Below are 115,343 nucleotides of genomic sequence, written 5' to 3'. Positions count from 1 at the left end.
AGTTTTTTCCGGAAATCCTGGATGTTGAGTTCACAGCCCATATGGAAGGTGATCTTGACCACGTAGAAGAAGGTACTGAGGATTGGGTTCGTGTATTGGGTCAATTTTATGAGTCCTTTGAAAAACGTCTTGAAGTTGCTGAAGAGGAAATGAAGGAAATTGAAATTGAAGACGAAGTATCCGATGAAATTTGTGAAAAATGCGGGAAACCGCTCGTATACAAGTTGGGTCGTTTTGGTAAGTTCTTGGCGTGCTCCGGTTTTCCGGATTGCCGGAATACTAAACCGATCATTAAGGACATCGGCGTAACCTGTCCTAAGTGTAAGGAAGGGCATGTCGTGGAACGTCGCAGTAAGAAAGGCAGAATTTTCTACGGCTGTGATCGTTATCCTGAATGTGATTTTGTATCCTGGGATAGACCATCTCCTAAACCGTGTCCGAAATGCTCGTCTCTCCTTGTTGAGAAGCGTAACAAGCAGGGAGTTAAGCTTCAATGTACGTCCTGTGATTATGTGGAGCAGGTCGAAGATCAAGACGACGAGGCAGCAGAATAAACATCATTGTAATACTCATCATAGAAGGAGAGTTTGGAGGGATAATCTTTGACAGATGTAAATAAAGTTACAGTGATCGGGGCAGGTCTTGCTGGCAGCGAAGCTGCCTGGCAGATCGCAAGCCGCGGTGTACCGGTTAAATTGTATGAAATGCGGCCCGTCGTGAAGACTCCTGCTCACCATACGGATAAATTTGCGGAGCTAGTGTGTAGTAATTCACTACGGTCTAATGGTTTGACAAATGCAGTGGGTGTATTAAAAGAGGAAATGAGAATACTTAATTCACTCGTTCTTGGTGCAGCAGATCGGAATGCAGTTCCCGCAGGGGGAGCTCTTGCTGTGGATCGTGACGGATTCTCCGGTGAAATTACCAGTACGCTCCATGATCATCCATTGATTGAGGTCGCAAACGAAGAGATCCGTGAAATTCCCCAAGAAGGAATTGTAGTAATAGCGACGGGGCCGTTAACTTCTCCTGCTCTCTCTGAGCAGATCCAAAAGCTGACGGGTGAAGATTATTTCTATTTCTATGACGCTGCTGCGCCGATTGTTGAGAAAGAATCGATTGATATGAGTAAAGTATATCTTGCTTCGCGTTATGATAAGGGAGAGGCGGCGTATCTTAACTGTCCAATGACAGAGCAGGAATTTGATGCTTTCTATGATGCGCTTATTTCTGCTGAGGTCGCTCAGCTCAAAGAGTTCGAGAAGGAAGTGTATTTTGAAGGCTGCATGCCTATCGAGATTATGATGCGTCGTGGCAAGCAAACCGCGCTGTTTGGACCTATGAAGCCGGTTGGTCTTATGAACCCTCATACCGGAACCTTGCCTCATGCGGTTGTGCAGCTTAGACAGGATAATGCCGCAGGCACCCTTTATAATTTAGTGGGCTTCCAGACTCATTTGAAGTGGGGCGAGCAAAAACGTGTCTTTTCGATGATTCCAGGTCTGGAGAATGCGGAGTTTGTTCGATTTGGCGTTATGCACCGCAACACATTTATTAATTCACCGAAGCTGCTTCAACCAACGTATCAACTGAAGGCCCGACCTACGCTCTTTTTTGCCGGTCAAATGACAGGTGTGGAAGGATACGTTGAATCGGCTGCTTCAGGCCTTATTGCCGGAATTAACGCTGCACGTGCTGCTGCTGGACAAGAAGGAATTGTATTCCCAGAGGATACGACTCTTGGAAGTATGGCAAGGTATATTACGACTGCTGATTTTGAACATTTTCAACCGATGAATGCCAACTTTGGGTTGTTCCCCAAACTTGATACCCGTTATCGCAAAAAGGCAGAGAAAAACGAAGCTTTGGCACATCGTGCTCTTGATAGCTTAAAGTCCTTTATTACAGCTTCGAATGTGTTGTGAGAATTAAACATAACATAGTAAAGGAATAACAGAGGAAGGAAGCGGTATTATGTTACCTACTTTTCACGCTACCACAATTTGTGCTGTTCGTCATAATGGAAAAGGCGCAATCGCGGGTGATGGTCAAGTAACCTTTGGTGAGAGCGTTGTAATGAAACAAACAGCAAAGAAGGTTCGTAGATTGTACCGAGGACAAGTACTCGCAGGCTTTGCGGGCTCGGTCGCTGACGCGATTACACTGTTTGAGAAATTCGAGGGTAAACTGGAAGAACATCACGGCAATCTGCAGAGAGCTGCTGTGGAGCTAGCTACAGATTGGCGACAGGATCGGGTGCTTCGCAAACTGGAGGCCCTGATGATCGTTATGGATAAGAGCGGTATGCTGCTTATTTCCGGTGGTGGAGAGATTATAGAGCCTGACGATGATGTACTTGCAATCGGTTCAGGTGGAAATTTTGCTTTGTCAGCTGCTCGTGCACTCAAACGCCATGCTGCCGGGTTGGAAGCGAAGGATATCGTAAGGGAATCGTTGCAGGTTGCTTCGGAAATATGCGTATACACGAACAGCAACATCATTGTTGAAGAACTGTGATTGGAGGGACGTTTCATGACAAACCGGAATTTTACGCCGAGACAAATCGTAGCTGAGCTGGATAAATACATCGTAGGTCAAAAACAGGCGAAGAAGTCCGTGGCTGTAGCATTGCGTAATCGCTACCGTCGCAGTCTTCTTAACGAAGATGTTCGGGATGAAATTGTACCAAAAAATATTTTGATGATTGGACCAACAGGTGTAGGTAAAACGGAAATTGCACGTCGCCTTGCCAAACTAGTTGGAGCCCCCTTTATAAAGGTTGAGGCTACTAAATTTACTGAAGTTGGCTATGTGGGTAGAGACGTTGAATCCATGGTCAGAGATCTTATCGAGATTGCTATTCGTACTGTAAAGCTTGAACGTACGGAGCAAGTGAAGGATAAAGCAGAGGAATTGGCAAATGAAAGGTTAGTTCAAATTCTTGTTCCATCTACCAACAAGAATAAGTCCGGACGTAATCCTTTTGAAATGCTGTTTGGCAATCAAAATTCGGGCTCTGCATCGTCCGAGCAGGACGATAAGGACGAAGATACTAACTTGACCGAGAAACGCCGTCAGGTACGCTTCAAGCTGCTCGCAGGGCAAATGGAGAATGACATCATAGAAGTCGAGGTTGAAGATAACGCACCGAATATGATGGATATGTTTGCAGGTCAAGGCAATGATCAGCTAGGTATGAATATGCAAGAGATGTTTGGCAATTTGCTTCCACGTCGGACTAAGAAAAGAAAATTAACGGTCAAGGAAGCGCGTAAAGTGCTGACTCAGGAAGAAGCAGCTAAACTGATTGATCAGGATGAATTGACACAAGAGGCTATAGCTCGTGCTGAGCAATCAGGCATTATTTTCATAGATGAAATTGACAAGGTTGCAAGTAAGGGTCAAGGCTCGGGACCGGATGTGTCCAGAGAAGGAGTGCAAAGGGATATTTTACCTATTGTCGAAGGATCGACTATAATGACAAAGTATGGGCCAGTGAAGACTGATTACATTTTGTTTATTGCTGCAGGAGCTTTTCATATTGCCAAGCCTTCTGATTTGATCCCTGAGCTGCAAGGACGTTTCCCTATTCGGGTAGAGCTGGACAGCTTGACTCTTGATGATTTTGTATCGATTCTCACGGAACCTAAAAATGCTCTTACCAAACAATATACTGAATTACTTCGCACTGAGGAGATAGAAATCGAGTTTTCACCAGAGGCAATCAGAGAAATTGCACGCATTGCCGCAAGCGTGAACACAAATACGGAAAACATTGGTGCAAGAAGATTGCACACGATTTTGGAAAAGCTGTTAGAGGACCTTTCTTTTGAGGCACCAGAATTATCCTTGGAAAAAATGACTATTACACCAGAATACGTCCAAGATAAGCTTGGAGACATCTCCAGAGATCGAGATCTTAGCCAGTATATTTTATAATCGTATAGACACTGTTGTGTAATATGAATGTAAAAGGCCATAAGTCCCAGTTGGATCGGGACCTTGGCCTTTTTTCGTTGTTTTTTCATGAAAAATTAGTAAAATCACCTTCTACTTTGTCGATCATTCCCGAAAATCTTCAAAAAATTTCAAAAAGTGCAAATAAAATCGATATTATGTTCAAAGATAGTGCTTTTTTCTTATTGTAATAATACTGAAACTCCGTGAAACTTAGGATATACGACATTAAAATGTTTTAATGCATTTTTAGGACATTTGAAAGACTATGAAATACGCATTTAGTGTCGAAAAAAAGAGGAATTAGTTAGTTGAATGTTGAATAGTACGTACTTATGGAAAAAAACTGTGATATCAAGGGGGCAGGTAAATGCAGTTGTTAAATGGTACCGGGTTTACAAGACTCGAAACCGCGCTTCAAGCAGCAAATATACGGCAGGGTGTTCTTGCCAATAACATAGCCAACGAGGACACCCCCTATTTCAAAAGATCCAGTGTATCTTTTGAAAGTTTGCTGCAGAGTGAAATGGATGGAAGTAAACCTACATTACGGGGGCGACGGACGGACACTAGGCATTTTGTAATAGGTCCTTCATCGGGTGTTCCTGAGCCGGTAGTAACTACCGATCAAACTACCGCCATGAACAATAACCTTAACAATGTGGATATTGATAGCGAAATGACAAGACTTGCGGAGAATCAGCTTCGCTACAATTCTTACATAGAGCAAATCAACTACCAAATTAAAATGAAACGTACAGCAGTAGAAAGGGGATAACGAAACTTGAGTATTAGTAATAGTTTTAGCATTAGCTCTTCAGCACTGACTGCTCAACGATTAAGAATGGACATCGTATCTTCAAATATTGCCAATGCACAGACAACAAGAGCAAAGGTAGTCAACGGAGAGGCGGTACCCTATCGTCGTAAGATGGTTGTAATGGCTCCGAACACCCAAAGTTTTGGAGACACACTAAGTTCTGCTCTGGGAAATGCTTCAAAAGCACAGGGCGTTAAGATTACTCAAATCAAGGAAGATTCAGCTCCGTTCAAACCAGTTTATAATCCGACTCATCCTGATGCAGACAGTGAAGGTTATGTATACATGCCAAACGTTGATGTTTTAAAGGAAATGGTAGACATGATTTCGGCTACCCGCTCCTATGAAGCCAACGTAACGGTCCTAAATGCAAGCAAAGCTATGATAACTAAAGCGTTACAAATAGGCAAATAGTCTTATATACCGAGGTTAGGGGTGTTGATATTTGATTCAAAGCATGAACTTTAACAATATAAATGCAGTAACTGGAATCCAAGCTCCAACTAAGCCGAATTCACCAACTCCGGCAGAAGCAATCAAGGATTTCGGTTCGTACTTAACGGAAGCGTTGAATGGAGTAGCAGCTCAAGAAAAAAACGTTGAGAAAATGAACGAACTATTTCAACTTGGTGAAGTAAATGCAGACCAGGTGATGATCGCTTCGGAGCAGGCTTTGTTAAGTTTGCAGTTGACTACGCAAGTAAGAAATAAAGTGATAGAAGCTTATCAGGAAATAATGCGTACGCAAATTTAATAAATCTAGCAAGCTTCGGATGAGGTGACATTGTGAATGAGAGAATTGCTCAGTATCGGCAGCGAGGATCCGAATACTGGAACCGTTTCAGTAAAAAACAAAAAACATTATTGTTATCAACAATAGGAATTGTCCTAGTAGCTATCATTCTATTAACGATTCAGTTCTCCAAAACAGAGTATGAAGTTGCCTTCACCAATCTGGATTCTACAGATGCAGCAGGGATCATCAACTACCTGGAATCAGGAGGCACCCCTTACAAGCTAGGAGCAGACGGCAAGAGCATTTCAGTTCCCAGTAAGGATACAGCTCGAGTCAAAGTGGATGTCGGTTCCCAAGGTATCGTACAGAATGGTTCCATTGGATGGGATTCTTTCAATGAGAGCTCTTCATTGATCGGGATGACAGATAATGAATTTAATGTAAAGTACAAAAGCGCTCTAAACGGTGAAATCGAACAACTGCTGAAAAAGATGCAAGGAATCAGCGATGCTAAAGTTCTGATTAATCTTCCACCTGAAAACGTATTTGCAAGTATTAATGAGCAGGAGAAAGCTTCCGCTTCAGTAGTTGTAACATTTAAATCCGGATATCGCCCAAGTCAAGATGCAATCGATGGGTATTTTAATTTAGTTAAGACTTCTGTGCCTAACTTGCCGATAGAGAACATTTCGTTATCATCCAGCGATGATACAGTCTTGTTACCTTCTGGACAAGGTGGACAAACTGGTTCTCTTACAACAGCAGTTCAAGAAAATATGGCGCTACAGAAAAAATTTGAAAGTGATGTTCGCCAAAGTGTAAAGCAGTTCCTGTCCAAGTTGATGGGTCCTGATAAAATTGAAGTGCTCGTTGCTTCAAAATTAAATTTCGATCAGATTAGTCAGAAAGATAGTCTGGTTACTCCTGTTGACACTGAGAACATGAAGGGCATTGAGATCAGTGCTCAGAAAATTCAGAAAAGCTATACTGGTCAAGGAACCGATAGCGGAGTCGCTGGTACAGGTTCTACTGATGTTGCGAACTACCCGGCAGACTCACCAGGAACAACTTCTTCTTCAGAAGAGTCATCATCGACAATCAACTATGAAGTTAACCGAATTACGAAGGATATCGTAGCGAGTCCATATGTTATAAAAGATTTAACCATTAATGTTGCAGTTGAACCACCTGCAGGACAAGAAAGTTTGGATCAAACGACTGAAACGGCGATAGAGAACATTTTAAAAAATATTGTGGGATCATACTTAGCTGATTCAGGTACTACTTATACAGACGATGATTTGCAAAGGAAAGTTTCAGTCTTCTCGCAATCGTTCCATAATTCAGAGGAACAATCTACTGGTTTGAGTCTTTCAAATCCGTGGGTGTGGGGAGTTGGAGCTGCGGCATTGCTCGCAATTGCAGGTATCGTATTTCTCCTTATTCGTCGTAAACGCGCCGATGGGGCAGAAGAAGAGGAAATCCCGCTGCCGCTCACTCCGGAATTTCCGTCCATCAACTTGGATAGTGTTCCAAGTGAAAACCAAGTGCGCAAACAGCTTGAGACGCTGGCCAAGAAGAAGCCGGATGAATTCGTCAACCTGCTTCGCACATGGCTTGCTGACGAATAGAGGTGAACGCATTGTCAAAGACAACAAATCAGGTTTTGAGCGGAAAACAAAAAGCAGCAATATTGTTAATAACTTTGGGGCCGGAAGTTTCAGCCCAAATTTTCAAGCATTTGCGTGATGAAGAGATTGAACAGCTCACGCTTGAGATTGCTAACGTTCGAAAAGTCGACAGTGCTGAGAAAGAAATGATTATGGCTGAATTTCATCAGATCTGTCTGGCTCAGGAATATATTACTCAGGGTGGTATCGCTTATGCGAAAGAGATTCTGGAGAAAGCGCTTGGTCAGTCCAAGGCATTTGATATTATCAATCGTCTGACTGCAACACTCCAAGTGAGACCTTTCGATTTTGCGAGAAAAGCAGAACCGAACCAGATTCTCAACTTTATTCAGAACGAGAACGCTCAGACGATTGCACTGGTATTGTCCTACTTGCAATTCGAACAGGCAGCTGTAATTCTATCTTCGCTTCCTCAAGAGAAACAAGCAGAGGTTGCAAGAAGAATAGCTGTTATGGACAGTACTTCGCCAGAAGTTATTGCTCAAGTGGAGCGAGTTCTGGAGCAAAAGTTGTCTGCTACAGTTACTCAAGATTATACAAGTGCTGGTGGTATCGAATCGATCGTTCAAATTTTGAATGGTGTAGACCGCGGTACAGAACGAACTATTTTGGATTCCCTGGAAATTCAGGATCCAGAGTTGGCAGAAGAAATCAAGAAGCGTATGTTCGTCTTCGAAGATATTGTCAACATCGACAACCGTTCGATTCAACGGATTATCCGCGACATCGAGAATGCAGATCTACAGCTGGCTCTCAAGGTGGCAAGCGAAGAAGTGCGGGAGGCTGTATTCCGCAATATGTCCAAACGGATGGCGGATACTTTCAAGGAAGAAATGGAATATATGGGGCCTGTACGGCTTCGTGACGTCGAAGAAGCACAAACTCGCATCGTAGCGACAATCCGTAGATTGGAAGAAGCTGGTGAGATAATTATTGCCCGCGGCGGAGGAGATGACATCATTGTCTAATTTGATCAAGGTGTCCCAGTACGTTCCGTTGGATGTTCTTAAACAGCTCAATGTAGCTAAAACATATCAGACTCAGGAAGAGCTGCAAGTTGATGAAGTGGTTTCCGAGGTTCGCCCTAGCGGCCCGTCTCATGAGGATGTGGTCGCTGAGGAGACCAGGAAGCAAATGCTGGCAGACGCGAAGGAATTCGCTGAAGAACAGGTTAGAGCAGCTTCAGAAGAAGCGGAACAATTGTTAGCAGACGCCAGAGCACAAATTGAGGCTTGGTGGAATGAACGCAGACAACAGGATGAACATTTGATAGAAGCTGTCAAATCGGAAGGTTTTAGTCAAGGATTTGAAGAGGGAAAAATTGAGGCACAAAATACACTTCAAAGCAAGATTGAAGAAATGATGAGTGAAGCAAGCTCAGTATTGCAGCAAGCTTACACGGAGAAAGAACGCATTATTCAAGAGGCTGAACCGTTTCTGGTTGAACTTAGCTGTGCTATCGCTGAGAAGGTTATCGACAAGCAGCTTGATCTGGAACCGGAATATACGATTGAACTGATTAAGAAAAGCCTGTCTCGAAAGCGCGAGCAAGGGGTTCTGACATTGTGCATTGCACCTTCGAATTTTGCATTTGTGCAGGCAGCAAGAGAGGAATTGAGTCTTGTTATTGACTCTCAGGCGGAGCTGCAAATTCTTCCAGATCCGAGTGTTCAAGATAAAGGTTGTGTGATTCGATCCTCATTTGGAAGCGTGGACGCCAGAATCGATACGCAGCTTGTTGAAATCAAAAAGGCACTGCTGCGAATTACTCAGCAGACCGAAGAACGGGGACTAAGCAATGACGATAATTGATGCAAGACGATATATCGATCATCTGTCTCAGTTAGACCCGGTTCGCATAAATGGTAAAGTGACTCAGGTTATCGGACTGATGGTCGAATCGGAAGGTCCGGATGCTAGCATAGGCGATGTTTGCTACATTTATCCTTCCAAATCATCACAACCGCTTCAAGCTGAGGTCGTCGGATTTCGTGACAACAAGGTACTCTTAATGCCGCTAGGTGAGCTTCAGTCCATTGGACCAGGCTGTGATGTAGTCGGTACTGGCAAACCATTAACGGTTCAAGTAGGTTCAGAGTTGCTCGGCAAAGTGCTGGATGGATTAGGACAACCTCTAGATGGTTCGGTTCTTCCTTCTCGGATGGGACATTATTCAACGTATAACAAGCCCTCGAATCCGCTGAACAGACCGCGTGTTGTACAACCTATTAGCATTGGTGTTCGAGCAATTGACGGCTTACTGACGATTGGTAAGGGACAACGGGTTGGTATTTTTGCCGGATCTGGTGTTGGTAAGAGTACTTTGATGGGCATGATTGCACGCAACACTTCAGCAGATGTCAACGTGATTGCATTGATTGGTGAACGTGGACGCGAAGTTCTGGATTTCATTGAACGTGATCTGGGACCAGAGGGATTGGAGCGATCGGTAGTTATTGTAGCTACTTCGGATCAACCGGCTCTGATTAGAATAAAGGGTGCATTAATAGCTACAACCATCGCGGAATATTTCAGAGACAGAGGACTAAACGTCATGCTGATGATGGATTCCGTTACAAGATATGCGATGGCTCTTCGTGAAGTGGGTCTGGCAGTTGGTGAGCCTCCGGCTATGAGAGGCTACACTCCTTCGGTTTTTGCGGCGTTACCCAAACTGATGGAAAGAGCAGGAACAGGACCCACGGGTTCCATTACAGCATTTTACACAGTACTTGTTGATGGTGACGATATGAACGAACCGATTGCGGACGCAGTTCGGGGTATCCTTGACGGACACATTGTTCTGAATCGAAATATTGCGAATAAAGGTCATTTTCCTGCGATTGATATCCTAGCAAGTATAAGCCGGGTGATGAAGGACATCGTGGAGGAGGAGCAGAACGATGCAGCTGAGAATTTGAAACGACTGATGGCTGTATATAAAGATTCTGAAGACCTTATTAATATCGGTGCATACCAGCAGGGTTCAAATGCTGAAATTGATGAAGCAATAAGCTACATCCACAGTATTTGGGATTTCTCGAAGCAGAAAGTTAATGAAAAAACAACGTTGCCGGAAACGCAGGAACGTCTAATTTCTGAATTCGCGAGGAGATGACAAGTAAAGGATGAAATTCCGTTACGTGTATCAAAAAGTCGTTGATTTGAAATCGAATGAAAAGACACAAGCCGAGTGGATGCTCTCTGCAGCTGTTGGTCAACTGCAATCAGAACAGCGAACTCTGGATCAATTAAGAGAAGCTCGTCTCGAGACACTTTCTGCGATCCAGCGTGAGATGGAGAATAGCTCTTCGATGATTAAGCTTCAAGAACTGCAACGTTATGTGGACTATCTTGAAGAATGCATTACACGAAAGATCAGCGATGTAAGACAAGCTGAAATCAACGTGGAGAAGAAGAAATCCTATTTAACCAGCAAGATGCTTGATGAAAAAATATGGTTGAAAGCAAAAGAGAAATCTAAAAACAAATTTATGCACGAAATGCTTCTTCGGGAACAAAACGAATTGGATGAAATGGCTACAGTCCGATTCGCCATGAAAGCCCGCTAAAGCAGTAAGGGCTACGGATATGGGTTTGCGAAGGAGGGATGAAGATGGCGAAGACTGAATATGACGAGGAATTTGAGGAATCCGGCAGCGGATTTTCGCGTTTTCTGTTTTTTGTAACTCCGATTCTGTTTACTGTCGTGCTACTGGGTGTTCTGTTGACTTTGTTCAACATTAACGTGCGGAATACTCTAATGGATTTCGGGAGTAAAATTCCTATTGTCAAAAACTTTGTGCCTGATCCTGAAGGAACTGATAAGGAGAAAAGCAAGGAACAGGTCAAAAAACAGGAAAAGGAAACAAGCACTGAAGCTACTGTTAAGCAGCTAAAGGAGCAGGTAGCGAAGCAAGAGGCGGATTTACAGGAAGCTAATCGTCAGGTTACTGAGCATGAAGGTAAAGTTAAAGAGCTGCAAGAGCAGTTAGATTCTGCTGAACAAAAAACAGCCCAACAGGAGCAAGCAGCTGAACAAGAGGCTTATCAGAAAGAAGTTAAGAAGCTTGCACAGCTATACGCTCAAATGAGTCCGAGTAAAGCTGCTGCCATTTTAGGCAATCTGACTACAGAAGAGACTCTGCAAATGCTAAGTGTAATGAGTAATGATAGCAAAGCAGCCATTTTAGAGAAGATGGACCCGCAAAAAGCAGCTGATATTTCCATCAAGCTTAAGGATGTAAATTCATCGGAGGATTTAGCAATATCCGCGTTACAATCCAGACTGAAGAAAGAATCGGCTGATGAAGCAAGTACTCCAAAAACGAACGCAGGTCTTGATGATGCACAGCTGAGTCAAACATTTAGCTCGATGTCAGCCGATGCTGCATCCACACTGGTTCTGCAAACATACAAGATCAGTGCGGACAAAGCGCTTAAAATTTTAAAAGCAGTTGACGATAGTACTCGTTCGAACATACTCGCTAAGATGGCAGAGCAGGACGAGAAATTGTCCGTAAAAATCTTAAATCAGCTAATTAGTAAATAGAAAGTTATGAACTACCTGAAAGGAGGTGAAAAAAATGAGCCAAACCGTATTGAATTTAGCAGCTGGTAATGCTGCCGGGGCGTTATGGTATGGAGTTAGTGGGAAGACTTCTACAGCATCAGGGACGACTCCATCTTTTGACCAGACTTTACTAGCTATGTTAACCGGCAATATAACATCACAAGACAGCTTGGTAAGTAATCCACTTTTAACTCTGGCTGGTCTTGTTGAGACAGGTGATACCTCAGGCCTTAATGAGGAGGAACAGTCATTAGCTCTTTTACTGGATAACCTGCTTCAACAGTTACAGCAGTTGGATGAGGTCTTGAATCAGTCAGATTTAACTGATGAAGCAAACACAGAACTATTAGCTTCACTACAAGCTTGGCTGCAAAACGTGTATCAATTGCTGCAAAATAATTCTACAGCAGGCGCTGATTTGAACCAATCAAATGGAGCAGTTGTAGAGCTTCCGGTACTTGCACAGCATCCACAAACGATGAAATTTGCAGTTCAGGACGCTTTGCTGCAGTTAATTACCGCTTCAAGTAAACAAAATGCTGGTAATACAGCAATTGATGCAACTCAAATCAAGGCCATGCTGGAATCCTTGCAAAACGTATTGAGCTCCGCAGGAGTTACCGGAGAGCTTAACTCCTCAAATAAATCTGCAGCTTTCTCTGAATTTGCTGCTCTATTAGCAAATAAGAATGGTCTGGAGACTTCAGGATCGTTAGCACAGGTTCAACGACAGGGAGATGACACTCAAGGTCGCTTGGTACAGCAAAAATCGGATGCAATTGTCCCTGTAACTACGGTCAATTCCAGTGCAGCGTTATTAGCCGATAGTGAATCATTCTCAAGTGAAGCTGGGGATACAGATCATCCGCTTCAAGCAGGAAACATTGTAACAGCAGGTCAATTGGCAATGCGTGACATTGGTGCAACTCCTCTGAAAACAGTACAGACACCAACAGTTCCTGTAGAGAAGTTCAGCCAAGAAATGAGCGGGTTTTTAGTTAGCAAGTTTGACATCGTTAAGGCGAATGGAATATCGGAAGCTAAAATTTCATTATATCCTGAGCATTTAGGTCAGGTTGACGTGAAGATTACGATGCAAAACGGGCTGTTAACCGCGCAATTTGTAACCGAACACGCTTTTGCCAAGGAATCCTTGGAAGCACAAATGGCACAACTTCGCCAAGCGCTTCAATCCCAAGGCCTTCAGGTGAACAAGCTGGAAGTAACTCAAAATACAGCGCTATCGTCTCACATGTATCAGGATGGTCGTCAATCCGGCAACGGAAGCAGCCAGCAACAGAATGGTAAACGCCGTGAAGTTCTTCATGATGATGAAGCTATTATGATTAAAGATCTGAGTGACGAATGGCATGATTGGGTTAGTGAAGCTAGAAGTAGTGAGGATAGCCTTGGTAGTTCCTTCGTAGCTAGAGCATAAGAAATACATGAGAAAGGAGGAAAAACTGTGGCAAGTGTAGTGACAACACCGGTTTGGTCTAATTATTCCAACATGAATAAGATAAGCTCGACTACTGGATCAGATAAGTTGGGAAAAGATGCTTTTCTTAAATTGATGTTAACACAGCTGCAGAATCAAGATCCGCTTTCACCTATGGATAACACTGCAATGGTTGCACAAATGGCGCAATTCTCATCCGTTGAGCAATTGCACAACATATCACAGCAATTGACGAATATGAGTCAATCACTGGGCAGTAACTCTAACCTGATAGGGAAAGTAGCCAGCTGGACCTCTGGAACAGAGACCGGGAATTATAACATCAGTACTGGTAAAGCAGAGATCATCTATAAATTGGAAAGCGGCTTAGTCGAATCAATCATCGTTCGAAGCGGGGTTCATTACGCAAAGATTGGTGATAAAGAAATCGAAGTTTCCAAGATTGAACGGGTTGAAAATCCTGTTGAAGCTGAACCAGTACCTGAACCAGAAACTGAACCAGAAACTGAAACTGAAGCAAACAATGTGAATTCACCGGAGGAGCAAGGGGCTGGTAATCCATGAGCGAAACCATTCGCATAGGGAGTTTATACCCTGGACGAGTTCAGCCGAATGCTCTTCAGCAAACAAAGAATGTCAGGCTTGGTGGGACACAGGACTCGACATTTAAAGAAATACTCCAGGATCGCTTGCTTCATTTCAGTAATCATGCTGTGAAGAGATTAGAGCAAAGAGGAATACAGCTGATGCCAGAGCAGTTAAATAAAATCGAGACAGCTATCGATAATGCAGCGGCAAAGGGAGCTAAGGAATCCTTGATATTAATGAAGGATATGGCCCTTATTGTCAATGTGGATAATCGTACCGTTGTTACAGCTATGGATGGCAGCAGCATGAAAGACAATGTATTCACTCAAATTGATAGTGCAGTAATCATTTCATAGAATTGGCTGGCCCGGATTCGGAGGCCAATGGTGCGTCGCTGATCGACTGATGCGACCATAGCAAATGTATATTTAGAGGAGGAATTAAGTAAATGTTAAGATCCATGTATTCGGGCGTTTCAGGTATGCGCGGTTTTCAGACGAAACTCGATGTTATCGGTAACAATATCGCTAATGTTAATACCGTTGGTTTTAAAGCCGGTCGTGTTATGTTCAAGGATATTATGAGCCAAACCGTATCCGGTGTAACTGCTCCTGCTGATGGAGAAGCCGGCGGTGTTAATGCGAAGCAAATCGGTCTGGGTGTTTCCATTGGTTCGATTGATACCCTTCACACCAGCGGTAGTGCAATGACAACCAACAATCCACTCGATCTTCGAATCGATGGTGACGGATTCTTTCTCGTCAAATTGACACCTGATCAAGATGTTCCTTTCTTGACCAGAGCAGGTGACTTCCATATGGACGCTCTTCGTCAAATAGTAACTTCTGACGGTTTACTTGTTTGTGATTCTGGTGGTGGGGTTTTGGAAGCGCTTGGTGATGACGTAACAGCTTTCTCAATCGCCCAAGATGGTACGATCGTTCAGAAGATGAATGATGGTACTACCGTAGGAGGAGCACAAATCGGTGTAGCGCGAGTTACGAATCCTGAAGGTCTTGAGAAAATTGGTGGTAACTTGTACCGTGTAACCCTGAATGCTAACGAGGGTGGTGAACTCGTTGCAACTACTGCAAACAACCAGGAAGATGGTACTGGCGCTATTATTGCTGGTCAGCTGGAAATGTCCAACGTAGATTTGACTGGAGAATTTACTGAGATGATCGTTGCTCAACGTGGATTCCAAGCAAATTCCCGGATTATTACGACTTCTGATGAAGTGCTGCAGGAAGTTGTCAACCTGAAGCGTTAGGATAAATGACGGCGGGGAAGCAATTTAGTCTTCCTCGCTGTCAAAACAAGAGATCTGGAGGTTTATCATGATTTCTGTAACACGACTAAACGGTTCTCAAATGTGGCTTAATGCCCTAATGATTGAAACCGTAGAAGAAACACCTGATACATACGTAACCCTTGTTACAGGCAAGCGTATTATCGTGCTGGAGAAAGCGTCCGAGGTAATCGCAATGGTCAAGGAGTACAACAGCGAAATCGGTATTCATGCAGCAACTATTAAAGTGCAACAAACGGAGGAATGGTCATGAAAAAAATGGCGCCCTGGTTAATTACGATTTTACTTGCGATAACGCTGATCGTAATGGCTGCCTTCCTGCTGATGAATCAACTCACCAACCCAGGAAGCGGCAATCAAGTGAATTCTACTGTCGCCGGAGTAGGTGAACCGAATAACTTATCAGCAGATGAAATTGTAAAAGTAACCTCGACAATTGATGAGATCAAAACAAATTTGTCGGACCCTAACTACGTTGTAGTATTGAATTTTGCATTCCAGCTCGATAAGGAAAGTTCAAAAGTATCCTTTGATAAAATCAAAGATTTCAAAATCAAGCCAATTATCATCAAGACGCTTGCGGATACAAATCCTGAAGATTTGACTGGAGCGAAAGGTAAAGACAATTTAAGTTCCAAGCTGATGAATCTGATCAATCAATCACTGCCGGAGGGGAAAGTAACTCAAATCGATATTACGAACTTTATCATGACAACAATCTAGAAAATATCGAGATTAATTATTTCCTTAGGAGGTGAGATGTTTGGTAGATGTACTATCGCAAAATGAGATCGATGCACTGCTCGCAGCGCTCTCTTCTGGCGAAATGGATGCTGAGGAACTGAAGAAGGAAGAGACACAAAAGAAGATCCGGGCATACGATTTTAAAAGAGCGGTTAGATTTTCAAAAGATCACATCCGCAGTCTAACCCGGATTCATGAGAACTTTGCTCGTTATCTCACCACCTATTTTTCGGCACAGCTTCGTACTTTTGTGCAAATCAATGTGGTTCAGGTCGAGCAACTTCCTTATGACGAATTTATTCGCTCCATTCCTAAAATGACGATACTGAACATTTTTGAAGCGGAGCCGCTCGAAGGTAGAATGGTGCTGGAAGTTCATCCAAATGTCGCCTTTGCTATGCTGGACAGACTGCTAGGCGGGATTGGTACAGCTCCATCGAAAATCGGTTCACTTACTGAAATTGAAACTATTATCATGGAACGTATTTTTAGTCGGGCTTTTGAAAGCTTGCAAGAAGCATGGAAGACAGTTATGGACATTAATCCTCGGATGGAGGCACTGGAGACGAATCCCCAGTTCATGCAAATTGTATCTCCAAACGAGACGATCGCACTCATTTCGCTCAGCACGAAAATCGGGGACACGTCAGGAATGATCAACCTGTGTATTCCACACGTTGTTATTGAGCCGGTTATGCCAAGACTTTCGGTTCATCACTGGTTCGTATCCCAGAAGAAGGAGCGTATTCCTGAAGAGGTTGACGCACTTCGAAACCGTGTTAACAAAGCAAAACTACCGATTATCGCCGAGCTTGGCGAGTCACAGATTTCGATCCGGGAGTTTCTTGGAATGTCTGTAGGGGATGTTGTATCCTTGAATAAACCAGTTCAAGAAGGATTATCTATCCGGGTCGGTGATAGATTGAAATTTATCGGCAGCCCGGGTACCTTGAAGGACCGAGTCGCCGTTCAAATTGATGAAATTGTCAGCGAAGGAGTTGAGGAACTTGACGAGTAAAGATTATTTGTCCCAGGAAGAGATCGATGCTTTGCTAAAGCAAGCTGATCCGGAAACAGCGGCTGAGCCTACTGTGTCCGATTACTTAACACCACTCGAGCAAGATGCCCTTGGGGAAATTGGTAATATTACTTTTGGTAGTGCTGCAACTGCTCTATCTACACTACTTAGTAAAAAGGTAGATATTACAACCCCTAAAGTATCTATTATTAGACGCTCCCAATTTGAATCTGAGTTCCCGAAACCACATGTTGCAATTCATGTTCAATATGTTGATGGCTTTGAAGGAATGAATTCACTGGTAATCAAAACCAGAGATGCTCAGGTTATTGCGGATCTGATGCTCGGTGGGGAAGGTAATGCTTTAGAGGAAGAACTGAATGAAATTCATATCAGTGCTGTTCAGGAAGCAATGAATCAAATGATGGGTTCATCTGCAACTTCCATGTCGACAATCTTTAATCGCTTTGTTAACATTTCACCACCAGGCATCGATATTTTGAATATGACAAATGGAACAGGCGTTAACAGCTTGCCGCCGGATGAAACATTAATCAAAATCTCCTTCCGCCTTACAATCGGTGATTTGATAGATTCGACAATTATGCAGCTTTTGACAGTTAAATTTGCTAAGGAAATGGTGAATAGTCTGATCAATGGTGGATCATCGGAACCAGCAGCTCAAGAGACAGCAGCAGCTCAGGCTCCAGTTCATACTCCGCCAGCTGCTCAATCTGCTGTAGACCCTGCTTACTATCAACAACCAGCATATCAGCAGCCACCTATGCAGCAGCCGCCTGCTGGTTATTATTACCCACCTCAAGAACGGCCATATGCAGAGCCGCAACACTTGGGCGGTGTTCAAGGACGTAGCGTGAATGTTCAACCTGTACAATTTGCAAATCTAGGAACTCCAACATTCGGACTGCCGGATGAAAATAATTTAAACTTACTGATGGACATTCCTCTTAAAGTCACCGTAGAATTAGGTAGGACCCAAAAGCAAATTAAGGATATCTTGGAACTGTCTCAAGGTTCAATTATTGAGCTGGACAAGCTAGCAGGCGAACCTGTAGACATTCTGGTGAACAACAAACTGATTGCCAAAGGCGAAGTTGTCGTCATTGATGAAAATTTTGGCGTTCGCGTTACTGATATTGTTAGCCAGTGGGACCGAATTCAAAAATTACAATAGTAGAAGTTTAGGGAGGATTTTAAATCAATGGCAAACCGAATTCTAATCGTAGACGATGCAGCTTTTATGAGAATGATGATCCGCGACATTTTAACTAAAAACGGTTTTGAGGTTGTTGGCGAAGCACAAGACGGTGCTCAAGCAGTCGAAAAATTCAAGGAGTTGCATCCTGACCTCATTACGATGGATATTACAATGCCTGAAATGGATGGAATTGCAGCGCTTAAGGAAATCAAGAAGCTTGATTCTAATGCCAGAGTAATTATGTGCTCAGCTATGGGTCAACAGGCTATGGTTATCGATGCTATTCAAGCTGGTGCTAAAGATTTCATTGTGAAGCCGTTCCAATCCGATCGAGTCATCGAAGCCATCAACAAAACGCTTGGATTGTAGGCAAAGGCCATGACTTTGAGTCAGTCGGAACAGCCATTTAACAGCGAAGATGTTAATCTTTGGGGAAATTTGATTACGGTAATCGTAGTTTTAGCTATTATTATTGTTTTAATTTTGTTAATGGTTCGCTTTTTAGGGAAAAGGAGTCGCTTCTTAAGCCCAAACAACTCTATCCATATACTTGGTGCTATTGGTTTGGGGCCAAATAAGTCGCTTCAGGTCATTGAAATCGGAAGCAGTGTATATTTTGTCGGCGTAGGTGAAGATATTTCCTTGCTGGATAAAGTATCTGATCCTGATGAAGTAGACCTTCTGCATCAGGCATTTGAAGAAGAGGGGACGAAGTTTACCGGAGTTACGTCTATGATTTCTGGTCTCGTCTCCCGATTCCGCAAAGATCCTCCGAATGAAGAGGAAGAGCTGGAAGGAACTTCTTTTCATGAAGTGTTTTATTCCCAACTAAGTAAGAGACCGAATCGAAAACGCCAAATGGAAGAGTTACTTAAGGATCAGGAAGATCAATCTACAGATCGGTTGAGGGATTCATGAAAAATAAAGTGTTTATTGTAACTTTACTGCTCCTCACGATATGGAGCACTATTGCAGTCTCCATCGCTTCAGCTGAGCCTATTAATCCGATTCCGGAAATTGGGATACAAATCGGGAATTCTGGCGGAGAGCCTAGTACAAGTTCACTATCTATCATTTTACTCATCACTGTACTCAGCATTGCTCCGGCAATTCTTGTATTGATGACGAGTTTTACAAGAATTGTAATAGTATTGGGTTTTGTACGTAATGCGCTCGGAACCCAGCAGATGCCTCCGAATCAGGTGTTGGTCGGGTTGGCTCTTTTCCTGACACTATTTGTTATGAGTCCTACATTGTCGACAATAAATGATGTAGCACTACAGCCTTATATCAAGGGAGAGATTAGCCAAACAGAAGCATTGGATAAAGCAGCAATTCCGATGAAGAAATTCATGTACTCTCATACCCATCCAAAAGATTTGCAATTATTTATGAGTTATACGAAGACGGAGAAGCCGAAGAGCTATGAGGATATTCCAATTTCGGTAATGGTCCCGGCATTTGCGATCAGTGAACTGAAGACCGCTTTCCAAATGGGCTTTTTAATCTTTATTCCATTTCTAGTAATAGACATTGTAGTCTCAAGTGTATTAATGGGGATGGGGATGATGATGCTTCCCCCGGTCATGATTTCGTTACCGTTCAAAATTTTGCTGTTTGTACTAGTAGATGGATGGTATCTGGTTGTGAAATCACTGCTTACCAGCTTCGTTACTTGACGTGATTTCATAATTTTCGTGATAGAGTAATCATCAATCAAGTTATTATAGAGGGGGAAGACGGTAATGAGTTCGGAATTTATTATCGGTTTGGCCGGACAAGCCGTATTTACCGTTCTGAAGGTCAGTGCACCGATGCTAGTAATTGCTCTGGTCGTTGGTCTTATCATAAGTATTTTTCAGGCAACAACTCAGATTCAGGAGCAGACGCTTGCCTTTGTTCCTAAAATCGTTGCAGTCTTGATTGCCTTACTGCTGTTTGGACCATGGATTTTAACAACTCTAGTCGATTTTACTTACGGTATATTAAACAATCTTTCTAATTATATCGGTTAGGCAGACGAGATTATGGATACTTTATTGCATGTATTTTCGATTTTTTTACTTATTTTTTGTCGAATATCAGCATTTTTTGTAGTTGCGCCGATTTTTTCGTCCCGTGGTGTTCCTACAACGTTCAAGATCGGGTTATCGGGCATTGTCGCAATTCTTGTTCTTATGGTGCAAGGAACAGGCCAGGTAATCCCGAGTGATCTTGGGTATGCGATTGTAATCATTCGTGAGGTTCTCATCGGTCTTTTAATGGGCTTCGTGGCTACTCTTATTTTTTATGTCATTCAAATCGCAGGTTCTTTTATCGACATTCAAATCGGTTTCGGGATTGCTAACGTTATCGATCCGATGACAGGAGCTTCTGCGCCAATCCTAGGTAATTTTAAGTATATAATTGCAACCCTGCTGTTTCTGAGTATAAATGGACATCATTATTTGCTGGACGCCATTATTCGAAGTTATAACTGGATACCATTATCAAACGAATTGTTCCAGAAAATTTATAATGGAAATGTATCTGAATTCTTAATAACGACGTTTAGTCAATCATTTACACTATCATTACAAATGGCAGCTCCTTTGATTGTTGCGTTATTTCTGACAGATGTTGCACTTGGATTTTTAGCCCGTACAGCTCCTCAGTTCAATGTCTTTGTTATTGGTATACCGCTAAAAATTATAGTTGGATTAGTCGTTATGCTCCTCCTAATTTCAAGCTTCGTATATGCATTCCAGTATTTGTTCGAATTTATGTTCAAATCACTGCATAATTTACTTGGCGTCATCGGAGAGAGGCCACAGTAAAGAAGGGGGGGACCAAAGTGACGTATCGCTATGCTCTGGACTTGCAGCTGTTTTCTGGTGAAAAGACGGAGAAGGCTACACCCCATAAGCGTCAGGATGCAAGAAAAAAAGGTCAGGTTGCAAAGAGCCAGGAACTATCCGGAGCGGTCGTGCTATTGTCCTCTTTTCTCTGCCTGATTGCGTTTGGCGGCTATTTTAAAGAAAGACTTATTTATCTCTACGCTGATGTGTTGCATCATCGTTTAACTATGGATGTTACCGCAGAAAATGTTATGGTCATGTTCAGTGATTATGGTGTTAAGCTACTGTTGCTTTTGGCACCAATCTTTTTAGTTATTTTTGTTATGGCAATTCTAGCAAACTATGTACAAGTAGGTTTTCTCTTAACTGGTGACCCTCTCAAGATGAAGCTCAGCAAAATTGATCCGATTAAAGGCTTTAAAAATATTTTTTCAATGCGCTCACTAGTTCAGTTTCTAAAAACTCTTCTAAAGTTAGTTATTATCGGTTTTCTTGTGTATTCAACCATTTGGGGCGAGCGAGATCAGATTGCCAAGCTGGTTCATACTTCAGTAGATGAAGCGTTTCAATTTACAGCCGGTCTTACGATGAGCCTTGGACTTAAAATTGGGGCAGCGTTGTTCGTACTCTCCGTTCTGGATTATATCTATCAGAAATATGATCACGAAAAAAACTTGAAAATGTCCAAACAAGACATTAAGGATGAGTATAAGAAAATGGAAGGTGACCCGCTGATTAAAGGTAAAATTCGCGAAAGACAAAGGCGTATGGCGCTTCAGCGGATGATGCAGGAAGTTCCAAAAGCGGATGTTATTATTACGAACCCAACGCATTTCGCAGTTGCATTAAAATACGACGGTTCTCAAATGGACGCTCCCGAAGTTGTGGCAAAAGGTCAGGACTATGTGGCACTTCGAATTAAGGAGATCGCTAAGGAGCATGGAGTAGTTACAGTTGAAAATAAGCCACTCGCACGTGCGTTGTTTCAGAGAGCAGAGATCGGAGATTCGATTCCTGGCGATTTGTTCCAAGCCGTTGCTGAAGTACTGGCATATGTATACAAATTGAAAGGCAAGATTAAATAAACTCGGGATCGGAGGGAAAACCGGTGAAAAAGTTTAAAGATATTTTCATCCTTGTTGGAATTATCGGTATTGTTCTGTTAATGATTGTCCCGATCCCGACATGGCTGCTCGATATTCTACTTATTATAAACATATCTGTTTCCTTATTGATTTTATTAGTTGCAATGAATACGAAAGAAGCACTGCAGTTTTCCATTTTTCCTGCTATGTTGCTCATCACGACGCTATTCAGATTAGCGCTTAACGTATCGACTACCAAGCTTATTTTGGGACAAGCCAAAGCCGGTGACGTTGTGGCAACATTTGGCGCATGGGTATCCCAAGGCGAGCCCGTAGTCGGTTTTGTTGTCTTCCTGATCCTGGTAGTGGTCCAATTTATCGTAATCACTAAAGGTTCTGAGCGTGTGGCTGAGGTTGCCGCTCGCTTTACACTCGACGCCATGCCAGGTAAGCAGATGAGTATTGACGCTGACCTGAACGCTGGGTTGATTAATGAGCAGCAAGCTAGGGAACGCCGCAGTAAAATCGAGCGTGAAGCCGATTTCTATGGTGCGATGGACGGGGCGAGTAAATTCGTCAAAGGGGATGCCATCGCCAGCATCATCATTTTGCTTATTAACCTGATCGGCGGTTTCATTATCGGTATGTCGATTCATGGTATGGGCTTTGGTGAAGCGTTATCTACATATTCGATACTCACAATTGGTGACGGTCTTGTTAGCCAGATTCCTGCGCTGTTGATTTCCACAGCTTCGGGTCTGATCGTTACACGTGCCTCTTCAGAAGGCAATTTGGCTGATGATATTACAGGTCAGTTGTTTACTTACCCGAAATTGATTTATATCGTAGCTGGAACGATCGCACTCCTCGGTTTGTTTACACCGATTGGTCCATGGACTACATTACCTTTCGCCGGAATGCTGATCTACGCAGCAAGACGGATGCAAAAAAATATGGATCGAAGAGTTATCGAGCAGGAAATGCAAGAGGAGGAACAGCAAATCGAAGAGGTGCGAAGCCCAGAGAGCGTGATCAACCTGCTTCAAGTTGATCCAATCGAATTCGAATTTGGATACGGACTTATTCCGCTTGCCGATACAGCACAAGGTGGGGATTTACTGGATCGAATTATCATGATCAGACGTCAATGTGCACTTGAAATGGGTTTAGTTGTGCCGGTTATTCGAATTCGCGACAATATTCAACTTAAACCGAATGAATATGTCATCAAAATTAAAGGAAATGTCGTTGGCGGTGGTGAATTATTACTTAATCACTATTTGGCAATGAGTCCTGGGATGGACGATGACTCAATTACAGGTATTGAGACTCAGGAGCCTGCGTTTGGATTGCCAGCGTTATGGATTGATGAATCAACTAAAGATCGTGCAGAATTGTCAGGCTATACGGTGGTTGATCCTCCTTCTGTGGTTGCTACGCATTTGACGGAAATGATCAAGAAGCACGCACATGAGCTGCTTGGCCGTCAGGAAACGAAGGCGCTTGTTGATAATCTCAAAGAGGGATATGCCGTACTTGTTGATGAGCTGATTCCTTCCGTATTGTCGATCGGTGATGTTCAGAAGGTACTTGGCAAGCTGCTTCGCGAGAAAATATCTATTCGCGATATGGTAACGATTTTTGAAACCTTGGCTGATTACGGAACTTATACGAAGGACCCGGATATTTTGACTGAATATGTCAGACAGGCGCTCTCCAGGCAGATTACACAGCAATATACGAAGCAAGGCGAGACGATGCGTGTCATAACAGTAGGACCTTCACTTGAGAAAAAAATCGCCGAGAGTGTTCAGCAATCCGAACAAGGCAGTTACTTAGCGTTAGATCCGGTATCCACACAGAATGTGTTCCAGAAGTTAACGGAACAGATCAACAGACTTATCCAATCCGGACAACAACCTATCGTTCTGACCTCTCCGACAATTCGTATGTACTTGCGTCAGGTTATTGAACGCAGCATGCAGGATATACCGGTATTGTCCTATAGTGAACTGGAACCCAATGTTGAAATCCAAAGTGTCGGGGTGGTGAACTTATGAGAGTAAAACGGTATATCGTCGACACAATGCCGGATGCAATGCTTAAAATTCGTAGCGAGCTAGGAGCAGATGCGGTTATTTTGAGCACAAAGGAGATGAAAATTGGCGGATTTCTGGGAATGTTCCAGAAGAAGAAAATTGAAGTCATTGCTGCTTCAGAGGGAAATGACAAGCCAGCTCCTAAAGTAAATGTGCCGCGGCCTGTGGTATCTTCTTCTCCACAAGTAGCCGTGGCAAGACAATCAGTTCCTGAAGCCTATCGCAGAACATCGCAAATGACATCGGGTTCTGGCGTGGGTGCAACCTCAAATGAAGAACTGAACGTTCCTTTAATACCTAAAAAAGATGAATCAGCAGTGAAAAAATGGGAGGATACGCTTCGGAAATCATTGGAGGATGAATATCAAAATCCGGTTCAGACAACGGAGCATGTCAGCACCGTTGTTGATCAGTCCTATCGATTAAAGGAAGAGCAATTGCTTAGTGAGATAAGGGAAATGAAGAGCTGGATCGGCCAATTAGCCAAACAGCAGAAAGGTGATTTAGAACTTCCGAAGGCTTTAGACGCGATTAAGAATCGAATGCTTGAACAAGAAATATCAGCAGAGCTAGTTGATAACTGGATCGATAAGACCTATCAGAAATGGATTGATTCGGACAAATCAATTTCTGATGATGAGTTGGAAAGACAGGTTCGTCAGCAACTTGGCTCATTTCTGGAGGAGCGCATAGGCGAGGGGATTGGCGAAAATACACGAATCGTGTATATTGCTGGTCCTACAGGTGTTGGAAAAACGACAACGATTGCGAAGCTTGCAGCTGATCAAATATTCAGAGTCCGTAAAAAGGTAGGCTTTATTACAGCTGATACTTACCGGATTTCAGCAGTTGAACAGCTTCGAACATATGCCTCTATTTTAAATGTACCTCTTGAGGTCGTTCAATCGCCGGGAGATGTGCAAAGAGCTTTTCAGCGATTAGATGATTGCGATTTAATTTTGATGGATACAGCAGGAAGAAACTATTTGAATGAAATTTATGTAGCAGAGCTTCACAGCTTGCTTAGCCCTTCCGAACAAAGTGAGACTTATCTGGTGCTCAGCTTGACTTCCAAGGCGCAGGATATGAAGAAAATTGCGGAGCATTTCAGTAGATATGGTCTGGATAAAGTAATTTTTACGAAGCTAGACGAAACAGAAAGCGTTGGACCGATGTTTAACCTCATGAATGATTATCCTGTTAAGTTGTCATATATCACTAATGGGCAAAATGTCCCGGATGATCTGCTTCTGTCTAATCAGAACATGCTAATTGATATGATAATGGGAGAGTTCAGTTCATGAATGACCAAGCTCAGACACTAAGAGATCTGGTTACTTTAAGAGAAAGATTCTCTGGAGTGAATGGCAATAACAAGGGGACATCATCGGGACCTGCTCGTATATTAACTGTTTGCAGTGGCAAAGGTGGAGTTGGGAAATCAAATTTTACGCTTAACTTCGCTTTAGCCTTAAAATCATTCGGTCGTAAAGTACTTCTATTCGATGCTGATATTGGTATGGCAAATATTGATGTATTGATGGGAGTCAGACCGAGATATAGTTTGTATCATTTGCTTAAAGGTGAGAAGGGCATTAAAGAAATTATTGAATTAGGAACACAGGGTCTTCCCTTTATTGCGGGAGGGTCGGGAATGGCTGACTTATTTAAGCTGTCGGATAATGATTTGAATTACTTCACCTCTGAGCTGGAGAAGGTTTCAGAAGAGATGGATTATATCATTTTCGACACGGGAGCCGGTCTTTCTAAAGAAACATTAAAATTTATTACCGCTGCTGATGAGACTTTGGTAGTCACTACTCCTGAGCCGACAGCAATTACTGATGCTTATGCATTAATCAAGGTCGTACATGGAATTAACAGTGACGTTCCTTTTAAGCTCATTGTTAACAGAGCAACTGACCTCAGAGAGGCGCGTGAGGTTGCTGACAAAATTACGCTTGTTGCTCATCGCTTCCTGGATAAAGAGATTTCGATGCTGGGATTTATGAGTGATGATCCCCATGTAATGCAAGCGGTAAAAAAACAAATTCCTTTTTCTACAGCCTACCCCGGTTGTGCGGCTGCGCGTGATATACAACGCCTGGCCATGATGTACATGGATATTCCACAGTCGAAATCAAATGATACTGTATCAGGAATCAAGAGATTTATGAATAACTGGTTCAAACGCACAAAATGATTCTGCATCAAGGAACTGAGGTGGAACAGTATGATATATCAGGTTATGGTAGTTGACGATTCAGCGTTCATGCGAAAAATCGTTTCTGACCTAATCGAGCAGGATCCGGTATTTCATGTGGTTGGAACGGCTAAAAATGGACGAGAAGCAATTGAAATGATCGCAAAACTTTCCCCTGATCTCGTTACAATGGATGTTGAAATGCCTGAGTTGAATGGGCTTGAGGCTCTTAAGGTTATCATGAGTAAGCACCCTCTGCCAGTTATAATGCTCTCTGGAATTAATGAGCAGGGCATGCAAGAAACGATTATGGCATTAGAGCTTGGGGCATTTGACTTTATTCGAAAACCATCGGTATCCACTAGCTCACATGATATTGAAGAGGTAGGTCGACAGCTTCGTGAGCAAATCCGTGCAGCAATGCTTGCTAAAGAAAGAAAGCTGGCCAGACAAGCGGCATTGGAGAAGAAGCTTCCTGAAATAATGCCTCCCAAAACTCCTAAAACTCCGCCGATTCAGTCTAAGAGAACAATACTGGACAATTCAGCGAGTGATAAAGGAAGTGCGCAAGATCTGGATCAGCGGGATAAGCTTACCTTAGACTTCAAGAATGAAGCTTCTACGGTCTCAGATAACAAATCGTCTGTTGGGCCATCCAAATCTAGTATAGCTCCACCGGCTGTCAGTACTAGAAAAAAGGTTAAGGATATGGTAAAACCTTTGGCTGGGAAGCAGCCTAAAGACGATCAACAGAAAGCGGCTCCGTCTATCTCCCGTAAAAAGCTGAGTGGAGAAAATACCGACACGACTTCGATGTCGCCACCAAGCTCATCAATGGTTGATATACCTGCGGTAAAGGACACACCAATAGATTTAGGGAGAGCATCACCGTCATTATCAAAAAAAGGCTTCACGGATTTGGTCGCGATCGGTACTTCAACCGGAGGTCCAAAAGCTCTAAAAGCGGTGTTAGAGAAAATTCCGGCTCATTTTCCCGCACCAATCGTGATCGTTCAGCATATGCCTGCGAACTTCACAAAATCGTTAGCTCAGCGACTGGATAGTTTAAGCGCGCTGAACGTTGTAGAGGCGGAAGAAGGGATGGAGCTGCTTGCTGGAACGGCATACATAGCTCCCGGGGGGCATCATATGAACGTCAGCTTAAGTGCTGGAGGGAAATATAAGCTGAATCTATCAGAGCATGCGCCTCGCAGTGGGCATCGCCCTTCAGTAGATGTTCTATATGAATCGCTGCTTCCGCTGGAATCTCTGAAACGTCATGTCGTGTTATTAACCGGCATGGGGAGTGATGGAGCGAAGGCAATGAAGAAATTGTATGACAGTGGTGTCACTTCGACGATTGCAGAGAGTGAAGAAACTTGCGTTGTTTATGGAATGCCTCGTTCTGCTGTAGAACTGGGATGCGTCAATAATGTGTTACCGCTTAATGAGATTGGCCTTAAGTTAGTACAGATTGTGAAATAATGGAATCTCTTGAAGGAGGTGCCTCACCATGGACATGAATCAATATTTATCCATGTTTATCGATGAGTCGAATGATCATTTGCAGTCACTGAATGAAAATATGCTAGAGTTGGAGAACAATCCTGAAGACATAGGGATCGTTCAGGTCATTTTTAGATCCGCCCATACGTTAAAAGGTATGGCTGCAACGATGGGCTTTGAGGATCTATCGTCCTTGACGCATCAGATGGAGAACGTCCTTGATCTAGTGCGGAACGAGAAGCTGAAGATGCAAGACTTCATATTTGATACTCTATTTAAGAGTCTTGATGCCTTACAATCGATGGTTCAGGATATCACGCAAGGCGGAGAGGGAAAAGCGGACGTAAGTTCGATCGTTGCTTCGCTTCAGGCTATCGTTAAGGGCGAGGGTGTACCGTCAGGTAACAGTTCGTCGGCTCCAGCAACCAAGAGTTCAGCTGAATCGGGTAACATTCAATTGGATGAATATCAGTATTCAGTATTGGAGCAATCGATAGCTGAAGGTCACAAGGTCATGCATATCAATGTTTCCATCCGGGAAGATTGCCAGCTTAAAGCGGCTCGGGCGTACTTGGTATTTGATTTGCTTGAACGCTATGGTGAAATTGTTAAATCGCATCCGACAGTACAGGATATTGAACAGGAAAAATTTGATCGCAGCTTTTCACTTTATTACATAACGCAGAAAGATGCTGCGGAACTGCAAAGCATGATTTTGAACTTATCCGAAATTGAAACTGCTGAAGTTATGCTGCTTGATCAGGATACTTTATCACAGCTTGTTTCAGGTGTGAAAGAAACCGCTGCTGCCACTCCAACTGCTGAAGTTGCTTCTGAAGAGGAAGCTGCTAATAAAACAGCTGGTAAAGCAGTACCAGATGCGGACAAGAGTAAACCTGCGAGTCGCACGGCAGGCGGTTCAGCACCTTCCAGAACGATTCGCGTAGATATTGACCGGCTGGATGTGTTAATGAATCTTTTAAGTGAATTACTTATTGACCGAGCGCGTCTTGAACAGCTGGCTAATGAAGTGAAGCGTTCCGATCTGACGGAAACAGTTGAGCATATGAGCCGTGTCGGAAGTGATCTCCAGAACATAGTTCTGAAGCTTCGAATGGTTCAGGTTGATACCGTATTTAGCCGTTTCCCGCGGATGGTTCGAGATCTGTCCAAATCGCTCGATAAAAAAATTGATCTTGTGATCACAGGTGCTGAAACCGAAATGGACCGCACCGTCATCGACGAAATTGGTGATCCGCTGGTTCACTTGCTTCGCAACGCAGTTGACCATGGGGTTGAGTCCACAGCCCAGCGTATTGCACTTGGCAAGCCAGAGACAGGTACTGTTCAGTTAAGAGCTTTCCATAGTGGAAATCATGTCTTTATTGAAATTGAAGACGATGGTAGCGGGATTGACCGTCATAAAGTACTTGGCAAGGCGCTCAAAAATGGAATTGTCACTGAGAGCGAAGCTTCTCAAATGACAGATGAACAGGTATTTATGCTTCTGTTCGCTCCTGGATTTAGCACAGCTGAAGTTATTACGGATGTATCCGGTCGTGGTGTAGGCTTGGATGTTGTTAGATCCAAAATCGAGTCGCTAAGCGGTGTAGTTTCGGTTGAATCTAAGCTTGGTCAAGGGACTAAATTTTCTGTACAATTGCCTCTGACTCTTTCTATCATTTCAGCTATGTTGATTAAGGTAGGTTTAGAGAAATATGCGATTCCTCTGTCTTCCATTGTCGAGACTGGATTAATCAAAAGGGATCAAATCCGAAATGTTCATGGATACACCATGATCCCTTATCGTGATACTCATATCCCAGTAATGTCACTGTCTCAACTGTTTGATATTCCAGATTTTGCTGAGGCTGCGGAAGAGGAAACCGAAATGGTTGTTGTTCGTAAGGGCGAACGGTTAGCTGCTCTGACGGTTGAAGATTTCATTGGTCAAAGTGAAATAGTTATCAAAAATCTTGGTAAATATCTTCCTTCAATTCAGGGAGTTGCCGGGGCTACCATTTTGGGCGATGGACAAGTTGCACTTATTATCGATCCGAATGCATTTATTAAATAGTCGATGAGTTTTTTACACTCGGTTCAAATTTTGTACATTTGACCGGGACCATTAAGGAGGGGTAACCATGGGAGAGGAAATTAAAGTCATTGTTTTCAAGCTTGGAGAAGAAGAATACGGCATTGAAGTAGACAAGGTGCAGACTATCGAGCGTATGATACCGATTACTAGAGTACCCAAGACGTTTTCTTTTGTTAAAGGTGTTATTAATCTTCGTGGTGTCGTTATCCCGGTTATCGATCTGCGGGGGCGTTTCGGACTTCCTGAGGCAGACTTTACGGATCAGTCAAGAATTATCATCGTGGCAGCAAATGAAATGGAAGTTGGCTTTATCGTCGACTCCGCTAACGATGTAATCGATCTGAATTCTGATACCATTGATTCACCACCAGATGTAGTGGGTGGAGTCAAGGCAAAATACCTGCAAGGGGTTGCCCGAATTTCAGATGAACGTCTTCTTGTAATGCTTAATTTATCAGAAGTTTTGAATCGTAACGAAATTATCCAACTAGAAAGCTTAGAGGGATAGGCTGTGGATCTGTTCAAGAACTTTAAGGAATTTAAAATGGATGTTCTGAAGGAGGTCGGGAATATTGGAGCAGGTAATGCTGCTACTGCTCTTTCCAGACTACTCGACAAACCGATTGACATGGCAGTTCCTAAAGTTCAAATGCTACCTTTCGAAGCTGTAGCTGACCGTGTAGGAGGGGCTGAGAATATTGTACTAGCTGTTTTTCTTCGAGTCGAAGGAGACACGCCTGGTAATCTGTTTTTTATACTTAGTCCAGAAGCAGCTAAAAAATTGTTACACCGATTAGCGGGTCTTGAAGTGGAGAACGGTGATAGCTTCTCCGAAATGGAATGGTCTGCACTATCGGAAATTGGCAACATTTTGGCGGGATCATATCTATCCTCATTAGCTGACTTCACAAAGTTAAGCATGATCCCGACAGTTCCTGCTTTAGCTCTGGATATGGCTGGTGCTATTCTAAGCTATGGTTTGCTGCAATTTGGTGAGATGGGAGATTCAGCCCTGTTGATCGATACAACCTTTATTGAAGGTAATCATGAAGTAGAAGGACAGTTTTTTCTAATACCTGACCCCGAGTCCTTCTCCAAAATCTTTACTGCTTTAGGAGTGCCCATCGAGAATGATTGATGAGCAACGTATCGTAAAAGTTGGAATGGCCGATTTGAACGTAATTTCAGAGTATGGATTAATTCGTACTACTGGTCTTGGATCCTGTGTCGGGGTAACACTATTTGATCCAGTAGAGAAGGTAGCGGGACTTGCTCACGTAATGCTGCCATCATCCGAAATTGCACGAGAAGGGGCATTGAACTTAGCGAAGTATGCGGACACTGCGGTACCGAAGCTAGTTCAGGAAGTGCTTAAGCTAGGTGCGTCCAAGAAGCGACTTGTCGCCAAAATGGCAGGCGGCTCGCAAATGTTTACGTTTGCGGGTACTGGGGATTCGATGCGAATCGGTCCTCGTAATGTGGAATCCTGTAAAACCATATTATCTGATCTTGGCATTCCGCTTGTTGGGGAAGATACGGGGGGAAATTACGGACGTACCATTGAGCTGAATTGCGAAAGTGGAATATTGTTCATACGCAGTGTACAAAAGGGTATAAAGGAATTGTAGCCATGACAGGAAAAATGCGATATTGCTTGTTGTTTGGTTTCATTGGTTTTCTAATAAGTTTTGCTGTATCCGCCGGGAATAACTTGTTCTCAACAAGCCTATTCCGTGGAATTATTGCATTTGTCGTTTGGTTTGTTCTCTCATTCGCTGTCTACTGGGTGATCGGTTTTTTGAAAGAGCTTCCCCCAGACCTTGCGGTTGAGGAAATGGCAGCTTTGCAAGCTCAAGACGGTAAAGGTACTAATCTTGATTTAATGACTCCTGATGAGAGTGAGGAATTGAATGATTTATTAAAACAACCTCCAAGTTCTCAGTCCCAGGCTCAGCCTCAAGATTTTGCACCATTAAATCCACCGAAATTAGTTAAGACACCTGACGACAAAGATCCTGTAGAGCTGGCTAATGTTGTTCGTCACCTGACAGAAAACTAAGGAGGGTGAAGGCAATTGAACGAACGGAAGACTTCCACTCTGAATCATGCCGATGTATGGGAAAATTGGAAGGAAAATGGAGATTTAGAGGCAAAGAAACAACTTATCGAGAAGTATTTGCATATTGTCGACTACGTTTCAGGACGTCTGGCCGTCGGTCTGCCCAAAAATGTATTAAAAGATGATTTAGCAAGCAACGGCGTAATGGGACTGATCGATGCTGTTGAGAAATTTGATTACAAACGGGGGCTTCAGTTTGAGACCTATGCTTCATGGAGGGTCAGGGGAGCTATACTTGACGGCTTGAGACAGGGTGATTGGGTACCTCGTTCTGTCAGAGAAAAAGCTAAAAAAATAGAAGAAGGCTATCAACATCTGGAGCAGCAGTATCTTCGCTCGGTAACGGATTCCGAGATGAGCGATTATTTGAATTTAACAGAGAAGGAATTCCAGGGAATGCTTCAGGAAGTTGCTGTTATGACGCTTTGTTCCCTGGAGGATCCGATTCGTGAAGAAGAATCTGAGACCCGTCTTACATTACTCGTTGACGAAAAGGCTAAAAATCCTGACTATAAAGTACGGGAGTTCTATTTGCGAGAGTCTCTTGCAAAAGGAATTGAGAAATTAACCGATAAAGAACGTACGGTAGTTTCCTTATTGTATTATGAAGATTTATCGCTTAGTGAAATCGCTGAAGTGATGTCGTTGTCACCATCACGCATTTCACAACTTCATTCGAAAGCAATTTTACGACTTCGTGGTAGTTTAGAAAAACACCGTGACTTATTAATGCATGAGGATTGAAGAATTGTCTTTTACGAAATGAATGATTGTAAGGGGGGACGACCAATGGAGCATACGGGTGATTTGGGAAAGATTCTTGGTGTTACTCTTAATGATGACAAGACAGTAGCCTACCTGCAATTCATAATGAAGGTAGAAGAGTTTTCTTGTACAGCAGAAGCTCTCCTTCATTTTTTGCGGGGAGAGGGCATTAAATACGGAATTCAGGAGGATATCGTAAACAGCTTTGCGATAAATCCCAAAGAATATTTCTTTAGCAGAACGCCGATTGCAATAGGGATTGAGTCGGTTCAAGGTGAGAATGGGAAAATTCGTTACGCAGTCAGCTTTGATGATGAGACGAAAAAGCCGGCTGAATCAGAAGACGGGACGGTCGATTATAAAGACATTACACGTCTGAATAATGTACGTAGAGGACAATTGATTGCCGAGCTTGTTCCTCCTGTACCCGGTCGTCCGGGAACGGCTGTTACGGGTGATACCATCGCTGCCAAGGAAGGTAAAGCAGCTCGTTTTAAAATTGGCAAGAACGTAGTTCTGAATCCTGAGCAGACTGCTCTGTATGCTGCTATCGATGGGTTAGTTACGCAAACGGATAAAGATAAGCTCAATGTGTTCCCTATTTACGAAATTAATGGAAATGTTGACTATAGTACTGGAAACATTGATTTTGTTGGAACTGTCGTTGTGAGAGGAAATGTTCTGACCGGTTTTAAAATCACTGCAGCCGGTGATATTCGTGTAATCGGCGGTGTAGAAGGCGCTGAATTGTACGCTGATGGTTCTATTGAGATCTCCGGCGGCATTATCGGTTACAATAAAGGCATCGTGAAGGCCGGGCATCAGGTAAAGAGCTCCTTTATACAGGATGGGAATGTGGTAGCTGGGGAAGACGTCATCGTCTCGCAAAGTATAATGCATTCCAACATTCGTGCAGGTAAAGACGTTGTTTGCAGCGGATCTAAAGGATTGATTGTTGGTGGCAGCATTCAGGCCGGGGAACGTGTTACTGCAAGAATCATCGGTAACCCAATGTCCACAACCACATCAATTGAGGTTGGCGTATTGCCGGAACTGCGGAATGAGCTGCAGGAGCTACGTCAAAATGTGAAGGATATTCATGTTAATTTGGATAAGACTGAGAAGGCGCTTTCTTTATTGGATCAATTAGCTTCATTCGGTAAGCTGACTCCAGATAAGGTAGCGATGCGCTCCAAGCTTGGATTGACCAAAAAATCACAAACCCAAGAGATTAATGATATGAAGGAACGTATGCTGGATATCGAAAAAGCTCTTGAGGAGACTGGAAAAGCGCGTGTGGATGTACTAAAAATGATCTATGGTGGTTCCAAAATTGTGATCGGTCGGTATACGAAGTATATAAAAGAGCCTATTTCTCGAATGTCTTTCTATTATAGTGAGGGAGACATTTCGATGTCGGCTTACGTCTAGTAACCATTTGTTCTTACAATCGATGAGGTGATCCTATGAATATGAAGCCCGTTGAAATGCAAATCGCGATTCCGCGAACGAGCGAGGCAGGACGAATTCAGAATGAAGGACAACAACGGCCTCAAATCGATCAGAACTTGCTCGCTGCTCAAAACATCAAGAAAGACGAACAAGATCGCATGCGAAGCACTGGTGTTGATGAGAGTGCTCATAATACTACTGTAAGACGTGATGGAAACAGTTCTTCAGAGCAACATGCTGAACATTCCAAACAAGATGATAGTCATGCAGAGCAGGAGAAAGAACAAATGGCGGAGCATCCCTATAAAGGAAAGCACATAGATTTCTCTCTTTAAAGAGTATTTAAATGAAAGTTCAAAAAGTCAGATTTTCAGCACCGAGAAGGTTGGATGAATCTAGGGACTGAGGAGCGGAGCGTACATAGTGGGTACGTGAGCACCAGAAGTACCGGATGAATTCAAGATTCGATGTGAATATACTTCTTGGTGTTACTTCGTGATCAAAAGTTGACTTTTTGAACAACCTCTATAAATGAATGTTTCAACAAAGGTGAGGATAACAATGTCATTTGGAGATCCATGGTTCTACATTGTTCTGCTTGGATTAGCAGTGGTGGTTTATGCTATGTTAATACCTAGTCGCAAATCTACTACTGCTCCTGTAAATAACGGGATTGGTGAGCTTGAAACAACTCTGGAGCAGTATATGTCAGAGATTGAAAAGGAGAACGATGAGCTTATTGATCTCGTCGCTCAAATGAAACAGGATTTTGCCTCCAAGCAGCTGGCACAGCAGGAACAGATTGTAGAATTGCGTAAACGTATGATAGAAGTGGAGCAAGTATCCCGAAATAACACCACAATCGGAAAGGCTGTCGAGCATATTGCGGAAGCTGCACCAGCTATGAAAACTAGCTATGCTGTGGAAGAGGCAGTAATTCCGGTTTCAAGCGATGTTATTGAACAATTGGCGGTATTAGCTGCTGATCAACCTCATCCAGATCATTCTGCCGATTTGGATACGAAAGCTCCGGAATCTGTTCGTGACAGGTACCCGGAGTTGTTTGATCTATACGAGAAGGGCAAATCAATAGATATGATCGCCAAAACGATTGGGATTCAACGAGGTGAAATCCAGCTTATCCTTCAGTTAGCTAAGAGGGAGGCAACCTAATGTTTAAAAATCGCCATTTTATGATGGGGCTTGGTATTGGGTTGATCATAGGAGCATTATTACTCCAATTGATGAATCTAGGCCAGAGCCAAACAGGTCAATTGTGGACGAAACAAAAGATAGAAGATGCAGCAAAGGAACTTGATTTAAAAGTTGTGGAGAACGGTACGGAGCTTCTAACTGAAGAAGAATGGAAGCAGAAGATGGAGTCGCTTGATGAGTCAGGTGGTCTGGATGGTGAACCTGAGTCCTCTTCTAATCAAGGAGAATCCCAGACTAAACCAGTCGAAGAAACGAAAAAACCTGCCACTCCTGAAGAACCTCAGACCCCACAGGACAAAAAGGTTTCTTCAGTGAATAATGAATCGCCTGTGACAACGCCGTCCACGGAACAACCAGCAGCTCCTGCAGCTCCGGCAAAGCCAAAGAAAGTGATTGTGGAGTACAAGATCGTTTCAGGCAGCACCCTGACTGGGATAGCTGAAGGGCTTGAGAAATCTGGTGTAATTACTGACAAGGAAGCTTTTATCAAGCGGGCAAAAGATAAGAAGGTCAACACTAAAATTCGTACAGGTACGTATAATTTTGAGATTGGTGAAGATTTTAATTCCATTATTACGAAGCTAACCGCCAAACCGAAGTATTAGTATTAAGATTCTATGTAAAATCCATTTGCATCCCATTTTTAGTTATGGTATATTAATTGACGGTGTTATAACGCACGCTTGTTGATTTCGTTAAGGGTGCTTCAACAAAGTTGAAGTCTTGACGGGAAATGATACTGGCGGAGGAAGCATCAAAAAAACCAATTTTAGGAGGTGCGTGAAGATGGCAGTAATCTCCATGAAACAACTGCTTGAAGCAGGCGTACACTTCGGACACCAAACACGTCGTTGGAACCCGAAAATGGATCGTTATATCTTCACTGAAAGAAACGGCATTTACATTATCGATTTGCAAAAAACGGTAAAGAAAGTCGAAGAAGCTTACAACTTTGTTAAGAGTATTGCAGAAGACAATGGTACAATCCTCTTCGTAGGAACAAAGAAACAAGCTCAAGACTCTGTTAAGGAAGAAGCAGAACGCGCTGGTCAATACTTCATTAACCAACGCTGGCTCGGCGGAACGCTGACTAACTTCCAAACCATTCAAAAACGTATCGATCGTTTGAAACAACTTGAAGCTTGGGAAGAAGACGGTACTTTCTCCGTATTGCCGAAGAAAGAAGTTATCATTCTTCGCAAAGAGAAAGATCGCCTTGAGAAATTCCTCGGCGGGATTAAGAACATGAAAGGGTTGCCTAGCGCCCTGTTCGTAATTGATCCACGCAAAGAGCGCATTGCAGTAGCAGAAGCTCGCAAACTTGGTATTCCAATCGTAGGTATCGTTGATACTAACTGCGATCCGGATGAAATCGACTACGTTATTCCTGGTAACGACGACGCGATTCGCGCTGTTAAATTGTTGACAGGAAAAATGGCAGATGCAGTGATTGAAGCTAACCAAGGTGAACAAACTACAGCTTAATCAGGTATCTATATAAATGATTGAATTAAATGAAGAAGGGTGGTTGGTAGGTGCAAACCTCTCACTACCCTTTTTTTAAAGAGAAAGTTCAAAATGCAAGTTTGATTTCTAAATCATGATTTGGAGGGTATTCTAACATGGCTGTTGATGCTAAAGCGGTAAAAGAACTACGTGAAAAAACTGGTGCAGGTATGCTTGATTGCAAAAAGGCGCTTGAGGAAGCTAACGGTGATTTGACTAAAGCGACTGAATTGCTTCGTGAAAAGGGTCTTGCAGCGGCTGCAAACAAAGCAGGTCGTATTGCAACTGAAGGTGTTGTTGAATCTTACATCCATGCTGGTGGCCGCATCGGCGTATTGGTAGAAATCAACTGCGAAACTGACTTCGTTGCCAAGACAGATCAATTTAAAGAATTTGCACGTGATATCGCAATGCATATTGCTGCATCTAGCCCACGTTACGTTCGTCGTGAAGAAGTTCCTCAAGAAGACGTAGAAAAAGAAAAGGAAATCTTGAAGGCTCAAGCTTTGAATGAAGGCAAACCAGAAAAAATCGTTGAAAAAATGGTTGAAGGCCGCATTGGTAAATACTATGAGGAATTTTGCTTGTTGGAACAAAGCTTTGTTAAAGACCCTGACAAGACTATCTCACATTTGCTGAATGAAAAAATCAGCACCATCGGTGAAAACATTTCAATCCGTCGCTTCGTTCGTTTTGAACTTGGTGAAGGTTTGGAGAAAAAAGTGGATAACTTCGTAGAAGAAGTTATGGCTCAAGTGAAAAACTAATTAATACACGATTACCATATAATATCTATAGAACGGTAAGCATATCTTGGAACACTTCGTGTTCCTTCTTTTTTAACCTGACGCCTTTTGAGAGTAGTTCAAAAGGAGTTTATTAGTGGAGGGTATACATTTGGAACAGCCAGTTTTTAAACGTGTTGTCTTAAAGGTCAGTGGGGAGTCTCTTTCCGGCCAGAACGGGTACGGTATCGACGCGCAGACTATTTCATCCATCGCTCAGCAAGTGAAAGAAGTTGTTGAACTCGGAGTTGAAGTTGCTATCGTATGTGGTGGGGGAAACATTTGGCGTGGGATTGCTGGTAGCGCTAAAGGTATCGATCGTGCTACAGCTGATTATATGGGTATGCTAGCTACGGTGATGAATTCTCTGGCATTGCAGGATGCGCTTGAACAAATCGATGTTCCGACAAGGGTACAGACGTCCATCGCGATGCAGCAAATTGCTGAGCCTTACATTCGTCGTCGGGCTATTCGTCACCTTGAAAAAGGTCGGGTTGTTATTTTTGCCGCTGGGACGGGTAATCCGTTCTTTTCGACCGATACGACGGCTGCTCTCCGCGCTGCAGAAATCGAAGCTGAAGTTATTCTGATGGCGAAGAACAAAGTAGATGGCGTGTACTCTGCAGACCCGTTCATCGATCCGAATGCTGAAAAATTTGAGAGCCTTACGTATCTCGAAGTGCTCAACAAAAATCTTGGTGTTATGGATTCTACGGCCTCTTCTCTTTGTATGGATAACAACATTCCACTTATTGTTTTCGCAATTACTGAGCAAGGCAACATTAAGCGTGTCGTCCTTGGTGAGAAGATCGGGACGATTGTTAAAGGGAGTGTAGATTAAATGCCACAAACGATCAAAGCTCATGCTGAAGAACGCATGGATAAAGCGATTCAGGCACTTAAAAGAGATCTTGCGACGCTTCGCGCCGGGAGAGCTAATCCTTCGCTACTTGATCGCGTTCAAGTTGAATATTACGGAGCAATGACTCCTGTAAATCAGCTTGCTAACATTAATACACCAGATTCACGTACTTTGATGATTCAGCCTTGGGATAAGTCTTCTTTGGCTGATATCGAACGTGCAATCCAGAAGTCGGATCTTGGACTGACTCCTGCAAATGATGGTATTTCCATACGTTTGTCGATCCCGGCACTGACTGAAGAACGCCGCGTTGAACTCGTGAAGATGACGAAGAAATTCGGAGAAGAAGGTAAAGTAGCTATCCGCAACATTCGTCGTGATGCTAACGATGATATCAAGAAGCTTGAGAAAAGTGATATCTCTGAAGATGAATCGCGCAGACATCAGGAAGATATCCAGAAATCAACAGATAAGTTTATTGCAGAAGTAGATAAAGTGCTCGCTGCGAAAGAGAAAGAGATCATGGAAGTTTAAGAGATGAAAAGCGGCCCCTCCATTTACGGTGGGGTTTTGTCTCTTTTTCATCACCGGCTGGAGGAAAAGGAATGATTAAGTTGTTTCAACCCTGGTGGAAAAAAAGGAATAGTCAGCCTACTGCGGAAGTTGCAGATGGAAACATTCCAAAGCATGTCGCTATCATTATGGATGGTAATGGCCGCTGGGCTCGCAGACTGGGATTGCCGCGGATTGTCGGACATCGTAACGGAATGAAGGCTGTCAAAAGGGCGACAATAGCGGCGGATGAACTCGGGATTTCAATATTGACGCTCTATGCATTCTCTACAGAGAACTGGAAAAGGCCAAAAGATGAAGTTGATTTTCTAATGTCGCTTCCACAAGAATTTTTGGCTCTGGAATTGGATGAATTAATTGAAAAGAACGTTCAGGTGCAAATGATGGGGCATACAGAGGATTTACCTCCTCATACTTTCGCTGCTATGCAGGAAGCCATTGAACGAACTAAGAATAATACTGGACTTATATTGAATTTTGCACTTAATTATGGCAGTCGACGGGAAATTACAGAGAGTGTGAAGAAGATTGCCAGAGAAGTTAAAGATGGAACTGTTGCTCCTGAAGATATTACGGAGGAAATGATATCCTTAAATATGCTATCGTCTGGATTACCAGATCCTGATCTTTTGATCCGCACAAGCGGTGAACTGAGATTGAGTAATTTTATGCTCTGGCAGGCGGCTTATAGTGAACTATGGTTCACCGACATTTACTGGCCCGAATTCGGACGTCAACAATTATACGAAGCAGTTGCTGAATATCAGCGGCGTACGAGAAGATACGGCGGATTATCATAGTAGAATGGAAGGTGTAGGTAGTTGAAGCAGCGGTTGATTACAGGAATTGTTGCCGGTGTATTTTTTCTCGGTCTATGTGTCATCGGTGGACTTGCGTTTCAAACACTAATTGTTTTGATGGCCTTGATTGGCTTCTATGAATTCGTTCGTATGATTAAGCTCCCTGCCTTTGGAGGAACCGCCGTCATTGGGTATTTAGGGATATTGTATATAACGTTCCCATGGGAATCACTAGGACTTGAAAAGCCATTGGGGACTTTGGCGATACTTTGGCTTTTCTTATTTTTGTTTTTGGCTATTACTGTTCTAACGAAGAATGAAATTCCCATTGCACAAGCCGCTTTATTGTTTCTTGGTCTAGCTTATATTGGATTAGGATTCACTTACATTGCATATACGCGGAATACACCGGATGGAAACGGTCTGTTCTGGACTTTTTTGATGCTAGCTGCGATTTGGAGCAGCGATGCCGGGGCATATTTTACAGGTCGTCGATTCGGTAAACATAAACTGTGGCCGGTAATCAGCCCTAACAAAACAGTTGAAGGTGCAATCGGAGGGATTGTACTTGCTGTTGTAGTTTCACTTATTTTTGCCCTCTTGTCTGGGGGGCTGCTCGAAATTGGACGTGCTATCCTGCTAGGTATTTCGGCAGCTATTGTAGGTCAAATGGGCGATTTAATCCAATCAGCATATAAAAGGGTGTATGGCATTAAGGATTCGGGAACACTGCTGCCTGGTCATGGAGGTATACTTGACCGTTGCGATAGCTGGATTACGGTATTTCCGTTTGTACATATCCTGATGCTCCTTCCTTATTAATTATAGTGATAAGTTTAAATAAGAGGTGCGTTATGAAGAAGAAAATTGCTGTGATCGGTTCTACTGGCTCCATCGGCACTCAAACCCTGGACGTTGTCATGCAGCATCCGGAGCATTTTGAAATCGTTGGCCTTTCCGCAGGATCAAATATTGAACTCTTCGTGGAACAAGTAAACCGTTTCCGGCCTCAAAAAGCTTCCATCGCTAATAAATCGTTAGCTGATCAAATCAGACCACAACTTCCACAAGGTGTAGAACTGTTTTACGGTGAAGAAGGACTCGTGGAGGTGGCTGCCGGGACAGATGCAGAGACTGTATTGACAGCTATAGTAGGTAGTGCAGGATTACCTGCTACATTAGCGGCGATTTCTGAAGGGAAAAATATTGCGCTCGCGAACAAAGAGACACTTGTTACTGCGGGTCATTTAGTGACAGATTTGGCGAAAAAGAAAGGTGTAGCCCTTCTGCCTGTGGACAGCGAGCATTCCGCCATTTTTCAATGCCTGAACGGGGAAAATTTGGAGGATGTACAGCAAATTACGCTGACCGCATCTGGAGGATCTTTCCGTGACTTAACTAGGGATCAGCTTCAGCACGTAACTGTTGAAGATGCGCTTAAGCATCCGAATTGGTCTATGGGGGCAAAGATAACAATTGATTCGGCCACGATGGTCAACAAAGGGTTGGAAGTAATAGAGGCCAATTGGCTGTTTGGGCTTGGCTTTGAACAGATCGGCGTATTGTTACATCCTGAAAGTATTGTCCACTCCTTCGTTGAATATCGTGACGGAAGCGTAATTGCTCAGCTCGGATCACCAGATATGAGAGTACCCATTCAATATGCTCTTACCTATCCCCAAAGATGGAAATCAACGACTAAACGGCTATCTTTGGCTGAGGTCGGCAAGCTTCATTTCCGAGAAATGGATTTTGAACGTTTCCCGTGTTTAAGACTTGCTTTCGAATGTGGTAAAATAGGAGGAACAGCCCCGACTGTGTACAATGCTGCGAATGAAGTAGCGGTTGCTCGTTTCTTAAATCAGGAAATTTCATTCCTGAAGATCGAGCAAATAATTGAAACAGCTCTTGCCAGTCATCATGTTCTGGATAATCCGGATTTGGAGACAATCAAGGAAGCTGATCGATGGGCTCGTTCATTGGCGTCGACTATTTAGTAGGTTTTATTACCAATAACACATTTTAGTTTAAAAACTTCCACGATGGTATTCTCTTGTATGTGATCGGAGAATAATGATAATCTAGAAGAACGTTGGACGATCTGTGGTCAGAAGGAGGATGCTTACGATTGGAATTGCTGAAGATCATTTTTTTGACGGTTCTCATGTTCTTTGTCATCGTGACGGTGCATGAATGGGGACATTATTTCTTTGCAAAACGCGCAGGGATTCTGGTGCGAGAATTTGCTATCGGATTTGGGCCTAAGCTGTTCTCCTTTAAAAGAGACGAGACGCAGTTCACGCTTCGCCTGCTTCCTTTTGGCGGGTATGCCCGTATGGCGGGAGAAGATCCCGAGCTTGTCCAGATTTCAAACGGGCAGACGGTTGCACTCAGAATTGAAGGCGATGAAGTTCGAAAAATATATTTGGATCGCCTCGATAGTCGAAAAAATGTCATTCGCGGTGAAGTTCAGGAAATTGATTTGGAGGATCACCTTCATGTAAAGCTTGATGTTGATGGAGAGATAATTAGTTATCGGGTTCATCCACAAGCCATGCTTGTTACTAAAGGCAAAGATACACAAATTGCCCCTCGTGATCGGCAATACGGGAGCAAAACAGTTGGACAAAGAGCATTATCTATTTTTGCCGGCCCGTTGATGAATTTTATTCTCGCGTTTGTACTTTTTGCCCTTCATACTCAAATGGCAGGAATTCCGCTAGAGAATCCCAGTCATTTGCAGATCGGTGATGTTATGAAAGGTATGCCTGCTGAGGAAGCAGGAGTGCAAAAGGGCGATATTGTTGAGACGATTAACGATATACCGGTTGGGACAGATGCGAATAAAATGATCGAAATGATCAAAGCATCAGAGAACAAACCTATGGTTTGGACGGTCAAACGTGGTGAGGAAACCTTATCGATCACAATCACCCCTCGTTCTGTGCAGAATGAAGAGGGCGGAAAGGTCGGAAGCTCCATCATAACTTATTTCCCGACACGGAGCGCTTCGTTTGGTGAGAGTATTACAACAGCAGGTAAAGATATGGTGTACACCACTAAAGCGATATTTTTAGGATTCCAGCAGTTGATCAACAAATTCTCAATGGATGATCTGGGAGGACCGGTTCGTACATTTGAAGTGACTGGACAAATCGCTAAACAAGGTATAGCGCAATTAACTTACTGGGCAGCTATTTTGAGTCTTTACCTTGGAATATTCAATCTATTACCTATTCCGGCATTGGACGGAAGCCGACTTGCCTTTTTAGCTGTTGAGGCAGTGCGCGGAAAACCGATCGATCCCAATCGCGAGGGGCTCGTGCATTTTATAGGCTTTGCGATGTTGTTCCTGCTCATGATCGCTGTAACTTATAATGATATTTTGCGACTTATTGGGTAGATGGATTAACTTATATTTCATATTGTGTTGTTTATAACGGGAGGACAAGGGTTCGTATGGCTAATGAGGAGAAACAATTTGTAACAGAAATTACGCCACAAGGTGAGGATTTCTCTCGCTGGTACATTGATGTCATAAAAAAAGCAGATTTGATGGATTATTCACCTGTACGTGGTTGTATCGTGTTCAAACCGGATGGTTATGAAATTTGGGAGCATATCCAGCAAGAGCTGGATCGACGATTTAAAGAGACGGGACATCGCAATGCGTATTTCCCGCTGTTTATTCCAGAGAGCTTCTTTCAGAAGGAAAAAGAACACGTAGAAGGATTTAATCCTGAACTTCCATGGGTGACTGAAGCGGCTGGCGAGAAGCTTGAAGAACGTCTTGCAATCCGTCCAACATCTGAGACGATGATTGGTCATATGTACGAGAAATGGATTCAATCATATCGTGATCTGCCTGTTCTGATTAATCAATGGGCTAACGTAGTGCGTTGGGAAAAACGAACCTTGCCATTCCTTCGTACTAGTGAGTTCCTATGGCAAGAAGGCCATACTGCTCATGAGAATGAAACTGAAGCTCGCGAAGAAACGATGCGTATGTTGGAAATTTACCGCGACTTCGTAGAGAACTATCTAGCGATTCCGGTGATCGTGGGTCAGAAAACTCCATCTGAGAAGTTTGCAGGTGCAGTAGATACTTATTCTATTGAAGCGATGATGAAAGATGGACGTGCAGTACAAGCAGGTACATCGCATTATCTCGGTACAAATTTTGCAACAGCGTTTGATATTAAATATTTGAACCGTGAAAATGTTCAGGAATATGTTCACACCACTTCATGGGGAGTTAGTACACGATTGATCGGTTCCTTGATCATGGTACATGGTGATGACCGTGGGCTTGCGCTTCCTCCAAAGGTAGCTCCAAAACAAGTCATGATCATTCCGATAGGACCACCAAAAACACGCGATGCAGTAGTAGGGAAAGCTGATGAACTGTTTGCTGAGCTGAAAAAAGCAGGCGTTCGTGTCGGGATTGATGATCGTGCTGATGTTCGTCCAGGCTGGAAGTTTAATGAATATGAAATGCGCGGTGTTCCTGTGAGACTTGAGATCGGACCTCGTGATATGGAGAATGGGGTATGCGTTCTCGTCTCCCGCATCAGCGGAGAGAAAAAAGTCATTGAGCAAGCTAATCTTGTTGCAGAAGTGAAAGCTATGCTGGAGAAAGTGCATCAAGAAATGTTTGATCGCGCTAAAGCTTTCCGGGAAGAGCATTTCTACTCTGTAGATACTTTGGATGAAATGAAAGCAAGTATCGAAGAAAAGCGTGGCTTCACTTTGGCTGGCTGGTGCGGTTCCGAAGCTTGCGAGCGCCATGTGAAGGACGAGACAGGGGCAACAAGCCGCAACATTCCGTTTAAGCCGGAAGTGACGAAGACAAAATGTCTTGTGTGCGGAGAACCAGCACAACATACAGTTGTTTTTGCAAGAGCTTACTAAGTAGATGATGAATTAGATCAATGTTCAGAAAGTCAACGTATCGACTTTTTGAGCAACCTTATGAAAGGCTTCCGGCAGGGTATGTCGAAGGGTTGATGACCTGTCGGCTCTTTGCCGGGAGCTTTATTATTTAGAAATTTCGGAGGGGAAGACATGACCGACGCTCAGGGAAAAAGAACGAGACTTGAACTGTTGATGAAGCAAGCGGATGTTCCAGCTTCATTAGTCGATCCCTACTTTCTTGATGGATACATTGAACAGGTTGAGGTCAGTCGAAGCAATCGGGATTGGGTAATCACGATCTGCAAGGAGACGTTAGTTCCGGCACAAGCTTATCGAACCTTCTACGTTAGAGTTAAGGAAAAGCTTGAGCATATAGCGCACATATCTTTTATTTTTCATTATGACAGCCGCTTAGCTGCTTCAGAAATTGTATCTGAGTATTGGAAGCTGTTTCTGGATTGGGTACATCGTGAAGTTCCGTCCGTTAATGGCTGGATGGCAAGGGCTGCATATGAAGTAGACGGAGACCTCGTATCCATTACATTTGGTGACAGCATGACACTGGAGTTGGCCCGCAAAAAACAAATCGATCGAGCTATTATTGCATATTATGAAAATTACTTTGGGCTAACCTTGAGAGTGAAGCTTAGTACGGGCGAAAGCAGTGCAGAAGCCTTTGAAGAGTTCCAGCAACGGATCGTGGAAGAAGAACGCGAAGTGATTCAACAGTTGATGGAGAGCATGACTGTGGACGCACCTCCTGAGGAAGTAGATGGCGAAGCTATCAAGCTGCAGATTGGTTACGATCTCAAGGAACAGGCGGTTCCACTTCAAGAAATTCAGGACGAAGAGAAGAAGATTACAGTTCAGGGTACAATCTTTGGCCTCGATCGCAAGGAACTGCGTAACGGCAATACGTTGTTTATATTTAATTTAACGGACTTTACGGATTCTTTGCAGATGAAGTTGTTTGCAAAGAACAAGGAAGATCTTAAAATTATGAACCAGCTGGCCAATGGGAAATGGGTTAAAGCCCGTGGCAAAGTAGAAATGGATCGTTTTATGCAAGTTCCAGAGTTAGTGATGATACCTTCGGATTTGTGCGAAATCTCTGCACCTCCTTCCCGTAAAGATAACGCGGATGAAAAAAGAGTTGAATTTCATCTTCATACGACGATGAGTACGATGGACGCCGTAACCCCGATTGGCGATTATGTGAAGACGGCTGCCAAATGGGGACACAAAGCGATTGCTGTTACTGATCATGGTGGCATTCAGTGCTACCCTGATGCCGCTAAGGCTGCAAAGAAGAACGGCATTAAAATGATGTACGGTGTTGAAGCCAACGTGGTCAACGACAATGTTGCGGTTGTATTAAATCCTAGACCTGATGATCTAAAGACGACTACTTACATCGCATTTGACATTGAAACCACCGGTCTTTCTGTCACACAGTGTAAAATTATTGAAATCGCTGCTGTGAAGATGATTGAAGGGAAGGAAATTGATAGATTCGCCACCTTCGTCAATCCGCATGAACGGATTCCATATCACATTCAGCAATTGACGAATATTAATGATGAAATGGTCCAGGATGCACCGGAGGTTGAGCCGGTCCTGAAGCAATTCATGGAATTCGCTGGAGATGCTGTCCTAGTAGCTCATAATGCTCGATTTGACGTGGATTTCGTAAATGCCAAGCTCAAGGAATTGGGACTTCCGATAATGGTGAACCCCGTATTGGATACTCTTGAAATGGCGCGGATGCTGCATCCTACAATGAAAAACCACCGTCTGAATACACTGGCTGCTAAATACAAGGTTTCGCTTGAGAACCATCACCGCGCCATTGATGATACGATTGCACTTGCTAACATTTTAAACGGATTAATCGATGATGCAGTTAAGGTTGAGGGTCTGCTCACACTCGATCGCTTAAATCATAAAGTTGGTAAAGACCTGTCGAACTCAAGACCATTCCACTGTGGAATTTATGCACTAAATCAAGTAGGCAAGAAAAATTTATTTAAGCTCGTATCCATGTCCCATACCCAATATTTTAAGAGGGTCGCTTGTATTCCTAAGTCGAGGCTTGCTGAAATGCGTGAAGGATTACTTATTATCTCCGGTTGTGAAAAGGGTGAGTTTTTTGAAGCGGTCCTTAACAAAACGGTTGAGGAAGCCGAAGGAATAGCCGATTTTTACGATGTGCTGGAAATTCAGCCTTTGACGATGTATATGCATTTAGTAGATAAAGGCTTGGTCGGTAGTGTAGAAGAACTCAAAACAGCGGTTCGTAAAGTGGTCGAAATCGGATTGAAGCTCGGGAAACCTGTGATCGCTACTGGAAATGTGCATTATTTAGAGCCGCGAGACAAGCTGTACAGAGATATAACGATACATGGCATTACTGGTTTCAGTCCGCTCAAAGATATTCGCAAGCCTGATGCACATTTGCGTACAACTGATGAAATGCTAGGGGAATTCGAATTTCTAGGTAAAGATGTAGCCTATGAGGTTGTTGTGAAGAATACCAATGAGCTTGCAGATAACTTTGAGGAGATCGAGCTGTTTCCGGATAAGCTGTTTACACCGATTTTAGATGGGGCAGATGAAGAAATCCGCAATACTTGCTATGACACGGCGAAGTCGATTTATGGTGAAGACTTGCCGGAAGTTGTCGTCAAACGCTTGGAGAAGGAATTGGAGCCGATCATTAAATACGGTTTCTCTGCCAATTATCTCATCTCCGAACGATTGGTGAAAAAGTCCAATAAGGACGGATATCTCGTAGGCTCTCGGGGCTCTGTAGGTTCCTCTGTAGTAGCTACCTTCCTCGGTATTTCCGAGGTTAACCCGCTGCCTGCTCATTACATTTGTTTGAATCCAGAATGCAAGCATAGCGAATGGTTCCTTGATGGCAGTATTCCGAGTGGATTTGACTTGCCTGATAAGGATTGCCCGAATTGTGGTCATAAGCTTAAGGGAGAAGGACAGGATATTCCGTTTGAAACTTTCCTTGGTTTTAAGGGTGATAAGGTTCCCGATATCGATCTTAACTTTTCCGGTGAATATCAGCCGGAGGCTCATAATTTTACGAAGGTCATGTTTGGTGAGAAAAATGTGTTCCGCGCCGGGACAATTGGTACAGTCGCGGAGAAAACGGCTTTTGGTTTTGCCAAGAAATACGAAGAAGAGCATCATAAGCATTGGCGAGGAGCTGAGCTAAATCGTCTTGCATCCGGCTGTACTGGAGTGAAGCGAAGCACGGGTCAGCATCCAGGCGGAATTGTTGTTGTACCTGACTACATTGAAGTAGAAGATATTACACCTGTTCAATTTCCTGCCGATGATACAAGTGCAGAATGGATGACAACTCATTTTGACTATCATGCATTCGATGCTAACTTGCTCAAGCTTGATATTCTGGGTCATGATGACCCGACGATGATGCGGATGCTGCAGGACTTAACAGGAGTTGACCCCACGACGATTCCGATGAATGACCCTAAGGTCATGAGCATGTTCAACTCAACGGAAGCGCTGGGGGTGGGTCCGGAACGAATTCGAACACCGGTTGCAACCTATGGTGTACCTGAAATGGGAACCAAGTTTGTACGTCAGATGCTTATAGAATCACAGCCATCTACTTTTGCCGATTTACTGCAAATATCAGGACTGTCCCATGGAACAGGGGTATGGCTGGGAAATGCGCAGGATCTGATTAAAAATGGAACATGCAACATTAAAACGGTAATTGGTTGTCGCGACGATATTATGCTGTTTTTGATTTACAAGGCAGGGATGGATGCAGGCCTGGCTTTTAAAATTACGGAAAGTGTGCGTAAAGGAAAGGGCTTGTCAGATGAGTGGATTGAAGAAATGAAAAAGTGCAAGGTGCCGCAATGGTACATTGATTCTTGTCTAAAAATCCAGTACATGTTCCCGAAAGCGCATGCTGCCGCATATGTTATTTCTGCGGTACGCACCGCTTACTTCAAGCTCTATTATCCGATTGAATATTATGCGACGTATTTCTCGGTTCGCGGTGAAGATTTTGATATCGAGCTGTTCTGCCAAGGGTATGAAGCAATCTATCGAAAAATTGAAGAAATCGAGCAAAAAGGCTTTCAAGCGTTACCTAAGGAGAAGAACATGCTTCCGATTCTTGAGATGGCGCTGGAAATGACGGCACGTGGTTTGCGCTTCAAGAACATTGATCTGTATCGTTCCGAGGCGACGAAGTTTATAGTGGATGGCGATGCCCTCATTCCGCCGTTCTCTGCACTTGCGGGAATTGGTGACAACGCCGCCCGTAATATTGCAGCTGCCAAAGAGCAGGGAGAATTTTTATCTATAGAAGATTTCCAGCAAAAGTCGAAAGCAAGTAAGACTGTTGTCGAGCTGCTTGGTACAATGGGATGCTTCCGTGGATTGCCGGAAAGCAACCAGCTCTCCTTGTTCTAGTAAGCAGGGTAAGGGTCATTTACTTGTCACTATTACCGGACTATGTTATAATTTTTTTGGTAATCATGAGTATAGAACCGTTGTTTAAAGAGTGGGGAAACCCACTCTTTACTCTTTGGTATATAGGAAACAACCATTATGGAGGTAATGTAAGCTTGAGCACACCGAAGATCAGAGCGGCCGTAGAAGAGATGGTCACCCCTTTTTTGGAGGAAAATAGCTTTGAACTGGTTGACATTGAATACGTGAAAGAGGGGAGCAATTGGTTCCTTCGCGTATTTGTAGACAAAGACGGAGGCATTGATATTGATGATTGTGGTCGGATCAGCGAGTTTCTCAGTGAGAAACTGGATGAGAACGATCCGATACCTTCGGCTTATTTTCTGGAAGTATCTTCGCCTGGAGCAGAGCGTCCCCTTAAGAAAGCTGCGGATGTATTAAAGGCTGTCGGGAAAGATGTTTTTGTGACTACATATGAACCGGTGGATGGATTAAAGGAATTTGAAGGTCGACTACTTTCATTTGATAATGATGAGCTTGCTATTCAAGCAGGCAAGAAAAACTACATTATTCCTTACAGTAAAGTTGCTAACGCCAGATTGGCTATTATCTTTTAACGTGATTTGCACGGAACTAATGAAGGGGGGAACTCGAGGCAAATGAGTATGGATTTTATCGAAGCCTTGAATGAATTGGAAAGGGAAAAAGGGATTAGCAAGGATATTTTATTTGAAGCGATTGAAGCAGCCTTGATCTCCAGTTATAAACGAAACTTCAATACTGCGCAAAATGTTCGCGTAGATATGAACCGGCATACCGGAGCGATTAAAGTATACGCTCGCAAGCTTGTAGTAGAGGAAGTACTGGACCCAAGAACAGAGATTTCATTGCCTGCTGCTCGCGAGATTAATGCCAGCTTCCAGCTGGATGACGTAGCAGAAATTGAAGTAACGCCTCGTGACTTTGGACGTATTGCTGCCCAGACAGCTAAACAGGTTGTAACACAACGCATTCGGGAAGCTGAACGCGGACTTATTTACAATGCTTTCGTGGAAAAAGAAGAGGATATCGTAACCGGTATTGTACAGCGTCAGGATCCTCGCAACGTTTTTGTTGATCTTGGTAAAATCGAAGCACATCTTCCATTAAATGAGCTTATGCCAAATGAAAAGTTCAAACACGGTGACCGGATTAAAGCATATATCACCAAGGTTGAGAACACGACGAAGGGACCGCAAATTTTGCTCTCGCGGACTCATCCGGGACTTTTGAAACGTCTCTTTGAACTGGAAGTTCCAGAAATTTTCGACGGTGTTGTTGAGATTCGCTCTGTAGCTCGTGAAGCTGGGTTTCGTTCAAAAATTGCCGTGTATTCCCGCAATAGTGAAGTTGATCCTGTAGGCTCCTGCGTTGGTCCAAAGGGTACTCGTGTTCAGACCATTGTGAATGAGCTTCGTGGCGAGAAGATCGACATCGTTCGTTATTCAGAGAATGTGGAGGAATATGTAGCAAATGCGCTGAGTCCTTCCAAAGTGCTAGAGGTTCAAGTGTTTGAGGCGGAAAAAATGGCGCGTGTTATCGTTCCTGATTATCAGTTATCCCTCGCCATCGGGATTAAAGGTCAAAATGCTCGCTTGGCAGCCAAGCTGACGGGCTGGAAAATTGACATCAAGAGTGAGACTCAGGCGGAAGAGGAATTTGGTAGAGAGAAAACCGAACAAGGTGAATTGCCTCAGGATTCCGTCTCCGTTGATTAATTGTTATGATGAGCCGGTCGTCGTAACTCAGTAGCAGGTACGGGGGGTCTGAGTAATGAAAACTAGAAAAGTTCCGCTGCGCAAGTGTGTAGCTTGCCAGCAAATGATGCCTAAGAAATCGTTGATTCGGGTTGTCCGGTCACCGGAAGGCGAAGTATCAATCGATTTAAGTGGTAAAAAATCAGGGCGCGGAGCCTATTTATGCGGCCAGGTTGCATGCTTCAAGCTCGCCCATAAGAACCGTGCGCTGGACAGGGCGTTAAAGTCTACGGTCGGGCAGGATGTATATGAGCAACTGGCAAAAGATTTTCTGGCTGTAGAAGAAGAGTTTATTTCCAGCAGAGATGAGGCAGAGGACGAAAACGATGAGTAAGATTTTTTCTAATCTGGGTCTCGCGATGCGGGCGGGAAAACTCGTAACCGGAGATGAAATTGTATTGAAATCTGTTCGATCATCTGAAGCCAGACTAGTGATCGTTGCCAAAGATGCTTCTGCCAATACCCACAAGAAATTCCGCGATAAATGCAGAACGTATAAAGTCCCTTTGATCATTGGATTTGACCGAGAGATGCTGGGATCCAGCGTAGGGAAACCCGAAAGAGTAGTACTTGCGTTAACCGATCAAGGGTTTGCCGATATGATTAGAAAAGAAATCGTGAAAACGTCGGAGGTGGAGTATATTGAGTAAACAAGAAAACAAAGATAAACTCAGGGTGTACGAATATGCTAAATCACTCAATATGAGTAGTAAAGAAATTATAACTATTCTTAAACGTCTTGAAATTCCGGTCAATAATCATATGAGTGTTATGGAAAATGATGCGGTTGATCGCGTAGAGAAATTTTTCAAGGATATCAAGAGTAGTGCAGCTGCCAAACGTGAAAGCTCGAGTCGAACCGAGACTCCAGTCAAATCGTCGGCTCCGGCTTCCGCAGGAGGAAGTCAAGCGCCGAAATCAGCACCTAGTGATCATCCGAGCCAGCAAGGAAATCAAGGCCGTAATAATGGGGTAAAAGAAGGACAAAATATTGACAAAAATCAACATGAAAAGCAGGTTAGCATGAATAATAAACAATCAACCAATAATCAAGCTGCTACGAGCAGCACATCAGCAACTCAAGAGAGAAGTCATCGTCCATCCGGAAATCAGCATCAGAATAATCGTCCAGGGCAAAGCAACCGTCCTTCACAGCAAGGTTCCGGCCAAGGGCAATCGCCTGGCAATCGCAATAACAATAACCAACCGAATCGTGGACAGGGCCAAGGTAATTCCTCATATCAGGGGAATAACAGTGGAGGTGCACGTAATACGCAATCTCAATCATCGCCAAACCGTAACTTCTCGAATAATGGATCGAACACTGGATCTAATAGCGGGGGCTTTAACAGCAACCGTAACCAAGGTGGTCAAGGCCAAGGTGCGAGAAAAGGTAACAGCGGCGGCGGTGGCTATAACAACAACAACAGAAACAACCGTTTTGATGATAACCGTCAGGGCGGATTTAAGAACAACCGCGGTGGAAAAGGTGGCCGTGGCAAAGGTTCACAGGCTCCTCAGCAATATCGTGAGAAGATCGATAATACGCCAAAGAAAATTATCGTTCGTGGTACGATGACAGTAGGCGAAACAGCCAAACTGCTTCATAAGGATGCTTCCGAAGTTATCAAAAAGCTTATTTCTCTTGGAGTAATGGCTACGATTAACCAAGAACTCGACATTGACACTATTTTGTTACTTGCAGGTGACTTCGGTGTTGAAGTTGAAGTGAAGATTCCGGTTGAGGACGATCGCTTCGAAACGATTGAAGAAGTGGATGAAGAGACGGATTTGCTGGAGCGTCCACCAGTTGTTACGATTATGGGCCACGTTGACCATGGTAAGACGACACTTCTTGATGCTATTCGTTCTACGAATGTTACAGGCGGAGAAGCTGGCGGTATTACTCAGCATATCGGTGCTTATCAAGTTGAAATCAACGGTAAAAAGATTACATTCCTGGATACTCCGGGTCACGAAGCATTTACAGCAATGCGTGCTCGTGGTGCACAGCTTACAGATATTACGATTATCGTCGTAGCAGCCGATGACGGTGTCATGCCGCAAACGGTTGAGGCTGTTAACCATGCCAAAGCAGCAGGACTTCCTATTATCGTAGCAGTAAACAAAATCGATAAGCCGGATGCTAATCCGGATAAAGTAAAGCAAGAACTCACTGAATACGGACTCGTACCGGAAGAGTGGGGCGGAGATACAATTTTCGTTAACGTTTCGGCTAAGCAAAAAATGGGTCTTGAAGGTCTGCTGGAAATGATTCTGCTTGTGGCAGAAGTTAACGAATACAAAGCAAATCCTGATAAACGCGCTCGCGGAGCTGTTATTGAAGCTGAGCTTGACAAGAGCCGTGGTCCGGTTGCTCGTATTCTCGTTCAACACGGTACACTCAAAGTCGGAGATGCATTTGTAGCGGGTAACTGCTTCGGACGTGTTCGTGCAATGGTGAATGATAAAGGCCGTCGTCTCAAGGAAGCTGGACCTTCCACACCGATTGAAATTACCGGTCTTACGGAAGTTCCACAAGCGGGTGATCCTTTCATGGTATTTGAGGATGAGCGTAAAGCTCGCCACATTGCCGAGAAACGTGCGATTACGCAACGTCAATCTGATCTTGGTGCTAATACAAGAGTTACACTTGACGACTTGTTCCGTCACATTAAAGAGGGCGAAATCAAGGATCTGAATGTAATTATTAAAGCGGACGTTCAAGGTTCCGTTGAAGCACTGAAGGGCTCCCTTGAGAAGATCGAAGTAGAAGGCGTACGCGTTAAAATTATTCATAGCGGCGCCGGTGCGATTACTGAATCCGATATTATTCTGGCTGCAGCTTCTAATGCGATTGTCATCGGCTTTAACGTTCGTCCAGACAGTCAGACTAAAGCAACTGCAGAACAGGAAAAAGTAGATATTCGTTTGCATCGCGTTATTTATAATGCTATCGAAGAAATTGAACAGGCAATGAAAGGTATGCTTGATCCGGTCTATAAAGAATCCGTAATTGGGCATGCTGAAGTTCGTAATACATTTAAAATTAGCAAAGTGGGTACAATCGCGGGTTGTATGGTTACATCTGGCAAGATTTCTCGTGCTGCCGAAGCTCGCCTGATTCGTGACGGTATCGTTGTTTTCGAGGGTAAAATTGATTCCCTTAAACGCTTTAAAGATGACGCCAAGGAAGTTGCACAAGGGTACGAATGCGGTATTACTCTTGATAACTACAACGATCTCAAAGAAGGCGACATTATCGAAGCATTTATTATGGAAACCGTCGAACGTAAGTAGCAAGGTAGTTCATAAAAGTCATCTTGGTCACGTAGTACTGAAACCTGACTCTTTGAACTTGCATTTTGAGCGAGGTGTCGTAAATGGCTAAAAATCGTACCGGCCGCGTAAGCGAGCAAATTAAAAAAGAACTCAGTGTACTTATCCAAAGTGAATTGAAAGATCCGCGTATTGGGTTTGTTACAGTGACCGGGGTCGATGTGACTAATGATTTGTCACAAGCAAAAATTTATTTGAGCGTGTTTGGTGATGAAGATGCAAAAAAGGACTCGCTCAAGGGGCTTGAAAAAGCTAACGGATTTTTGCGTACCGAGCTTGGGAAAAGAATACGGCTGAGACATACACCTGAGCTGATATTCAAAATAGATGAATCTATTGCATATGGCAGCCGAATTGAAAAGCTGCTGGGCGATATTTCACATGAAGAAGAAAAATGAGAATTTAAAGGAGACGGCAATGCAGACCAATGAACAGGAGTTCCGGCAAATCGAGCAGTTTTTGACGGAGCGAGACGATTTCCTGGTAGTGTCGCATGTACAGCCGGACGGAGATGCAGTCAGTTCTACCCTTGCGGTGGGCTGGCTTCTCTCATGTCTGGGTAAAAATTACACGATGGTCAATGAAGGACCTATTCCGCGGCGAATGAGCTATTTATGGCACTCAGAGCAAATTGTCGATCTATCGGAAACTCCGCTCCAAAGTAAGTATAAAAATGTAATATGCGTGGATTGTGCAGATTTTAAAAGAGTAGGAAAGAGCCATCTCATCTTTACTGATGATGCTCGAATTGTAAATATTGATCACCATCCGACTAATGATGCATATGGCGCTATAAATCTCATCGTTTCAAATGCGGCAGCAACTGTCGAGATATTGTTTGATCTTATTCAATATATGAACAAGCCTTTAGATCATGATGTAGCAACAGCGCTATATACAGGATTGTTGACTGATACAGGCGGGTTCCGTTATTCGAGTACATCGCCTAAGGTGATGGCAATTGCCTCCAGGCTGCTGGAATATGGAGTTGATGGTCCGGGCTTGTCTGAGAAGCTGCTTGAGCAAATGACATTGCCTCAGCTTCGTTTGTTAACAAAAGCTTTAAATGGATTGCAAATAAGCGAAGACGGCAAGATCAGTTGGGTGACCGTCGACGATGAAGATATGAGACTTACGGGAGCTATACATGAAGATTTGGAGGGAATCGTAAACTATCCCCGAAATATTCAAGGTGTCGAGGTTGGTCTTTTGTTTAAAGTAATTAATGAGAATGCCGTTAAGGTAAGTTTACGTTCGGCAGGTAAAGTAGACGTAGCCCGCGTTGCACAGAGCTTTGGAGGCGGTGGACATATTCGAGCAGCGGGTGCTCGTATAGAAGGTACACTGGATGAGATTGTTCTGCACGTGCTGGAGCAGGTGAAGGCTCAGTTATGAATCAAATGAACTACGAAGGCATTTTGCCTATACGTAAGCCAGTCGGTTTTACTTCTCATGATGTAGTTGCTAAATCACGTGGCATTTTGAGAATGAAACGGATCGGTCATACAGGTACTCTGGACCCTGCAGTGACAGGTGTTCTGCCGTTGTGTCTTGGCAGAGCAACTAGAATGGTTGAATATCTTCAGGAGCTTCCTAAGGAATACGAAGCAACCTTGATTCTTGGTGTTGCGACGGATACTGAGGACATGTCGGGGAAAGTACTGGAAAGTACTGATCAAGTATCAGTAACTGAAGAACAGGTTCTAGATGTGTTGTCCAAATTTACAGGAACGATTTCTCAAGTGCCTCCGATGTATTCCGCCATCAAGCAAAATGGCAAACGTCTCTACGAACTTGCTCGTGAAGGAAAAACGGTTGAGCGTAAGGCTCGTGAGGTTACGATTCATGAACTGGAGATGATTTCGTTTCAGCCTGATGATATTCACCCGCGAATTTCTTTCCGAACACTTTGCTCTAAGGGAACTTACATCCGTACGCTATGTGTAGATATTGGGCGTGCTCTTGGAGTGCCGGCAGCGATGGAGGAGCTTCGGAGAACGATGTCTGCAGGAATTCCAGAAGATCAATGTATCACACTGGAGCAGCTAGCTGAGTATGTTCAGTCAGGAACATTGCAATCGCATTTGATTCCAGTTGACCAAGCCGTTCATCACTTGCCTGCACATACCGTGCAGGAAGAGAAAGTAAAGGCAGCCATTCAGGGACAACGACTCTCTTCATCAGTTGTTGAGCCGGATGTTGTCAAAGGAAGCACGATCCGGTTATATGGACCGGATCAACAATTTCTAGGTATTTTCCGTGTGGATGAATCTACGGGGGCAGTAACTCCGGTTAAAGTATTTCATCCGGAATAAATCACAGTATATTGCAGGTGAGACGATTGTGGAAACGATAACCTTAACTTATCCTTTAACCGAGGACATTATAACAGACTATGCCAGACCGCAGGTTCTGGCAATTGGTCAGTTTGACGGTCTGCACTTGGGGCATGCCAGTGTCATACAGTCCGCTGTAAGACTCGCAGCGCAGGTCGGGCTTCCCGCTTCCGTCATGACCTTTCATCCGCATCCCAAAGAAGTGATGAAGAAAGGTGACTATGAAGGCTACCTGACTCCACCGGAGGAGAAAGAGGAAATACTTCGGGAGATGGGTGTAGATTATTTATATATTGTAGAGTTTAATGATGCATTCTCAAGAGTGAGCCCACAAAACTTTGTGAGTGGGATGCTGCTTCCGCTTGGTACCACAACCGCTGTAGTTGGCTTTGATTTTCGTTTTGGCTACCGTGGGGAAGGTCATGCAGGAATGCTGCGTGAATTAAGTGAAAATACGATGGATGTACATACCGTACCGCCATTTCTTATTGAAGGCGAGAAGGTAAGCAGCTCCGGAATTAGAAAGGCGTTGCAGGAAGGTGATGTATCTCTGACCAATTCCTGGCTGGGGCGCCCATACACACTTAAGGGAACTGTAATGCATGGAGAAAAACGGGGCCGGAAGATCGGATTTCCAACAGCCAATGTAGAGCCGAGTGAGCATTATGTATTACCTGCAAAAGGGGTTTATGCAGTAAGAGCCAATCATAATGGAACATGGCATCAAGGAGTAATGAATGTAGGTGTAAAGCCAACATTCCACGATAATGTGCTCCATCCAACCCTGGAAATACATTTGCTGGATTATAGCGGGGACTTATACGGAGATATTTTGTTAGTACAGCTTATTCATTTCATCAGGGAAGAGCGGAAGTTTAACGGTATTGATGAATTAGTATCACAAATTACAAAGGATGCTATGACAGCGCGGGAACTCCTTCAGCCTATAGATTAGAGTACGAGTATATTAAGGACAACCCCCATTTACTTTTAATTAAATGTTATGTTATACTAATTAACGTTGTGTATGTGGATATATTTTCTGATATGTCCCATAACATATAACCTTAGCTTGGTTATTTGATCTCACCGTCTCATTACTAGGCTAATGGCGATTATATTAAAGGAGGTGAACAGGATGGCATTGACTCAAGAACGTAAACAACAATTGATCGAAGAGCACAAAACTCATGAATCCGATACAGGATCACCAGAGGTGCAAATTGCTATCCTTACGGAAAACATCGTTAACTTGACAGACCACTTGCGTACGCACAAGAAGGATCATCATTCTCGTCGCGGTCTCTTGAAAATGGTTGGTCAACGTCGTAAGTTGCTTGCTTACTTGAAGAACAAAGACGTTAGACGTTATTCCGCTTTGATTGAGAAACTTGGATTGCGTCGTTAATTTGACTTTGTTGTATTAAAGCAGCCTGGTAACCTCCTAATCCGCTGTTGAAGCGGATGGAGCGCTTGCTAGGTTGCTTTTTAGCAACAGGAGTATACTTTAATTATAATTTCGTACATAAGCTCCGTCAGGAGCTTTTGTTGTGATTGGGACAAGTTTATTGTGAGCTTTGCTTTATGAATCGGGGTAAAGCAGGAAATAATGAGACTTGTACCGAACTTTTAATGGTAACAAGGAGGGATCACATGGAAAAACATGTAGAAATGCAGTTAGGAGGAAGACCTCTTATACTGGAAACCGGTCGTCTGGCTAAACAGGCGAATGCAGCGGTTATGGTTCGGTACGGAGATACGTCTGTATTATGTACAGTAACGGCTTCGCCGGGTCCAAAGGATTTGGACTTCTTCCCATTGACCGTGAACTATGAAGAAAAGCTGTACGCTGTTGGTAAAATCCCTGGAGGATTTATTAAAAGAGAAGGTCGTCCTAGTGAAAAAGCGATCCTCGCCAGCCGCCTTACTGATCGTCCGATTCGTCCTTTATTTCCAGAGGGCTTTCGTAATGATGTGCAGATCGTGAACATGGTTATGAGTGTGAATCAGGACTGTTCGCCGGAAATTGCCGCTATGATTGGCACTTCGGCTGCATTGAGTATTTCAGACGTACCGTTTAACGGGCCGATTGGCGGCGTAGCTGTCGGACGCGTAAACGGTCAATTTGTCATTAACCCGGATCTTGCGCAGCAAGAAGCAAGTGATATTTATGTCGTAGTGGCTGGAACGAAAGACGCCATTATGATGGTTGAGGCTGAAGCTAATGAAGTTCCGGAAGACGTAATGCTTGAAGCGATCATGTTTGGACATGATGAAATCAAGAAGATCGTTGCCGTTATTGAAGAGCTCGTTGCAATTGCTGGTAAAGAGAAAATGGAGGTTATCCTTCACTCCGTTGATTCAGAAGTAAACCGTGAAGTTCGCGAATTTGCAGCTGCTCGTCTTGTTGAAGCTGTTAAAATTGCAGAAAAACATGCTCGTCAAGATGCAATCGATGCTATCAATGATGAGACAGTAGCTCATTTTGAGGAGAAATACATAGAGTCTCCGGAGCTGCTTAGTGATGTTAAGGAAGTACTGCACGACATCGTAAAAGAAGAAGTGCGTCGCTTGATCACTCACGATAAAATTCGTCCTGATGGTCGAAAACTCGATGAGATTCGTCCAATTGAATGTGACATTAACCTTTTGCCACGTACACATGGCTCTGGGTTATTTACACGTGGTCAGACACAGGCACTTAGTGTATGCACACTTGGTGCGCTTGGTGATGTGCAAATTTTGGACGGGATTCATCCCGAAGAATCCAAACGATTTATGCATCATTACAACTTTCCTCCGTTCAGCGTAGGTGAAGCGCGTCCGCTTCGTGCTCCTGGACGCCGTGAAATTGGACATGGCGCACTTGGAGAAAGAGCACTCTCCAAAGTCATTCCGCCGGAATCTGAATTTCCGTACACGATTCGTCTTGTATCTGAAGTATTGGAATCGAACGGCTCGACTTCACAAGCAAGTATTTGTGCCAGTACGCTGGCTATGATGGATGCAGGTGTACCGATCAAGGCTCCAGTAGCTGGTGTAGCTATGGGTCTGATCAAGGACAACGAGCACGTCTCGATTTTGACAGACATTCAAGGTATGGAAGATCATCTTGGTGATATGGACTTTAAAGTTGCCGGAACATCCGAAGGCGTAACTGCAATCCAGATGGATATCAAAATTGATGGTATTGACCGCCAAATTTTGACGGATGCGCTGGAACAGGCAAAAGAAGGACGTATGTTCATTCTGTCTAAAATGATGGAGCGTATCCAAAAGCCGAAAGAGCATTTGTCTAAATATGCACCTAAGATTACTATCATGAACATCAACCCGGACAAAATCCGCGATGTAATTGGTGCTGGTGGCAAAATTATTAACAAAATCATCGAAGAGACTGGCGTGAAGATTGATATAGAGCAGGACGGTCGTGTGTTTATCGCTTCAACAGATGAAGAGATGAACAATAAGGCACGTTCTATTATCGAAGGAATCGTCAAGGAAGTCGTAGTAGGTGAAATCTATGTTGGTACTGTAAAACGAGTCGAGAAATTTGGCGCATTCGTTGAGATATTACCAGGCAAAGATGGTCTTGTACACATTTCCCAGCTGTCAACTGAACGGGTTGCTAAAGTAGAGGATGTCGTAGCGATCGGTGATACTGTGACTGTTAAAGTTACTGAAATCGACCAACAGGGACGGGTCAATCTTTCCCGCAAAGCTGTGCTGACCGCGGAGACAGAGTAAACATCAGCTTGTTTACTCTTCCTTACATCTAATGAGCGCGGGAAAAGAGACAGAATGAAATTATTCTGGCTCTTTTTTTATTTTTGTGTGACTTAGATGCACTTCCCGAATAATTGATAGCCTGTTCACATATGATGAGGACAAAACCCGCTGAAGGGATGAGTCTTCATGAATCGTAATAAATTTGCGGTTGTTTCAATATGCATTTTAATTGCCATAGTGCTGGGCCAATTTACGGGAATCCGTGAATTTGTTCAAGGTAGGGGAGCTGAGGAATTTGGTGAGGATGCCTTTGGATGGTTCGCAGATAGTAAGGGGGAAGAAAAGCTGTTATCCATGATTCAGGAGGAGGCAGCAAAACTTAGAATTGAGCCGATTGATGCGGTAGTTGATCGGGTATGGAAGGCGATTCCAGGGTATAACGGACTTGAGGTTGATGTGGAGAGTACATATCAAAAGGCACGTCTGAAACCGGAAGGTTCAGCTATTGAGTATGTCTATCGGGAAATTAAGCCCAAAGTAAATCTTGATGATTTAGGCCCGCATCCCATCTACCGCGGAAATCCAAACAAACCTATGGCAGCTTTTATGATTAATGTAGCTTGGGGCAATGAATACATCGTTCCGATGCTTGATATTTTGGATGAGACTAAGGTGAAAGCAACTTTTTTTCTCGATGGAAGCTGGTTAAAAAAGAACGCTGAAATGGCTTTAGAAATTCAAAAGCGAGGTCATCAAATCGAGAATCATGCATATTCTCATCCCAATATGAGTCAACTTGAGTCGACAAGGGCTAGACTGGAAATATCCAAAACGAAGGATCTATTAAAAGAGAAGCTTGGTGTAGAGAATCGTTGGTTTGCCCCGCCTTCAGGTGATTTTAATGACAAGACAGTGATTCTGGCTGCTGAACAAGGATTAAAAACGGTGCTTTGGACTTTGGATACGGTAGACTGGATGAAGCCGCCAGCTGCTTCAATTGTGAGCAAAATTGCTAAGAAAGTAGAACCCGGTTCTCTTATCCTGATGCATCCGACGGCGTCCTCCCGTGACGCACTTAAAGGGATGATTACTGCTATTCGTAATAAAGGGTTGATTTTAGGCACAGTGGATGAGACGTTATCGCCAAATCGTGTGAATACACCGTAGAGTTGAGGAAATTGTTTTTTTTTGATAGGATAGTCTTGCATTTATAGTACTGACTTTTTGAACTCGATTTAGTTATGGGAGGGCCAGTTGTGAAAAAAGTGCAGTTGAAAAACGGCCTTCGGGTGGTCATGGAGAAAATACCGACTTGCCGTTCGGTGTCGTTCGGTATATGGGTCAAGACAGGCTCACGGAATGAGAGTCCTGAGCAAGGTGGAATTTCCCATTTTATTGAACACATGCTGTTTAAGGGAACTGAACGTTTTAATGCGAAGGAAATAGCAGAGCAATTTGATGCAATTGGCGGTAACGTCAATGCATTTACTTCCAAAGAATATACGTGTTTCTATGCAAAAGTATTGGATGAGCATTTGCCAATTGCGGTGGATGTACTGTCTGATATGTTTTTCCGATCTCTTTTTGATCCAGAAGAACTGCGTAAAGAGAAAAATGTGATTTTGGAAGAGATTTCGATGTACGAAGATACGCCTGATGACATGGTCCATGACCTTGTATCTGAGGCGGCGTATGGTAGTCATGCGCTAGCTAAGCCGATACTAGGAACCGAGGAGTTGCTTCAGACTATGGAGCCGAAGCACCTTCAGGAATATATGCGCCAGAACTACACGGTAGAAAACACGGTGATCAGCGTAGCTGGCAACATCGATGACAGTATTATCGGGTTGATGGAAAAGTATTTTGGTGATTTCAATAACAAGGGACAGCAGAGCAGTATTGTAGCTCCAGATTTCCTTGGTGATCTGAAATACTATCGCAAGAAGACGGAGCAAAATCATATTTGCCTGTCTTTTCCCGGCCTTCAGATTGGTGCTGACAATCAATATGCCATGACATTGCTTAATAATACGCTTGGCGGTGGCATGAGCTCTCGTCTGTTCCAAGAGATACGGGAGAAGAGAGGGCTGGCATATTCAGTTTATTCTTATCATAGCTCCTACGCGGATTGTGGCTTGTTTACGGTGTATGCCGGAACGGCACCAAAGCAGACTCAGGAAGTGCTGAATTTAACAAAAGAAATTCTTCATGACGTGTCTGTGAACGGGATCAATGAGAGTGAGCTTACAAAGGGTAAGGAGCAATTGAAAGGAAGCCTGATTTTAAGCCTGGAAAGTACAGGCAGTCGAATGAACCGTTTAGGCAAAAATGAGCTGATGATGGGTCGGCACAATACACTTGATGAAATGATAGCCCGAATTGAAGAAGTAACGATGGACGATGTGAATGCTGTTCTGAAGGAAATGTTCAAGAAGCCGTATTCTCTCGCCATGGTAGGCTCATCGGATCGTGTGTTATCGGGAATAAGGAGAGATGAACTTGTCATTTGAAGTACAAATTAATCGCTTAGCTGGAAATGAAGATATTGAACTGCCGCGTAAAATGTCGGAGCTGGCATCCGGCTTTGATCTATATGCAGCGGTGACGGAAGATGTAGTACTGTCTCCCGGACAGAGAACGTTGATACCAACAGGTATAGCAATCGCAATGCCTGGAGGCTTAGAGGCGCAAATTCGACCGCGCAGCGGCCTCGCATTCAAGCATGGGATTACATGCCTGAACACGCCTGGAACGATTGATGCGGATTATCGCGGAGAAATTAAGGTGCTGTTGATTAATCTTGGCCAAGAGCCGTTCAAGATTACTCGCAATGAACGGATCGCCCAAATGGTGTTCCAGATCGTCCCAGAGGTTAAATTGATTCAGGTGGATGAGCTTTCGGAAACTATTCGCGGAGCTGGCGGGTTCGGACATACGGGTACTAAGTAAAGAACATTTAAATGGACTGTCTCAAAAAGGTCATTAACTGACCTTAAGGGGCAGTTCTTTCTTTTTGACTGTATAATGGACTGTATAATGTTAAGATGAAGCTGATTTATGGGAAAGAAGGTTTACCTGAATGCAACTGGAATTCATTGAAATTGAATACAAAGTGACTGCTGAAGGCATAACGGTAGAGCTGCTGCCAAAGGAGTTTGCTCTTTTGCAATTTCTGTATCAGCACAGAGGCCGCATATTCAGTAGAGAGCAACTGCTGGAACATGTATGGCCGCTGGAATATCCGGTCGATCGGACGGTAGATGACCATATATATCGACTGCGCAAGAAGCTTGCTCCTTATGCTGGTCTGGAGATAAAAACAATCCGCGGATTGGGCTATAGTCTAGCTCTGCAAAATCCAAGAAGTGTTGAGGAAACAACCCCTACTATGCAGGACCCGGAGCTTCATGAGACGATGCGCAATGTATTTATGAAATTTCACCGATACGGTCAAGGTCGTTCGATGCTCACCCTTGCCCGTCAAAAGGATGTGCTTGGTTTCAAAATTGACCCGTACTATTCGGTTTATGTCCATTTTGTAGAAGGTGATATTGATTGGCTGCTGCATACGAATGAGGTTTCAATAGAGGAACGCTTATATTGGCTGATATTATATTACATTAATTTGGTTAAACCTGAGCATAGTTTGATACTTTGTGAGCAATTGCTGGAGAAGAAACTGATGTCAGCTGAGCAGAACAGAGAAATGGAGCTCCTCAATATAATTGATTTATATGCACAGGCGGGAGAAACGGATAAAGCTCTGGATCGTTTGAAGAAAAGCTACGAGGTTATCAAGCAGCAGGGTTACGATTATTTTATTCCGCAAATGGCAATTACAGAGATGTTTGTGCATTTGGTTGCAGGGACAGAGGAGCATGAGCTGGAACAGATGGCGGAAGCTATTGAAGCAGATATATTGTCTTCGTCCCCCTATCTGCGTGAGACCGGAAGCTACAAAATAGTTAAGGGGCTGTGGATGTTAAATTGTCAGCTGTGGAACGAAGGAGAGAAACTGCTGGACGAGGGGGTTCAAGTGCTGGATAATTCCGGCTTTATACCGTTGAAACTGCTAGCTTTATGCCGTATTTCCTTTTATTTTGACTGTGGGAAATTTCCTGTCAAGAAAGAGCTGCAGCAGAAGTATACATACATTTATGATGAAGAGCTGGAACGAATTGGTCTGAAAAAAAAGCTTAAAATGCTAGAAGACACCATTTATAACATTCTCAATAGAGTCTAATGTCCTCTGATCATTCTCTGACATTTCTCCTTTACAGTTTATATCAGCTCAAGTTAACTGCGAACTGTGAAATGGAGGAATGTGTATGACAGCTTCAAAACAAGCAAAATCAAGTCTGCTTCGTAATAAAGTTTACATGAGAGTATACAGCGCTTATACTGCAGCTGCCTTTGGCGATTGGTTCGATATATTGGCTATTCAGGTGCTTGTGGGCTATCGCTGGCAGGCCAGCCCGTTGATGCTGGCTTTGCTTCCGATAGCTAACGCACTGCCTAGTATTCTGCTCGGTTCGGTTGCTGGTGTCGCGGCTGATCGGTTAAATAAGTTAAAGCTGATGCGTATTTGTGATTTGTTTACGGCAGCTCTGACATTGTTGATATTGCTGGCTCCGAATATGGTTTGGCTATTTCCAATCCTTATTGTTCGTGCGGCGATCTCTACGTTAAACGTACCCGCTCAGCAGGCGTTAACACGAAGCATTGTCAAGGAGGAGCAACTGCTTCAGGCGACCTCACTTAATGGCATCGTGAATCAAGGATCTAAAATTGGGGGTCCTTTATTAGGTGGCCTCGCTTTGTCTTTTCTGTCGCCGCAATGGTGCATTGTACTTAATGCTTGTTTTAGATTAAGCTCTTATTTACTGCTGTGGAGTGTAGGAAAGGAAGCTGTGAATAGTGTTGAAGAAGGGAAGAAGACATCCAAGAGTGCGGAAAAGCAAAAGGAATCATTGTCTATTATATGGAAAGAAGGCTGGAGCTTCATAATATGCAGTCGATTGCTGTTGTCTTCTATGATATTTGGATTAATCGGGGCACTCGCCATTCAAATGATCGATTTTCAGTTCACCAGTCTCTTTCGTGAGCTTGCCCCAGACCAGGAGTCATTGCTTGGTTGGATGGTGGCAGCATCGGGTGCAGGTGCAATTATCATTATTCTTATTATCAACAAAATGAATCGTGAAGTCAGGTATGGCTGGAGGTTAGGAAGTGGTTATGCACTGATAGGTGTATCGATCGGGGGATTGGGACTTCTCCCTCAAGATGGTTCCGTACTCGCTGTACTGATATTAGGCTTTGTGCTCGGAATAGGCAACGGCATATACATGGTAACTTTCAATTATTGTCTGCAAAAAGAAACGCCTCCTGATTTGATCGGTCGTGTTTTTGGCATTCAGAGTACCATTTTAGGTGTAGTCATGATTGTGGCGCCACTCCTTGGCGGACTTACGGTACAAGCTGTTGGACCTGCACGTACCTTCCTGAGTTTTGGTCTAGTGATTCTTGTCATTGGTCTGATCGGAATCTTGTTTGGAAAATTGCTGTGGCCGGCATCCAAAACACGGAATGGCGATAGCGCCTCTGGTCAAGTAAAAGAGCTGGTTTAATAGGTCATAAAGCGACTCGATCAGAAGCTGGAAACGGCGGTGCAAGGATAAGCTTCCTTGTACCGCCGTTTCTCTTTTATCAGATCCATTTTTCCTCGTGTCTATTGTTCTGTTTTGATCATTTCTTCCAGCTTACTTAATTGAGCATCGCGACCATCAATAATATCCTGACGAGTTGTATAGACCGGGATATCCGGTTCTAACGTGAGCTGCTCGTTTAGCTTTTCATTTGGACGGAGGAACTGCTTATAAGATAAAGAAAATTGAAATTGTGAATGAGGGAGTGAAAATTCTAGTATGTCTCCATAGGCTGATGGCTGATTACCTGTAGGCTCTCCAATAATTGTACCTATTTTATTATCTTGAAGCATAACAGCGAACATATTGCCTGAACTGAACGTTTTAGCCGACGTCAGAGCATAAAGCTTGCCCGAGAAGGCGGAGCTGACTTGATTCGTATTTTTCATTTCAGCTGACGGGAATCTTTCAAAGCCGCTAGACAAGTCCCCATTCCTAAGCTCTTTAGCTTGTGGTGAAAAGCGGACTAATCCCGAAAATGTAGTGAATTTATCGACATTCACATATCTCAGAAATTCATCAATGACCCTTGAATCTCCTCCGGTGTTGTTCCGTAAGTCTACCGCTACATGATTAACCTTTAGCTGGTTCACTTCGGCGAAGAAATTTTGCAAAGTGTTTTTGTATTCTTCGTCAAATATACAAGCGTTAATTTGTAAAATTCCGAGTGAGAGGTCCTTATTAATCGTGTAGCTATAATTACCGTTTCCTGTATCAAAGGGTGTGTTCATTGATTCTTGAACATTTTTTTTGTTAAACGGGAGATTGAACGACAGGATTTCACCATTACGCTTCACGGAAATTTCTACAGTATCCTCTTTTACGAGGTTTAAATGCTTCAGAAACGAATCGGTTATCATGACACCTGATCCGCGCATTTTTACCCACTCTTCATTTTCGGCCGAGATTACTTTTTTCAGTTCGCTAACCAGCTCCTGACTTTTTAAGCCTCCCAGACTTATTAGTAAATCTCCACGCTGCAAATTAAGAGTGGAGTTGAGAACCACAGGACCTTCTTCTGTCCAATATACGGACATACTCAATGATTTTGTGGAATTGCTGTATGGACTTATAAAGCTATGAGCATCTTGCAGTAAAGTGATGATCTCGATGGCATAATAATAAAATTGATCCTTTGTCAGAGGCGCATTTAATTGATTGTACACAGTGTCAATTGCCTCCTGCTGTTCTTTATTCCACCCATTGATTAAGGAAGGATGGACCTGCTCCAATGTTGTCACTAAATAATCGAGATCAGCTCTCATTTCCTGAACACTCAAACTGGTTTCCGAATCATCAACAGGATCAGATGACATTGCAGTATTAGGGGACTCGTTGTCCGGCAAAGGAGGCGAGTCATTGTTTTGAGCCGCGTAAAATTGATTGAACAATACGCAGGCAACTACAAGTGTGATAAGTATGGTTGCTGCAATCATTGTTTTTTTCATAATAGAGTCAAGCTCCTTAGCTAGTAGTAATTGTAATATTCTAGTATGAATTCAGCTTGCTTACTATAAAAAAACGCACGGGAAAAGCAGACTCAGGGTTTCACCACTTTGTAGGCAACAGCATAAGATGCTCTATACTGAATTGCCTGGAAGGAGTGCCGACGCCTGATGCTTACAGGACTTACAATCGTGTTCCTTGGCGGAGATGCCCGCCAGTTGGAGGTTATCAATAAATGCGTAGAACTGGATGCTTCGGTTCGAATCGTAGGTTTTGACAAACTTGAATCTCCACCTCAAGGAGCAATAAATGATACGCTGAGCCCAGAATTGCTGGGTGAAGCAGATGTGATCGTTCTGCCCGTGATAGGCTGTGACGATCAAGGTTTGATCGCAGCGCCGTTTTCGAAGGCAGAAGTGGCCATGAAGCAAGAGACATTTGCAGCCATTCGTGAAGGCACACTGGTGTATACGGGCATGGCTAAAAGCTTTTTGAAGCGAATGAGTGCGGAGTACGGTTTTAGATTGATCGAGTTGCTGGATCGAGATGATGTGGCTATCTACAATTCAATTCCTACTGCCGAAGGTGCTGTAATGATGGCAATACAGAATACCGATATTACGATCCACGGTTCTTCCTGTATCGTGCTGGGGATCGGCCGGACGGGTTTTACTTTGGCGAAAACGCTGCAGGGATTGGGAGCGAATGTTCAGGTTGGAGTACGTAGAGAAGCCGATGTCGCCAGAGCGGTAGAAATGAGCTGGAAGCCTTTCAAAACAACGGATTTGAGCGCTAATACGGGGGATATTGACTTGATTTTTAATACAATACCGACTATGATAATCACAGCACAAATCATCTCTAAATTACCCCGGAAGGCAGTTATTATCGATTTGGCCTCGGCTCCTGGCGGAACTGATTTCCGTTTTGCTGAGAAACGTGGAATCAAGGCTCTGCTCGCACCCGGTTTACCTGGAATAGTTGCTCCCAAAACGGCTGGAATCATTATAGCGAATACGTTGTGTCAGTCGATTTTGGATGAGTTCCATTTACGGGGGGATGAAGAGTGAATTGGCATGGGAAAACTGTAGGTTACGCCGTAACGGGATCGCATTGTACTTTTGCAGAAATTATTCCGCAGATCAAGCGGTTTGTAGATGATGGCGCCAAAGTGGTGCCGATTATTTCTCAGTCAGTGATGACGACGGATACCAGATTTGGCAAATCAGAAGATTGGCAAAAACAGTTGAAAGATATTACAGGTAGTGATATCATTTCTTCAATTGTCGACGCGGAGCCATTAGGACCCAAAAAACTGCTTGATGTGCTTGTGATTGCACCTTGCACAGGAACAACGACAAGCAAATTAGCCAATGCTGTGACAGACAGTCCGGTGCTAATGGCAGCCAAAGCGCAAATGCGTAACGGCCGGCCGCTCGTTGTTGCAGTATCGACGAATGATGGGTTAGGCTTTAATTTAGCAAATATCGCAAAATTGATAGTAGCAAAAAATATCTTTTTTGTACCTTTTGGTCAGGATAATCCGGTTGATAAACCAAATTCACTTGTTGCACGAATGGAGCTTGTTCCTGAAGCTTGTTACGCGGCACTTGAAGGTAAGCAATTGCAGCCGCTGATTATAGAACGATTTCGGTAATAATTCATTCATTATAAATAGTATTGATTAGAGAAGGGGAGACGTACCAGATGAAAACGAAATTTAATGTCGCCGTTGTAGGAGCGACGGGAGCTGTTGGAGAGCAAATTATCAGATTATTGGAGAAGAGAGACTTTCCAGTAGATAAGCTGAAGCTGTTATCTTCGGCTCGTTCAGCAGGAACCGTTCTTCGTTTCAAGGGACAGGAAATTACCGTTGAGGAAGCTGGTCCGGACAGCTTTGAAGGCATTGACATCGCATTGTTTAGTGCAGGTGGAGATGTAAGTAAAGAGCTTGCCCCACATGCTGTGCGTCATGGAGCGGTAGTTATTGACAACACTAATGCTTTCCGTATGGAGCCGACTGCTCCACTTGTAGTACCAGAGGTTAACGCAGACATGATCAGCAAGCATCAGGGCATTATTGCAAATCCTAACTGTTCAACGATTCAAATGGTTGCTGCTCTTAAGCCGCTGTATGATCGTTTTGGAATTTCCCGGATTATTGTATCTACCTATCAAGCCGTATCTGGCGCTGGTGCTAAAGCGATTAACGAAATGTTGCGTCAAAGCAAGGAAGTGCTTGAAGGAAACGATCCAAAACCGGATATTTTGCCAGTTGGGTCCTTACCTGTGAAACATCAAATCGCATTTAACGCTATTCCTCAGATCGATAAATTCCAGGATAATGGATATACATTGGAAGAAATGAAGATGGTCCGTGAAACCAAGAAAATTTTCGGCGATGATTCTATTGAAGTAACGGCAACTTGTGTTCGTATCCCTGTCGTATACGGCCATTCTGAATCTGTCTACGTTGAATTTAAAAATGACTACGAACTGGAAGAAGTAAGAAGTCTTCTCGCAGATGCTCCAGGTATAACTCTGGTAGATGATCCTGCTTCGCAATCATATCCGCTTGCAACTGAAGCTGCTGGTAAAGAGGATGTTTTCGTTGGTCGACTGCGTCGTGATCTCGGAAACAAACGCGGCCTGAACATGTGGATCGTCTCGGATAATCTTCTTAAAGGCGCAGCGTGGAATGCAGTGCAAATTGCTGAGATTATTGCGAAACAAGGGTAATGCCAAAATAATAGCAATCAAGGGCTGAATCTCTTTGGGTAGAACCCGATCAGGTTCAGCCTGAGGTCTGTTATTGGTGAACTTAAATATTCATCTTAAATAATAATTAACATGAGTAATAACGGAATGAAGTAAAGCTTTACTCCGCATATAAACTGGAGGAATACCCATGCGCATTTTGGTGCAAAAGTTCGGAGGTACTTCTCTCTCCACGAAAGAAGCCAGAGAACATGTAATAACTCACATCCGCCGTGAACTGGATCAGGGTTACCGGCTTGTCGTAGTGGTTTCGGCCATGGGCCGTAAAGGAGACCCCTACGCAACAGATACTCTACTTGGACTAATTACTGAAGGTGGAGGATCATTAGCTTCACGCGAACAGGATTTACTGCTTTCCTGCGGTGAAGTGATTTCGGCGACCATGTTGAGCAGCTTGCTTCAGCAGCGGTCGATTACTTCAACTGTTTTAACGGGAGCACAAGCAGGTTTTGTAACAGACAGCCACTATGGAAATGCAAGAATTCTGGATATTCATCCTGTAAGAGTTATTGAGGAACTGGAGCGTCATGACGTTGTGATCGTGACTGGATTTCAGGGACACAATCAAGAAGGCGATGTAACCACTCTTGGACGCGGGGGAAGCGACACATCTGCTACAGCGCTTGGTGCGGCGCTCCACGCTGAAATGGTTGATATATACACAGATGTGAACGGTATTTTGACTGCGGACCCAAGAATTGTGGAAGATGCCAAACCTCTTGAATATGTTAGCTATGCTGAAATTTGCAACATGGCTCATCAAGGAGCTAAGGTCATTCATCCACGGGCTGTTGAAATTGCAATGCAGTCTGGAGTCCCGGTGCGTGTACGTTCGACGTTTTCTGAGAGCGAAGGAACGCTTGTTGCCAATCCGGAAGGTTTTAAGGACGTTCAGACTGGAGTAATGGACCGTTATGTTACAGGCATAGCATATGTCGGAAATGTGACTCAAATCAAAGTGGATGCTTCCGACAATAGTTTAGATAATTTACAGCTGCAAGTGTTCAAGGCAATGGCGGCTAATGATATTAGCGTTGATTTTATTAATGTTACCCCTACGGGTGCTGTTTATACGATCTTTGACAATGACCTGAATAAAGCGGAATCGGTTCTTAGCTCACTAGGATTAAAGGCAAGTATATTATCAGGCTGTGCCAAAGTATCTGTAATTGGCGGCGGAATTAACGGAGTTCCGGGGATTATGGCTAAAATAGTCGAGGCGCTTGCTGAGAACAAAATTCAGATTCTTCAGTCTGCAGATTCCAATACAACCATTTGGGTACTTGTGAATAAAGAAGATATGGTTCAGGCTTTACGGGCACTTCATGCCAAGTTTGAGCTTGGTCGCTAATACATTTTTCAGAGCATATCAGTGGAACTTATGGAAGGAAGGGACGACATGGAATTCGGAAGATTGATTACAGCGATGGTTACGCCTTTTGATAATCAGGGTAACATCGATTGGGAACAAACAGCACGTCTTATGGACTATTTGATCGAAGAGCAAAAATCCGACAGCCTTGTCGTTAGTGGTACGACAGGTGAATCTCCAACTTTAACCGATGAGGAAAAGCTGAAGCTATTTGAATTTTCGGTAAAACATGCGGCTGGCCGCTGTAAAATTATTGCAGGTACTGGAAGCAACGAAACAGCGCATTCTGTCAACTTGACCAGAGAAGCGGAAAAACTTGGAGTCGATGCAGCGTTACTGGTAGTGCCTTATTATAATAGACCATCACAAGAAGGCATTTATCGTCATTTTGAAGCCATTGCAAATGTAACAAAGCTTCCAATTATTGTGTACAATGTGCCAAGTCGCACCGTTGTCAGCATGAGTGCTGAAACTACGCTTCGTTTGGCTCAAATTCCAAATATTGTTGCGACGAAGGAATGTGCTCCGCTAGAGCAGGTAGCTCATATTGTTTACAATGCTCCAGAGGGTTTTAGGGTGTATTCCGGAGATGACTCCGCTGCATTGCCAGCAATGTCTGTTGGCGGATACGGAATTATTAGCGTAGCGAGCCATTTGGTGGGCGTTAAAATGAAACAAATGATCCAGGTTTTTCAGGAAGGGCATGTGCAGGAAGCTGCGAAAATGCATCAAGAGCTGCTGCCAATGTTTAAAGGGCTGTTCGAATGTCCGAATCCGGTTGCTGTTAAATATGCGCTAAACGAGATCGGATATGCTGTTGGCACTGTTAGGCTTCCGCTTGTTCCTCCAACTGAAGAAGAGGGAGAACGGATCAGAAAATTGCTCAAATAGCGACTAAATATATGCTTGATTTCCAGAAACCGATGGCTCTTTCGAGGCATCGGTTTTTTTGCTATGGAGCATCGTAACGTTAAGAGGGTGTAAAGGGTTTGCTTGTGTTTTGCCAAAATAATCATGTATAATGAATTTAAGTGACTGGGTGCGGTGAAATTTATTATTAAGAATTTAATAAATGTGCGTTCATCAAGTTTGATTAATCGGACTAACCGAAAACAACTTTTTGAATTAACTTTTAATTAAAAGGAAGCACTATAAGTGCATTTAATTTACAATTTAAATTTACGACGTCCAAATTATTAGGAGGGTTAGATTCACTTGTCCAAAAAAATGAATAATGATAAACTGATGATCTTTGCATTGGGCGGCGTCGCAGAAATCGGGAAGAACATGTATGCCGTTCAGTATGGCAACGATATCGCTGTGATTGATGCCGGACTAAAATTTCCGGAAGAGGACATGCTCGGTATCGACATCGTCATTCCTGACATTACTTACTTGACGGAGAACCGTGATAAAGTAAGAGGTATTTTGCTTACGCATGGTCATGAAGATCATATTGGTGGGTTGCCATATGTGCTCAAAAATCTAAATGTCCCTGTATACGGTACCAAGCTGACTTTAGGTCTTGTAGAGAACAAGTTGAAGGAAGCGGGACTGCTTGGTGAAACTAAGCGGATTTTAATTAATGCTGATTCTGAAGTAAAGCTGGGTTCCACAATGAAGGCAACATTCTTCAAAACAAACCACAGTATTCCGGATTCAGTCGGGGTATGTATCGAGACTCCGGAAGGAAATGTTGTGCATACGGGTGACTTCAAATTCGATCATACTCCAGTCAATGATCAATTTGCAGATTTGCATCGTATGGGAGAAATCGGGAAGAACGGTGTTCTTGCTCTCTTGTCGGATAGTACGAATGCAGAGAAACCCGGATTTACACCTTCTGAAAAAAATGTCGGCCTTGTGTTAGATGATATTTTTAGCAAGGCTGCGCAACGTGTAGTAGTTGCAACGTTCGCATCCAACGTTCACCGGATACAACAGGTAATTGATGCGGCCTACACTACTGGTCGTAAAGTTACAATAATTGGTCGTAGTATGGTCAATGTAGTGAGCATAGCTGCTGATCTTGGTTATTTAAATGTACCTGATGGAATTTTGATTGAACCTGAGGAAGTTAACAAGATGGCTGCAGATCGCGTTGTGATTCTGTGTACTGGCAGCCAGGGTGAACCTATGTCTGCTTTGACTAGAATGGCACGTTCTACGCATCGCAAAGTTGATATTTTGCCTGGGGATACTGTTATTATTGCGGCAACTCCGGTTCCTGGCAATGAGAAGTATATTGGTCGTACTATTGATGAATTGTTCCGTCTAGGTGCAGAAGTCATCTACAGTGGTTCGAATTCCGGTGTTCACGTATCTGGTCACGGTAGTCAGGAAGAATTGAAATTGATGCTCAACTTGATGCGTCCTAAGTATTTTATTCCTGTTCACGGTGAATATCGTATGCTTCGCAAGCATGCACTTCTTGGCGAATCTGTAGGCGTTGAGCCTGACAACATTTTCCTGGTAGATGTCGGTGATGTTGTGGAAATTCAGGATGGTGTTGCGCGTAAGGCGGGCAAGGTTCCATCCGGTAATGTTCTGATCGACGGTCTTGGCGTTGGTGATGTGGGCAACATCGTACTTCGTGACCGTAAGCTGTTGTCACAAGACGGCATTTTGGTTGTAGTTGTTACGTTAAGCAAACAGGATGGTACGATTGTATCCGGTCCTGATATTATTTCCAGAGGTTTCGTTTACGTTCGTGAATCAGAAGGTTTGCTTGAAGAAGCTAACCGTATCGTATCAAGTACGCTTGAGAAACTGATGAGTGAAAATGTTAATGAATGGGCTTCCTTAAAAACGAATGTTAAAGATGCGCTTGGACGTTTCCTATATGAACAAACACGACGCAGACCGATGATACTCCCAATCATTATGGAAGTATAAGGATCACTGCATTTAGCCCTGAACAGCACAATTTAGGCACACAGTCGCCTCTTCTTCCTAAGGTATATTGGACGGTTCCTTTGGAAGAAGGGGCTTTTTTGCGTTGATTCATACACTTTCCAGTCTAAGATTGTCTGGTGCATAGAGGCAGGAACAATGACGGCATACTACTTGATGTATGTAATTAGGCCAATACAGGGCCGGGGAGCCCGGGAAGGATTGTTATGATGGAGATGGAAAGAGAGATAGAATTCCTATGTAACACTGTTAAAGCTGATGCAGAACCTGCTCCTAATGAGCCTGAAACCGAAAAAAAACCGGAAGGGGATTCAGAGGCAATCCAGCAATTAGGACAAACTACGATCCCGACACCAGGTGAATCCAATGTTTTTTGTCTGACCATTATCGGACAGATCGAAGGACATTTGGTACTTCCTCCACAAAATAAAACAACAAAGTACGAGCATTTAATTCCCCAGCTAGTCGCGGCAGAACAAAATCCTCGTATCGAAGGACTCATGATTATTCTCAATACCGTAGGAGGAGACGTGGAAGCAGGTCTTGCTATCGCTGAAATGATAGCTTCTCTTTCAAAGCCGACAGTAACGGTAGTTATTGGAGGTGGACATAGCATAGGTGTACCGATCGCAGTTGCTTCTGACTATTCCTTGATTACGGAAAGCTCAACGATGACGATTCATCCGATACGTATGACAGGTCTAGTCATTGGTGTGCCTCAGACATTTGAATACATTGAGAAAATGCAGGAAAGAGTTGTTCGTTTTGTGACGGCGCATTCAAAAATCACCGAGCAATTGTTCAAGGAACTGATGTTCAAGACAGGAGAGCTAAATCGTGATATCGGAACGGCTGTAGGGGGTAGCGACGCTGTAAAGTATGGACTTATTGATGGTCTCGGCGGAATTGGTGAAGGCTTGAAAAAGCTGAATGCTCTAATTGAATTGCGTAAGAATACCTCATTACCAGGAGGAATCACTCAATGACGCATTATACGATTATTCCTGAGGAGCTTTACTGGCAGAATGAAGCTGAACAGCAGCAGTATCAAGAAATTGAAATGTCCGGTATTTTGATGCAGGTGAGAATGGATACAGGAAATACGGCAACGATTGTACGTTTGCTGCGATGTAGTTTGGATGATTATTTGAATCCATCTTTTGCTCCAGGCCAACAAATCATGTTTTTTCCAATGCTTCTTAAGTGAATATCTTGTAGTTTTTGAGCGATCAATATCCTCCCTCCAAATGATTATGGTATAATATTCATCTGGGGGGTGTTCCTGTTTGGCACGAAAACGTAAAAAGAAAAAAGCTGCAATTGGCAGTATGCTTAAATACGAAATTTATGGGATCTTCCTGATCACTTTGTCCATCATTGCCTTGTCCGGGGAAGCTGCAGTAGGACGCTCATTGTCTAAAATGTCAGCTCTTGTTCTCGGCAAGTTTTATTTTGTAATACCGTTAATTGGCATATATGTTGGACTGGCAGTTATGATTTCAAGGAAATGGCCGAATCGGTGGACGACAAGACGCACTGGAATATTACTTGCAGTTCTTGCGCTTGTATTAATGAGTACGATTTCAGCTATGGGACATAAGCTTGCTCCAGCAGTTCCTATGACGTTCGGCAACATCATGGGACAAATCCACAGGGATTTGCAGCAATCGTTATTTACGCCTACCTTCGCGGATGGCGGGTTTAGCATGCTTAATCTTGATATTAGTGGTGGATACATAGGAGGACTTGAATTTGCTCTGCTGTATTCTTTATTTGGCATGGCAGGTGCAAAACTTATTATGATCGTCCTGCTGGCAATCAGCTTTATGCTGATTACTGGATTGTCATACGTCGAATTGTTCAGATTGATTCGTACAAGGATGGGAGAGTTTGGTCATCAGCTTGGCAAGAAAATACGCTTGCTTCGTCCAGTTCCGGTTACGAACAAAACAAAATCGAAAAAGACGAATAAACCGCTCGAGGTTCATGATTATGCAGCAGAAAGCGATTATGAAGACGAGGAAGATATGGAATATGATATACCTGCTGCAAATCGCAAGAAAAAGTCGGGAAAACCGGTGTTTTTCCAGCTCTTTGGTTTTAAGGACCGTGCTTCCAAATCTGTAAATGGAACCGATGAAAAGGAGCAGGATGATCTTGATCCAGAACATGTTCGTGCTGGGGCTGCTGAGAAGAGCCATGATCCACAAGATCACGATCATTTATCTGCTGAAGACAAAGCTGAAGTTGCACAAGGGATAAACTGGAACAATCTTCAGTATGCCAGCTCTTCTTCAGAGGTGGATACAGGTCCGATCATTCGGGATTTCTTTGACAATATCCAAAGGGATGGACGTCTGGATGATGAGGATGCAGAATGGGGGGATCATGAGCATCAGCTGGATGGCTACGATTCGGCTATAGATGCTTCCTCGGTGATATCATCCGAATCAGAGCCAATCAGCAGCCATACGGACGATTCTTTACATGATGCAGCTCCTGAAGAGGAAGAGAAAGCACAGTCATCGAACACAGGGCATGTGCCTGAGGCAGAAGCAGCTCCGCTTCCACCTAAGCCTGCACCAAAACCGTACAAGCTTCCGTCTTTTCGTTTATTATCCAAACCAGCGAATGCGGGGAAATCAGGAGATCAGGCGGATTATATGCAAACTGCTCGCAAGCTGGAAGCTACTTTGGAGAGCTTCGGTGTACGTGCTCGTGTACTAGAGGTAGTACGTGGACCAGCTGTAACAAGATATGAGATTCAGCCGGACATTGGTGTTAAGGTTAGCAGGATCGTTAATCTCACTGATGACATAGCTTTGGCGCTCGCTGCCAAAGACATTCGGATGGAAGCTCCTATTCCTGGTAAATCAGCGATTGGGATAGAGGTTCCGAATAATGAAGTATCCCTGGTGACTATGCGTGAGGTTATGGAGACGCCAACCTTTGTAGACGCTGAAGCTAAGCTCACTATTGCCTTTGGCCGTGACATCGCTGGTCAGACGATTGTTGGCAATTTGGCGAAGATGCCTCACTTGCTTGTTGCAGGTGCAACCGGCTCCGGTAAATCAGTATGTATTAATGGGATTATTACGAGTATTCTGTATAAAGCGAAGCCGGATGAAGTTAAATTCATGATGGTTGATCCTAAAATGGTTGAGCTGAACGTGTATAATGGTATCCCGCATTTGCTAACTCCGGTAGTTACCGATCCGAAACGCGCTTCATTGGCACTTAAGAAAATTGTTGTTGAAATGGAGAAACGCTATGAGCTGTTCTCTAAATCAGGAGCACGCAATATCGAAGGTTATAACTTGATGATGAAGGAGAAGGAGGATCTCGCAGGGGTTCTGCCTTATATCGTTGTCATCGTGGATGAGCTTGCTGACCTTATGATGGTTGCAGCTAATGATGTTGAGGATGCTATTGCACGTCTTGCCCAAATGGCACGTGCTGCCGGAATCCACTTGATCATAGCGACTCAACGGCCTTCAGTAGATGTCATTACTGGTGTAATCAAAGCTAATATTCCGTCACGGATTGCCTTCGGGGTATCGTCGCAGGTTGATTCTCGTACGATTCTGGATATGGCAGGAGCCGAGAAGCTTCTTGGTCGTGGGGATATGCTCTTTATGCCTATGGGGGCATCGAAGCCAACACGCGTACAGGGAGCATTTATGAGCGATCAGGAAGTAGAAACAATCGTAAATTATGTTCGAGGACAGGGACAAGCAGAATATGATGAAAGCCTCGTGCCAGAAGTTGATGAAGGAGCTCCTGATCAGGATGAAATCCTTGACGAGCTGTACGATAACGCGGTACAAATTGTACTTGAGGCTAAACAGGCATCCGTCTCACTGTTACAGCGTCGTATGCGCGTTGGATACACCCGTGCTGCCCGTTTGATTGACTCGATGGAAGCAAGGGGTATCGTTGGGCCTTACGAAGGCAGCAAGCCACGTGAGGTGCTTATGACGATTGAACAATATAAGATGGGTAAGATTTCTTCTTAATGGTAACAAAGCTTAATAAGAGGCTGCTCCGATGGTCCACTTGAACTGTGACTAAGGAGCAGCTTTTTTGTATTCTATTGATGGCTAAGTATCTTTTTTGTGGTGCATAGGAAAGGGTCAGGATTGTCATAATAAAGTCAACCAACCATGTATAATCCACAAGAGAAAGGTAGAGCTAAACGATATGAATAAAGCGAGAATGTGGTTTGCTGCAGGTTTAGTGCTGCTTTTGCTAGGAATCGGTTATGCGTTGTTTCAGCATAAAGCTGAATCTGATGTGAAAACCAATGAAAATATTCCTGAGCAGGCGATTCCAGTATTCAGTGAGCAGGTCATTACTTATGGAGCTAATGGTAAAGACGTGTACGAGTTGCAAGGAAGACTGAAGTATCTAGGGTTCTATTATGGTAAGTTAGACAGCAATTTTGGCCCGAAAACTCGCGATTCGCTAAAATGGTTCCAATCTGAATTTGGAATGAAAACAGATGGTTTGGCAGGTCCCAAGACGAAGCTAAAGCTATACAACGCAACTAAGGCCTGGAAACCAGGAATGGAGACAAGTGTCGCGGGCCAAGCAGGCAGTGCGCAGAAAGCAAAAAAAGAAACAGTGAATACTGAAAAAGAAACCGCAAAGAAAGAATCGGAGGAATTGGCTCCTTCGAGCGCAATGGGTCTTTCAGATAATGATCTGAGAATTATGGCTAATGCGGTATATGGAGAAGCACGTGGTGAGCCTTTTGAAGGTCAGGTAGCGGTAGCAGCCGTTATTCTGAACAGAGTTAAGTCGCCTAGCTTCCCTAATACGGCTTCAGGCGTCATTTTCCAGCCTGGTGCCTTTACAGCAGTGGCAGATGGGCAAATTTGGCTCGAGCCAAACGAGAACGCACGTAAAGCCGTTCAGCAAGCGCTTAATGGATGGGATCCCTCCGGTGGTTGTCTGTACTATTTTAATCCTGAGACAGCTACTTCAAAATGGATCTGGACCCGCCCTCAAGTAAAAACGATAGGTAAGCATATTTTCTGTATGTAATCATAAACCCTATACAAAGGAGCAGCCGCTTGTTCGTTAGGTTGCTTCTTTACTTTGGATTGGTATAGAATGGATTTAATTTTATTAAGATATATCATCAGTCTCTCGTAAAGGAGTTTTGGTCTTGAACAAGCCGATATTTGAACGCGGAAGTGCGGGGAATATTCGTATTCACGTGCTGCCGACTACCCGATTCAAGACGTTTGCCATTTCGCTTTATGCTGGTATTCCGCTTAGTAGCGAAACGGTTACTACAACAGCATTAACGCCGTTTGTTCTTCGGAGAGGTACAGAAGCTTATCCGGAGACAATTGAATTTCGTGAACAGCTGGAACGCCTCTATGGGGCTGGCTTTGGGTTCGATATTTATAAGCGTGGTAATTATCAAATTGTAACCTTCCGTATGGATACTATTAACGATTCTTTTGTGAAGAGCAATGAGTCATTATTGGCGAAAAGCTTTGAATTTTTGGGAGAAGTCGTAACTAAGCCAGCTCTTGAGCAAGGTGCTTTTCGTCCCTCCTATGTCTCTGCTGAGAAGGAAACTATTCGCAAAAAGCTGGAGTCCATAATCAATGATAAAATCAGATACGCGGCTGAACGATGTATTGAAGAAATGTTCCGAAATGATCCTTATCGGTTGCATCCGTTGGGGCAACGAAGCGATCTTGAAGGGATAACGCCTGAATCTCTGTTCACTGCTTATCAGCATTGGTTGAAGCGGGCTAGCCTTGACCTTTATGTTGTAGGAGATACTTCTCTTGCAGAGGTACAGGAATTAGTCGAGAAATCATTTAATCTAGATCGGCCAGTATCTCCTGATTACAATCCTGAACACAGTAAGTTAGAACAAGGTGAAGTTCGCGTCGTGAAGGAAAGCCTGGATGTAAATCAAGGCAAGCTGAATCTGGGATTCCGTACTCCCATTACTTATGCTGATGAGCGATACGCAGCTGCTCTGCTATATAATGGCATCCTCGGCAGCTATCCGCATTCCAAGCTGTTTATGAATGTACGCGAAAAAGCAAGTCTTGCTTATTATGCTTCTTCACGTTTTGACGGACATAAAGGTATAATGACGATTCAATCCGGAATTGAAATCGATAATTATGATAAGGCTCTTGAAATCATCGAAGCACAACTTGCGAGTATGAAAGCAGGAGAAATTAGTGAGCTGGAGATAAATCAGACCAAGGCGATGCTTCGCAACAGTTTATTGGAGATTCAGGATTCGGCTTTTGAGATGATTGCCTACGATTTTAATCGTGTATTGTCAGGTAAAGATCGTCCAACCGAACAATTACTGAGTCAAGTTGAGAAGGTAACGCCACAAGATGTTGTAGATGTTGCCAATGGTATCCATAAGGATACGATATATTTTTTGACAGGGCAGAAGGAGGGGTAACCTGTGGAAGCCATCACATATGATCGTTTGCAGGAAACTTTGTACCATGAGACGATGGACAACGGACTTCAAGTGTATGTTTTACCTAAACAGGGATTTAAAAAGACATATGCGACGTTCTCTACAAAATACGGATCAATAGATAATCATTTTCAGGTAGAAGGACAAGAAGAGATCACAGTGCCGGATGGTATTGCGCATTTTCTGGAGCATAAAATGTTTGAGGAGCCGGAAGGTGATATTTTCGCCAAATTTGCTTCACAGGGCGCTTCAGCCAACGCGTTTACCAGTTTCGACCAGACGGTGTACCTGTTCTCTGCGACAGAGAATGTTTCGGACAATTTGGATACTCTGATTAACTTCGTCCAGCATCCGTACTTTACAGATCAAAATGTGGAAAAGGAAAAAGGCATTATTGGTCAGGAAATCGGCATGTACGGAGATAATCCGGACTGGAGAGTATATTTTGGATTAATCGAAGCGATGTATGCCGTTCATCCGGTACGCATTGATATTGCGGGAACTGTAGAATCGATTAGTACGATTACTAAGGAGACGCTGTATACCTGCTATAACGCTTTTTACCATCCAAGCAACATGCTGCTGTTTGTTGTTGGTGGTGTCGATCCTAAAGAAGTATTCGAGCTGGTTAGAAATAATCAGGCACAGAAAGAATATAAACCCCAAGGATCTATTGCTCGATTGTTTGACCAGGAGCCTCAGGCTGTTCATGAGAAGCGTAAGGTGATTAAGCTACCTGTGTCGCTGCCTAAATGCTTATTCGGCTTTAAGGAGACGAAGCATGGCATTAAAGGAGAGGATCGCGTTCGTCGTGATCTGGCAACAAAGCTGGCTCTTGACCTGTTGCTGGGTTCCAGTACGAAGCTGTATCAGAAGCTGTATGATATGGATTTGATCTCTGACAGCTTCTCGCATGAATATAATAGCAATCCCAATTATGCCTTCTCGGCAATCGGCGGTGATACCAAAGACCCTGATCGTATGCTTGAAGTCATTACCGAGGAGATAAAAGCTGTTACTGTCTCAGGATTCAAGAAAGAGGATTTTGAGCGGGCTCGTAACAAAAAAATCGGTGGGTACTTGCGTATGTTGAATTCACCGGAAAATATTGCCCATGAGTTTACTCGCTACCGTTTCCGGGATGGAGATTTATTCAAAGTCCTGCCAATCTATGAGTCGTTAACTCTTGATGAAATTAATACAGCACTTCGTGATCATATTGATTGGAATCAGCTTGCGGTGTCACTAGTGGTGAGCCCGTAAATGATAAATTATGGGATGGAGAAAAATATCGGGGAAATGACCGTACTGGTAACCGGAGCAAGCCGGGGAATTGGAGCGCAGATTGCGCTCCGATTTGCATCAGTAGGCATGAATGTAATTATTCACTATATGAAATCGCATGAAGCGGCCAATGAAGTTGCACGAAAATGCATGGATTTGGGGGCCCGGGTTATGACGGTGTCGGCAGACCTTCGCAGCAAGGATCAGATTGCTAAAATGAAGGATAAACTGGACAGTCATGGTTTGAGACCAGACATTCTTGTTAACAATGCCGGTATCGCCCATTACGGACTGTTTTCGGATGTGCAGGAAGCCGGGTGGGATGAAGTGATGGATGTGAATCTTAAAAGCGTATTTCTGTGTACACAAATCTTCATGCCGCACATGATTTCACAGCGTTTCGGACGTATTATCAATGTGTCATCTGTTTGGGGTATAACCGGTGCATCCTGCGAGGTCATCTATTCTGCAGCCAAAGGTGGAGTTAACGCCTTTTCTAAGGCGCTGGCTAAGGAATTGGCTCCCTCAGGTGTTACAGTAAATGCAGTGGCTCCTGGAGCTGTTAAAACAGATATGATGGCTGATTTTGACGATGAGGAGCTGCGTCTTATTGAAGAAGAGATCCCTGTAGGTCGGTTAGGCAGTCCAGAGGAGATTGCTTCTTTAGTATACTTTTTGGCATTGCCAGAATCGGGTTACATTACAGGTCAGGTAATTAGTCCAAACGGTGGTTGGCTTACCTGATTTGTACTCTGGGGCAACCGCATAAGGAAGCCCTAAATATCGCATATTACAACTGTTGAATTTTAAATCGCCAATCAGAGGAGGATTTAAACGATGTCAACAGTAGTCAAAAATTTCGATCGCTGGAAGAAGTTTCTGGGTGAACGCGTTCAGCATGCGGAAAATGTCGGTATGAGCGAAGAGGCAATTGCTAACCTCGCATATGAAATCGGTGGTTTCCTTGATGAGAAGGTCGATCCTCAGAACGATTCTAACCGCGTTCTCAAGGAAATTTGGGATGTGGGAAGCGAGGAAGAACGAAAAACCATCGCTCGCTTGATGGTTAAATTGGCGAAGAAAAACGCATAGTTTTGGCTTTGAAAAGCTCCCATTTTCGGGAGCTTTTCTCCCATTTTTTACTGCGGCTTGCCTTTCAAAAAAAATTTATATATCATAAAACACGTATTGTTCGTTGTCTTACTGACTGCTGAAACAAAGTTTTCTAATAAAGCAGGAAATAAGGCCTATTTTGTCGAATGGTGCTAATGGAGTAAAGAAGGTGTCTTTTATGCAACAAAAACAATGGTATTTAGAATATAAGATACATAAAAACCGTCCAGGGCTTCTTGGTGATATTGCTTCTATGCTCGGTATGCTGGAAGTGAATATTATTACTATTAATGGCGTTGAAGGGAAGACCCGCGGTCTTCTTCTTGAGACGGATGATGAAGACAAGATCGCCCAAATCGACAAAATGCTGCGTAAGGTAGACAGTATAACTGTTACTGCTCTTCGTAGTCCACGTCTCGTTGATTTGCTGGCTGTACGTCATGGACGATATATAGATCGGGATTCAGATGATCACAAGACATTTCGGTTTACTCGGGATGAGCTTGGATTACTTGTCGATTTTTTGGGTGAAGTATTAAAGAGGGAAGGTAATCAGGTCATTGGTCTTCGGGGGATGCCCCGTGTAGGCAAGACAGAGTCAATCATTGCAGGCAGTGTATGTGCGATGAAGCGCTGGACCTTTGTTTCCTCAACCTTGCTAAGACAGACAGTACGGAGTCAATTATCCGAAGAAGAGATGAACCCGAACAACGTATTTATTATTGATGGTATAATCAGCACTTTACGGTCTAATGAAAAGCATTACCATCTGCTGAAGGAATTGATGAATATGCCATCTACCAAAGTTATTGAACACCCTGATGTGTTTATTCAAGAGTCTGATTTTGATTATGACAATTTTGACATTATTATAGAATTGCGTAACAATCCGGAGGAGCAGATCGTCTATGATATGTTCAGTACAAATTACACTGACGACTTTTGATATTGATGATATGGTTATATGAACAATTACAACGCTCATGAATCCGGTTAAGCTGGATAGCTATATAGACTTGAGGATTTTAATAATAATAGGAGGTGATGGTCGTGTCGGAATTGGGACAACGTTTAAAGGAAGCCCGCCTTGCCAGAGGCTTATCGCTGGACGACGTTCAAGAAATGACTAAAATTCGCAAAAGATATTTGGAAGCCATCGAGGCTGGAGATTATAAAGTGCTGCCGGGGAGTTTTTATGTGCGGGCATTTATTAAAACCTATGCTGAAACGGTAGGTGTGGATGCAGATGAATTGCTAACGGAGCATCGGAAAGATGTGCCGGAGACAGTTCAAGAGAAAACAATGGAGCCCGTGCTTCAGAAGCGTCGCAGCAGACAGACAACCGAACGTAATTCCAAATGGTTATCCACAACACTAATGTGGTCATTTGCTGTTATTATTTTAGTCGTTATTTATTTATATTTTGCAGTATGGGGTAATTTTAATGAAGCTGATAAAAACAAAGAGACTGATCCAACTCCGGTAACGACAGAGGCTGGAATCAAAGGTCCGAAAGATGATAATAGCTCAACGGATAATGCTAGCAAAAATGGCAGCAATGCGACCCCGAATAACGGACAAACTAACGGTACGGACAATACTCAGCAGAACTCAGGAAATGAGCCGGACAGCAATAATAGTACTGAACCGGGTAGTACAGGAACCATTTCCGTTACTCCTGATGGAACAGAGGGAAGCACGACTAAATTCAAGGTGCAATCTCCAGGCAATCAGCCAGTTCAAGTTGTAATTAACGCAACCGGCAAGAGCTGGGTTGAGGTGCGTAAAGGCAATAAGAGCGGCGAAAAGCTGTATTATGATAACACCACAGAAGGTGAAGTATTAACTTATGATTTAGGACCAGAAGGGCTGTATATTAAATCAGGCGCTTCCTCCAACACAGCAATTACGGTTGCTGGACAAGAAGTTAAGGACGGTAAGAACACTTCCAAAATTCAATTGAATCTCGATAATGGAACTTCGAATAGTGATGCCTCGACAGATCTGGGAACGAACAGTACCACAGGTACGAATTCTAGTTCGAATAATTCGGGTGTAACTACAGAATAAATAGTGTGATTTTGACGTTATCGTGTATAGATGTAATGGAGACTGACCTTAGATATTACGCCAGTAATGTCGGGTCAGTCTTTTATTATGATGTAAAAAAGGGGGAGGTTCCCTCGACTTTGCGAAAACTTTTACATATAATTAAGAAATATATGGACAAGGAAAGGAATGTGAATAATGGCTTCAGAAAACTCTTTAGATATTGTCTCCAAAATGGACATGCAGGAGCTTACCAATGCGATTGATCAAACTGAGCGCGAAATTGCAAATCGATTTGACTTCAAGGGCAGTAAAAGCGAGCTGAAAGTAGAGAAGGACACTCTCGTAATCCTCTCTGATGATGAATATAAACTTAATGCGGTCATTGACATTTTACAATCTAAAATGATCAAACGTGGTCTGCCCATCAAAAATCTGGATTACGGCAAGGTTGAGCCCGCTTCCCTCGGCACGGTTCGCCAACGCATTAATTTAAAGCAAGGGATCGATCAGGAGAATGCTAAAAAAATCAACGTCCTCATTCGCGATTCCAAGCTGAAAGTGAAAAGCCAGACCCAAGGTGATCAAATTCGTGTAACTGGCAAAAGCAGAGATGATTTACAGGAAATCATGCAAATGCTGCGCAAAGCGGATCTGACCGTAGATTTGCAGTTTACGAATTTTAAATAATTCGTGGTACAGTCTCTCGCAGTGTTTTTATCGCGGCGTGGGACTTTTTCATGTTTTTGACACCGCTGTTTAGGAAATATTATACTTATAAAGGTTGTACGGCTTGAAAAAATGGGGGATTTAGCTCATGTCAGAAAAAGTGAAAATTGTTACGCTGGGCTGTGAGAAAAATCTCGTAGACTCAGAAATTATGTCGGGCCTGATCGATCGGCGAGGTTACTCACTAGTTGACAGGCAAGAGGATGCGACGGTAATTATCGTTAATACTTGTGGTTTCATTGATGCGGCAAAAGAGGAATCGGTAAATACGATTCTGGACTTGGCCGAGCTGAAAGAGACTGCCAATCTTAAGGCGTTAATTGTTTCTGGATGCCTAACGCAGCGCTACAAGCAGACGTTGATGGAAGAGATGCCGGAGATTGACGGAATTGTAGGGACGGGTGATTTTTATAATATTAATCAGATCGTTGATGAAGCGCTCAAGGGGAAGAAACCGATTTATGTCGGAAATCCTGTATTTAATTACGAAGAGATTTTGCCTCGTAAATTAACCACAGCGAAATACACAACATACGTTAAAATCGCTGAGGGCTGTGATAATAACTGTACTTTTTGCAGTATTCCTATTATGCGTGGTGCATTCCGCAGTCGTTCGATGGACTCGATAATAGCTGAGGTTGAGCAGCTAGCAGCTCAAGGTGTGAAGGAAATCAGCCTGATCGCTCAGGATTCCACGAACTACGGAAGCGATATATACGGTGAGTTCAAGCTTGCTGAGCTGATGAATAAGGTCAGTGAAGTGTCTGGTATTGCATGGGTAAGACTACATTATGCATATCCAGGTTTTTTTACCGATGAGCTTATTGAAACGATGGCTTCGAATCCTAAAATTTGCAAATATGTGGACATGCCTCTACAGCACAGTGAAGATACCGTACTAAAACGAATGCGTAGACCTGGACGCAACCGGGATATTCGTGAGTTGGTTGCAAAAATCCGGGACCGTATTCCTGGAGTGTCACTGCGAACTTCACTGATTGTAGGCTTTCCGGGTGAAACTGAGGAAGAATTTGAGCGTTTATGCCGTTTTGTTGAGGAAATCAAGTTCGATCGGCTCGGCGTATTTACATATTCAAAGGAAGAAGATACTCCAGCGTCAAGATTGCCGGGTCAGATTGATGAGGAAGTAAAAGAATGGAGAGCGAACACACTGATGGAAATTCAGCGCTCTGTTTCAAATGAGACTAGTGGCAAATTTATTGGACAAATTTTGGATGTGCTCATTGAGCGATATGACGGTCGCAGTGATATTTTTATAGGCCGCTCTCAATACGATGCACCAGAAATAGATGGAGAGGTTTATGTGAGTAATTGTTCAGCAGAGATCGGAGAAATTAGTAAAGTTCGCATTACACATGCTTATGAGTATGATCTGTCAGGGGAGGGTGTCCTGTGAATTTACCCAATCGAATCACATTAACCCGTATTTTTATGATCCCGCTCATGCTAGTATTTTTGTTGGTTGATTTAGAATGGTGGTCCCATGAGCTGAGTGTGGGAGGATATTCGCTGCCGGTGAATCAGCTAATTGCTGCTATTTTGTTTATTGTTGCCGCCAGTACGGATGGAATTGACGGGTATATTGCTCGTAAGCACAATCTTGTTACTAATCTTGGCAAGCTGCTTGATCCGTTAGCTGATAAATTGTTGGTTGCCTCGGTATTAATCGCCCTTGTTGCTATGGGCAAATGCGATTCATGGATTGCGATCGTTATTATTAGCCGTGAGTTCGCCGTTACTGGTCTGCGTGAGGTTGCTCTTCTTGAAGGCTCCGTTATTGCAGCAAGTAAATGGGGCAAGGCGAAGACAGTTACTCAGATTATTGCCATATCCGCACTGCTGCTTAACAATTTCCCGTTCGAATGGCTGAATATTCCATTTGCTGACATCGCGATCTGGTTAGCTGCGATCATTACCATTTACTCAGGGATAGATTATTTTGTGAAAAATAAAAATGTTCTGAATTTCTCGAAAATCTAAATAGAAAAGACAGTATTGAAGGAGATTAACCATATGAAAGCAGAAATCATTGCAGTTGGTACTGAATTGTTGCTTGGTCAAATTGTAAACTCCAATGCGCAATACTTGTCCGAGGAATTGGCTTCGCTCGGTATTGATGTCTATTTTCAAACCGTTGTTGGTGACAATATGAGCCGTCTATCTCAAGCGATTAAAGGCGGTGCTGAGCGAGCGGATTTATTGATTTTGACAGGCGGCCTCGGGCCAACGCAGGATGATCTGACGAAAGAAGCCGTTGCTGAAGTGCTTGGTAAATCACTTCATATCGATCGTATGGCCATGGACAACATAGATCGTTTCTTCCAAGGTCGGGGAACCCCGATGACAGAGAACAATCGTCGACAAGCATTATCGATTGATGGAGGCACGCCGCTTCCTAATGCAACTGGTCTTGCGGTCGGCAACGCGATTGCTGAGAACGGCAAGTTCTACATACTGCTGCCTGGACCGCCAAACGAAATGAAGCCGATGTTTGAAGCAGAGGCCAAGCCATGGATTTTGCAGCATGTTCTGACGCACGAAACTCCGTTATACTCCCAAATGCTGAAATTTGCTGGTATTGGCGAATCTGCACTCGAGACTAGGCTGCTGGATCTGATCAAAGATCAGGCCGACCCTACCATAGCTCCTTACGCTAAAGAGGGTGAGGTGACGATCCGGATCTCTACGAAAGCAAATACCGAGAGCGAAGCTATGGTGAAGCTTGATAAGCTGACTGAGGAAATTGCTTCAAGGCTATCCGACCACTTGTATGCCACAGGGGATATTCCGATCGAGAAGACGATCATCGACCTCATGACAGAAAAAGGATTAACTCTCAGTGCCGCAGAGAGCTGCACGGGAGGTTTGCTGATGGAGACCTTAACGACTGTTCCCGGAAGCGCGACTGTGTTCCTTGGAGGCATCGTCTGCTATTCCAATGCAATGAAAGAGAAGCTGCTTAATGTCCCGCATGATCTCCTTGAAGGCGAGAATGCCCCCGGTGCTGTTAGCGCCGAGACCGCTCAGGTTCTTGCTGAGCAGGTGCGAATGATCGTGGATACCGACTTCGGCCTCGCGATTACAGGCGTAGCAGGTCCAGGATACTCCGAGCGCAAGCCGGCTGGACTGGTCTATATCGCCATCTCTCGTCGCGGTGGTGATACTAAGGTCATTGAGCTAAATCTCAAGGGCAATCGCGACACCATTCGCCTCCGCTCCACCAAAACAATCCTGTATCATTTGTGGAAGCAAATTAAAGATAATTAAGACGATTCAACTTATACTTGAAACTTCATTTAGTACCGGATATAATCAAATCACGGAAGAACCGTAGCAAACTTTTTTAAAAGTTGTGCTGCGGTTCTTTTTTTGTTGGATAATTGTTGATGCTAGTTTAGGCCGATTGCGGTATCGAGAGATAGCTATTTTGGAAAAAGGAGGGTTGGATGAGCTAAAAGAGCTAAATGAGCTTTATGTAATGGTGATTGTGTATGGTAGCTGGTGGATAGTCAGTGGTTGAAAGTTGAAAGTTGAAAGTTGAAAGTTGATAGTTGATAGTTGGTTGACGGTTGTTTGCTCGTCGATTCGTCGCTTGTTGGTTTGTCAGTTCGTCAACAGTTTGCTCGTTGGCAAAAAGTTGCAATAGTGCAGCAATTTTAATTGAAATTCCCAGATTTAGGTAAAAACCTGCGAAAATGCATGAATTTCACCCTATTTTGTTCATTATCAGCTTATAAGCCCCCCAAAGATGCACTTTTGCAGTAAATTTGCACGTTGTGTGGATTCCAAAAGGAATACCTGCATTTTTGCAGGGATTTTAGGTACATAGCACATATACTCACTCTCATAAGTAACTATACAGCGCACTAAGGAGATTCCCGAAAGGAGAGCCGCCTTGCGGCAGGAAGTAGCAGTGAAAATGCACGCAGCAGCAAGTCCACTCCCACAGCAGGAACGCTAACCTAAAGCGTGCCCGTAGGGCGACAAGCGGCTCATTGAACATAGCTGCCCCCGGGTGAGTCGAAAAAGAGGTTCTCTCCAGCATGTTTCCAGGTAGCTCGGGTGTTCCAAAAGTAAGACGTACCCGAAGGGGGAAAAGCGTTCCTTCCACCAAAGTAGAGCGATTTCCCGATAGGGAAGAGCGAGCAGGAGCGACTCCGTGACTCAAACGTTACCACAATTTGCGGAGTCCCGAGGGCAGCGGGCCCTCGGGGGCCCCTCCCTTAGGATTAAGGCCCAGAGATTCAAATACGCGAATATATGTTCGAAAAAATGCTTGGCAAACGTTTCAAAACAAGGTACAATTACAAGTGTAAATAATCCTTATATTTTAAATTGGACAGGGATGTGAGCTGATTGTCAGATCGTAAAGCTGCGCTTGAAATGGCGCTTCGTCAAATAGAAAAACAATTCGGTAAAGGTTCCATTATGAAACTGGGAGAATCCACACATATGCAAGTGGAAATTGTACCCAGTGGATCTTTAGCGCTGGATATTGCTCTTGGCATAGGTGGATTGCCTCGCGGACGGATTATCGAAGTATATGGACCAGAATCATCTGGTAAAACGACAGTAGCGCTGCACGCGATTGCTGAAGTTCAGAAGATTGGCGGACAAGCTGCATTTATCGATGCCGAACATGCTCTGGACCCATCTTATGCAAGCAAGCTTGGCGTCAACATCGACGAATTGCTGCTCTCCCAGCCTGATACAGGGGAACAAGCACTTGAGATCGCAGAAGCTCTTGTACGCAGTGGAGCGGTGGATGTTATCGTAATTGACTCCGTAGCAGCATTGGTTCCTAAAGCGGAAATTGAAGGGGAAATGGGTGATTCCCATGTCGGACTTCAAGCGCGCTTGATGTCTCAGGCACTTCGCAAGCTGTCCGGTGCAATTAGCAAATCCAAAACAATTGCAATCTTTATTAACCAATTGCGCGAGAAAGTGGGCGTTATGTTCGGTAACCCCGAAACTACCCCTGGTGGCCGTGCGCTGAAATTTTATTCGACGGTTCGTCTTGATGTGCGTCGTGTCGAGACAATCAAGATGGGCAATGATATGGTAGGTAACCGTACAAGAATTAAGGTTGTAAAGAACAAGGTTGCACCTCCGTTTAAACAAGCTGAAATTGATATAATGTATGGTGAAGGTATTTCTAAAGAGGGAAGTATTGTCGATATTGGCGTAGAGCATGATATCGTAGACAAGAGTGGAGCATGGTATTCCTACAATGGTGATCGTCTTGGACAAGGACGTGAGAATGCCAAGCAATTTCTTAAGGAGCATCCTGAAATTTCGAATGCCATTGAGCAAAAGATCCGCGAAGCTAGCAACTTGACGACTTCAGTTGCTCCTTCGTCTGCGGGTGATCTTGAAGATGAAAAACGTGAAGAGCAGGCGCTTTTTGAAGAAGAATAATTAGTTTTTTTATTTATTAATATAAGCGCTCTGTTTTGCGGTGATCCGGAAGCAGGGCGTTTTTTTGCCTAAGAACAATGGTTTGTGAAATTTACAGGCAAGGGAGCGTGCGGTGGGTGGAGCAGCGATATGGAGACCGTGGATACCGTCGTCCACATAACAGCCGCGATATAAAGTCTGATCATAGTGAGATCGTGGACATTTCCGAAGAGGGCTTCTGGGAACAGGAGAAAGCTTATGATTCATATTCGAAAAAATCCGGGGAAAATAAATATAACCGGGAAGAATATAAACAGGATAACGACGAGAACAATGGGATAGATTCTTTCCCTGAAGATATTGACTTGGAAATTACTTCAGTCCAGCTTCTTAAACGGCCTAAGTTTCGCTACCGTATTTCCTTCGGTCCATATTCTCTGGAGGTTCATGAGGATGTGATGATCAAATATCGCATGATTAAGGGATCAGTGTTTAATAAGGCTGAACTGACCAAAATTGTATTGGCGGATGAACGGCAGCAAGGGTATGGAGATGCAGTTCAATATTTGAGTCGTAAACCACGTACCGGTTATGAAATAACCATGCGACTAGGGGAAAAGGGCTGGAGTGAAGAGACGATTTCAGATGTTGTGGATAGACTAACAACGGAAGGTTTGATCAATGACTCGCTATACGCGCAGGAATGGGCAGGACAACGCGTCAAGAATCGTGGTAAGGGTAAGATGTGGGTAAGACAGGAATTGCGCCAAAAAGGGGTCTCCAAGCCTTTAATTGAGGAAGCGTTGGGTGAGATTAGCGAAGAAGATGAATATGACAGCGCTATGCAGTTAGGTGCTAAGAAATGGAGAGGCACTTCTGGAGAATATTTGGATAAGAAGCGAAAAGTGGGAGCTTTTTTGGTGCGACGCGGATTCTCGGGAGGGCTGGTCTCGCGTGTAATAAGGGAACTTGCTCGTCAAGATGGAATGAATGGGCCGGAAGACTGGGAAGAAGAGTAGGTCGATAGTGAGGGCAACTATGGGCATTGCTTGACAATTTCTTTCATCAAATAATAAAATGAACTTGAATCTATATTGATGGAGTCCTTTTTCCTTCCAAAATTGTAGGCTCTGAAGAGATTCATATTCGCCAATCATGAAGGCTTCATTTACGAATCATCGGTATTATACCGCAAGTTCTCGTAAAGCCTATATGAATCGGCCTGTAATCGATTCTATGTATGATGATGAATGAGAACAATTACAAAACTGAACATCCCAAGGAATGCCTTGGAGGAAACAACGGGGAGGTGAACAGATGGATGCATGGATCTGGATCGTTCTCGTTGCTGCCGCATTATTCTTTGGGTTCGGGATCGGATATTTTATTCGCAAATCTCTTGCAGAAGCTAAAATTTCCAGTGCGGAACACGCTGCAAGTCAAATCTTAGAAAACGCGAAGAAAGACGCAGAAGCACTGAAAAAAGAAACAGTACTCGAAGCTAAGGATGAAATCCACAAGCTAAGAACTGAAGCTGATAAAGACATTCGTGAACGTCGGAATGAAATTCAACGACAAGAGAGACGATTGTTGCAAAAAGAAGAGTCGCTGGATAAAAAATTAGAATCGCTGGAACGTAAAGAAGAGCAAGTGGCTAGCAAAGAGAAACGAATTGATGAAACACAACAGCAGATTGAAATGTTGTACAAGAAACAGGTTCAAGAGCTTGAACGCATCTCGAATTTGAGCATGGAGGATGCCCGCACTATTATTCTGAATAATGTAGAGCAGGAAGTTCGCCATGAGACGGCTCAGCTCATTAAGGACATTGAACAACAAGCGAAGGAAGAAGCGGATAAGAAATCCCGTGAAATTATTACGCTCGCCATTCAACGTTGCGCTGCAGATCATGTAGCAGAAACGACTGTATCGGTGGTAACGCTGCCGAATGAGGAAATGAAAGGACGCATTATTGGTCGGGAAGGCCGTAACATCCGTGCTCTGGAGACCCTTACAGGGATCGATCTTATTATCGACGATACTCCGGAAGCAGTTATTTTGTCAGGATTCGATCCAATTCGCCGTGAAATTGCCCGTACTGCTCTGGAAAAATTGGTGGCAGACGGTCGTATTCATCCAGCACGGATTGAAGAGATGGTTGAAAAATCCCGTCGTGAAGTGGATGAAAGAATTCGTGAATACGGTGAGCAAGCGACCTTTGAGGTTGGTGTACATGCACTGCATCCGGATTTGATCAAAATTTTGGGACGCCTCAAATTCCGGACAAGCTATGGACAAAACGTGCTGAAGCACTCTATGGAAGTAGCTTATCTGGCAGGACTGATGGCTGGCGAGCTTGGAGAAGATATCGCTCTGGCTAAACGTGCAGGCTTGTTGCATGACATCGGTAAAGCGCTTGATCATGAAGTGGAAGGATCTCATGTCGAAATCGGCGTGGAGCTGGCTAAGAAGTATAAAGAGCATCCGGTTGTTATCAACAGTATTGCTTCCCACCACGGGGATTGTGAGGCTACTTCCGTTATTGCGATGCTGGTTGGTGCGGCTGACGCTCTGTCAGCAGCCAGACCTGGAGCACGGCGTGAGACGCTGGAAACTTACATTCGTCGTCTGGAGAAGCTCGAAGAAATTTCCGAGTCGTTCGAAGGTGTGGAGAAATCTTTTGCAATCCAAGCGGGCCGCGAGGTTCGTGTTATGGTGCAGCCTGAGAAGATTGACGATGCGGAAGCCTTCCGTCTGGCAAGAGATATTACGAAGACCATTGAAAGTGAACTCGATTATCCGGGACACATCAAGGTTACCGTTATTCGTGAGACGCGTGCGGTTGAATACGCTAAGTAAAGGTTATGATAAAAAGTGGCCCTCAATGGGCCGCTTTTTCATTGCCTGTCTAAAATCCTGAAATTGAGGAGGAAACATCATTAAAGTTCTATTTATCGGAGATATTGTTGGAAATACGGGACGTAAAGCCGTTAAGGAGACACTCCCGCACTTAAAGTCAAAATACAATCCTCATATCATTATCGCTAACGGTGAGAATGCGGCAGCAGGCCGTGGCATTACAGAAAAAATTGCTAAAGAATTTTTTGATCAAGGGATTCATGGACTTACTATGGGAAACCATACTTGGGACAATAAAGAAATTTTTGATTTCATCGATAACGAACCGCGAATGGTGCGTCCGGCGAACTTTCCACCGGGAACACCAGGGCTTGGAACGACGGTAATCAAGGCAAATGGCAAGGAATTGGCTCTTGTGAATTTGATGGGCCGTACTTTTCTTCCAGCAATTGATGACCCTTTCCGTGAAGCGGATCATATTATAGATCAGTTATCCAAAAAGCATAAATGCATTTTGGTGGATTTTCACGCAGAAGCGACCTCGGAGAAAATTGCTATGGGCTGGCACTTGGATGGACGTGTATCTCTGGTAGTAGGAACTCATACGCATGTACAGTCCAACGATGATGTCATTTTACCCCAGGGAACAGCTTACCTGACAGATGCCGGAATGGTTGGCTCACGCGAAGGAATACTTGGTATGGAGCGTACAGCAGTACTGCGCAAGTTCACAACACAGCTCCCTGTAAGATTTCAAGTATGCGAAGGAAAATGGCATTTCCACGCTTGTTTGGTCGATATAGATGAGTCCACAGGTAAAGCGAAAAAGATTCAAAAAATTCGTCTGCTTGAGGATGAATGGATTATGGATTAACTTGAAATGACCAATAAGTAATGCTTCCGGTAATACCAATGGGAAAAAAGAAGGAATTTTTTAAGCCCTCACGAATATCTTCTAATAATGGAGTCAAACCATTATTCCCAGGGAGGTACTAACCATGGAAGTGTTAAAAGTTTCAGCAAAATCCAACCCTAACTCCGTCGCAGGTGCACTTGCAGGTGTGCTAAGAGAACGTGGCTCTGCTGAACTACAGGCCATAGGTGCGGGTGCTCTCAACCAAGCTATTAAAGCGGTAGCGATCGCCCGGGGATTTGTGGCACCAAGCGGAGTTGATTTGATTTGTGTTCCGGCCTTTACGGACATCGTCATTGATGGTGAAGATAGAACAGCTATTAAACTGATTGTAGAACCTAGATAATAAAATTAATATTTTGTGTATGACGCCTGTTTACGCATTGTAGACAGGTTTTTTTGCTATCTGAAACGGGTAAATTCTACCTGGATAGGAGGATTTGGATGAAATATAAAGTGGCTGACTTTCATTGTGATGCACTGAGTAAAATGCAACTTGATTCTACCCTGTTTTTTGATAAGGAGAAAGACCTTGATGTTACTTTGCAGCGAATGCAGCAAGGTGGTGTTGCGCTTCAAACCTTTGCAATATTCGTATCTCAGCGGCTTGGTAAACCTGGCTTTAGCCACATTTTGGATCAAATCGATATATTTCAGCATAAGGTTGTATCAACAGGAGTTGTTCCGATTACATCCGTGGATGAGCTTGAACATGCATTGGAAAGCGGGAAACCCGGAGGAATTCTGTCAATTGAAGGAGCTGACGGACTCGAAGGCAATCTGTACCACTTACGGACCTGTTTTGAACGGGGGGTTCGCTTCTTAGGGATAACCTGGAATTATGAAAATTGGGCAGCAGACGGCATACTGGAGGCTCGTAACGGAGGGTTGACGCCAGCAGGAAGAGAGTTGGTTAAAACTTGTTATGAACTTGGTATTACGCTTGATGTCTCTCATTTATCGGAAAAGGGGTTCTGGGATTTGGTTGAGCTTGCTAGTGAAGCACACAAGCCTTTTATAGCATCTCATTCGAATGTCTATAGCATTTGCCCGAATATAAGAAATTTGCGTGAGCATCAAATCCAAGCGATAATTAATTTGTCCGGGGTTATTGGAATAACCTTTGTACCTTGGTTTGTAAAAGATATGGAATCCGTCAGCAGCTATGATTTGTTACCTCATATTGAAAGAATATGTGAGCTTGGCGGGCAGAAGCATTTGATGTTCGGTTCGGATTTTGACGGGATTGAATCACATTTAACGGATTTAAAGCATTCCGGACATTATGACGGGTGGGTAAATACACTGTTGTTACATTATCCTGAAGACTTGGTTACAGGTTGGTTGTCCAGCAATGCTATAAGCTTTTTAAGAAATTGTCTCCCTAAAAACAAGTAAGCGCTTTAATTCATCCAATTACGAGATGGTTTTGATCGAAAACTACTATATGAAAAAAGGGTGGGAAACGCTTGCTTTTTATAACCATTCGACATAAAATTGACATGAAACTGATACAATTTGTTCACAATTATTAAATTAAATGTGATTCTTATTGCTTAACATTTTGATTTTACTATCAGCACTTTTTTACTATCATTCTAGTGCGATACGATTAAAAGGGGTGGGCGATCTTGATTAGTCAATTGTCTTGGAAGATCGGTGGACAGCAAGGTGAAGGCGTTGAAAGTACAGATCGAATTTTTTCGACGGCCTTGAACCGACTTGGATACTATTTATACGGTTACCGGCATTTTTCCTCTCGTATTAAAGGCGGCCATACAAATAATAAAATCCGGATCAGTACCGAGCCGATTCGTGCCATTTCAGACGATTTGGATATTTTAGTCGCCTTTGACCAGGAAAGTATCGATTTGAATGCTCATGAATTGCGCAGCGACGGGGTAATTGTTGCTGATGCCAAATTTGGTCCTGTAGTACCAGAGGGAGTTACAGCTAGATTATTTCCGGTTCCTATTACTAGCATTGCTGAAGAACTAGGGACATCACTTATGAAAAATATGGTTGCATCAGGCGCTTCTTGGGCACTATTGGGTCTACCGCTTGAAGTATTTAATAAAGCTGTTGAAGAAGAGTTCGGGCGTAAAGGTCCGGCTGTCGTTGAGAAAAATATTGAAGCTGTTAAACGCGGTGCGGATTATGTACTTGAGCTAGCTGGTGGACCGCTTGACAATTTCAAGCTTGAGCCAGCAGATGGCAAGCAGAAGATGTTTATGATCGGCAACGATGCGATTGGCCTTGGTGCAGTAGCTGCAGGATGCCGTATTATGAGTGCTTATCCGATTACTCCTGCATCAGAGATTATGGAGTATTTGATTAAGAAGTTGCCAAAGTTCGGTGGAACAGTCGTTCAGACTGAAGATGAAATTGCGGCAATTACGATGGCGATCGGTTCCAGTTATGCTGGTGTTCGTACGATGACTGCTTCTGCGGGTCCAGGTCTTTCTCTTATGATGGAGGCGATTGGTTTAGCAGGAATGACTGAAACACCTGTCGTTATTGTTGATACACAGCGCGGTGGTCCTAGTACAGGGCTTCCTACTAAGCAGGAGCAAAGTGACATCAGCGCTCTAATCTACGGTACACATGGAGAAATACCAAAAATCGTAATCGCCCCCAGTTCGATTGAAGAGTGCTTCTACGATACAGTTCAAGCTTTTAATCTGGCGGATAAATATCAAGTACCTGTTATTCTGGCGACTGATCTTCAGTTGTCATTAGGCAAACAGTCCTGCGAAATGCTGGATTACGAGAAAATTTCAATCGATCGTGGTTATATTGTTAAGGATATTCCGGATCGTGAAGATAAGAGCATGTTCAATAGATACGCTGTCACAGAAAATGGGATTTCTCCTCGTGTACTCCCTGGAGAGAAAAACGGTATTCACCATGTAACAGGTGTAGAGCATGACGAAGCAGGCAGACCTTCGGAAAGTCCGATCAATCGGAAAAAAATGATGGATAAACGCCTTCGCAAAATTGCGAAGCTTGAGGTTGAAAACCCGGTTCTTCTGCACTCTCCACATGTTGACCCTGACCTTCTAATTATTGGCATGGGCTCCACGGGCGGAACGATCGATCAAGCTCGTCTGCGTTTGAATGGAGAAGGGATAACATCGAACCATTTGACAGTACGTCTGCTGCATCCGTTCCCGGTTGAACAAATACTGCCGGAAATTAAAAAGGCGAAAAAAGTGCTCGTATTAGAAAATAACGCAACAGGTCAATTAGCTAACCTGATTAAAATGAATGTAGGTCATCATGATAAAATCGTAAACGTACTTAAATATGACGGTAATCCGTTCCTTCCTTCGGAAATATTCGAAGAATGCAAAAAAGTATCCGGCAACTTACCGCAGGAGGAGTTGGTGAAAAATGGCAACCTTTAAAGAGTTCCGTAATAACATCAAACCAAACTGGTGTCCAGGCTGCGGAGATTTCTCGATTCAAGCTGCCATACAACGTGCCGCTGCTAACGTAGGTCTTGAGCCTGAAGGTCTGGCTGTCATTTCGGGGATTGGCTGTTCCGGCCGGATATCCGGATATATAAATGCTTATGGACTGCATGGTATTCACGGTCGTGCACTGCCAATTGCGCAAGGCGTAAAGCTGGCAAACCGTGATCTTACAGTTATCGCTTCCGGTGGTGACGGCGACGGATTTGCCATCGGGATGGGCCATACCGTTCATGCCATACGGCGTAATGTCAATATTACGTATATCGTCATGGATAACCAAATTTACGGTCTAACCAAAGGGCAAACTTCACCGCGTAGTGGCGAAGGCTTCAAGACAAAGAGCACACCTGAGGGTTCCATTGAATCCGCGTTGTCGCCGCTTGAGGTAGCGCTTGCTTCAGGAGCTACATTCGTTGCGCAATCCTTCTCCAGTGATATCAAGCAATTGACCTCACTGATCGAGCAGGGTATCCAGCACGAGGGCTTCTCATTGATTAACGTATTCAGCCCATGCGTCACCTTCAACAAGGTGAACACCTACGACTGGTTCAAGGACAACATCATCAATCTGGAGACGATGCCGGATTATGATCCAAGCAACCGCGTGCTGGCGATGAATACGCTGATGGAGACAGGCAGCATGATTACAGGGCTGATCTACCAGAACAAAGAAAAGAGAAGCTATGAGAATCTTGTCTATGGCTTCAAGGAAGAGCCGCTTGCTCATCAGTCGCTGGAATTGACGAAGAGTGAGTTTGACAATTTGGTTGCTGAGTTTAGATAGGGAGTTTATAAATATATGGCGCTTAACTATACTTTAGTTTGATGGAGATAAGTATGGATAAGCGCTTTATGTTGTCTATATACAAAAAGGCAACTCTTTTCTTGGGATTGACAAGAATAAAGAGTTGCCTTTTTTTATCAGAGTATCAGTAAGAAGACATTGATTCTAGGACACCATTCACAAAGTATAAATATTTATCGGAGCTGTAAGTATATTCGTATACCCATAACTCAGAAGTACCCCAAGAGTAAACATCCTTAGAACTACGATCAACGGCCATTTTGAAAAATATAGGTCTACAGGATTATTGTATTTTTGAATAAATGAGAAATAAGCTTGAGTGCACGTGGCTAGAAAAGATAAGTGTTTTTTTGTCGAACTAACATTATTAATATATAAAAATTTTCATAAATAGTATTGTAAAATTCTCAAACTTCACTTAATATGATATTGATAATCATTATCAATTATAAAACTAATTTAAACCGGGCCTGGTTTTTATTATTCATTCTAGTTAAGGAGAGAACTTTGAAAATGATGAAGAGAAGGTATTTAATCGCGGGTGTAGCAGCAGTTATGGCATTAAGTTTGGCAGCATGTGGAGATAAAGAAAAAGAAGCAGCAACAGCTCCAGCAGCTGCGAATACAGAACAAGCTGCAACGGCTGAGAACAACAAACAAGAAGAAACGACAGCAACGGAACAAACGGTTACATACCTGGGGAATGATTATGTTTTACCAGCTCAAGTCAACAATATTGTAGCAGCAAGCCTTGAATCGATGGAGGATGCAGCTATTTTGGGTGTAAAACCTGTAGGCGTACTTGCGATTGCAGATGCGATTCCAACTTACCTGGCTACTGATTTAGAAGGTGCAGCACTAATTGGGGATAAATTTGCGCCGAACAACGAAGCGATTTTGGCTCTAGATCCTGATGTTATTCTGGGAACTTCCAAATTCGGTGAAGATGTTGCGGGGCAATTAAATAAAATTCAAACGATGATTCCGTATTCTCATATCTCAACGAATTGGAAAGAAAATTTGCTCCTGTTAGGTCAAGTATCCGGCAAGTCAGCTGATGCTGAGAAAATCATCGCTGATTACGACGCCAAAGCAGCCGAGGCAAAAACAAAAATCGGGGAGTCTCTGAAAGACAAGAAGGTGCTGGTTATCCGTATACGTCAAGGCAGTATGTGTGTATATCCAGCAGGCGTGTATTTAAATCCTGTTATTTATGAAGATCTGGGTGCAACAATTCCAGAAGTGATTACAAAAACAGAAGCGCAAGCTGAGCTGTCACTAGAAGCTTTAGCGGAAATCAATCCAGATTACATCTTCCTGCAATTTGAAGCTAGTGAAAATACGGATAACGCAACAGCGCTTGATGATCTTCAGAAAAATCCTATTTTCCAAAGTGTTGAAGCAGCGAAGAACAATCATGTATTTGTAAACACGATCGATCCTTTGGCACAAGGTGGAACGGCTTGGTCTAAAGTAAGATTCCTTGATGCAGCGATTGAAAATCTGTTGAAGTAAAACATAAGGTGCGATGAAGATGATGGTCAAATCAAAAAGGAATTGGAAAGTCCTCACGATTCTGTTAGCTTCTCCTTTGTTCATCGTGCTAGCAATTGTTTTATCCGTCTTATCCGGTGTTAAGGATATTGAAGCAATAACAATATGGCAGGCGATTACACAATTCGATGCAAGTAATGTGGATCACAACATTATTATGACATCGCGATTACCACGTGTAGTCGCTGCTTTGTTTGTTGGAGCTTTTTTGGCAGTTTCTGGAGCCGTGATGCAAGGAATTACTCGAAATTATCTTGCCTCACCCTCTATTATGGGAGTGAACGACGGATCGGCATTTGTTATTACGATAGCAATGGTATTTTTTCCTGGGTTACCAAATTATCAAATGATTTTATTATCGATGGTAGGTTCTGCGATCGGTGCAGGTCTGGTGTTTGGCTTTGGTTCGCTGATCAAAAACGGATTATCTCCCGTAAGGTTAGCCATTATCGGAACGGTAATCGGGACATTTTTAAGCAGTATGGCCTCGGCTATTGCGATGTATTTCCAAGTATCACAGACGGTAAGTGTGTGGTATAACTCAAAAATACATACGGTTAACCCTGATATGCTTATGTTATGTATTCCTTTTGGTGTAGTAGGTTTGTTGATCGCTTTTGGGATATCGAAGTCTGTTATGGTGTCTTCCTTAGGTGAAGATATGGCAATGAGCCTAGGTCAAAAAACGAAATGGGTAAAAGCACTGAGTCTTTTGTGTGTAATTTGTTTAACTGGTACAGCGGTAGCCTTAGTCGGAAAAATCGCATTTGTTGGTCTGATCATTCCACATATCACACGTTTTATTGTTGGGGTGGACTACCGCTCGATAATTCCTTGCTCGGCCGTGATCGGCGCGGTCTTTTTGGCTTTTTGCGACATCACCAGCCGTTATATTAACTTTCCGTTTGAGACACCGATCGGTGTTGTGACTGCGTTTATAGGTATCCCGTTCTTCCTGTATCTAATTCGTACGAGGGGGGGAGAACAACGTGGCTAAAACTGGATTTGGACGTTATGCGACAACGATATTCGTATTTTTAGGTTTTACGCTCATTGCGGGGTATTTTCATATTACAAATGGTTCTTTTGAAATGTCTGTCATGGATGTACTCAAAACATTGCTCAGAATCGACTCTAATCCGAAATATAACTTGGTTATTTTTGAGTTTCGGCTGCCTCGAATTGTTATTGCAGCGATTGTGGGGATTGGCTTAGGGATTGCGGGTACAGTCATTCAAGGCGTAACTAGAAATGGATTGGCTGATCCGGGTATTCTCGGTATTAATGCAGGTGCTGGTGCAGTGATCGTTGCTTTTATGTTCTTTTTTCAAATGGCAGATATCAATGTGCTTAGTGGCACTTCTTATTCGATTATGATGATGCCGCTGTTTGGCTTTGTTGGTGGAGCTCTGGCGGCGATTGTAATTTATGTGTTTTCCTGGCGGAACGGCTCGCTGGATATGCAGCGTCTGATTTTGACAGGGATTGCGATTAGTAGTGGATTTGGCGCGTTGTCTCTGTATATTTCCCTTAAAATGAATGCACAAGATTTCGAGATGGCGGCGGTATGGAGTGTAGGCAGTATTTATAGTGCCAATTGGTTATATGTGCTGGCAGCATTGCCTTGGGTCGTCATTCTCGGAATTGTGATTTATAGAAAAAGCTACTTGCTTAATTATTTTCAATTAGAGGAATCCAGTGTAAAGAGCTTGGGGATCGCCGTGGAAAAAGAGAAATCGATTTTGCTGTTATGCAGCATCGGGATCGTTAGTGCATGTGTATCGGTATCCGGCTCAATTGGATTTATCGGATTAATGGCTCCGCATATTGCGAAAAGATTAGTAGGGCTTAACCATCGCTACGTGCTCCCTACGAGTGCAGTGATCGGCATGTTTTTGCTGGTGATATCAGATTATTTTGCGAAAACGGTGTTTGCACCTTCTGAGCTGCCTGTAGGGATCGTGGTGTCACTCATTGGTATTCCTTATTTTTTATATTTGTTGGCCAAAGCTAAAGCATAAGGCGAGTTAGAGTAGGAGGAAAAGGAAATTGGCGCATCAAGTTCATCTAGAGGATACAGAGTTTTGGACGATTAAATCACAGTTTATGGATTATACGTATGATGTGAAGGTGCATGTACCGCAGGAAGCACCGCCAGAAGGTGGATTTCCGATCTATTATGTGCTCGACGGGAATTCTTACTTTCATTTTGCACGTGATGTCATCAAGCTGCAGTCCAGGAATGCTCCAAAAACGCTGATTTCTCCAGCAATTGTTGTAGGAATCGGGCATCATGGTGAGTATGAGGAAAGATCGAAGCGGCGCTTCTATGATTTTACCCCTGCTGCAGATCAATATGTATACCCTGAACGGTTAAAAGGAGCGGATATTGGCTTTCACGGCGGGGCTGAGAAGTTTCTGGCTTTTTTAGAGCAGGAATTGATGCCTGTTGTTCACGACAAATATAGCGTTGATCAAACGAAGCAAGCGTTGTTTGGACACTCGTTAAGTGGCTTGTTTGTGTTAATAGCCTTATTTGCACGTTCTGAGCTTTTTCAATATTACTTGGCTACAAGCCCCTCGATCTGGTGGAATGATCATGAAATTGTGGGTACGGCTGAACGCTTTTTTAGAGATGGGGAATTGGAAAAGTTAGAAGATAAGAAAAAGCTCTTGATTACCGTAGGTAGCAAGGAGACGTTCATGGTTGATGATGCGAGAGAGTTGTATAGCTTGATCAACAAGCACAGACATCTCAACTTAACGACTGATCTCTATGTTGCTGAGGATGAAAATCACGCGTCCATCGTGCCCACGATTATGAGCAGAGCTTTTCGGGTGGTTCATGCGTGATTGATTTGTGGGAAAGAAGGAAGCGAGTGTGAGCAGTTTGAGCAGTATGGTTGAAGGAGAGTTTCTAGATTTTGAGTACAGGGATCGATTGATCACCGTGTATTTGCCGAAAGAGTATCATTTATGGTTAGAGCGTGTATTTCCCGCTGTCTTTTTGCAGGATGGAGATTTTCTGTTCAAAGAATATATTAATGTCATTGAATCTAATGTAAGGGATGGACTTGCAGAGCCGGTTATATTTATTGGGATTGACTCGCAGCATCGAAATGATGAATATACCCCATGGGAAATGGGCGCTCTCCATAGTGATTGGTCGTTCGGCGGGAAGGGAGAGCAGTATTTGGACGTTGTGTATGATGAATTAGTTCCCTACATGCTGAATCGCTTTCGCATCTCCCATGAACCAAAGGATCTCGCTCTTGGCGGAGTGTCATTAGGCGGATTGATCTCATTGTATGCGATGTATCGTAAAGAACAGATTTTTGGCAAGTTCATTTTGATTTCGGCTTCGGTGTGGTTTAAAGATTTTTTGAAGTATATGGAGACAAATGAGCTCGTGGGTGACCCCCAGATCTATATGTATATCGGTATGCAGGAGGGCGCAACGAAAACGAATGTGCAAAGATTCATGGTGCCGAACAGTGTAGTAGCTTATGGTATGCTGAAAGAACGAATTGTTGATTCGGAGCATAGAGTGAAATTTGAGAGTGACCCGGAGGGAACGCATACGGACCCTTATTTTTTGAAGTATTTTCCGAATGGAATTCAGTTTTTGTTTGGGGAACTATCCAGTAAAAATGGCTAGGTGCTTGCAAGGGGAAATCCAAAGCTTGACGGTTATGTTCGGGAGTGGGATAATTTGCTGAAAAAATGGAGAATACAGTAATTGAGAATACATTAATCCGAAAGCATCGGAAGACAGGACTCTGAAAAGAGGTCTGTCTTTTTTGTATTTCAGGAAGAGGATGATCGGAGATGGCAGGTTGCTTATGGAATGACAGGATCTAAAAGTAATCATTCAATAAAAGGGGAGGATCTCGATCTCGACCGAATGAAACTGAAAACAAACTATTGGAGATGTTGAGCCGGGATCGGGTTCAGAACTACGCTGTCCAACTGCTGGAACAAGATTATTCTCATGCCTATGTGAACCAGGCGATCAGCGCGTTACGCTTTGTTACCTCCAAGGTGTTGAAGGCTCCTTCCAGAAAAGCCGGATATATTCGCCCAAAGAAGGAAAAAAAGCTGCCTTATGTTCTTTTAGAAGAAGAGGTGCTGCAAATTCTACGGGCACCGGACAATTTAAAGCACCGTACCATGCTGTACTTAACTTATGCCTCTGGCCTTCGGGTTAGCGAGGTCGTAAGGCTTCGGCCAGAAGATCTGGATGGAGTGCGCGGGACCATCCGCATTCGTCAAGGTAAAGGAAAAAAGGATCGTCATACCTTGCTGTCGCACGCAGCCTGGAAGCTTGTGCAGACTTATGTTCGGCAAGAACGACCATCGGTATGGCTGTTCGCGGGTCAACATCCCCGCACCCATCTACATGAACGTTCTCTTCAGAAAGTATTTAGCGATGCGCTGTGTCGTTCCGGAATAAACAAAAGGGCAGACATTCATGTACTGCGGCACTCTTTTGCCACTCATCTACTGGAGAACGGCACTGACCTCCGCTTCATCCAAGAGCTGCTCGGCCACGCCAACTCAGCTACCACCGAACGGTATACCCATGTCAGCACAAAGAACATCAAACGAATCCAAAGCCCGCTGGATCGGATCATCGATGAACTGGATCGTGGAGTGAGGGAGATGGTAGAGGGAAAGTTGAAGAGAGTTCATTGTGTAGTTTGATAATCAAGCAGTAGAGAAACTTAAAATTAATATGGGTGAGATCGGTTCGGTTTTACTCATTATATGGGATGATCGTGAAAATCAATGTATTAATCTTTTCAAGATAGGCCTCCATGTTTTGAATGCTTTTTGTCTCTTTGTTACGTAATAATTCTTTTCTTTTAGTGCCCAAGCACCATCTCTAGCATGGGGTTGTAATGCACATAGTATCTTGGAACAGGATTCTGCGACTTCAAAGGGCGTGCTAAATCTGATTTGACATTGGAATGGGTTGATAAATTTATGAATCTATATATGGATAATATAAATGATGCGGATGTTAGAAGCATACAATTAAGGTATAATCAGTACATATCAACACATGCAGAAATACCCTTGCCTCTAGTGTTTTTACGACGTGCAGAGATAAGGGAGTTATATGAAAGATATGCAGATTTATAAACAGAAGGGATGTTATTTAATTGAAACGAGTGGATGTTACTTATTCTCTAATAACTAATAATTCGAAATCTAAAGTCCTTATGGTACACAATATAGATCGTGATAGTTGGTCTCTACCAGGAGGAGCCGTTGAAACCAATGAAACTTTAGAGCAAGCAGTAATAAGAGAAGCAAAAGAAGAAACGGGACTAGATATCAAGATATTTGGATTAGTAGCTCTAAATGAATGCAAATTTGAAAAGATAAATGAACATGCAATCTTTTTTACGTTTAGGGCTGAAATCATTGGAGGAAACGAAGAGATTGTTAGACCTGATGAAATTTCAAAGATAGCTTGGATGGATATTAATAAGGCTGAGAAATTAATGCCGTATTATAAAGATGGACTTAGAAAATTAATTGAAGGAAATGAAATAACATATGCAAATGAGGGAAACAAGTAATCTGTAAGGGTATTTCTTCGAATGCATATCCTTCATATAACACAGTATTCACGCTGCGAGGCTACCGCCCCTTGGTTGTCAAGATGTATAATCATGGAAGAAGCTCCGACAACAAACGACCCAGCCTAAGATAAGAGCTATCTAAGGCTGGGTCGTTTCGTGAATACCTTAACGTTAGATGAAATATCACAATATATTAAAACCCACAAGGAGATAAATATGACATTTTCTGAGCCTACTCTATTTGAAATTGTTGAAACTCTGAAAGAAGGGCTAGTCTCGTACTCTACTGGTAACTCAACAGAATTAAATAATGATGATTATAAAAGATTAAGGAAAATCTTATTAAGCACGGAGAAACTAAGTAACAAACTCCCAGAGTTTATTAAACAATACAGGTCATTGGATGAATTTTGGGGCTACATAAAGGAAGTTTCGGATTCATATGCTGGACGCAGACAATATTTGGGCGAGGTTTTCAATCCATTGCTGGATGAATTAGAGACTAATGCTACCATGACAAATGATTATTCTGAATTAGAGGTAATTGGGTCAGGCGGATTCGGAGAAGTAAAAAGAATGAAACATAATCTGTTGAAGATGGATTTTGCTTTTAAATTTTTTTCTCCCATCTTTTCAAATGATGATGAGAGGAACTTGGAACGTTTTTTCAGAGAGGCACAAATACTATTTAGGTTAAATCACCAGAATATAATTAAAATCTATGATATTGGACTTTTAGGCAACAAGCCATTTATTAGAATGGAATTATTTGAAGGAAAGAATTTAAATCAAGTACTTAAAGATCATGGGAGGTTTCCCATCAATAAATCTATTGATCTTATGATTGAATTAGCAGATGCCTTAAGTCACGCACATGGGATTGGAATAGTACATAGAGACATTAGACCGAGCAATATTATGATCGCTAGACCAAGGCAAGTTAGAGTTATTGATTTTGGACTCGGCATATACCTTGAGAATGAATTAACTTCGAGACTTACAAGAACCGGACACAACATTGCAGGAGGACACTTCACTGCACCTGAACTCATAAGTAATCCAAAACTAATAGATCCGAGAACTGATATTTATTCTCTTGGAGCAGTTTGGTACAACCTGATTACAGGGAGCGTTCCTGCTGGAAGCAAAATAAGAGAAACACTATATTCAGTTGAGGGAATGAATGAAGAGGTTGCTGAAATAATTCTTAAATGTCTAGAAGATATTGATGGAAGATATCAATCGATGCAAGAGTTAATCTTAGACCTAACTAAAGTAAAAGGCGATTTATTTTAGTGAGTAATTCAAAGATGTGTGATACTTCGTCTAACACCATGTTCACGCATCGGGCCATACGGCCCTAGGTCCGCCCGAGGTATTTCAAGGAAGTAGATTCAGGCGGACACACCTGCAAGGCTAACTGCGCAAGCGCAGCCGGGGACTTCATCCCCTTAAGACTTTCGGCGTCGTGAACACCAGAACGTTATCAGAAATTCAGGAAAGAATATTAAATTGGGGTGATTCATTGATGCAAAAAAGAATGGTGATATTAGTTCTCTTACTCGTATTGATTGGATGTAATAAGTCATCCTCACTCTTATCTGAAGTAGATCAAAAGGATCTAAATAATGATGTTGTAACTTTTTTAGAGGAGACTAAGGAAGCGAATGGTATTTACTTGTATTCAAGAGTAGGTGAGAGACAATATCTTATATTAAATAATATATATGTAAATCAGGGTGAACAGGCAACATTTATTAATTCTATTCAATCACAAATACAGAATAAAACACTTGTAATAAAGATAGAAGAACTCAAAACAGACAAATTCGATGATAAAAGAATAGGCAAATTAAAAGTATTTAAAATTAATAGTGAAGATGAATTCGACACAATTCAGATTTTTAAAAACGATAAGGCAACAAATTTTGATTTAGTGGGTGGATAACGTGGGTCCTTAACTTCTGATAACACCGTATTCACGCAGCGGGGCTACCGCCCCTCGGTTGCCGGATGAATAATCATGGAAGAAGCTCAGACAACAAACGACCCAGCCTAAGATAAGAGCTATCTAAGGCTGGGTCGTTTCGTGAATACAAGAACGTTATGCGAAACCCTTGTGAAAGATCTATAAAGACACTAATGGATGTGATTTCATGGAGGCTCTAAGAATAAAGTGTACGAGTATCGGTGTCTATGAACATGCTTTAACTCGCGGGAAAGTATATGAAGTAGTCGATGAAGATGAGAACAAGTTCCGTATTTTAGGAGATCATGGACGAAGAGTATGGATTTCCAAGTATAATTTTGTATCCATCGAGGAATCGGTATTAATTATGAAGACGTGGCAATTTGATGATGATATCGACAAGTATGAATTAATAGAAGTAACCATAACCTTTGATGATGACTCTAAGAGATGGTGTGTAATCACTACACCACAAAAAATAGTCGAATATTTTGATAATGAATTAATGAATCCACCTGGAATAAATATGAAACATCTAATAATAATGAAGACTACTAGAGCAGAAGATGTAGAAAAAATGTTAAAACATCTAGATAACCAAAACGAATTAATTGAAGTGACAAAACCTTTACTTGAAGGCTAATCGAAGAGGACAAGAGCATCGCATAACACCATATTCACGCGTCGGGCCATTCGGCCCTAGGATTGCCGGATGATAAGAAGCAAGGAAGCGAATTCAGGCAATCAACCCTGCGAGCCTAAGTCTATGACCCGTTCGCTCTGCTCACTTAAGGCTTTCGGGTTCGTGAATACAAGATCGTTAGGCGAAATTCGTTTAAACCCATTCTTAGAAATAACGATAATTTTTTCGAAAAATTTTGAGGTGAAAAAAATGGGTACTACATTTACTAATCTACAAGTTAGAGAGCATTCAATCGATGAAATTGAAAAAGTATTACCTCATTGCATTGTGAGAAATTTATCAGATGGCTGGACTACGATCGTAAGTGAGCATTTTCAGGTAGGTGATATCAGCAAAGTTGGAAGAAAGTTATCAAAAGCAATTAATAAGAGTGTTTTGTCTATAGAATTTTTCGATGATGATGTACTAAGAATGACGATTTTCAGAGATGGAAAGGCTTTAACAAGTCATGTTAACAAAAATAGTTATAATATTCCTTCAAAAATGGGCAACCATAAGGCTTTTCTTGAGGAACTAGAGTTTGATTTGAGTGAGAGTAGAAATTTTAAAGAAGTCCTCAAATGTGAGGATGTAGGCAAGAAGATTGAATTACTTCAACATTTTCTAGGAGTTGCATTATGGATTGATGATAGGATGCTGCTTGATGGCGTAGAGTCAGAATTTCATTACGAACGAAATGTTAATTTAGTAAAAGAGTATATCAGTGAGCAAAGAAAGAAAAAGCATATTAAAAATCAAACCAAAGCTAATGTAATTATGGAATTGGAAGGGGCATTAATAAACGGGCTAGGTAACAATAAGATATTAATTGGAATTCCGCCGTATCGTAAGCTTAGTTATGAGAAAGAAATGATTTATACAATTCTACCAAACGGAACTTTAGATCCATTCATGGATGTGACTTCCTTTCAATATGATAACGGACTAAGTTCCTTAACTGCTACAGATGAATACATAACATTTTACTGCTCCATTAGAAAAAAATATTATGTTTTTGATTATGATGGAAAATTGATTTCTGAGACACCAATGAATGCTACGCTCACCTATCCAATATCTTATACGTTTAATGATGGTTCTTTCCTTACTGTTAATGACGAATTGAAAAAAACAATAAAATATGGGCCGAGATTAGAAGTAAAATGGGAACTTCCATTTTACGCCTGTTCTCCCTGTGTTTATAATCAATCCTTATATTTTTGGAGGATCGATGAAGATAATCGTATAGAACTAATCAAATCAAACTATTCCGGGCAAATCGAAGTGAAGGTTAAATTGGATTTTGATACTAATAAGCATATGAATTTTCGTTGTTTATTTGGTTCTAGAGGTATGGTTTATTTATTTTGTTCCATGTATGTACATCAGAGATCCTTCACAAAGATAATATGCTTTACTGATAAATTGGAGAAAATCAAAGAAACAGATTTGGAAGACAATTTTTCTAGTTTATTAATAGATAACACAAATCATAAAATATTCTTGCATGTTCTCGATAAAGAACTTATCGTCATTGACGCATTATCCTTACAAATCATTTCTCGAAGAGATTGGGATGATTATGATTTAACTATGATGACTGTTGATTCATTAGGAAGGTTACTTGTATTAGTTGGCAACAGTAGAATTTTTTTATTAGACTCGCAGTTAAATCTTATCTCGCATCACAGGCTAAAGGGAGAAGTGCGTATGTATACTTTTATCAATGAATCAGGAAATCTCTGCCTTATGACTGGTACAGGAGAGCCAAATGAGATGGGGTGGACTTTTGGTAAGATGAAGATAAGAGTGTATGAAATAACGGAATTTTAACGGTCTTAAAGAAAAGAAGTGAAAATGTATTATTTATTGGATTCTCGCGTAGGATTTTCGAGTTATTATTTGTATTAGAGATGGTCAGTATTTTGAAGAGAAACGAACATCGCCTAACACCGTATTCACGCAGCGGGGCTACCGCCCCTTGGTTGTCAGATGTATAATCATGGAAGAAGCTCAGACAACAAACGACCCAGCCTAAGATAAGAGCTATCTAAGGCTGGGTCGTTTCGTGAATACAATAACGTTAGATGAAATAATGAAGCAATAAAAAAATATGAGGTGTATAATGCCAAGACAAATTACATTAGCTGATGGAAGGTCAGTAGAAGTTGATTGTTTAAGCTGCGCTTTAACAAGTGGTTTGATTGCACCGACTGGTGGAGTAATTTATGAATCAAGCAATTTTCATGTCCACCAAGACGTAGCTTACCCAATTAGAGGGTTAGTTATATTGGCTTCAAAGAGACATTTCTACTGCATGGATGAATTAACAGGTGAAGAGCAATTTGAGTATATTACATTGATTCATAAGATCAGAAATGAACAAAGAAATCGTTTGGGGATAGACAAGGTATATTATTTTTATAATGAAGACACAACACATCACTTTCATATATGGATGGTACCAAGATATGAATGGATGAATAAGTTTGGAAAATCAGTAGAATCATTAAGACCTGTATTATTACATGCAAGGAATAATATGAATGATGAAGAAAATACGAGAAGCGTAATAGAAGGAATCGAAATATTGAAAGATGGAATGAGGGGTTTTGAGAGTAATACAAGGTAACTTCATCTAACACCATATTCACGCTACAGGGCTACCACCTCTTGGTTGTCAGATGAATAATCATGGAAGAAGCTCAGACAACAAACGACCCAGCCTAAGATAAGAGCTATCTGAGGCTGAGTCGTTTCGTGAATACAAGAACGTTATCGGAAATTATCGCTAGAATTAAAATAAAGAATTAAAACTCATATAAGACCAAGATAGAATAAAAAAACTTTTAAGGAGCATATAGATGATTGATATTCAAAGCGTAATTCCGCATCGGTATCCATTTTTAATGATTGATCGTATTTTAGAGGTAGAGCAAGGCAAGTGGGCTAAAGGATATAAGAATGTGACAGGGAATGAATGGTTTATTTCTGAACCAAATAATAATATGCCAAGAATGATGATTGTGGAGGCATTAGCTCAATTAGGAGCATTTGCATTAACGAGTAGCGAGAGAAATTTGGGCTTTCTTTCATCATTAAACGGTATTGAATTTTTAGGTGATGCATATTCAGGAGATAGAATTGGATTGTATTATGAAGTTGTAAAAAGCAGAAAAGGTTTTGTATTGGGCAAAGGAGGGGCAATAGTAGGAGACCAAGTAATTATCAAAGCAGAAGAAATTATGATATATATACAAGGCCCTTCATAATTGGATAAAGGGTAAAATAATTGTAGGAATATCTAGAGGGCAATAACATCCGATAACAACGTATTCACGCTACGAGACCTACGGCCTCTTGGTTGTCAGACGAGTAATCGAGAAGAAAGCTCAGACAACAAACACCCCAGCCTAAGATAAGAACTATCTAAGGCTGGGGCGTTTCGTGAATACAAGAACGTTATCTGCAATCGGGGTAAAGCATTTGAGAAAAACATAAAGATAAGGAGACGTTAATCTTTGAAACTAAAACTTTCCTTTTTTATTGTCCTGGTAATAGTACTTTGTTCTTGCGGGACAAATAATAAATCACTAGAAGAAGTTCAAGGTCAAGATACAGGCATTCAAGAACTCAATATTGTTATCAATAAGTATTTTAAAAACTTTGACGACATTAATAAGTGGAGTGAATTTGCAACAGAAGATTTCGTCAAACGAGCTTATTCTTGGTGTTCAGGCGACATCTCTGGAACAAAAACAATTGAGGAAATGAAGTCAGTGTACTTTGATATCAATAAAGATACCTTGGATCTGATTGGGTACAAGATCGAAGAAGTTGATAAAGAAAGTGAAAGTAATGTAATTATCTTTGTTACTAGAGAATGGGAAGATGGACAAACCGATCAAACTTCATATTCTATTCTCAAAACAAATGAAGGATGGAAATTCGATAACAGATTTTGAGAGTAATTCAATGAAGTCCCCGACAGCAGATAACACCGTATCTACGCTACGGGCCATTCGGCCCTTGGTCTGCAAGAGGCATTTCAAGGAGGCGATTCAGCAGACAACCCTGTGAGGCTAAGTCCGTCGGACCCAGCGCGATGCGCCTTAAGCCTCTCGGGTTCGTAGATACAAGAACGTTATACGCAATTGCACAAAACATGAAACTATTACCAGCCATTCTCGTAACTCAATGTAAATAAATCACAAAGAGGTGTGTTATGTATTTGGTCAATTTAATTAGAAGGATACTTTTTAAGATGGCTTTTTATTATCAGAAATTTCAGTTCATAGTCTTATCAATCTTTGCAGTGGGAATTGTTGATTATTTTTTTATATATGAAATACTCGTAACACTTTCCCCATTTATTCCTACGTTATTTTTAGAAATTGGACCTATTGTTCTTATCATTATTTCAATAATTATCATTAAAGGAATAACGAAATATATCCAAAGGAAAGCGAAAGAAAACAAACACTTATTTATTGTTTAATACTTTAAGATAAATATACTAAACAAATTTCTAAATAATAATGAAAACAAAGTTTGAATTTACAAATAAATAAAGCTCTCTGATGGTAACTCAAGATGCGTGCAACAGCGTATAACACCATTCTCACGCATCGGGTCATTCGCCCCTAGGTCCGGCAGATGTATTTGGCAGGAGGTAGAATCAGCCGGACACATCCAACTCCCTAACCGCATTGCGGCCGCCCTCCGGGCTTAAGGGAGTTGGACGTCGTGAACACACGAACGTTATGTGAAATTACGGAAACATTATTTAATAAGGGATTGATTCAATGTGCTTGAATTTTAAGTAAGTACGCTAAGAAAGCGTTTAAAGAGATAGAACAAATTACAAACAGACCTAATTTTCTTTTTTCTAACGATCCATTATTAGCTGAGGTAGAAGCAAGAAATAACTACAAATACATACATGGTTTTACTCGACTATTGAAGAAGGACAGAATAAGCAATGAAGACGTAGTTAATTCATTGCTTTTTGTGGAAAGTAAGATAGAACAGTATTTGAAAAGACTCTATAAAGATAAGAAATTTATTTTAGTTATTTATGGCGATATAGGAATCCCTGCATTTACTCTGACAGTTTTTTCACACTTCGATAACAACAATAATGAAGAAAGAGTAGAACTGATCGAACTAGTAGATTGGTTTAAAAACAATGCTCTTTTTAATGGATTGGAAATAATTGAAGAAGAAGTAGAGAAAGTACAAGAGCAAGAGGATTATGAGTTTAAGAGATATTATACAAAGATTATTAAAACGTAGTTTGTAAGTGGTTCAAAGTAGTCCGTAACATCAGCTAACACCGTATCTACGCTGCGGGCCATTCGGCCCTCGGTCTGCAAGAAGCGTTTCGGAGAAGTGATTCAGCAGACAACCCTGCGAGGCTAAGTCCGTTGGACCCAGTCGCGTTGCTCCCTTAAGCCTCTCAAGTTCGTATATACAAGAACGTTATACGACATCATATAGAAGGGAAAAACTAATAATTATCTTGAATTCTATAGTAGGGTGATGAAATACATGAAAATTAAATTACAAGAAATTATAGACGGCATGGAAATGCAATTTGAAGGGACCAATACTTT

The 115,343-nt window shown here is 42.9% G+C and carries 112 protein-coding genes (2 of these 112 running past the window's edge); 111 read left to right on the top strand and 1 reads right to left on the bottom strand.

Annotation, left to right across the window (positions count from 1 at the left end; translation table 11 throughout):
• From topA to BLS49_RS01880, 67 genes are all read left to right on the top strand, one after another.
• Positions 1-554, top strand: partial view of a type I DNA topoisomerase gene (topA, locus tag BLS49_RS02210; RefSeq protein ID WP_091226331.1) — the final stretch only. It extends 1,546 nt beyond the left edge of the window; only the last 554 of its 2,100 coding nucleotides appear in the window; its start codon lies beyond the left edge, outside the window; it ends in the stop codon at positions 552-554.
• Positions 555-602: 48 nt separating this feature from the next.
• The gene (trmFO, locus tag BLS49_RS02205; protein ID WP_091226330.1) at positions 603-1,925 is read left to right on the top strand and encodes a methylenetetrahydrofolate--tRNA-(uracil(54)-C(5))-methyltransferase (FADH(2)-oxidizing) TrmFO; all 1,323 of its coding nucleotides are present in this window, start codon (positions 603-605) and stop codon (positions 1,923-1,925) included.
• Positions 1,926-1,974: 49 nt separating this feature from the next.
• The gene (hslV, locus tag BLS49_RS02200) at positions 1,975-2,517 is read left to right on the top strand and encodes an ATP-dependent protease subunit HslV (protein ID WP_091226328.1); all 543 of its coding nucleotides are present in this window, start codon (positions 1,975-1,977) and stop codon (positions 2,515-2,517) included.
• A 15-nt stretch (positions 2,518-2,532) separates the two neighbouring features.
• The gene (hslU, locus tag BLS49_RS02195) at positions 2,533-3,939 is read left to right on the top strand and encodes an ATP-dependent protease ATPase subunit HslU (protein ID WP_091226327.1); all 1,407 of its coding nucleotides are present in this window, start codon (positions 2,533-2,535) and stop codon (positions 3,937-3,939) included.
• 388 nt (positions 3,940-4,327) lie between these two features.
• On the top strand, positions 4,328-4,735 hold the full coding sequence (gene flgB, locus BLS49_RS02190) for a flagellar basal body rod protein FlgB (protein WP_091226325.1): 408 nt from the start codon (positions 4,328-4,330) through the stop codon (positions 4,733-4,735).
• A gap of 6 nt (positions 4,736-4,741) precedes the next feature.
• Positions 4,742-5,191 (top strand): flagellar basal body rod protein FlgC, encoded by a 450-nt coding sequence (flgC, locus tag BLS49_RS02185; RefSeq protein ID WP_091226324.1) that lies wholly within the window; start codon positions 4,742-4,744, stop codon positions 5,189-5,191.
• A 31-nt stretch (positions 5,192-5,222) separates the two neighbouring features.
• The gene (fliE, locus tag BLS49_RS02180) at positions 5,223-5,531 is read left to right on the top strand and encodes a flagellar hook-basal body complex protein FliE (RefSeq protein ID WP_245742232.1); all 309 of its coding nucleotides are present in this window, start codon (positions 5,223-5,225) and stop codon (positions 5,529-5,531) included.
• A 32-nt stretch (positions 5,532-5,563) separates the two neighbouring features.
• On the top strand, positions 5,564-7,144 hold the full coding sequence (gene fliF, locus BLS49_RS02175; RefSeq protein ID WP_091226322.1) for a flagellar basal-body MS-ring/collar protein FliF: 1,581 nt from the start codon (positions 5,564-5,566) through the stop codon (positions 7,142-7,144).
• An 11-nt stretch (positions 7,145-7,155) separates the two neighbouring features.
• Positions 7,156-8,172: a flagellar motor switch protein FliG gene (gene fliG, locus BLS49_RS02170; RefSeq protein ID WP_091226321.1), complete on the top strand. Its 1,017-nt coding sequence runs from the start codon at positions 7,156-7,158 to the stop codon at positions 8,170-8,172.
• Positions 8,165-9,016 (top strand): FliH/SctL family protein, encoded by an 852-nt coding sequence (locus BLS49_RS02165; RefSeq protein ID WP_091226320.1) that lies wholly within the window; start codon positions 8,165-8,167, stop codon positions 9,014-9,016. The genes fliG and BLS49_RS02165 overlap by 8 nt, the downstream gene beginning before the upstream one ends.
• Positions 9,003-10,322, top strand: a complete 1,320-nt coding sequence (gene fliI, locus BLS49_RS02160) for a flagellar protein export ATPase FliI (protein WP_091226318.1) — start codon at positions 9,003-9,005, stop codon at positions 10,320-10,322. The genes BLS49_RS02165 and fliI overlap by 14 nt, the downstream gene beginning before the upstream one ends.
• A gap of 10 nt (positions 10,323-10,332) precedes the next feature.
• Entirely contained in the window at positions 10,333-10,776 is a 444-nt protein-coding gene (fliJ, locus tag BLS49_RS02155; protein WP_091226317.1) for a flagellar export protein FliJ, read from the top strand.
• 44 nt (positions 10,777-10,820) lie between these two features.
• Positions 10,821-11,756 (top strand): MotE family protein, encoded by a 936-nt coding sequence (locus tag BLS49_RS02150; RefSeq protein WP_091226315.1) that lies wholly within the window; start codon positions 10,821-10,823, stop codon positions 11,754-11,756.
• 34 nt (positions 11,757-11,790) lie between these two features.
• Positions 11,791-13,215, top strand: a complete 1,425-nt coding sequence (locus tag BLS49_RS02145) for a flagellar hook-length control protein FliK (protein WP_091226314.1) — start codon at positions 11,791-11,793, stop codon at positions 13,213-13,215.
• Positions 13,216-13,242: 27 nt separating this feature from the next.
• Positions 13,243-13,800 carry a flagellar hook assembly protein FlgD gene (locus BLS49_RS02140; protein ID WP_245742231.1) on the top strand — a complete coding sequence of 186 codons (558 nt, stop codon included), beginning with the start codon at positions 13,243-13,245 and terminating at the stop codon, positions 13,798-13,800.
• Positions 13,797-14,180: a TIGR02530 family flagellar biosynthesis protein gene (locus tag BLS49_RS02135; protein ID WP_091226312.1), complete on the top strand. Its 384-nt coding sequence runs from the start codon at positions 13,797-13,799 to the stop codon at positions 14,178-14,180. The genes BLS49_RS02140 and BLS49_RS02135 overlap by 4 nt, the downstream gene beginning before the upstream one ends.
• 92 nt (positions 14,181-14,272) lie before the next feature.
• Positions 14,273-15,094 (top strand): flagellar basal body rod protein FlgG, encoded by an 822-nt coding sequence (gene flgG, locus BLS49_RS02130; RefSeq protein WP_091226311.1) that lies wholly within the window; start codon positions 14,273-14,275, stop codon positions 15,092-15,094.
• Positions 15,095-15,161: 67 nt separating this feature from the next.
• Entirely contained in the window at positions 15,162-15,386 is a 225-nt protein-coding gene (locus BLS49_RS02125; RefSeq protein WP_091226309.1) for a flagellar FlbD family protein, read from the top strand.
• On the top strand, positions 15,383-15,856 hold the full coding sequence (locus BLS49_RS02120; protein WP_091226308.1) for a flagellar basal body-associated FliL family protein: 474 nt from the start codon (positions 15,383-15,385) through the stop codon (positions 15,854-15,856). Before BLS49_RS02125 ends, BLS49_RS02120 begins: the two co-directional genes overlap by 4 nt.
• 40 nt (positions 15,857-15,896) lie before the next feature.
• A complete protein-coding gene (gene fliM, locus BLS49_RS02115) occupies positions 15,897-16,895 on the top strand; it encodes a flagellar motor switch protein FliM (protein WP_091226306.1) in 999 nt (332 codons plus the stop codon).
• Entirely contained in the window at positions 16,885-18,090 is a 1,206-nt protein-coding gene (fliY, locus tag BLS49_RS02110; protein ID WP_091226305.1) for a flagellar motor switch phosphatase FliY, read from the top strand. Before fliM ends, fliY begins: the two co-directional genes overlap by 11 nt.
• A gap of 27 nt (positions 18,091-18,117) precedes the next feature.
• Positions 18,118-18,483 (top strand): response regulator, encoded by a 366-nt coding sequence (locus BLS49_RS02105; RefSeq protein WP_091226303.1) that lies wholly within the window; start codon positions 18,118-18,120, stop codon positions 18,481-18,483.
• 9 nt (positions 18,484-18,492) lie between these two features.
• Positions 18,493-19,032 (top strand): flagellar biosynthetic protein FliO, encoded by a 540-nt coding sequence (locus BLS49_RS02100; protein WP_091226301.1) that lies wholly within the window; start codon positions 18,493-18,495, stop codon positions 19,030-19,032.
• Positions 19,029-19,793 (top strand): flagellar type III secretion system pore protein FliP, encoded by a 765-nt coding sequence (fliP, locus tag BLS49_RS02095; protein WP_091226299.1) that lies wholly within the window; start codon positions 19,029-19,031, stop codon positions 19,791-19,793. Before BLS49_RS02100 ends, fliP begins: the two co-directional genes overlap by 4 nt.
• 66 nt (positions 19,794-19,859) lie before the next feature.
• Positions 19,860-20,129, top strand: a complete 270-nt coding sequence (gene fliQ, locus BLS49_RS02090) for a flagellar biosynthesis protein FliQ (protein WP_091226298.1) — start codon at positions 19,860-19,862, stop codon at positions 20,127-20,129.
• A 12-nt stretch (positions 20,130-20,141) separates the two neighbouring features.
• A complete protein-coding gene (gene fliR, locus BLS49_RS02085; protein ID WP_091226296.1) occupies positions 20,142-20,930 on the top strand; it encodes a flagellar biosynthetic protein FliR in 789 nt (262 codons plus the stop codon).
• Between the two features lie 17 nt (positions 20,931-20,947).
• Positions 20,948-22,036 (top strand): flagellar biosynthesis protein FlhB, encoded by a 1,089-nt coding sequence (gene flhB / locus BLS49_RS02080; protein ID WP_091226294.1) that lies wholly within the window; start codon positions 20,948-20,950, stop codon positions 22,034-22,036.
• 23 nt (positions 22,037-22,059) lie between these two features.
• Positions 22,060-24,096 (top strand): flagellar biosynthesis protein FlhA, encoded by a 2,037-nt coding sequence (flhA, locus tag BLS49_RS02075; protein WP_091226292.1) that lies wholly within the window; start codon positions 22,060-22,062, stop codon positions 24,094-24,096.
• Positions 24,093-25,439 (top strand): flagellar biosynthesis GTPase FlhF, encoded by a 1,347-nt coding sequence (gene flhF / locus BLS49_RS02070; RefSeq protein ID WP_091226291.1) that lies wholly within the window; start codon positions 24,093-24,095, stop codon positions 25,437-25,439. Before flhA ends, flhF begins: the two co-directional genes overlap by 4 nt.
• Positions 25,436-26,338 (top strand): MinD/ParA family protein, encoded by a 903-nt coding sequence (locus BLS49_RS02065; protein ID WP_091226289.1) that lies wholly within the window; start codon positions 25,436-25,438, stop codon positions 26,336-26,338. The genes flhF and BLS49_RS02065 overlap by 4 nt, the downstream gene beginning before the upstream one ends.
• Before the next feature lie 30 nt (positions 26,339-26,368).
• Positions 26,369-27,823 (top strand): protein-glutamate methylesterase/protein-glutamine glutaminase, encoded by a 1,455-nt coding sequence (locus tag BLS49_RS02060; protein ID WP_091226287.1) that lies wholly within the window; start codon positions 26,369-26,371, stop codon positions 27,821-27,823.
• A gap of 28 nt (positions 27,824-27,851) precedes the next feature.
• On the top strand, positions 27,852-29,921 hold the full coding sequence (locus tag BLS49_RS02055; protein WP_091226285.1) for a chemotaxis protein CheA: 2,070 nt from the start codon (positions 27,852-27,854) through the stop codon (positions 29,919-29,921).
• Positions 29,922-29,988: 67 nt separating this feature from the next.
• A complete protein-coding gene (locus BLS49_RS02050) occupies positions 29,989-30,450 on the top strand; it encodes a chemotaxis protein CheW (protein WP_091226283.1) in 462 nt (153 codons plus the stop codon).
• A gap of 36 nt (positions 30,451-30,486) precedes the next feature.
• Positions 30,487-31,080 (top strand): chemotaxis protein CheC, encoded by a 594-nt coding sequence (locus BLS49_RS02045; protein ID WP_220482738.1) that lies wholly within the window; start codon positions 30,487-30,489, stop codon positions 31,078-31,080.
• Positions 31,073-31,570, top strand: coding sequence for a chemotaxis protein CheD (locus BLS49_RS02040; RefSeq protein WP_091226280.1), 498 nt, complete (start codon positions 31,073-31,075; stop codon positions 31,568-31,570). Before BLS49_RS02045 ends, BLS49_RS02040 begins: the two co-directional genes overlap by 8 nt.
• Before the next feature lie 2 nt (positions 31,571-31,572).
• Entirely contained in the window at positions 31,573-32,001 is a 429-nt protein-coding gene (locus tag BLS49_RS02035; RefSeq protein WP_091226278.1) for a hypothetical protein, read from the top strand.
• A 15-nt stretch (positions 32,002-32,016) separates the two neighbouring features.
• Positions 32,017-32,805: a FliA/WhiG family RNA polymerase sigma factor gene (locus BLS49_RS02030; RefSeq protein ID WP_091226277.1), complete on the top strand. Its 789-nt coding sequence runs from the start codon at positions 32,017-32,019 to the stop codon at positions 32,803-32,805.
• Between the two features lie 45 nt (positions 32,806-32,850).
• Complete coding sequence (locus tag BLS49_RS02025) at positions 32,851-34,257, top strand: flagellar assembly protein A (RefSeq protein ID WP_091226275.1); 1,407 nt, start codon at positions 32,851-32,853, stop codon at positions 34,255-34,257.
• Between the two features lie 35 nt (positions 34,258-34,292).
• On the top strand, positions 34,293-34,613 hold the full coding sequence (locus BLS49_RS02020; RefSeq protein WP_091226273.1) for a hypothetical protein: 321 nt from the start codon (positions 34,293-34,295) through the stop codon (positions 34,611-34,613).
• Between the two features lie 226 nt (positions 34,614-34,839).
• Complete coding sequence (locus BLS49_RS02015) at positions 34,840-35,451, top strand: hypothetical protein (protein WP_091226271.1); 612 nt, start codon at positions 34,840-34,842, stop codon at positions 35,449-35,451.
• A complete protein-coding gene (locus BLS49_RS02010) occupies positions 35,451-36,098 on the top strand; it encodes a hypothetical protein (RefSeq protein WP_091226270.1) in 648 nt (215 codons plus the stop codon). Before BLS49_RS02015 ends, BLS49_RS02010 begins: the two co-directional genes overlap by 1 nt.
• Before the next feature lie 181 nt (positions 36,099-36,279).
• On the top strand, positions 36,280-36,978 hold the full coding sequence (gene rpsB / locus BLS49_RS02005; RefSeq protein WP_091226268.1) for a 30S ribosomal protein S2: 699 nt from the start codon (positions 36,280-36,282) through the stop codon (positions 36,976-36,978).
• 137 nt (positions 36,979-37,115) lie between these two features.
• Positions 37,116-37,766, top strand: a complete 651-nt coding sequence (gene tsf / locus BLS49_RS02000; RefSeq protein WP_091226267.1) for a translation elongation factor Ts — start codon at positions 37,116-37,118, stop codon at positions 37,764-37,766.
• A gap of 130 nt (positions 37,767-37,896) precedes the next feature.
• Complete coding sequence (gene pyrH / locus BLS49_RS01995; RefSeq protein ID WP_091226265.1) at positions 37,897-38,625, top strand: UMP kinase; 729 nt, start codon at positions 37,897-37,899, stop codon at positions 38,623-38,625.
• On the top strand, positions 38,626-39,180 hold the full coding sequence (gene frr / locus BLS49_RS01990; protein WP_091226263.1) for a ribosome recycling factor: 555 nt from the start codon (positions 38,626-38,628) through the stop codon (positions 39,178-39,180).
• 71 nt (positions 39,181-39,251) lie between these two features.
• Positions 39,252-40,019 carry an undecaprenyl pyrophosphate synthase gene (locus tag BLS49_RS01985; RefSeq protein WP_091226261.1) on the top strand — a complete coding sequence of 256 codons (768 nt, stop codon included), beginning with the start codon at positions 39,252-39,254 and terminating at the stop codon, positions 40,017-40,019.
• 21 nt (positions 40,020-40,040) lie between these two features.
• On the top strand, positions 40,041-40,841 hold the full coding sequence (locus BLS49_RS01980) for a phosphatidate cytidylyltransferase (RefSeq protein ID WP_091226260.1): 801 nt from the start codon (positions 40,041-40,043) through the stop codon (positions 40,839-40,841).
• Positions 40,842-40,873: 32 nt separating this feature from the next.
• A complete protein-coding gene (locus BLS49_RS01975; protein WP_091226258.1) occupies positions 40,874-42,016 on the top strand; it encodes a 1-deoxy-D-xylulose-5-phosphate reductoisomerase in 1,143 nt (380 codons plus the stop codon).
• 131 nt (positions 42,017-42,147) lie between these two features.
• The gene (gene rseP / locus BLS49_RS01970) at positions 42,148-43,422 is read left to right on the top strand and encodes an RIP metalloprotease RseP (RefSeq protein WP_091226257.1); all 1,275 of its coding nucleotides are present in this window, start codon (positions 42,148-42,150) and stop codon (positions 43,420-43,422) included.
• Between the two features lie 56 nt (positions 43,423-43,478).
• A complete protein-coding gene (gene proS / locus BLS49_RS01965; RefSeq protein WP_091226256.1) occupies positions 43,479-44,930 on the top strand; it encodes a proline--tRNA ligase in 1,452 nt (483 codons plus the stop codon).
• 153 nt (positions 44,931-45,083) lie between these two features.
• Positions 45,084-49,400, top strand: a complete 4,317-nt coding sequence (locus BLS49_RS01960; protein ID WP_091226254.1) for a PolC-type DNA polymerase III — start codon at positions 45,084-45,086, stop codon at positions 49,398-49,400.
• 155 nt (positions 49,401-49,555) lie between these two features.
• Positions 49,556-50,017, top strand: coding sequence for a ribosome maturation factor RimP (gene rimP / locus BLS49_RS01955; protein WP_091226252.1), 462 nt, complete (start codon positions 49,556-49,558; stop codon positions 50,015-50,017).
• A gap of 42 nt (positions 50,018-50,059) precedes the next feature.
• Entirely contained in the window at positions 50,060-51,157 is a 1,098-nt protein-coding gene (nusA, locus tag BLS49_RS01950) for a transcription termination factor NusA (RefSeq protein ID WP_091226251.1), read from the top strand.
• 55 nt (positions 51,158-51,212) lie between these two features.
• Complete coding sequence (gene rnpM, locus BLS49_RS01945; protein WP_091226249.1) at positions 51,213-51,530, top strand: RNase P modulator RnpM; 318 nt, start codon at positions 51,213-51,215, stop codon at positions 51,528-51,530.
• Positions 51,523-51,846: a L7Ae/L30e/S12e/Gadd45 family ribosomal protein gene (locus tag BLS49_RS01940; protein ID WP_091226247.1), complete on the top strand. Its 324-nt coding sequence runs from the start codon at positions 51,523-51,525 to the stop codon at positions 51,844-51,846. The genes rnpM and BLS49_RS01940 overlap by 8 nt, the downstream gene beginning before the upstream one ends.
• A complete protein-coding gene (gene infB / locus BLS49_RS01935; RefSeq protein WP_091226245.1) occupies positions 51,839-54,496 on the top strand; it encodes a translation initiation factor IF-2 in 2,658 nt (885 codons plus the stop codon). The genes BLS49_RS01940 and infB overlap by 8 nt, the downstream gene beginning before the upstream one ends.
• A gap of 83 nt (positions 54,497-54,579) precedes the next feature.
• The gene (gene rbfA, locus BLS49_RS01930; protein ID WP_091226244.1) at positions 54,580-54,933 is read left to right on the top strand and encodes a 30S ribosome-binding factor RbfA; all 354 of its coding nucleotides are present in this window, start codon (positions 54,580-54,582) and stop codon (positions 54,931-54,933) included.
• A 19-nt stretch (positions 54,934-54,952) separates the two neighbouring features.
• A complete protein-coding gene (locus BLS49_RS01925) occupies positions 54,953-55,930 on the top strand; it encodes a DHH family phosphoesterase (RefSeq protein WP_091226463.1) in 978 nt (325 codons plus the stop codon).
• Complete coding sequence (gene truB, locus BLS49_RS01920) at positions 55,927-56,850, top strand: tRNA pseudouridine(55) synthase TruB (protein ID WP_091226242.1); 924 nt, start codon at positions 55,927-55,929, stop codon at positions 56,848-56,850. Before BLS49_RS01925 ends, truB begins: the two co-directional genes overlap by 4 nt.
• Positions 56,851-56,878: 28 nt before the next feature.
• Positions 56,879-57,826, top strand: a complete 948-nt coding sequence (locus BLS49_RS01915; protein WP_091226241.1) for a bifunctional riboflavin kinase/FAD synthetase — start codon at positions 56,879-56,881, stop codon at positions 57,824-57,826.
• 183 nt (positions 57,827-58,009) lie between these two features.
• Positions 58,010-58,279, top strand: coding sequence for a 30S ribosomal protein S15 (rpsO, locus tag BLS49_RS01910; protein ID WP_044478403.1), 270 nt, complete (start codon positions 58,010-58,012; stop codon positions 58,277-58,279).
• Positions 58,280-58,524: 245 nt separating this feature from the next.
• A complete protein-coding gene (gene pnp / locus BLS49_RS01905; protein WP_091226240.1) occupies positions 58,525-60,618 on the top strand; it encodes a polyribonucleotide nucleotidyltransferase in 2,094 nt (697 codons plus the stop codon).
• 168 nt (positions 60,619-60,786) lie between these two features.
• Positions 60,787-61,767: a polysaccharide deacetylase family protein gene (locus BLS49_RS01900; protein WP_091226239.1), complete on the top strand. Its 981-nt coding sequence runs from the start codon at positions 60,787-60,789 to the stop codon at positions 61,765-61,767.
• An 89-nt stretch (positions 61,768-61,856) separates the two neighbouring features.
• Complete coding sequence (locus tag BLS49_RS01895) at positions 61,857-63,110, top strand: M16 family metallopeptidase (protein ID WP_091226237.1); 1,254 nt, start codon at positions 61,857-61,859, stop codon at positions 63,108-63,110.
• Positions 63,100-63,549, top strand: a complete 450-nt coding sequence (gene dut / locus BLS49_RS01890) for a dUTP diphosphatase (protein WP_091226236.1) — start codon at positions 63,100-63,102, stop codon at positions 63,547-63,549. The genes BLS49_RS01895 and dut overlap by 11 nt, the downstream gene beginning before the upstream one ends.
• 130 nt (positions 63,550-63,679) lie before the next feature.
• The gene (locus tag BLS49_RS25480) at positions 63,680-64,843 is read left to right on the top strand and encodes a winged helix-turn-helix domain-containing protein (protein ID WP_091226234.1); all 1,164 of its coding nucleotides are present in this window, start codon (positions 63,680-63,682) and stop codon (positions 64,841-64,843) included.
• 85 nt (positions 64,844-64,928) lie between these two features.
• Positions 64,929-66,227, top strand: coding sequence for an MFS transporter (locus tag BLS49_RS01880; protein WP_091226232.1), 1,299 nt, complete (start codon positions 64,929-64,931; stop codon positions 66,225-66,227).
• Positions 66,228-66,328: 101 nt separating this feature from the next.
• On the opposite strand, the gene BLS49_RS01875 is transcribed toward BLS49_RS01880, so the two are convergent.
• On the bottom strand, positions 66,329-67,753 hold the full coding sequence (locus tag BLS49_RS01875) for a S41 family peptidase (protein ID WP_091226231.1): 1,425 nt from the start codon (positions 67,751-67,753) through the stop codon (positions 66,329-66,331).
• A 168-nt stretch (positions 67,754-67,921) separates the two neighbouring features.
• On the opposite strand from BLS49_RS01875, the gene dpsA reads away from it, so the two are divergent.
• From dpsA to BLS49_RS01650, 44 genes are all read left to right on the top strand, one after another.
• Positions 67,922-68,821, top strand: a complete 900-nt coding sequence (gene dpsA, locus BLS49_RS01870; RefSeq protein ID WP_091226229.1) for a dipicolinate synthase subunit DpsA — start codon at positions 67,922-67,924, stop codon at positions 68,819-68,821.
• Positions 68,818-69,408 (top strand): dipicolinate synthase subunit B, encoded by a 591-nt coding sequence (locus tag BLS49_RS01865; protein ID WP_091226228.1) that lies wholly within the window; start codon positions 68,818-68,820, stop codon positions 69,406-69,408. The genes dpsA and BLS49_RS01865 overlap by 4 nt, the downstream gene beginning before the upstream one ends.
• Positions 69,409-69,458: 50 nt before the next feature.
• Complete coding sequence (locus BLS49_RS01860) at positions 69,459-70,490, top strand: aspartate-semialdehyde dehydrogenase (protein WP_091226226.1); 1,032 nt, start codon at positions 69,459-69,461, stop codon at positions 70,488-70,490.
• A gap of 169 nt (positions 70,491-70,659) precedes the next feature.
• Positions 70,660-71,880 carry an aspartate kinase gene (gene dapG / locus BLS49_RS01855; RefSeq protein WP_091226224.1) on the top strand — a complete coding sequence of 407 codons (1,221 nt, stop codon included), beginning with the start codon at positions 70,660-70,662 and terminating at the stop codon, positions 71,878-71,880.
• A gap of 48 nt (positions 71,881-71,928) precedes the next feature.
• A complete protein-coding gene (dapA, locus tag BLS49_RS01850; protein ID WP_091226223.1) occupies positions 71,929-72,792 on the top strand; it encodes a 4-hydroxy-tetrahydrodipicolinate synthase in 864 nt (287 codons plus the stop codon).
• A gap of 324 nt (positions 72,793-73,116) precedes the next feature.
• Complete coding sequence (locus BLS49_RS01845; protein WP_091226221.1) at positions 73,117-74,796, top strand: ribonuclease J; 1,680 nt, start codon at positions 73,117-73,119, stop codon at positions 74,794-74,796.
• Between the two features lie 227 nt (positions 74,797-75,023).
• Positions 75,024-75,800, top strand: coding sequence for a ClpP family protease (locus BLS49_RS01840; RefSeq protein ID WP_425432100.1), 777 nt, complete (start codon positions 75,024-75,026; stop codon positions 75,798-75,800).
• A complete protein-coding gene (locus BLS49_RS01835; RefSeq protein WP_091226219.1) occupies positions 75,797-76,021 on the top strand; it encodes a YlzJ-like family protein in 225 nt (74 codons plus the stop codon). The genes BLS49_RS01840 and BLS49_RS01835 overlap by 4 nt, the downstream gene beginning before the upstream one ends.
• Positions 76,022-76,100: 79 nt before the next feature.
• Positions 76,101-78,830, top strand: coding sequence for an FtsK/SpoIIIE family DNA translocase (locus BLS49_RS01830; protein WP_091226218.1), 2,730 nt, complete (start codon positions 76,101-76,103; stop codon positions 78,828-78,830).
• A gap of 184 nt (positions 78,831-79,014) precedes the next feature.
• Complete coding sequence (gene sleB, locus BLS49_RS01825) at positions 79,015-79,860, top strand: spore cortex-lytic enzyme (RefSeq protein ID WP_091226217.1); 846 nt, start codon at positions 79,015-79,017, stop codon at positions 79,858-79,860.
• A gap of 124 nt (positions 79,861-79,984) precedes the next feature.
• The gene (gene yfmF / locus BLS49_RS01820; RefSeq protein WP_091226215.1) at positions 79,985-81,265 is read left to right on the top strand and encodes an EF-P 5-aminopentanol modification-associated protein YfmF; all 1,281 of its coding nucleotides are present in this window, start codon (positions 79,985-79,987) and stop codon (positions 81,263-81,265) included.
• A gap of 3 nt (positions 81,266-81,268) precedes the next feature.
• The gene (gene yfmH, locus BLS49_RS01815) at positions 81,269-82,549 is read left to right on the top strand and encodes an EF-P 5-aminopentanol modification-associated protein YfmH (protein WP_091226214.1); all 1,281 of its coding nucleotides are present in this window, start codon (positions 81,269-81,271) and stop codon (positions 82,547-82,549) included.
• On the top strand, positions 82,550-83,314 hold the full coding sequence (ymfI, locus tag BLS49_RS01810) for an elongation factor P 5-aminopentanone reductase (protein ID WP_091226212.1): 765 nt from the start codon (positions 82,550-82,552) through the stop codon (positions 83,312-83,314).
• Between the two features lie 93 nt (positions 83,315-83,407).
• Positions 83,408-83,662 (top strand): DUF3243 domain-containing protein, encoded by a 255-nt coding sequence (locus BLS49_RS01805; RefSeq protein ID WP_091226211.1) that lies wholly within the window; start codon positions 83,408-83,410, stop codon positions 83,660-83,662.
• A gap of 199 nt (positions 83,663-83,861) precedes the next feature.
• On the top strand, positions 83,862-84,629 hold the full coding sequence (locus BLS49_RS01800; RefSeq protein ID WP_091226209.1) for a DUF3388 domain-containing protein: 768 nt from the start codon (positions 83,862-83,864) through the stop codon (positions 84,627-84,629).
• Between the two features lie 104 nt (positions 84,630-84,733).
• Positions 84,734-85,753: a helix-turn-helix domain-containing protein gene (locus BLS49_RS01795; protein ID WP_091226207.1), complete on the top strand. Its 1,020-nt coding sequence runs from the start codon at positions 84,734-84,736 to the stop codon at positions 85,751-85,753.
• 177 nt (positions 85,754-85,930) lie between these two features.
• A complete protein-coding gene (locus BLS49_RS01790; RefSeq protein WP_091226205.1) occupies positions 85,931-86,422 on the top strand; it encodes a YajQ family cyclic di-GMP-binding protein in 492 nt (163 codons plus the stop codon).
• Positions 86,423-86,549: 127 nt separating this feature from the next.
• A complete protein-coding gene (gene rimO / locus BLS49_RS01785) occupies positions 86,550-87,878 on the top strand; it encodes a 30S ribosomal protein S12 methylthiotransferase RimO (protein ID WP_091226203.1) in 1,329 nt (442 codons plus the stop codon).
• The gene (pgsA, locus tag BLS49_RS01780) at positions 87,875-88,462 is read left to right on the top strand and encodes a CDP-diacylglycerol--glycerol-3-phosphate 3-phosphatidyltransferase (RefSeq protein WP_091226202.1); all 588 of its coding nucleotides are present in this window, start codon (positions 87,875-87,877) and stop codon (positions 88,460-88,462) included. The genes rimO and pgsA overlap by 4 nt, the downstream gene beginning before the upstream one ends.
• A gap of 33 nt (positions 88,463-88,495) precedes the next feature.
• Complete coding sequence (locus tag BLS49_RS01775; RefSeq protein WP_091226200.1) at positions 88,496-89,749, top strand: competence/damage-inducible protein A; 1,254 nt, start codon at positions 88,496-88,498, stop codon at positions 89,747-89,749.
• Positions 89,750-90,838: 1,089 nt separating this feature from the next.
• A complete protein-coding gene (gene recA / locus BLS49_RS01770; RefSeq protein WP_091226199.1) occupies positions 90,839-91,900 on the top strand; it encodes a recombinase RecA in 1,062 nt (353 codons plus the stop codon).
• A gap of 116 nt (positions 91,901-92,016) precedes the next feature.
• Positions 92,017-92,898, top strand: coding sequence for a regulatory protein RecX (locus BLS49_RS01765; RefSeq protein WP_245742230.1), 882 nt, complete (start codon positions 92,017-92,019; stop codon positions 92,896-92,898).
• Positions 92,899-93,196: 298 nt separating this feature from the next.
• Positions 93,197-94,738: a ribonuclease Y gene (gene rny, locus BLS49_RS01760; protein ID WP_091226195.1), complete on the top strand. Its 1,542-nt coding sequence runs from the start codon at positions 93,197-93,199 to the stop codon at positions 94,736-94,738.
• 79 nt (positions 94,739-94,817) lie between these two features.
• Positions 94,818-95,612: a TIGR00282 family metallophosphoesterase gene (locus BLS49_RS01755; RefSeq protein WP_091226194.1), complete on the top strand. Its 795-nt coding sequence runs from the start codon at positions 94,818-94,820 to the stop codon at positions 95,610-95,612.
• A gap of 124 nt (positions 95,613-95,736) precedes the next feature.
• Complete coding sequence (locus tag BLS49_RS01750; RefSeq protein ID WP_091226192.1) at positions 95,737-95,997, top strand: stage V sporulation protein S; 261 nt, start codon at positions 95,737-95,739, stop codon at positions 95,995-95,997.
• A gap of 98 nt (positions 95,998-96,095) precedes the next feature.
• Entirely contained in the window at positions 96,096-97,049 is a 954-nt protein-coding gene (locus BLS49_RS01745) for a dipeptidase (RefSeq protein ID WP_091226190.1), read from the top strand.
• 233 nt (positions 97,050-97,282) lie between these two features.
• Positions 97,283-99,058, top strand: a complete 1,776-nt coding sequence (locus tag BLS49_RS01740) for a 2-oxoacid:acceptor oxidoreductase subunit alpha (protein WP_091226189.1) — start codon at positions 97,283-97,285, stop codon at positions 99,056-99,058.
• Positions 99,045-99,911 (top strand): 2-oxoacid:ferredoxin oxidoreductase subunit beta, encoded by an 867-nt coding sequence (locus BLS49_RS01735; RefSeq protein ID WP_091226187.1) that lies wholly within the window; start codon positions 99,045-99,047, stop codon positions 99,909-99,911. Before BLS49_RS01740 ends, BLS49_RS01735 begins: the two co-directional genes overlap by 14 nt.
• 537 nt (positions 99,912-100,448) lie before the next feature.
• Entirely contained in the window at positions 100,449-101,447 is a 999-nt protein-coding gene (locus BLS49_RS01730) for an ABC transporter substrate-binding protein (protein ID WP_091226459.1), read from the top strand.
• A 22-nt stretch (positions 101,448-101,469) separates the two neighbouring features.
• Positions 101,470-102,483, top strand: coding sequence for a FecCD family ABC transporter permease (locus BLS49_RS01725; RefSeq protein WP_091226457.1), 1,014 nt, complete (start codon positions 101,470-101,472; stop codon positions 102,481-102,483).
• A complete protein-coding gene (locus BLS49_RS01720) occupies positions 102,476-103,507 on the top strand; it encodes a FecCD family ABC transporter permease (RefSeq protein WP_425432096.1) in 1,032 nt (343 codons plus the stop codon). The genes BLS49_RS01725 and BLS49_RS01720 overlap by 8 nt, the downstream gene beginning before the upstream one ends.
• A gap of 28 nt (positions 103,508-103,535) precedes the next feature.
• Complete coding sequence (locus tag BLS49_RS01715) at positions 103,536-104,339, top strand: alpha/beta hydrolase (protein WP_245742229.1); 804 nt, start codon at positions 103,536-103,538, stop codon at positions 104,337-104,339.
• 28 nt (positions 104,340-104,367) lie between these two features.
• Positions 104,368-105,144, top strand: a complete 777-nt coding sequence (locus tag BLS49_RS01710; RefSeq protein ID WP_091226185.1) for an alpha/beta hydrolase — start codon at positions 104,368-104,370, stop codon at positions 105,142-105,144.
• A 272-nt stretch (positions 105,145-105,416) separates the two neighbouring features.
• Positions 105,417-106,190: a tyrosine-type recombinase/integrase gene (locus BLS49_RS01705; protein ID WP_091226452.1), complete on the top strand. Its 774-nt coding sequence runs from the start codon at positions 105,417-105,419 to the stop codon at positions 106,188-106,190.
• 461 nt (positions 106,191-106,651) lie between these two features.
• Positions 106,652-107,074: an NUDIX hydrolase gene (locus BLS49_RS01700; RefSeq protein WP_091226183.1), complete on the top strand. Its 423-nt coding sequence runs from the start codon at positions 106,652-106,654 to the stop codon at positions 107,072-107,074.
• 219 nt (positions 107,075-107,293) lie between these two features.
• On the top strand, positions 107,294-108,373 hold the full coding sequence (locus BLS49_RS01695; protein WP_091226181.1) for a serine/threonine-protein kinase: 1,080 nt from the start codon (positions 107,294-107,296) through the stop codon (positions 108,371-108,373).
• A 232-nt stretch (positions 108,374-108,605) separates the two neighbouring features.
• The gene (locus BLS49_RS01690; RefSeq protein ID WP_091226179.1) at positions 108,606-109,025 is read left to right on the top strand and encodes a hypothetical protein; all 420 of its coding nucleotides are present in this window, start codon (positions 108,606-108,608) and stop codon (positions 109,023-109,025) included.
• Between the two features lie 208 nt (positions 109,026-109,233).
• The gene (locus tag BLS49_RS01685; protein ID WP_091226176.1) at positions 109,234-109,689 is read left to right on the top strand and encodes a hypothetical protein; all 456 of its coding nucleotides are present in this window, start codon (positions 109,234-109,236) and stop codon (positions 109,687-109,689) included.
• Positions 109,690-109,938: 249 nt separating this feature from the next.
• Positions 109,939-111,561, top strand: coding sequence for a hypothetical protein (locus tag BLS49_RS01680; protein WP_139173086.1), 1,623 nt, complete (start codon positions 109,939-109,941; stop codon positions 111,559-111,561).
• A 292-nt stretch (positions 111,562-111,853) separates the two neighbouring features.
• The gene (locus tag BLS49_RS01675) at positions 111,854-112,360 is read left to right on the top strand and encodes an HIT family protein (protein ID WP_091226173.1); all 507 of its coding nucleotides are present in this window, start codon (positions 111,854-111,856) and stop codon (positions 112,358-112,360) included.
• Between the two features lie 235 nt (positions 112,361-112,595).
• Positions 112,596-113,000: a 3-hydroxyacyl-ACP dehydratase FabZ family protein gene (locus BLS49_RS01670; RefSeq protein WP_175471276.1), complete on the top strand. Its 405-nt coding sequence runs from the start codon at positions 112,596-112,598 to the stop codon at positions 112,998-113,000.
• Between the two features lie 249 nt (positions 113,001-113,249).
• Positions 113,250-113,693, top strand: coding sequence for a hypothetical protein (locus BLS49_RS01665; protein WP_091226170.1), 444 nt, complete (start codon positions 113,250-113,252; stop codon positions 113,691-113,693).
• A gap of 994 nt (positions 113,694-114,687) precedes the next feature.
• The gene (locus BLS49_RS01655) at positions 114,688-115,023 is read left to right on the top strand and encodes a hypothetical protein (RefSeq protein ID WP_139173085.1); all 336 of its coding nucleotides are present in this window, start codon (positions 114,688-114,690) and stop codon (positions 115,021-115,023) included.
• A 255-nt stretch (positions 115,024-115,278) separates the two neighbouring features.
• Positions 115,279-115,343, top strand: the 5' end (the start) of a protein-coding gene (locus BLS49_RS01650; protein WP_091226165.1) for a UPF0158 family protein. Its footprint extends 403 nt past the window's final position; 65 of the gene's 468 nt are visible here — the first part of the coding sequence; its start codon is at positions 115,279-115,281; the stop codon falls past the right edge of the window.

The organism is Fontibacillus panacisegetis, assembly GCF_900102215.1.
In the GTDB taxonomy this organism is placed as follows: Bacteria; Bacillota; Bacilli; order Paenibacillales; family Paenibacillaceae; genus Fontibacillus; species Fontibacillus panacisegetis.
The sequence above is the reverse complement of the archived record's forward strand: the minus strand, read 5'-3'. Positions and strand labels throughout refer to the sequence as shown.

What these genes read in the sequence shown, in the direction of transcription:
- hslV (WP_091226328.1), top strand. Translation starts at nt 1,975, where the DNA reads ATGTTACCTACTTTTCACGCTACCACAATTTGTGCTGTTCGTCATAAT.
- hslU (WP_091226327.1), top strand. Translation starts at nt 2,533, where the DNA reads ATGACAAACCGGAATTTTACGCCGAGACAAATCGTAGCTGAGCTGGAT.
- flgB (WP_091226325.1), top strand. Translation starts at nt 4,328, where the DNA reads ATGCAGTTGTTAAATGGTACCGGGTTTACAAGACTCGAAACCGCGCTT.
- fliI (WP_091226318.1), top strand. Translation starts at nt 9,003, where the DNA reads ATGACGATAATTGATGCAAGACGATATATCGATCATCTGTCTCAGTTA.
- fliJ (WP_091226317.1), top strand. Translation starts at nt 10,333, where the DNA reads ATGAAATTCCGTTACGTGTATCAAAAAGTCGTTGATTTGAAATCGAAT.
- BLS49_RS02150 (WP_091226315.1), top strand. Translation starts at nt 10,821, where the DNA reads ATGGCGAAGACTGAATATGACGAGGAATTTGAGGAATCCGGCAGCGGA.
- BLS49_RS02145 (WP_091226314.1), top strand. Translation starts at nt 11,791, where the DNA reads ATGAGCCAAACCGTATTGAATTTAGCAGCTGGTAATGCTGCCGGGGCG.
- BLS49_RS02135 (WP_091226312.1), top strand. Translation starts at nt 13,797, where the DNA reads ATGAGCGAAACCATTCGCATAGGGAGTTTATACCCTGGACGAGTTCAG.
- flgG (WP_091226311.1), top strand. Translation starts at nt 14,273, where the DNA reads ATGTTAAGATCCATGTATTCGGGCGTTTCAGGTATGCGCGGTTTTCAG.
- BLS49_RS02125 (WP_091226309.1), top strand. Translation starts at nt 15,162, where the DNA reads ATGATTTCTGTAACACGACTAAACGGTTCTCAAATGTGGCTTAATGCC.
- BLS49_RS02120 (WP_091226308.1), top strand. Translation starts at nt 15,383, where the DNA reads ATGAAAAAAATGGCGCCCTGGTTAATTACGATTTTACTTGCGATAACG.
- BLS49_RS02105 (WP_091226303.1), top strand. Translation starts at nt 18,118, where the DNA reads ATGGCAAACCGAATTCTAATCGTAGACGATGCAGCTTTTATGAGAATG.
- BLS49_RS02100 (WP_091226301.1), top strand. Translation starts at nt 18,493, where the DNA reads ATGACTTTGAGTCAGTCGGAACAGCCATTTAACAGCGAAGATGTTAAT.
- fliP (WP_091226299.1), top strand. Translation starts at nt 19,029, where the DNA reads ATGAAAAATAAAGTGTTTATTGTAACTTTACTGCTCCTCACGATATGG.
- fliQ (WP_091226298.1), top strand. Translation starts at nt 19,860, where the DNA reads ATGAGTTCGGAATTTATTATCGGTTTGGCCGGACAAGCCGTATTTACC.
- fliR (WP_091226296.1), top strand. Translation starts at nt 20,142, where the DNA reads ATGGATACTTTATTGCATGTATTTTCGATTTTTTTACTTATTTTTTGT.
- flhF (WP_091226291.1), top strand. Translation starts at nt 24,093, where the DNA reads ATGAGAGTAAAACGGTATATCGTCGACACAATGCCGGATGCAATGCTT.
- BLS49_RS02065 (WP_091226289.1), top strand. Translation starts at nt 25,436, where the DNA reads ATGAATGACCAAGCTCAGACACTAAGAGATCTGGTTACTTTAAGAGAA.
- BLS49_RS02060 (WP_091226287.1), top strand. Translation starts at nt 26,369, where the DNA reads ATGATATATCAGGTTATGGTAGTTGACGATTCAGCGTTCATGCGAAAA.
- BLS49_RS02055 (WP_091226285.1), top strand. Translation starts at nt 27,852, where the DNA reads ATGGACATGAATCAATATTTATCCATGTTTATCGATGAGTCGAATGAT.
- BLS49_RS02050 (WP_091226283.1), top strand. Translation starts at nt 29,989, where the DNA reads ATGGGAGAGGAAATTAAAGTCATTGTTTTCAAGCTTGGAGAAGAAGAA.
- BLS49_RS02045 (WP_220482738.1), top strand. Translation starts at nt 30,487, where the DNA reads ATGGATGTTCTGAAGGAGGTCGGGAATATTGGAGCAGGTAATGCTGCT.
- BLS49_RS02040 (WP_091226280.1), top strand. Translation starts at nt 31,073, where the DNA reads ATGATTGATGAGCAACGTATCGTAAAAGTTGGAATGGCCGATTTGAAC.
- BLS49_RS02035 (WP_091226278.1), top strand. Translation starts at nt 31,573, where the DNA reads ATGACAGGAAAAATGCGATATTGCTTGTTGTTTGGTTTCATTGGTTTT.
- BLS49_RS02025 (WP_091226275.1), top strand. Translation starts at nt 32,851, where the DNA reads ATGGAGCATACGGGTGATTTGGGAAAGATTCTTGGTGTTACTCTTAAT.
- BLS49_RS02020 (WP_091226273.1), top strand. Translation starts at nt 34,293, where the DNA reads ATGAATATGAAGCCCGTTGAAATGCAAATCGCGATTCCGCGAACGAGC.
- BLS49_RS02015 (WP_091226271.1), top strand. Translation starts at nt 34,840, where the DNA reads ATGTCATTTGGAGATCCATGGTTCTACATTGTTCTGCTTGGATTAGCA.
- BLS49_RS02010 (WP_091226270.1), top strand. Translation starts at nt 35,451, where the DNA reads ATGTTTAAAAATCGCCATTTTATGATGGGGCTTGGTATTGGGTTGATC.
- rpsB (WP_091226268.1), top strand. Translation starts at nt 36,280, where the DNA reads ATGGCAGTAATCTCCATGAAACAACTGCTTGAAGCAGGCGTACACTTC.
- tsf (WP_091226267.1), top strand. Translation starts at nt 37,116, where the DNA reads ATGGCTGTTGATGCTAAAGCGGTAAAAGAACTACGTGAAAAAACTGGT.
- frr (WP_091226263.1), top strand. Translation starts at nt 38,626, where the DNA reads ATGCCACAAACGATCAAAGCTCATGCTGAAGAACGCATGGATAAAGCG.
- BLS49_RS01985 (WP_091226261.1), top strand. Translation starts at nt 39,252, where the DNA reads ATGATTAAGTTGTTTCAACCCTGGTGGAAAAAAAGGAATAGTCAGCCT.
- BLS49_RS01975 (WP_091226258.1), top strand. Translation starts at nt 40,874, where the DNA reads ATGAAGAAGAAAATTGCTGTGATCGGTTCTACTGGCTCCATCGGCACT.
- proS (WP_091226256.1), top strand. Translation starts at nt 43,479, where the DNA reads ATGGCTAATGAGGAGAAACAATTTGTAACAGAAATTACGCCACAAGGT.
- BLS49_RS01960 (WP_091226254.1), top strand. Translation starts at nt 45,084, where the DNA reads ATGACCGACGCTCAGGGAAAAAGAACGAGACTTGAACTGTTGATGAAG.
- nusA (WP_091226251.1), top strand. Translation starts at nt 50,060, where the DNA reads ATGAGTATGGATTTTATCGAAGCCTTGAATGAATTGGAAAGGGAAAAA.
- rnpM (WP_091226249.1), top strand. Translation starts at nt 51,213, where the DNA reads ATGAAAACTAGAAAAGTTCCGCTGCGCAAGTGTGTAGCTTGCCAGCAA.
- BLS49_RS01940 (WP_091226247.1), top strand. Translation starts at nt 51,523, where the DNA reads ATGAGTAAGATTTTTTCTAATCTGGGTCTCGCGATGCGGGCGGGAAAA.
- rbfA (WP_091226244.1), top strand. Translation starts at nt 54,580, where the DNA reads ATGGCTAAAAATCGTACCGGCCGCGTAAGCGAGCAAATTAAAAAAGAA.
- BLS49_RS01925 (WP_091226463.1), top strand. Translation starts at nt 54,953, where the DNA reads ATGCAGACCAATGAACAGGAGTTCCGGCAAATCGAGCAGTTTTTGACG.
- truB (WP_091226242.1), top strand. Translation starts at nt 55,927, where the DNA reads ATGAATCAAATGAACTACGAAGGCATTTTGCCTATACGTAAGCCAGTC.
- rpsO (WP_044478403.1), top strand. Translation starts at nt 58,010, where the DNA reads ATGGCATTGACTCAAGAACGTAAACAACAATTGATCGAAGAGCACAAA.
- pnp (WP_091226240.1), top strand. Translation starts at nt 58,525, where the DNA reads ATGGAAAAACATGTAGAAATGCAGTTAGGAGGAAGACCTCTTATACTG.
- BLS49_RS01900 (WP_091226239.1), top strand. Translation starts at nt 60,787, where the DNA reads ATGAATCGTAATAAATTTGCGGTTGTTTCAATATGCATTTTAATTGCC.
- BLS49_RS25480 (WP_091226234.1), top strand. Translation starts at nt 63,680, where the DNA reads ATGCAACTGGAATTCATTGAAATTGAATACAAAGTGACTGCTGAAGGC.
- BLS49_RS01880 (WP_091226232.1), top strand. Translation starts at nt 64,929, where the DNA reads ATGACAGCTTCAAAACAAGCAAAATCAAGTCTGCTTCGTAATAAAGTT.
- BLS49_RS01875 (WP_091226231.1), bottom strand. Translation starts at nt 67,753, where the DNA reads ATGAAAAAAACAATGATTGCAGCAACCATACTTATCACACTTGTAGTT.
- dpsA (WP_091226229.1), top strand. Translation starts at nt 67,922, where the DNA reads ATGCTTACAGGACTTACAATCGTGTTCCTTGGCGGAGATGCCCGCCAG.
- BLS49_RS01860 (WP_091226226.1), top strand. Translation starts at nt 69,459, where the DNA reads ATGAAAACGAAATTTAATGTCGCCGTTGTAGGAGCGACGGGAGCTGTT.
- dapG (WP_091226224.1), top strand. Translation starts at nt 70,660, where the DNA reads ATGCGCATTTTGGTGCAAAAGTTCGGAGGTACTTCTCTCTCCACGAAA.
- dapA (WP_091226223.1), top strand. Translation starts at nt 71,929, where the DNA reads ATGGAATTCGGAAGATTGATTACAGCGATGGTTACGCCTTTTGATAAT.
- BLS49_RS01840 (WP_425432100.1), top strand. Translation starts at nt 75,024, where the DNA reads ATGGAGATGGAAAGAGAGATAGAATTCCTATGTAACACTGTTAAAGCT.
- BLS49_RS01835 (WP_091226219.1), top strand. Translation starts at nt 75,797, where the DNA reads ATGACGCATTATACGATTATTCCTGAGGAGCTTTACTGGCAGAATGAA.
- sleB (WP_091226217.1), top strand. Translation starts at nt 79,015, where the DNA reads ATGAATAAAGCGAGAATGTGGTTTGCTGCAGGTTTAGTGCTGCTTTTG.
- ymfI (WP_091226212.1), top strand. Translation starts at nt 82,550, where the DNA reads ATGATAAATTATGGGATGGAGAAAAATATCGGGGAAATGACCGTACTG.
- BLS49_RS01805 (WP_091226211.1), top strand. Translation starts at nt 83,408, where the DNA reads ATGTCAACAGTAGTCAAAAATTTCGATCGCTGGAAGAAGTTTCTGGGT.
- BLS49_RS01800 (WP_091226209.1), top strand. Translation starts at nt 83,862, where the DNA reads ATGCAACAAAAACAATGGTATTTAGAATATAAGATACATAAAAACCGT.
- BLS49_RS01790 (WP_091226205.1), top strand. Translation starts at nt 85,931, where the DNA reads ATGGCTTCAGAAAACTCTTTAGATATTGTCTCCAAAATGGACATGCAG.
- rimO (WP_091226203.1), top strand. Translation starts at nt 86,550, where the DNA reads ATGTCAGAAAAAGTGAAAATTGTTACGCTGGGCTGTGAGAAAAATCTC.
- BLS49_RS01775 (WP_091226200.1), top strand. Translation starts at nt 88,496, where the DNA reads ATGAAAGCAGAAATCATTGCAGTTGGTACTGAATTGTTGCTTGGTCAA.
- rny (WP_091226195.1), top strand. Translation starts at nt 93,197, where the DNA reads ATGGATGCATGGATCTGGATCGTTCTCGTTGCTGCCGCATTATTCTTT.
- BLS49_RS01750 (WP_091226192.1), top strand. Translation starts at nt 95,737, where the DNA reads ATGGAAGTGTTAAAAGTTTCAGCAAAATCCAACCCTAACTCCGTCGCA.
- BLS49_RS01745 (WP_091226190.1), top strand. Translation starts at nt 96,096, where the DNA reads ATGAAATATAAAGTGGCTGACTTTCATTGTGATGCACTGAGTAAAATG.
- BLS49_RS01735 (WP_091226187.1), top strand. Translation starts at nt 99,045, where the DNA reads ATGGCAACCTTTAAAGAGTTCCGTAATAACATCAAACCAAACTGGTGT.
- BLS49_RS01730 (WP_091226459.1), top strand. Translation starts at nt 100,449, where the DNA reads ATGAAGAGAAGGTATTTAATCGCGGGTGTAGCAGCAGTTATGGCATTA.
- BLS49_RS01725 (WP_091226457.1), top strand. Translation starts at nt 101,470, where the DNA reads ATGGTCAAATCAAAAAGGAATTGGAAAGTCCTCACGATTCTGTTAGCT.
- BLS49_RS01705 (WP_091226452.1), top strand. Translation starts at nt 105,417, where the DNA reads ATGTTGAGCCGGGATCGGGTTCAGAACTACGCTGTCCAACTGCTGGAA.
- BLS49_RS01695 (WP_091226181.1), top strand. Translation starts at nt 107,294, where the DNA reads ATGACATTTTCTGAGCCTACTCTATTTGAAATTGTTGAAACTCTGAAA.
- BLS49_RS01690 (WP_091226179.1), top strand. Translation starts at nt 108,606, where the DNA reads ATGCAAAAAAGAATGGTGATATTAGTTCTCTTACTCGTATTGATTGGA.
- BLS49_RS01685 (WP_091226176.1), top strand. Translation starts at nt 109,234, where the DNA reads ATGGAGGCTCTAAGAATAAAGTGTACGAGTATCGGTGTCTATGAACAT.
- BLS49_RS01680 (WP_139173086.1), top strand. Translation starts at nt 109,939, where the DNA reads ATGGGTACTACATTTACTAATCTACAAGTTAGAGAGCATTCAATCGAT.
- BLS49_RS01675 (WP_091226173.1), top strand. Translation starts at nt 111,854, where the DNA reads ATGCCAAGACAAATTACATTAGCTGATGGAAGGTCAGTAGAAGTTGAT.